Source organism: Polyangium jinanense, from assembly GCF_028435265.1.
Taxonomy (GTDB): domain Bacteria; phylum Myxococcota_A; class Polyangia; order Polyangiales; family Polyangiaceae; genus Polyangium; species Polyangium jinanense.
The window spans coordinates 1-101,920 of record NZ_JAGTJK010000038.1; the positions used below are offsets into that span (position 1 = coordinate 1).

At 68.7% G+C, this 101,920-nt stretch carries 75 protein-coding genes; 44 read left to right on the forward strand and 31 right to left on the reverse strand.

Annotated elements, in window-relative coordinates:
* Positions 1–277 precede the first annotated feature (277 nt).
* The 4 genes from recN to KEG38_RS39845 are packed head-to-tail and all read right to left on the reverse strand — an operon-like array spanning position 278 to position 4,732.
* Positions 278–2,029, reverse strand: a complete 1,752-nt coding sequence (gene recN, locus KEG38_RS39830; protein WP_272425693.1) for a DNA repair protein RecN — start codon at positions 2,027–2,029, stop codon at positions 278–280.
* 55 nt (positions 2,030–2,084) lie between these two features.
* Positions 2,085–3,527: a hypothetical protein gene (locus KEG38_RS39835; protein ID WP_272425694.1), complete on the reverse strand. Its 1,443-nt coding sequence runs from the start codon at positions 3,525–3,527 to the stop codon at positions 2,085–2,087.
* Positions 3,524–4,357 (reverse strand): hypothetical protein, encoded by an 834-nt coding sequence (locus KEG38_RS39840; protein ID WP_272425695.1) that lies wholly within the window; start codon positions 4,355–4,357, stop codon positions 3,524–3,526. The genes KEG38_RS39835 and KEG38_RS39840 overlap by 4 nt, the downstream gene beginning before the upstream one ends.
* Positions 4,358–4,369: 12 nt before the next feature.
* Positions 4,370–4,732 carry a YkvA family protein gene (locus tag KEG38_RS39845; RefSeq protein ID WP_272425696.1) on the reverse strand — a complete coding sequence of 121 codons (363 nt, stop codon included), beginning with the start codon at positions 4,730–4,732 and terminating at the stop codon, positions 4,370–4,372.
* Between the two features lie 157 nt (positions 4,733–4,889).
* Here KEG38_RS39845 and KEG38_RS39850 point away from each other — a divergent pair, with 157 nt between their 5' ends.
* The gene (locus KEG38_RS39850; protein WP_272425697.1) at positions 4,890–6,104 is read left to right on the forward strand and encodes a DUF3829 domain-containing protein; all 1,215 of its coding nucleotides are present in this window, start codon (positions 4,890–4,892) and stop codon (positions 6,102–6,104) included.
* Positions 6,105–6,139: 35 nt separating this feature from the next.
* Here KEG38_RS39850 and glgA read toward each other — a convergent pair whose 3' ends face one another.
* Both glgA and KEG38_RS39860 read right to left on the reverse strand, forming a co-directional pair.
* On the reverse strand, positions 6,140–7,588 hold the full coding sequence (glgA, locus tag KEG38_RS39855; protein ID WP_272425698.1) for a glycogen synthase GlgA: 1,449 nt from the start codon (positions 7,586–7,588) through the stop codon (positions 6,140–6,142).
* Between the two features lie 4 nt (positions 7,589–7,592).
* The gene (locus KEG38_RS39860) at positions 7,593–8,429 is read right to left on the reverse strand and encodes a shikimate kinase (RefSeq protein WP_272425699.1); all 837 of its coding nucleotides are present in this window, start codon (positions 8,427–8,429) and stop codon (positions 7,593–7,595) included.
* Between the two features lie 85 nt (positions 8,430–8,514).
* Between KEG38_RS39860 and boxC the strand changes: the two genes are divergently transcribed.
* Complete coding sequence (boxC, locus tag KEG38_RS39865; RefSeq protein WP_272425700.1) at positions 8,515–10,194, forward strand: 2,3-epoxybenzoyl-CoA dihydrolase; 1,680 nt, start codon at positions 8,515–8,517, stop codon at positions 10,192–10,194.
* A complete protein-coding gene (boxB, locus tag KEG38_RS39870; protein ID WP_272425701.1) occupies positions 10,191–11,630 on the forward strand; it encodes a benzoyl-CoA 2,3-epoxidase subunit BoxB in 1,440 nt (479 codons plus the stop codon). The genes boxC and boxB overlap by 4 nt, the downstream gene beginning before the upstream one ends.
* Before the next feature lie 353 nt (positions 11,631–11,983).
* On the opposite strand, the gene KEG38_RS39875 is transcribed toward boxB, so the two are convergent.
* Positions 11,984–13,240, reverse strand: coding sequence for a cyclic nucleotide-binding domain-containing protein (locus KEG38_RS39875; RefSeq protein WP_272425702.1), 1,257 nt, complete (start codon positions 13,238–13,240; stop codon positions 11,984–11,986).
* A gap of 48 nt (positions 13,241–13,288) precedes the next feature.
* The gene (locus KEG38_RS39880) at positions 13,289–13,771 is read right to left on the reverse strand and encodes a hypothetical protein (protein WP_272425703.1); all 483 of its coding nucleotides are present in this window, start codon (positions 13,769–13,771) and stop codon (positions 13,289–13,291) included.
* Between the two features lie 112 nt (positions 13,772–13,883).
* On the opposite strand from KEG38_RS39880, the gene KEG38_RS39885 reads away from it, so the two are divergent.
* The 5 genes from KEG38_RS39885 to KEG38_RS39905 all read left to right on the forward strand — a co-directional run bounded on the left by KEG38_RS39885 (position 13,884) and on the right by KEG38_RS39905 (position 24,354).
* Positions 13,884–15,650 (forward strand): TolB family protein, encoded by a 1,767-nt coding sequence (locus KEG38_RS39885; RefSeq protein ID WP_272425704.1) that lies wholly within the window; start codon positions 13,884–13,886, stop codon positions 15,648–15,650.
* Between the two features lie 75 nt (positions 15,651–15,725).
* Positions 15,726–22,073, forward strand: a complete 6,348-nt coding sequence (locus KEG38_RS39890) for an FG-GAP-like repeat-containing protein (protein WP_272425705.1) — start codon at positions 15,726–15,728, stop codon at positions 22,071–22,073.
* Positions 22,070–22,483: an SMI1/KNR4 family protein gene (locus KEG38_RS39895; protein WP_272425706.1), complete on the forward strand. Its 414-nt coding sequence runs from the start codon at positions 22,070–22,072 to the stop codon at positions 22,481–22,483. Before KEG38_RS39890 ends, KEG38_RS39895 begins: the two co-directional genes overlap by 4 nt.
* Before the next feature lie 41 nt (positions 22,484–22,524).
* On the forward strand, positions 22,525–22,977 hold the full coding sequence (locus KEG38_RS39900) for a hypothetical protein (protein ID WP_272425707.1): 453 nt from the start codon (positions 22,525–22,527) through the stop codon (positions 22,975–22,977).
* A gap of 681 nt (positions 22,978–23,658) precedes the next feature.
* Positions 23,659–24,354 (forward strand): hypothetical protein, encoded by a 696-nt coding sequence (locus tag KEG38_RS39905; RefSeq protein WP_272425708.1) that lies wholly within the window; start codon positions 23,659–23,661, stop codon positions 24,352–24,354.
* Between the two features lie 334 nt (positions 24,355–24,688).
* On the opposite strand, the gene KEG38_RS39910 is transcribed toward KEG38_RS39905, so the two are convergent.
* Positions 24,689–25,924: a hypothetical protein gene (locus tag KEG38_RS39910; protein ID WP_272425709.1), complete on the reverse strand. Its 1,236-nt coding sequence runs from the start codon at positions 25,922–25,924 to the stop codon at positions 24,689–24,691.
* Positions 25,925–25,933: 9 nt separating this feature from the next.
* On the reverse strand, positions 25,934–26,824 hold the full coding sequence (locus KEG38_RS39915) for a hypothetical protein (protein WP_272425710.1): 891 nt from the start codon (positions 26,822–26,824) through the stop codon (positions 25,934–25,936).
* A 222-nt stretch (positions 26,825–27,046) separates the two neighbouring features.
* Here KEG38_RS39915 and KEG38_RS39920 point away from each other — a divergent pair, with 222 nt between their 5' ends.
* From KEG38_RS39920 to KEG38_RS39935, 4 genes are read left to right on the forward strand one after another with little or no spacing between them, the layout of a single operon-like run.
* Positions 27,047–28,207, forward strand: a complete 1,161-nt coding sequence (locus KEG38_RS39920) for an endonuclease/exonuclease/phosphatase family protein (protein WP_272425711.1) — start codon at positions 27,047–27,049, stop codon at positions 28,205–28,207.
* Positions 28,204–29,031 carry a hypothetical protein gene (locus tag KEG38_RS39925; RefSeq protein WP_272425712.1) on the forward strand — a complete coding sequence of 276 codons (828 nt, stop codon included), beginning with the start codon at positions 28,204–28,206 and terminating at the stop codon, positions 29,029–29,031. The genes KEG38_RS39920 and KEG38_RS39925 overlap by 4 nt, the downstream gene beginning before the upstream one ends.
* A gap of 35 nt (positions 29,032–29,066) precedes the next feature.
* The gene (locus KEG38_RS39930) at positions 29,067–32,894 is read left to right on the forward strand and encodes a serine/threonine-protein kinase (RefSeq protein ID WP_272425713.1); all 3,828 of its coding nucleotides are present in this window, start codon (positions 29,067–29,069) and stop codon (positions 32,892–32,894) included.
* Positions 32,895–32,918: 24 nt separating this feature from the next.
* Positions 32,919–34,322, forward strand: coding sequence for an FAD-dependent oxidoreductase (locus KEG38_RS39935; protein ID WP_272425714.1), 1,404 nt, complete (start codon positions 32,919–32,921; stop codon positions 34,320–34,322).
* Here KEG38_RS39935 and KEG38_RS39940 read toward each other — a convergent pair.
* From KEG38_RS39940 to KEG38_RS39960, 5 genes are all read right to left on the reverse strand, one after another.
* Entirely contained in the window at positions 34,319–35,047 is a 729-nt protein-coding gene (locus tag KEG38_RS39940) for a glutathione S-transferase family protein (protein WP_272425715.1), read from the reverse strand. The two genes, KEG38_RS39935 and KEG38_RS39940, sit on opposite strands and share 4 nt — an antisense overlap.
* A 10-nt stretch (positions 35,048–35,057) precedes the next feature.
* On the reverse strand, positions 35,058–35,516 hold the full coding sequence (locus KEG38_RS39945) for a hypothetical protein (RefSeq protein WP_272425716.1): 459 nt from the start codon (positions 35,514–35,516) through the stop codon (positions 35,058–35,060).
* Positions 35,517–35,543: 27 nt separating this feature from the next.
* Complete coding sequence (locus KEG38_RS39950) at positions 35,544–36,656, reverse strand: lysylphosphatidylglycerol synthase transmembrane domain-containing protein (protein WP_272425717.1); 1,113 nt, start codon at positions 36,654–36,656, stop codon at positions 35,544–35,546.
* Positions 36,657–36,722: 66 nt separating this feature from the next.
* Positions 36,723–37,322 carry an NADPH-dependent F420 reductase gene (locus KEG38_RS39955; protein ID WP_272425718.1) on the reverse strand — a complete coding sequence of 200 codons (600 nt, stop codon included), beginning with the start codon at positions 37,320–37,322 and terminating at the stop codon, positions 36,723–36,725.
* 37 nt (positions 37,323–37,359) lie between these two features.
* Positions 37,360–38,016: a hydrolase gene (locus KEG38_RS39960; protein WP_272425719.1), complete on the reverse strand. Its 657-nt coding sequence runs from the start codon at positions 38,014–38,016 to the stop codon at positions 37,360–37,362.
* A 178-nt stretch (positions 38,017–38,194) separates the two neighbouring features.
* On the opposite strand from KEG38_RS39960, the gene KEG38_RS39965 reads away from it, so the two are divergent.
* On the forward strand, positions 38,195–39,118 hold the full coding sequence (locus tag KEG38_RS39965; protein ID WP_272425720.1) for a LysR family transcriptional regulator: 924 nt from the start codon (positions 38,195–38,197) through the stop codon (positions 39,116–39,118).
* A gap of 56 nt (positions 39,119–39,174) precedes the next feature.
* On the opposite strand, the gene KEG38_RS39970 is transcribed toward KEG38_RS39965, so the two are convergent.
* From KEG38_RS39970 to KEG38_RS39985, 4 genes are all read right to left on the reverse strand, one after another.
* Complete coding sequence (locus KEG38_RS39970) at positions 39,175–42,339, reverse strand: DUF4215 domain-containing protein (RefSeq protein ID WP_272425721.1); 3,165 nt, start codon at positions 42,337–42,339, stop codon at positions 39,175–39,177.
* A 220-nt stretch (positions 42,340–42,559) separates the two neighbouring features.
* Positions 42,560–42,928, reverse strand: a complete 369-nt coding sequence (locus tag KEG38_RS39975; RefSeq protein ID WP_272425722.1) for a VOC family protein — start codon at positions 42,926–42,928, stop codon at positions 42,560–42,562.
* A gap of 421 nt (positions 42,929–43,349) precedes the next feature.
* Positions 43,350–44,438, reverse strand: coding sequence for an alpha/beta fold hydrolase (locus tag KEG38_RS39980; protein WP_272425723.1), 1,089 nt, complete (start codon positions 44,436–44,438; stop codon positions 43,350–43,352).
* A 118-nt stretch (positions 44,439–44,556) separates the two neighbouring features.
* Positions 44,557–45,330, reverse strand: coding sequence for a hypothetical protein (locus KEG38_RS39985; protein ID WP_272425724.1), 774 nt, complete (start codon positions 45,328–45,330; stop codon positions 44,557–44,559).
* Positions 45,331–45,779: 449 nt separating this feature from the next.
* Between KEG38_RS39985 and KEG38_RS39990 the strand changes: the two genes are divergently transcribed.
* Both KEG38_RS39990 and KEG38_RS39995 read left to right on the forward strand, forming a co-directional pair.
* Entirely contained in the window at positions 45,780–47,090 is a 1,311-nt protein-coding gene (locus tag KEG38_RS39990; protein WP_272425725.1) for an AAA family ATPase, read from the forward strand.
* 9 nt (positions 47,091–47,099) lie between these two features.
* Positions 47,100–48,815: a tetratricopeptide repeat protein gene (locus KEG38_RS39995; protein WP_272425726.1), complete on the forward strand. Its 1,716-nt coding sequence runs from the start codon at positions 47,100–47,102 to the stop codon at positions 48,813–48,815.
* On the opposite strand, the gene KEG38_RS40000 is transcribed toward KEG38_RS39995, so the two are convergent.
* The gene (locus KEG38_RS40000) at positions 48,812–49,672 is read right to left on the reverse strand and encodes a HEPN domain-containing protein (RefSeq protein ID WP_272425727.1); all 861 of its coding nucleotides are present in this window, start codon (positions 49,670–49,672) and stop codon (positions 48,812–48,814) included. The two genes, KEG38_RS39995 and KEG38_RS40000, sit on opposite strands and share 4 nt — an antisense overlap.
* 131 nt (positions 49,673–49,803) lie before the next feature.
* Between KEG38_RS40000 and KEG38_RS40005 the strand changes: the two genes are divergently transcribed.
* Positions 49,804–50,529: a hypothetical protein gene (locus KEG38_RS40005; protein ID WP_272425728.1), complete on the forward strand. Its 726-nt coding sequence runs from the start codon at positions 49,804–49,806 to the stop codon at positions 50,527–50,529.
* Positions 50,530–50,660: 131 nt separating this feature from the next.
* Here KEG38_RS40005 and KEG38_RS40010 read toward each other — a convergent pair whose 3' ends face one another.
* From KEG38_RS40010 to KEG38_RS40020, 3 genes are all read right to left on the reverse strand, one after another.
* Positions 50,661–51,980 carry a nucleotide sugar dehydrogenase gene (locus tag KEG38_RS40010; RefSeq protein ID WP_272425729.1) on the reverse strand — a complete coding sequence of 440 codons (1,320 nt, stop codon included), beginning with the start codon at positions 51,978–51,980 and terminating at the stop codon, positions 50,661–50,663.
* Positions 51,977–52,705 carry a tyrosine-protein phosphatase gene (locus KEG38_RS40015; RefSeq protein ID WP_272425766.1) on the reverse strand — a complete coding sequence of 243 codons (729 nt, stop codon included), beginning with the start codon at positions 52,703–52,705 and terminating at the stop codon, positions 51,977–51,979. Before KEG38_RS40015 ends, KEG38_RS40010 begins: the two co-directional genes overlap by 4 nt.
* 88 nt (positions 52,706–52,793) lie before the next feature.
* Positions 52,794–53,183 carry a hypothetical protein gene (locus KEG38_RS40020; protein WP_272425730.1) on the reverse strand — a complete coding sequence of 130 codons (390 nt, stop codon included), beginning with the start codon at positions 53,181–53,183 and terminating at the stop codon, positions 52,794–52,796.
* 137 nt (positions 53,184–53,320) lie between these two features.
* Here KEG38_RS40020 and KEG38_RS40025 point away from each other — a divergent pair, with 137 nt between their 5' ends.
* The 4 genes from KEG38_RS40025 (at position 53,321) to KEG38_RS40040 (ending at position 58,417) form a co-directional block, all read left to right on the forward strand.
* Entirely contained in the window at positions 53,321–53,728 is a 408-nt protein-coding gene (locus tag KEG38_RS40025) for a hypothetical protein (RefSeq protein WP_272425767.1), read from the forward strand.
* Positions 53,729–54,559: 831 nt separating this feature from the next.
* Entirely contained in the window at positions 54,560–56,053 is a 1,494-nt protein-coding gene (locus KEG38_RS40030) for a hypothetical protein (protein WP_272425731.1), read from the forward strand.
* Between the two features lie 342 nt (positions 56,054–56,395).
* The gene (locus KEG38_RS40035) at positions 56,396–57,568 is read left to right on the forward strand and encodes an ArsA family ATPase (RefSeq protein ID WP_272425732.1); all 1,173 of its coding nucleotides are present in this window, start codon (positions 56,396–56,398) and stop codon (positions 57,566–57,568) included.
* A 93-nt stretch (positions 57,569–57,661) separates the two neighbouring features.
* Complete coding sequence (locus KEG38_RS40040) at positions 57,662–58,417, forward strand: hypothetical protein (RefSeq protein WP_272425733.1); 756 nt, start codon at positions 57,662–57,664, stop codon at positions 58,415–58,417.
* Between the two features lie 40 nt (positions 58,418–58,457).
* Here KEG38_RS40040 and KEG38_RS40045 read toward each other — a convergent pair whose 3' ends face one another.
* Together KEG38_RS40045 and KEG38_RS40050 are read right to left on the reverse strand one after the other, a co-directional pair.
* Entirely contained in the window at positions 58,458–59,030 is a 573-nt protein-coding gene (locus tag KEG38_RS40045; protein WP_272425734.1) for a hypothetical protein, read from the reverse strand.
* A gap of 60 nt (positions 59,031–59,090) precedes the next feature.
* Positions 59,091–60,092, reverse strand: a complete 1,002-nt coding sequence (locus KEG38_RS40050) for a COX15/CtaA family protein (protein ID WP_272425735.1) — start codon at positions 60,090–60,092, stop codon at positions 59,091–59,093.
* A 92-nt stretch (positions 60,093–60,184) separates the two neighbouring features.
* Between KEG38_RS40050 and KEG38_RS40055 the strand changes: the two genes are divergently transcribed.
* From KEG38_RS40055 to KEG38_RS40075, 5 genes are all read left to right on the forward strand, one after another.
* Complete coding sequence (locus tag KEG38_RS40055; protein WP_272425736.1) at positions 60,185–61,006, forward strand: MOSC domain-containing protein; 822 nt, start codon at positions 60,185–60,187, stop codon at positions 61,004–61,006.
* 22 nt (positions 61,007–61,028) lie between these two features.
* Positions 61,029–63,233, forward strand: a complete 2,205-nt coding sequence (locus KEG38_RS40060; protein WP_272425737.1) for an NAD(P)/FAD-dependent oxidoreductase — start codon at positions 61,029–61,031, stop codon at positions 63,231–63,233.
* A 65-nt stretch (positions 63,234–63,298) separates the two neighbouring features.
* Positions 63,299–63,679, forward strand: a complete 381-nt coding sequence (locus KEG38_RS40065; RefSeq protein ID WP_272425738.1) for a hypothetical protein — start codon at positions 63,299–63,301, stop codon at positions 63,677–63,679.
* Between the two features lie 29 nt (positions 63,680–63,708).
* A complete protein-coding gene (locus KEG38_RS40070) occupies positions 63,709–65,523 on the forward strand; it encodes a radical SAM protein (RefSeq protein WP_272425739.1) in 1,815 nt (604 codons plus the stop codon).
* On the forward strand, positions 65,520–67,226 hold the full coding sequence (locus KEG38_RS40075) for a radical SAM protein (protein WP_272425740.1): 1,707 nt from the start codon (positions 65,520–65,522) through the stop codon (positions 67,224–67,226). Before KEG38_RS40070 ends, KEG38_RS40075 begins: the two co-directional genes overlap by 4 nt.
* A 336-nt stretch (positions 67,227–67,562) precedes the next feature.
* Here the strand turns inward: KEG38_RS40075 and KEG38_RS40080 are convergent, their stop codons facing one another.
* Positions 67,563–68,276, reverse strand: coding sequence for a hypothetical protein (locus KEG38_RS40080; RefSeq protein ID WP_272425741.1), 714 nt, complete (start codon positions 68,274–68,276; stop codon positions 67,563–67,565).
* Between the two features lie 60 nt (positions 68,277–68,336).
* Between KEG38_RS40080 and KEG38_RS40085 the strand changes: the two genes are divergently transcribed.
* The 5 genes from KEG38_RS40085 (at position 68,337) to KEG38_RS40105 (ending at position 74,205) form a co-directional block, all read left to right on the forward strand.
* A complete protein-coding gene (locus KEG38_RS40085) occupies positions 68,337–69,332 on the forward strand; it encodes a beta-ketoacyl-ACP synthase III (RefSeq protein ID WP_272425742.1) in 996 nt (331 codons plus the stop codon).
* 72 nt (positions 69,333–69,404) lie between these two features.
* The gene (locus tag KEG38_RS40090; protein ID WP_272425743.1) at positions 69,405–70,475 is read left to right on the forward strand and encodes an amidohydrolase family protein; all 1,071 of its coding nucleotides are present in this window, start codon (positions 69,405–69,407) and stop codon (positions 70,473–70,475) included.
* Positions 70,472–71,131: a hypothetical protein gene (locus KEG38_RS40095; RefSeq protein ID WP_272425744.1), complete on the forward strand. Its 660-nt coding sequence runs from the start codon at positions 70,472–70,474 to the stop codon at positions 71,129–71,131. Before KEG38_RS40090 ends, KEG38_RS40095 begins: the two co-directional genes overlap by 4 nt.
* Entirely contained in the window at positions 71,128–71,577 is a 450-nt protein-coding gene (locus KEG38_RS40100) for a hypothetical protein (RefSeq protein WP_272425745.1), read from the forward strand. Before KEG38_RS40095 ends, KEG38_RS40100 begins: the two co-directional genes overlap by 4 nt.
* A gap of 3 nt (positions 71,578–71,580) precedes the next feature.
* Complete coding sequence (locus tag KEG38_RS40105) at positions 71,581–74,205, forward strand: HEAT repeat domain-containing protein (protein ID WP_272425746.1); 2,625 nt, start codon at positions 71,581–71,583, stop codon at positions 74,203–74,205.
* A 6-nt stretch (positions 74,206–74,211) separates the two neighbouring features.
* On the opposite strand, the gene mfd is transcribed toward KEG38_RS40105, so the two are convergent.
* The 4 genes from mfd to KEG38_RS40125 all read right to left on the reverse strand — a co-directional run bounded on the left by mfd (position 74,212) and on the right by KEG38_RS40125 (position 79,878).
* A complete protein-coding gene (gene mfd, locus KEG38_RS40110) occupies positions 74,212–77,961 on the reverse strand; it encodes a transcription-repair coupling factor (RefSeq protein WP_272425747.1) in 3,750 nt (1,249 codons plus the stop codon).
* Between the two features lie 36 nt (positions 77,962–77,997).
* A complete protein-coding gene (locus tag KEG38_RS40115) occupies positions 77,998–78,981 on the reverse strand; it encodes a tudor domain-containing protein (RefSeq protein WP_272425748.1) in 984 nt (327 codons plus the stop codon).
* Between the two features lie 111 nt (positions 78,982–79,092).
* Positions 79,093–79,476, reverse strand: coding sequence for a hypothetical protein (locus KEG38_RS40120; protein WP_272425749.1), 384 nt, complete (start codon positions 79,474–79,476; stop codon positions 79,093–79,095).
* Between the two features lie 33 nt (positions 79,477–79,509).
* Positions 79,510–79,878, reverse strand: a complete 369-nt coding sequence (locus tag KEG38_RS40125; RefSeq protein WP_272425750.1) for a DUF2325 domain-containing protein — start codon at positions 79,876–79,878, stop codon at positions 79,510–79,512.
* A 340-nt stretch (positions 79,879–80,218) separates the two neighbouring features.
* Here KEG38_RS40125 and KEG38_RS40130 point away from each other — a divergent pair, with 340 nt between their 5' ends.
* Positions 80,219–82,390 (forward strand): PilZ domain-containing protein, encoded by a 2,172-nt coding sequence (locus KEG38_RS40130; protein WP_272425751.1) that lies wholly within the window; start codon positions 80,219–80,221, stop codon positions 82,388–82,390.
* Between the two features lie 19 nt (positions 82,391–82,409).
* Here the strand turns inward: KEG38_RS40130 and KEG38_RS40135 are convergent, their stop codons facing one another.
* Positions 82,410–83,996 carry a DUF8728 domain-containing protein gene (locus KEG38_RS40135; protein WP_272425752.1) on the reverse strand — a complete coding sequence of 529 codons (1,587 nt, stop codon included), beginning with the start codon at positions 83,994–83,996 and terminating at the stop codon, positions 82,410–82,412.
* An 89-nt stretch (positions 83,997–84,085) separates the two neighbouring features.
* Between KEG38_RS40135 and KEG38_RS40140 the strand changes: the two genes are divergently transcribed.
* The 13 genes from KEG38_RS40140 to KEG38_RS40200 all read left to right on the forward strand — a co-directional run bounded on the left by KEG38_RS40140 (position 84,086) and on the right by KEG38_RS40200 (position 101,794).
* Entirely contained in the window at positions 84,086–85,897 is a 1,812-nt protein-coding gene (locus tag KEG38_RS40140; RefSeq protein WP_272425753.1) for a DUF8728 domain-containing protein, read from the forward strand.
* A 220-nt stretch (positions 85,898–86,117) separates the two neighbouring features.
* Positions 86,118–87,926, forward strand: a complete 1,809-nt coding sequence (locus KEG38_RS40145) for a sigma-54-dependent transcriptional regulator (protein WP_272425754.1) — start codon at positions 86,118–86,120, stop codon at positions 87,924–87,926.
* A 294-nt stretch (positions 87,927–88,220) separates the two neighbouring features.
* On the forward strand, positions 88,221–89,504 hold the full coding sequence (locus KEG38_RS40150) for a zinc-ribbon domain-containing protein (protein ID WP_272425755.1): 1,284 nt from the start codon (positions 88,221–88,223) through the stop codon (positions 89,502–89,504).
* Positions 89,505–89,662: 158 nt separating this feature from the next.
* On the forward strand, positions 89,663–90,106 hold the full coding sequence (locus tag KEG38_RS40155) for a thioredoxin family protein (RefSeq protein WP_272425756.1): 444 nt from the start codon (positions 89,663–89,665) through the stop codon (positions 90,104–90,106).
* Between the two features lie 58 nt (positions 90,107–90,164).
* Positions 90,165–90,698, forward strand: coding sequence for a hypothetical protein (locus KEG38_RS40160; protein WP_272425757.1), 534 nt, complete (start codon positions 90,165–90,167; stop codon positions 90,696–90,698).
* Positions 90,677–92,782 (forward strand): DUF3570 domain-containing protein, encoded by a 2,106-nt coding sequence (locus KEG38_RS55800; protein WP_272425758.1) that lies wholly within the window; start codon positions 90,677–90,679, stop codon positions 92,780–92,782. Before KEG38_RS40160 ends, KEG38_RS55800 begins: the two co-directional genes overlap by 22 nt.
* Positions 92,782–93,348: a hypothetical protein gene (locus KEG38_RS40170; RefSeq protein ID WP_272425759.1), complete on the forward strand. Its 567-nt coding sequence runs from the start codon at positions 92,782–92,784 to the stop codon at positions 93,346–93,348. Before KEG38_RS55800 ends, KEG38_RS40170 begins: the two co-directional genes overlap by 1 nt.
* On the forward strand, positions 93,345–93,911 hold the full coding sequence (locus tag KEG38_RS40175) for a hypothetical protein (RefSeq protein ID WP_272425760.1): 567 nt from the start codon (positions 93,345–93,347) through the stop codon (positions 93,909–93,911). Before KEG38_RS40170 ends, KEG38_RS40175 begins: the two co-directional genes overlap by 4 nt.
* A gap of 96 nt (positions 93,912–94,007) precedes the next feature.
* Positions 94,008–96,020 carry a serine/threonine protein kinase gene (locus KEG38_RS40180; protein WP_272425761.1) on the forward strand — a complete coding sequence of 671 codons (2,013 nt, stop codon included), beginning with the start codon at positions 94,008–94,010 and terminating at the stop codon, positions 96,018–96,020.
* Between the two features lie 287 nt (positions 96,021–96,307).
* Positions 96,308–97,333: a DUF4215 domain-containing protein gene (locus KEG38_RS40185; protein ID WP_272425762.1), complete on the forward strand. Its 1,026-nt coding sequence runs from the start codon at positions 96,308–96,310 to the stop codon at positions 97,331–97,333.
* Positions 97,334–97,350: 17 nt separating this feature from the next.
* On the forward strand, positions 97,351–98,826 hold the full coding sequence (locus KEG38_RS40190; RefSeq protein WP_272425763.1) for a di-heme oxidoredictase family protein: 1,476 nt from the start codon (positions 97,351–97,353) through the stop codon (positions 98,824–98,826).
* On the forward strand, positions 98,823–100,310 hold the full coding sequence (locus KEG38_RS40195; protein ID WP_272425764.1) for a di-heme oxidoredictase family protein: 1,488 nt from the start codon (positions 98,823–98,825) through the stop codon (positions 100,308–100,310). Before KEG38_RS40190 ends, KEG38_RS40195 begins: the two co-directional genes overlap by 4 nt.
* Complete coding sequence (locus tag KEG38_RS40200) at positions 100,307–101,794, forward strand: hypothetical protein (RefSeq protein WP_272425765.1); 1,488 nt, start codon at positions 100,307–100,309, stop codon at positions 101,792–101,794. The genes KEG38_RS40195 and KEG38_RS40200 overlap by 4 nt, the downstream gene beginning before the upstream one ends.
* Positions 101,795–101,920: the final 126 nt, after the last annotated feature.

Here is a 101,920-nt window from a genome sequence, read left to right on the forward strand (position 1 = left end):
CTGCGCGATGCGCAGTTCATCGAACAGGCCGAGTCAAGACCGGCGACGGGCTTGCCAGTCAAAACCGCAGCACGGACGTGTCGGCTCGAGGGTAGGGCAGCACTGCTGTCTCAGCTGGCAACGCCGCTCGTGGTCTTCCCCGGGCCCGTCCGAGAAAACGCGCATCGCGCGGTTTCTCGGCCCTCGGTCCAGGCCGTGCCTGGTCCGGGGTGAAGGGGGCGGACAGCCCCCTTCTGGGGTGCGGGGCAAAGCCCCGCGCATCCCTGTGGAACCACCCTCAGGAAGCGCGACCCTTCGCGCCGCGCTTCGGACTCGCGGCGGCGGCCGCCGAACGCGCCTTCGCCTCGTCCAGCATCTCGGAGGCCGCCTTCAGCGCGCTCGGGCCGACCTTCGCGCCCGCAAGCATGCGCGCGACCTCGGCGACGCGATCCTTGCCTTCGACGCGCTTGACCGTGCTCTTCGTGATCGGCCCGTCGACCTGCTTCGACACCACGAAATGCGCGTCCGCGAAGGCCGCGATCGTGGCGAGGTGCGTGATGCAGAGGACCTGGTGGTGCCGCGCCACGTCCGCGATTGCGCGGCCGATCTTGTCCGCCACCGCGCCGCCGACGCCGGCGTCGACCTCGTCGAACACGTAAAGCCCCGCTGGCCCCGACTCCGCGAGCGTGCGCTTGAGCGCGAGCAGCGCGCGCGAAAGCTCGCCGCCCGAGGCGATCTTGCGCAGCGGGCGCGGCTCGATGCCCTTGTTCGGCGCGATGAGGAACTCGACACGGTCGATGCCGTCGCGGCCGAGACGTGCCCCGTCGACGACGAGCTCGGATCGGTCGCCCGAGAGCGGCGCGACGTCGACGATCACACGCGCGCCGCCCATGCCGAGATCGGCGAGCTCCCCGCCGATCGAAGCGCCGAGCTTCTCGCCTGCCTCGCGCCGCTTCTGCGAGAGCTGCCGTGCGCGCTCCCCTGCCGCGCGAAGCAGCCGATCGCGCTCGTGCTCCAGCGCTTCGAGCTTCGTCTCCACGTTGCCGAGCCCTTCGAGCTCCGCTGCGATCCGCGATCGCGCCGCGATGACGTCGTCGATCGTGGGCCCGTGCTGCCGGAGCAGGCCTTCGAGCCGGTACATGCGGTCCTCGATCTCCGAGAGTCGCGACGGGTTCGCCTCGGCGCGGTCGGCGTATCGCTCGACCTCGCGGGCGATCTCGCGAAGCTCGGAGAACAAACCATCGAGCGAGTTCGCAGTCGCCTCGAGGGACGGATCGAGATCCGCGGCGGCGCGCAGATCCTTCGAGAGCTTCGCGAGCTCGTCGCAGATCGCGTGCTCGCCTTGATCCAGCCGCGCGGCGGCGTGCTCGGTCAGCTCGCGGAGCCTTCCGGCGTGGCGCAACCTCTGTCGATCGGCTGCGAGCTCTTCGAGCTCGCCGGACCGCGGGGATACCGCATCGATGCCCTGGAGCTGGAAGCCGAGGAACGCCTCGCGCTCGGCGCGCCCGCGCTCGGCTTCGCGCACCTCGCGGATCTCCGCGACGACCTTCTCGAGCTTCTCGACCTCCGCGGCGAGCGCCTCGCGTGCGGTCGAGAGGCGGCCGAATCGATCGAGGTAGCCGAGGTGCGTCGAGGGATCGGTCAGTGCGACGCTCTCGTGTTGTGAGGCCACGTCGCAGAGCTCCGACGCGAGCGCTTGCAGCTCGCCCGCGGTGCAGAGGCGTCCGTTCAGGTACGCGCGTGATCGACCGTTTTGCTGCACCACGCGGCGGATGACGAGCTCGCCGCCCGACGACACGCCGGCCGCGTCGAGGGCCGTCGCGAGCCGCTCGCTGCCCGTCACGTCGAAGAGCGCCTCGACCTCGGCCTCGTCGGCGCCGGGCCGCACTTGCTCGGCGTTGCCGCGGCCGCCGAGCACGAGCGAGAGCGCGCCGACGACGATCGACTTGCCCGCGCCGGTCTCGCCGGTGAGCACGTTGAAGCCTGGCTCGAGGCGGAGCTCGAGCGAATCCATGAGGACGAAGTTCTTGACGCGGAGGGCGACCAGCACGGGGCCGGGAGGATAAAGAACGCCGCGAGAAACGTCGACGCGTTCCGCGCGAAGATCAGCGGATCGTGACCGACTTGCTCACGGTCACGGGATCGCCGGAGAACGGCGGGACCGAGGCGCTGCGGAATGCTGCGGCGATGCAGCCGCCGGTCGGCGTGCCGGCGAACGGCGGGCCGTTCACCTGCGCCTTCGTGGCGCGGCCGGACGGGGCGAACGTGACGCTCACGCGGGCCGTGCCGCTCGGATCCGTGGGCGCCCTGCAGCCTGCGGCCCTGCCGGCGGCGGCGCCGAGCGCGGACGATGCGGCGCCCCTGTTGAACTCGTTCCCGCCGCCCGAGGGCGCCTCGGGTGCGGCGGACTTGTTGTTCGCCGCGGCCATCGCGGCCGCGAGATCCTGCGCCTTGTTCCCCGTCGCGGCCTCGGCCGGTTTCGTCTCCGGCGTCTTCTCCTGCGGTTTGTCGCCGCCCGCCGCGGGTTTGTCGCGACCATCACCCTTCGCCGCTGCCTCCGTCGAAGAAGCGGCGCGTTTGTCCGGGGACGCCTCGGTGCCAGCTTTCGCCGCCGGGGTGTTCGTGGTCGGCGTGGGCGCCTGGTTCGTGCTCGCCGTCTGCAGCGCGGGCACCGTGTCATTCCCCGGGCTCGGTGAGGTTGTCGACTCGATCCCCACCGCGGCCGTCGACTCCTCCGTCGTCGTCGACGCGCGTTGCACCGCGAAAAACACGAGCCCTGCGAGGGCCGCGACGACCACGACTCCGATCCCGAGCCGCTTGCGATCGAGCTTCCCGCCCGCGGCCGCGACATCGACGTCGAGGTCGATCGCGTCCATCGACGACTTCGTCGCAGGCGCCGGCGGCGCCGTGACGGGCGGCGCGGCCAGGAGGAGTGAGCCTCCGTTGCTCGCCGCGTCGGTTTTTCCTGCGGCGGGCTCGACCGGCTTCGGCGCGGTCGTGAGATCTTTGCCGAGCCCGGACACGCCGAGTGCCGACACGTCGGGCGCCACGAGCGGCGTCAGCGACTGGTTGTTGAAGAGGCTGTTGCTCAGGTTGAACAGGTCCTCGTCGACGAGCTTCCGGCTGCGGCTGATCTCGCGCGGATCGGGCCGCGATCCGCGCTGAGCCGCCTTGTCCGCGGGTTTTTCCGGGGCGGCTTCGGGTTGCGCGTGCTTGGCCTCGTGCTTCTCGACATCGAAGACCTCGAAGAACGAGGGCCTGTCGTCCTCCTCCTCCTTCAACGTCGGCGTGCGCTTCGTCGTGGTCGGGACCGGCTCCGGGGTTTTCGTGAGCACGGGTTGCGAGGTCGCCTTCTCGCGCGGCGCCGGCGGCGGAGGCGGGATCTTCGGGTTGTCGGTGCCTGCGAGCGCGGGCGGCGGCACCGTCACGACCTCGGCTGACACGTCGAGGTCGAAGACGCTCGTCCGCTCGGGGATCGACTTCATCGTCTCTGGCGGAGTCTCCATGTTGCCCCCTGCCGTCTTCGTGTCGTTTTTCTTGTCGCTCATCGTGGCAGAACCTCGTGCTCGTCGGGTCCGGCCGGGTCTCCCGAGACCCCGGAGATCCAGTGCTCTTCGAGCCAATCGAGCGCGACATCCGCGCTGCGGAGCGCCGCGTCGACGGCCATCACTTGTGGATCCGGCGCACCCAGATCCTTGGCGTAGGCGCGCGCGTAGAGGATCCACGTCGAGAGCTCGTAGTGGTGCAGGAGCGGCCCGAAGCGATGCGTGTCGAAACGCGCGATCCTCTCGGCGGCTTCCTCGACGGAAGGCGCGCGCACGAGCGCGGTGCTCGCGTCGAAGAGCAGCTCGCGCAGATCCTCGAACGCCTTGTCCGGGTCCTGCGACACCTCGTCGAGCATCGCCTCGAACGCCTCTTCCGGCATGCCGGCTTGCTGTGCGGCCTCGGCCATCGCGGGCACCTGCGTCTCGAGGAACGCGGCGTCCGGCGCGTGGCCAAGCAAGCGACCGACGAGGTAGAGATCGAACGCGCTCGCGATCGACTCGCCGAGCAGGAGCGCCTCGGGGCTCTGGCTCGCCGTCGTGCCGAGCGCCTCGAGCGCGCGTCGCGTGACGTGATGCCAGCCCGCGTGCATCACCACGTCGGCGGGGATCGCGTCGCTGTCGAGAACATCACCGGGCTGGTCGGGCGACCAGAACGTGAGGTTCAAGAAGAGCGCGCGATCCCACCGCGCTTCCGGCGTGCCGGGCTTCGGCACGAGGAACGCGACGTGGTCACGCACGAGCGCGCGCTTGAGCTCGGCGTAGAGACCGATGTGTCGATACGAGCGCTCGTCCTCGATGCGGAGATTGTCGAGCGTGAAAGGTTGAAGTCGCACGGGAACCCGCGTTCAGGCTACGCGGACATCGGTCCCGGATCGAGGCCCACGCACGTCCGACACGATTTCCTCCTGGGGCTCGTGGTATCGGGCGAGCTGCCGGTGGAGGATCAGCCGGAAGACGAGCACCACGCCCACATCGTCGATCCAGGTGATGAAAGGCACGGCGTCGGGCACGAGATCGAGGGGCCAGACGCAGTAAACGACCGAAAGGACGACCAGCGCCTTCGCCCAGAGCGCACCTTCCCGGTCGCGGAGCAGCCGCCATGCCGCTGGCGCATCCCGGAGAAGAGGCACGAGCGCGAGCCCGCGAGCCTTTCCGGAGACCTTCTTGCCTTCGAGCTTCTGCGGGCGTGCGTCGGTGGTCTTTTTCACGACGGCCAACATGGTTCCGCTGTGCGCGGCTGCAAGGGGCGGGGGCAGGATCGCCGCGGGGCCACGCTTGAAAGTCCGTGCTGGTCGGGCATGATGCCGGTCCGACCTAGCCCGGCCAATGCCTTGGCGTAGGGCGTCTTCGAGGAGGCATGTCTTCATGATCCGGCTGCGGTCTTTTCTTCCGTTCGTGCTCGCGCTCGCTCCCCTGGCCGTAGGCTGTAAGAAGGACGAGCCGCCCGCGCCTGCGCCGGAGGCGAAGCCGTCGACGGCGGCGCTGCCGAGCGGGAAGGGCAAGCTTCCGCTGCGCACCCCGATCGCGCCCGTCCCGAAGTTCGACCCGCAGGCGATGAAGGACTACCGCCTCGAGGTTTGTTACTTCGGTACGCTCACCCTGCGTCAAGCGCGTGACGCTTACTTCACGAGCCTCGGCAAGGACGAACCGAGCGAGAAGAAGATCCCGAGCTTCGGTATCCCCGGCGCTCCCATGCCGCCGGCCCCGCCCACGCTCGCGAAGCCGGGCGGCTCCGCGGCGCCTTCGGCCGGCCCCGCGCCCTCGGCCGGCCCCGGTCCCTCCCATACGCCGAGCGCGCACGCGGGCCGCAAGATGGCCGAGATGGGCATGCGCGCGCCGCACGAGCGCAACGCGCGTGCTTGCACCGTCGCCGCCGGTCTGAAGGAGCCGCCGATGCCCGACGTCGATGCGGCGCTCGCGACGTTCGCCCCGTTCTCCCTGGAGCTCAGCCGCAACATCGCCGCGGCCAGCGTGTACTACCAGCGCGAGGAGTACACGAAGGACAAGTTCGAGCGCGGCAAGGAGCTGCACAAGAAGCTCGTCGCCGACTTCGCCAAGCTCGACGAGACCGCCGACAAACTCGGGAGCGCGATCGCCGCGTGGCGCAAGGATCACGCGGTCGACATGGCGAAGCTCGACGAGGGCGAGCGGCTCGTGCTCACGGCCTACGAAAGGGCGCGCGGGCTCGTCCTGTCGGTGCTCGCGAAGAAGATCGACGCGGCCGCCTACAAGGAGGGCGTCGCGGCGCTCGCGAAGGACGTCGAGGCCATCAAGACGTTCGGCACGAACAACCCGAACGATCCGTGGGCGAAGATCACGGTCCCGCCGCTGAGCGCGTTCCAGAAGGCGGCCGAGGAAGCCCAGGCGAAGATCAGCGACAAGGGGATCGAGCCCGACGCGTTCCTCTCGCTCGTCAACGGGTTCACGTCGGTCATCGAGGCGAAGCACCGCGCGCTCTCGCGCTCGCTCACCGCGAAGGGCCAGGTCGTCGAGCCAAAGGCGGGGCCGCCCATGCGGCAGATCCCGACGCCGGGGCAGCAGGTCGAGCATCCCGACGATCACGCCGGCCACGCTCATTGAGACGAGCTCCGCGGGGGCGGGCTCTCGGGCCCGCCTCAGCGCTCGCCGCGATGCCTCGAGATCGCGAGCCGATACAGCGCCTCGTACTGGCGGCTCGCGTAATCCCAGCCAAACGGTTTTTTCATCGACCGCCGCTGCATCGAGCGGAAATGCTCGGGGTGCTCGCGGTAGATCCACACCGCTTCGAGCACCGTGTCCGCGAGCACCGAGGGCGAGAGGTCGAGGAACTTGAAGCCCGTCGCCATGTGCTCGACCGTATCGTCGAGCCCGCCCACCGCGCGCACGACGGGCAGCGTGCCGTATCGCTGGCTGTAGAGCTGGTTCAGCCCGCAGGGCTCGTACCGCGAGGGCATGACGAACAGATCCGCGCCCGCCTCGATGCGGTGCGCGAGCGCGTCGTTCATGCCGAGGTACGCGCGGAATCGATCCGTCGAGTGGCTGAGCCGCGTGAAGAGATCCTCCGCCCAGCCTTCGCCAGAGCCGAGCACCACGACCTGCACGTCGTGGTTCAGCAGCGTGCCCAGCGCGCCCGCGAAGATGTCGATGCCCTTCTGGTGCACGAGCCGGCTGATGAGGCCGATGATCGGTACGTCGGGACGAACCGGGAGCCCCATCTCGCGCTGGAGCTCCGCCTTGCAGAAGGCCTTGCCTTGCAGATCGTCGGCGTCGAAATGCGCGGCGAGGTGCCGATCCGTCGCGGGGTTCCAGACCTCGTCGTCGATCCCGTTCAGGATGCCGATCACGTCGTTGCCGCGCTCGCGCAAGCAGCCTTCGAGCCCGTGCCCTCCTTCGCTCGTCTGGACCTCCAGCGCGTACCGCGGCGACACCGTCGAGAGCATCGTCGAGAAGTTGATGCCGCCTTTCAGCAGGTTCAGCCGATCGTAGGACTCGAGCGCGCGGTGGTGGAACACGTCCCAGCCGAGGCCGGTCACGGGCAACTCGTGTTTGTCGAACCAGCCCTGATAGCCCATGTTGTGGATCGTCAGGACAGACGCGGCACCGCCGAGCGGAGAGCGGGCGTCGAGCGTCTTCATGTAGATCGGCACGAGGCACGTCGGCCAGTCGTGCACGTGCACGACGTCGGGGATGAACCCGAGCGCGAGCGTGAGCCGGAGCGCGCCGCGCGAGAGGAACGTGAAGCGCGCGAGGTTGTCGCGGTAATCCCCGTTCGAATCGTTGTAGATGCCGCTGCGATCGTAGAGCTCGTCGTGCTCGAGGAGGTAGACGCGCGACGTGCTCTCGCCGAGCCGCGCCTCCCACACCGCGCCCCACGCTTCGCCGCCGCCCACGGGCACGCCGAGCGAGAGCGGCAGCCGTTTGGCCGGGTGTTTCTTCGCCACGCGGTAGCGCGGCATCACCGTGCGGACGTCGTGTCCGCGCGCCGCGAGCGCGATGGGGAGCGCGCCGGCCACGTCCGCCAGGCCTCCCGTCTTGGCGAAAGGGACGCACTCGGAGACGACGTTGAGGATGCGGAGGCGGGGCATGCGTTCAACCGACCGACGGTGCCGGCAGCCTACCACGGCTCGCCGCGTTGACGATCTTCACGAGCCTGTCGATCGAGCGTTCGAGACCAAGCGCCGAGGTGTCGATGATGTGGGCCGCGCGCTCGTAGAGGGCCCTTCGCGCACGCAGGATCGCGCGGAGCTCCTCCATCGCCGCCGGCCGGCTCGCCATGGGCCTCGCGTCGCCTTGGTCGATCACGCGCTGAAAATGGTCTTCCGGGCGCGCGCGGAGCCACACGGTCACGGCCTCGCGGCAGAGGAGCTCGAACGTCTCGTGATCGGTCACGAGGCTGCCGCTCGTCGCGACGATCCCGCGATCGCCGCGCGCCACGAGCCGCTCGAGCTCCTCGCGTTCGAGCCTGCGGAAGTACGCGGTCCCGTGCATCTCGAAGATTTCAGTGAGGCTCATCCCGGCCCGCGCTACGACCAGGCTGTCGAGTTCCACGAAGGGCAAACCAAGCCGGGCCGCCGCGCGGCTCCCGAGCGTGGTTTTTCCCGCTCCACGCAGGCCGAGCAGCGCCACGAGCGGGCCCTTTTCCGCCGCGCGTGGTTCGTCCGTGGGAGCGCTCGCGAGCAGCGCCGAGGCGGATGTATCGAGCGCGCGCGCGATCGCGTCGAGACGAACCACGGACACGTTCGCCTTGCCGCCCTCGACGAGCACCAGAAAGCGCTCGCTCACGCCCGACGCGGCCCCGAGATCCCGCAGCGTCAAACCCGCCGCGCGTCGCCGCTCGCGCACCCGCTCGCCGAGCGATTGCAGGAGCGGCGAGCCTGTGCCTTCCGCTTCCTCTGCACCCGCGTCGGGCTTTTTTCGGGCCGCCACATCATGCACTATATTTCATGAACGCAGCTCCGACAAGCAGTATATTGCTTGACAGCCCATCGCCCCGGTGGTGGAGTTTTCGGCGATGGGCATCGAGAGTGAAAGCAGCGGGGCCAAGGCGCCCCCCATCCGTTTCGAGACACATCCGAGCCGGTACAAGCACTGGAAGCTCTCGTTCGAGGGCTCGATTGCTCGGCTCGTGATGGATGTGGTCGAGGAGGCGCCGATGCGCCCCGGCTACACGCTCAAGCTGAACAGCTACGACCTCGGCGTGGACATCGAGCTCGCGGACGCGGTGGAGCGGCTGCGCTTCGAGCACCCCGAGGTGAAGGTCGTCATCGTCACGAGCGGCCAGCCGCGCATCTTCTGCGCCGGCGCGAACATCTACATGCTCGGTTCGTCGACGCACGCCTTCAAAGTCAACTTCTGCAAGTACACGAACGAGACGCGCCTCTCGCTCGAAGGGGCGTGTAGCGAGAGCGACCAGCACTACGTGGCCGCGCTGAACGGCGTGGCCTCCGGCGGCGGCTACGAGCTCGCACTCGCGTGTGAGAAGATCCTGCTTTGCGACGATGGATCGAGCGCGGTCTCGTTCCCGGAGACGCCGCTGCTCGCCGTGCTCCCGGGCACGGGTGGGCTCACGCGCCTCGTCGACAAACGCAAGGTCCGCCGCGATCTCGCCGACGTGTTCAGCACGCTCGCCGAGGGCGTTCGCGGCAAGCGCGCCGAGGAGTGGCGCCTCGTCGATCGTTCGATCCCGAAGAGCCGCTTCGATCAGGTGGTGATCGAGGAGGCAAACGCGATCGCCGCGCGCACGAAGGACAAGCAGGGCCCGGGCATCACGCTCGCCCCGCTCGAGGTGAAGCGCTCCGCGGACGGCAGCAAGTCGAAGTCCGAGTACAAGTACGTCACGCTCGTCGTCGACAGCCAGACGCGCGTCGCCGAGCTCGAGGTGCGCGCGCCCGACAGTGCGCCGGAGACCACCGTGGAGGCCCTGCACAAGAGCGGCTCCGACGTGTGGGCGCTCCGCGTGTTCCGCGAGCTCGACGATGCGCTGCTCGATCTGCGCTTCAACCATCCGGAGGCAGGCCTCGTGCTGCTCCGGACGAAGGGTGATCCCGAGGCCGTGCGCGCCGCGGACAAGGCGCTCCACGCGCTGCGTGACGACTGGTTCGCCCGCGAGATCCTGCTCAAGATGCGTCGCACGCTGAAGCGGCTGGATCTCACGGCGCGCAGCGTGTTCTCGCTCGTCGAGCCCGGCTCGTGCTTCGCGGGCAGCCTCTTCGAGCTGGCCCTCGCCGGCGACCGGACGTACATGCTCGACGGCGGCGACGAGCCGCCGGTGATCGGCCTCTCGCCGCTGAACTTCGGCCCGTTCCCGATGCCGAACGGCCTCACGCGTCTCGAGACGCGGTTCCTCCACGATCCTTCGGTCGTGAAGCGTCTGGAAGGACAAACCGAGCTCGTCGACGCGGACGCTGCGAAAAAACTCGGGCTCGTGACGTTCACGCCCGACGAGATGGACTGGGACGACGAGGTGCGGATCGCGGTCGAGGAGCGCGCGAGCCTGTCGCCCGACGCGCTGACCGGGATGGAGGCCTCGCTGCGCTTCGCCGGGCCCGAGACGCTGGAGACGAAGATCTTCGGGCGTCTGTCGGCCTGGCAAAACTGGATCTTCCAGCGCCCGAATGCGGTCGGCGAGCGGGGCGCGCTCACGATGTACGGCCGGCCCGAGCGACCCGAATTCGACTGGAGGCGAACGTGAGCTCTGTCGTCAATTCCGAGCGTATCCCGAACAACGTCGATCTCGCGTCCGACAAGAAGCTTCAGCGGGCGCTCGAAGCCTGGCAGCCGAGGTTCATCGACTGGTGGAAGGAGATGGGTCCCGAGGGCTTCCAGGAGGACCAGATCTATCTCCGCACCGCCGTGAGCGTCGATCACGAGGGCTGGGCCCATTTCGACTACGTGAAGATGCCCGACTACCGCTGGGGCATCTTCCTCACGGACCCGGTGGCCGAGCGGAAGATCGGCTTCGGCGATCACATGGGCGAGCCCGTCTGGCAGAGCGTGCCCGGCGAGTTCCGCAACGTGCTGCGCAGGCTCGTCGTGACGCAAGGAGACACCGAGCCCGCGAGCGTCGAGCAGCAACGTCTGCTCGGTCAGTCGTGTCCGAGCCTCTACGATCTGCGCAACCTGTTCCAGGTGAACGTGGAGGAGGGGCGGCACCTCTGGGCGATGGTGTACCTGCTCCACAGCTACTTCGGCCGCGACGGTCGCGAGGAGGCCGAAGCACTTCTCGAGCGCCGCAGCGGCAACCCCGACAAACCGCGCATCCTCGGGGCGTTCAACGAGCCGTGTCAGAACTGGCTGTCGTTCTTCATGTTCACGTACTTCACGGATCGCGACGGGAAGTACCAGCTCCTCGCGCTCGCCGAGAGCGGCTTCGACCCGCTGGCACGCACGACGCGATTCATGCTGACCGAGGAGGCGCACCACATGTTCGTCGGCGAGACGGGCATCCTGCGCATCGTGCAGCGCACCGCAGAGCTGATGAAGAAGAACAAGAACGAGGACGCGCGCGCCGAGGGCGGGATCGATCTGCCGACGATGCAGAAGTACCTGAACTTCTGGTACTCGGTGTCACTCGACCTGTTCGGCGGCGAGATCTCGTCGAACGCGGCAAACTTCTTCGCGTCGAGCCTGAAAGGGCGCGCGAAGGAGGAGAGCTACGAGGATCATCGCGCCGTCGACGGCGTCTATCCAATGGACGTGCCCGTGACCGCAGGGCCGGGCGTGGTGACGGGCTTCCGGCGCGAAGAGGTGCCGCTGCGGAACGCGATGAACGAGGTGTTGCGCGACGAGTACATCGAGGACGCGCAGCGCGGAGTCGACAAGTGGAACCGCGCGCTCGCCGAGGCAGGGATCTCGTATCGGCTCACGCTGCCGAGCCGAAGGTTCCATCGGCGCACGGGGATCTACGGCGGGCTCTACTTCGACGTGCAGGGCAACGTGCTGGCGAAGGAAGACTGGGAGCGCCGTCGCGACGAGTGGCTGCCGAGCGAGGCAGATGAGGCGTACGTGAAGAGCCTCATGACGGCGCCGATCTACGATCCGAAGCAGATGGCGAACTGGATCGCGCCGCCAAAGCACGGGATCAAAGGCCGGCCCGTCGATTTCGAGTACGTGAAGCGCACGGCTTGAGTCTCAGCTGGGAGCGGCTGCGCTGGGGCTTTGCCCCAGGCCCCACCCGGGGCTGTCCGCCCCGGGACCCGGGGCCTGCGCAAGCGCTGGACTTGGGGTCGATGAACTGCGCGATGCGCAGTTCATCGAACAGCCGCTGACAAGACCACCAACGACCCTGCCCTCAAACACAGCAGCTCTTCCCGTCGGCGTGTGGACAAGACCTTCGTGGTCTTGTCACGGGCCCGTGGGAAGAACTGCGCATCGCGCAGTTCTTCCCCCCTCGGTCCAGGCCGTGCCTGGTCCGGGTGCAGGGGCGGACAGCCCCTGCCGGGGTCCGGGGCAGCGCCCCGGCGCCCACGCCCCAGCTCAGCCTACGACGTGTAGGGCGTGACGCCTTGCGCTTCGAAGAGCTCGGCGCGGGCTTCGGAGAGCTCGGTGTTCACCGTGCGCAGACGCTGCGAGAGGCCCTGCACGAAGCTCCAGAGCAGCTTCACCGCGAGCACGGGCTCGCGTCGCATGACGTTCATCATGTCCGTTCGCGTGATGACCATCGTGCGCACCGACTCGAGCGCACGCACCGTGGCCGAGCGCCGCGAGTCGTCGACGAGACCCATCTCGCCGAAATAACCGCCCGTCATGATCGTCGTGATCGCGACGTTGTCCTTCTCGACGGCCACGCGACCGCGCAGGATCACGTAGAGGTCCTCGCCCGGCTCGCCCTCGGTCACGATCGCCGCGCCGAGGGGGTAGCTCTTCACCTCCGAGATCGCGAGGATCTCGGCTTGCTCGCGGTACGTGAGGTGCATGAAGAGCGGGATGCCGCGCAGCGCCTCGTGCTTCGTGAGCGCCTCCGGCTCTTCCGCCGTCGCGCCGTGGAACGAGAGCACGATTGCTGTGATGTTGTCCCGGCCGCCACGCTCGTTCGCGAGGTCGATGAGCTGCTCTGCGAGGTTGTCCGGCACGCTCGCGCAGAGCAAGGGGACCTCCTCGTCCTCGATGTAGCCGTACAGCCCGTCGCTGCAGATCAGGAAGAGGTCGCCCGGCGTGATCTCCACGAGCAGCGTGTCGACCTGCACCGACTCCTGCGTACCCACGGCCCGCGTGAGCACGCTGCGCAGGGCGCTCGTCTTTGCCTGCTCCTTCGTCATCGTGCCGTTCTTGATCGAGGCCGCGACGATCGTGTGATCCTCGGTCAGCCGGTTCGCCACGTCCTGGCGCAGGAGGTAGGCGCGGCTGTCGCCCACGTGCCCGACCACGGCGCGATCCCCGGCGACGGCGAAGAGCACCATCGTCGTGCCCATGCCGCGGAGCTTCGGGTCGTTCTCGGCCATGGTCCAGAGATCGGCGCAGGCGGCCTGGATGGCCGCTGCGACGAGCTCTTGCGCGGCGATGCGGTTCTCCTGGGAGGGGTTTTCCGAAAAGCGCGTCAGCACCTCGACTCGATCGGCCACGTAGGCCCGCGCGACGTCGACTGCGCGGCGCGAGGCGACGTCACCGGCCGCCTGACCACCCATGCCGTCGGCCACGATGTACAGGCCGAGGTCGGGGTCCACGAGGTGACTGTCCTCGTTGCGCTTGCGCTTGCGACCGACGTGCGTCGCGGCCTGCGACGTGACCGTGAGAGGCATGCCCCGCATCCTAGTCGAGGCGAAGGCCGCTTCGGAAGGCGCTACGCGTCAAACCGTGGGCGCGCGTCGTTGGAACGGGAGAAACCCGATTGCGAGCGCGAGCCCGAAGATCACGTGTTCGAGGATCGCCGGACCCACGGGCACGCGCGCTGCGATCGCGCCGAGGCCTACCGCGGGCAACACCGCCTTGTACATGACGAACCAGACGATCACGCCGTACGCCGCGCCGAACACGAGCGTTCGGAACGCGTTCGCGCCGAAGACGAGCAGACCGAACAGCGCGCCCCAGGTGATCGACACGGCGAAATGCACGAGGATGCCGAGCACCACGGCGCCTGCGTCGAAGCCGGGCGCGAATGCGCGATCGTCGAGGAACGGAGCCGAGGCCCACTTGAACACGATCCACGGGTCGACGCCGCGCGCGACCGTCGAGAGGAGCCCGTACAGGCTCGCCACGATTCCCGCGAAAACGCCCGCGATCACGCCGCCCGAGAGCGCGATGATCGCTCGCTGTCTCCCCCTCGCCGCCATGGAGGACCCGTGGCGCCGGGCGGTTGCATGTCAACCGCGGGAATCCTGTCGCAATCGGGCGGGCTCGGCGCCGGAGCCTTGACGCCGGCCGGTGGCTCCCGATCATCCCTCCATGAAAACCAAACTTCGGCGCGATATCGCGCTCTTCTTGGCCTTGGCCTCGGCCGCCGCGCTCGGCGCAGCCGGGGTCTCGTGCTCCTCCACCGGCGGCGGTGGCTCGTCTGCCACCCAGGGAACGGGCGGAGCCGGCGCCTCGGGCTCGGGCGGCTCGGCCGGCTCGGCCGGCGCGGGCGGGGAAGGCGGCGACTTCATCGGCAGCGGCCCCAATCCGAACGGACCGTTCCTTGATTTCCCCGCCGGCCCTCAAATCGACATGGGCGTGCCCGCGCAGGCCCCCGAGCTCTTCCAGGGCACGCCCGCGCAGCCGCAGGGCGGCCCTTGTGTCGCGGAGCCGCCGATGGAGGCGCTCGTCCCGACGAACTGGACGCCGCTGCGATTCGAATGGATCGCGCCGGCGGGGCACAACGTCTTCGAGCTTCGGCTCAAGGTCGACAACCAGGTGAACGAGCTCGTGGTCTACACGACGGCCACCTCGTACACGATTCCCGCGGACATCTGGTCCGGACTCGCGGGGCACAGCGCGGGCCGGGACATCAAGGTGGCCGTGCGAAGTGCGCAGATCGACGGAGGCCAGCTCATCGCCGGGCCGTTTGTCGGCACCGAGGGCGTGGTGCATGTGGCGCCCGTCGCGGCGCCGGGATCGATCGTCTACTGGACGACGGGCGCGCCGGGCTCGGGCAAGACCGCATTGAAGGGTTTTTCCATCGGCGACACCAAGGTGACGACGGTGCTCTCGCCCGAGATCGTGGGTGGAGATACGACGTGCGTGGCTTGCCACGCCTCGTCCCCGGACGGCGCGCTCACGTTTTTCACCCGCGACGCGTCGGTCGGGACGCGGACCGTCTCGGCGCGAAAAGTGGACGGGACGGCGGGTTTGCCCACGGAGATGCAGGTCTCGGCCGTGGCGCTCGGGCTGCTCGGGCGGCAGAAGCAAACGGCCCCGACGCTCTCGGAGAAGCATTACACGGCGCAGGATGCCGTCGCCATCACGGTGATGATCGATCCCACGCTCACGGGGAACAGCTACGAGCTCGTCTGGACCGATCTTCATACGCAGGATCCCGCGACGGGATGGGGCATCCTCCCGCGCGTCGGGGATACCCACGCGCCTGCGTCGCCGACCTTCTGGCACGACGGGACGACCATTGCATACACGACGGCCACGAGCTCCGGCGAGGGCGTCGTCACGGCGATCTCGGACGCCGACATGACGATGGACATCTACACGGTGCCCTTCAACGACCGGCAAGGCGGCAATGCAACGCCGCTGCCTGGCGCGAGTGATCCGGCGTTCGTGGAGTTTTACCCGGTCATCTCGTCGGGCGACACGTTGCTCGCGTTCAATCGGTTCGCGCCGTACAAGCTGCCGAATGGGGCGTGGGCGGATTCGTACGACGAGCCGATGGCGGAGGTCTTCGTGGTCCCGGCGAAGGGAGGGGAGGCGGTGCGCGTGGCGGGCAACGATCCGCCGGCCTGCGTGGATCGGAAGAGCCCGGGCCTCACGAACTCGTGGCCGCGCTGGGCCCCGAGCGCCGAGGTATTCAACGGGAAAAAGTATTACTGGCTGACGTTCAGCTCGAAGCGGCGCGACCTGAACAACCCGCAGCTCTTCGTGAGCGGCGTCGTGACGACCGTGCAAGCCGACGGCTCCGAGGTGATCGACAAGACGTACCCCGCGCTTTACGTGACGTCGCAGGTCCCGGAGGAGAACAACCACACGCCGGCGTGGGACGTGTTCCAGATCGAACCGCCGCAGTAGCAGTCATCGAGGCAAGACACCCCTCGACATTTCTGGTGCTTGACGTGGGGCCCAGTCCTCTGCGCACTGGCTTGCATGCGCTGGGCCAACGTCTTCCTTTCGTGCCTGCTCGTCCTCTTCGCCTTCGTGCAGGGCTGCACCTGCGAGAATGGCAGCGTGCCCCCTCCGGCGCCGGCCGTGATTGCATGCAAGCCCCAGCATCCATCGCTCCCGGCGGTGCGAGCAGACGGGCCGGCGAGGGCGGTCGCGGCCACGCTTTCGGCCTCCTTCTCGCTCACGGACACGGGCGAGGGCGCGATTTCGATTCCGCTCACGGCGCCCCGGGGGCGTGGTGGAATCGAGCCTGCGCTGTCCGTCGCTTATAGCAGCGCCGCGGGCGACGGCGTGATGGGCGTCGGGTTTTCACTCGTGGGCGCGTCGGCGATCACGCGTTGCGCGAAGACGATGGCCCTCGACGGCGAGATCCGCGCGGTCCGATATGACGCGAGCGACACGGCGTTTTGTCTCGACGGCAGGCGCCTGGTGAAGGTCGCGGAGCATGGAGAGACGGTCGAGTACCGGACCCTGCCCGACGCCCACATCAAGGTGCTGGGCCATTTCAAGGGTGAGGAGCCGGCCTCGTTCGAGGCGCTCTTGCCTTCGGGCCACGTCGTCGCGTACGGCGAAGACGAAGGGAGCCGACCACGCGCGCGTGGAGGCGCCTCGCGCGCGTGGCTCTCCTCCTCGATGAGGGACATGCGCGGCAATACGATGACCTACGGCTATTGCTTCGCCGAGGCGGACGGGTACACGGCCGAGTACGCGCTGGACGAGATTCGCTATACGAGCTTCGAAGGCGCGTCGACGCTCCCCGAAACGCGGGCGATATCGCTCGGATATGGCACGCGGGACGCGAGCGACGTGCGGTTCCATCACGCAGGCGGCATGAGGCTGCAACGCTCGCTGCGGCTCGACGAAGTGCAAATGCGCGGGCCGGGGGACACGTTGGTTCGACGATATGCATTCACCTACGACCACAGCGAGACGACGGGGCGGACGCGACTCCTGGAAATGAAAGAATGCGGCGCGGACAACGCCTGCACCGAGCCGATGAGGTTCTTGTATCCGGCGCGGGAGCGGGGCTTTGCCGAGGTCGACACGGGCGTCCCCGCCCCGACCTCGACGCACGCGAGCCCCTTGCTCCTCGACGCCGACGGTGACGGGCTGGATGACCTGCTCGTGCCGGACACGAGCGCGCTGAGCACGCCCCAGAATCCGATCACGGCGTGGAGGATTGCGAGGAACGACGCGGGGACGCTCGGCGCGCCGAAGCTCGCGTATTCGCAAGAATGGCCGCTCGTACCCGAGCCGCCTCCGCCGGCGGACCCCTCCCTCATCCAGCCCGAGCTGGGCACACCCATCGATTATGATCAAGACGGCCGCGCGGACGTGCTGCTCCACGACGTGCGCGGGTGGAAGAACGACCATATCGTCCTTCGATCGAAGGGGGACGGCACCTTCGAGGAGATCGATACCGGGATTCCGAGGCCGTTCCCGCTCGGCGCGACGCCGCACGGCCTGCGATCGAGCGGTGGATCCGTGCATCTGGCGGACGTGGATGGAGACGGCGTGCCGGACTTGATCCAATGCGAGGATCATGGTGACGCCCCGGATCCGACCCTGTCTTCGTGGAGACTGCATTTGTGGCGACCGGGCGGCTTCGAGCCGACCTTCTCGCCGATCGCGCTCCTCGATGGGTATGGGTGCGGCGTCGAGGTCCATACTGTCGACATCGACGCGGACGACAAAGTCGAGCTCGTGATGCCAGGTTTGCGCATCTTTGGCGGCGACGAAGCCGTACAGCTCGCGACCTATACCGCGTTCGCACGAGCGAGCGACGGGACGTGGACGAGCGTCGATACGAAGTTGCCGCTCGTGCCGGTGGGCGGTCGCGTGATGTTCCTGGACGTCAACGGGGATCGACTGCCGGACGCCGTGACGGGCGGTTTCTCGGATACGCGGCTCTACACGAGGCTGAATACGGGGCACGGCTTCGACGCGTCGCCGATGCATAGCCTCGCATGGGATGGGGTCTTCCCGCAGGACACCTATTTTCGTCTGGCGACACCGCTCGATTTCGACGGTGACGGCCGGATGGATCTCCTCATGCCGCTCCGCGCGGGAGGCGGCCTGCTGCCGAGGTGGACCGTGCTCTGTGCGGCGAGCGGAGAGCTCACCTTCGAGCCCGTCGATGCGGGGATTCCCTTCGAGGCCGAGCTCGGCGACGCCATCACGCTCGCGGATCCTCGCGGGCCTCGCGTCTCCGACGTGAACGGCGATGGTGCCAGCGATATCTTGATGTTCATCGGGAACGCGCTCCGCGTGTTTCGCAACGAGGCAGTGGACCCCGACAGGGTCGTGGGATTCTCGGACGGCGTGAACGTGGATCCCCCCAACGTCGAGCTTTCGTATGGACACATGATCGAGGATCCGGACCATTATGATCCGCGGGCCGACCCGGCGAATGGCTGCGCGTATCCTCGTGTCTGCGCCGTCGGCTCGCGCCGCGTGGTGACGAGCTACGCCACGATCGACGGAAACGGCGGCCAGCGACATTTCGACGTGCGCTACGAGGACGGCCGGTACGATCGCCGCGGGCATGGCTTTTGGGGCTTCTCCGCGCGTGTGGTCACGGAGCGGGAGACGGGCGCGGAGACGACGGACCTCTACGACAACCGCACCTATCTCGAATCCGGCGAGGTCGAGGCGTACCCCTTCGCGGGCCAGGCAGAGGGGCGGCATCTACGCTTCCCGTCGCTCGATCCTGAAAAGGACGAGGTCTCTCTCGTGGACGTGACGCCCACCTATATCCCCACGGAGAATGGCAAGAGCTATTTTACATTGCCCCTCACGCGGCGAACACAGCGGAGACAAGGCGCGACGCTCCTGCGCGACACGACGACGGAGGTCCTCGATTTCGATGCCTTCGGCAACGTGCTCGAGGTGCATCAATCGACCCTCGGCGTGGACCTGACCCTGCACACGACGCGCGTCGTCGAGAACGACACCGAAAGGTGGGTGCTCGGGCAGGTCCAGAGCCAAAAGGAGTGCAGCGCGGCCGCGGGAATCTCGCAATGCCGTACACGGACGCAAACGACGAACACGTTCGGCGAAGTCGAGACGGCGTCCCTCTCGACCGATGACGGCGGCCTCGAAGCGAGTTTGTTCGTGAAGTACGAACGAGACGAATTCGGCAATGTCACGACCGTGACGGCGGACGACGCCTTCGGGCACCATCGGGTCTGGCGCACGGCCTTCGATGCGGAGGGCATCTTTCCGGAGCAACGCACGAACCCGGCCGGGCACGTCACGCGCTCGAAATACGACAGCCGCTTCGGTATGCCGATCCGAGAGACCGATCCGAATGGACTCTCGACCGAGTGGTCTCACGACAGCCTGGGCCGGTTGCAGCACGAAAAGAGGCCCGACGGGTCCGAGACGTGGATGGATCTGTCGCGCGGGCCGGACGGGCACATCGTGAAGAGATCGAGGACGACCGGGGGCGCCGAGGACGAGGTGATCCTGGACGGTCTGGGTCGGCCGATTCGCCATTTCTGGTACGGTCCGGATACGATCGAGGGAGAGGGAGAGCCGCCTCGGTTGATGCAGGTCATCGAATACGACGATCGCACGGGGAAGGTCCGGAGGCGCTCGGTGCCGACGAGCGAGGGCACGCCCGACGCCGAACTTCTCTTCGACGAATACGAATTCGACATGCTGGGGCGCGAGATCGTGCACACGACGCCCTGGGGGGCCGTCACGAAGACGACCTATGATGGCCACTTCGTCGAGGTGCTCGATGCGCACTCGCACCTGACCGTCACCGAGCACGACGCGCTCGGTCGTCCCGTGATCGTCACGGACGCGGCGCATGGGAAGACGGCGTCCACGTATGCGCCCTTTGGCGTGCTATCGAGCGTCGAGGATCCTGGCGGCGCCGTGACGCGGATCAAGCGTGATGCCCTGGGGCGCCCGCGGGAGATTGACGATCCGGATCGAGGCAAGACGACGCTCGTGCATGATGGGTTCGGCGGTTTGCTATCGACGACGGACGCGCTCGGGCGCGTGACGACATTCGAAGTGGACGCGCTGGGCCGCGTGACGTCGCGCGTCGACAAACAAGGCGGAGCGACGTGGACGACGCTCTTTACGTGGGACACGGCGGCGCACGGCATCGGGCGACTGCGGGAGGTGACGAGCCCGGATGGCGTCAAGAGGTATACGTATGACGATCGGGGGCGAACGGAGAGCATGACGCTCTCGGTGGTCGGGGCGCAATTCGAGGTGCGTTCGTCGTACGATGCCTTCGGCCGCGTGTCGTCGATCTCGTATCCTGGCGTCGAGCCTTTCTCGGTGACGTACACGCATGACGATCATGGCCATCGGGTGGCCGTGCGTGACACCTTCACGGGCGCTGCCTACTGGCGCCTCTCCGAGGTGGACGAGGCGGGGCGAACCCGGAAGGAAGTGTTCGGGAACGAGGTCGTGACCACGCGGAGCTATTTTCAGGACAAGCAGGCGCTCCACCGCGTGTGGACGATGTTCGGCGCGACGAAGATCCAGGATCTATCGTATGAATTCGACGCGCGGCTGAACCTCACGAGCCGCACGGACGCGCTGCAATCGCAGAACAAGACGGAGCGATTTCGCTATGACGCGCTCGATCGCTTGACGTGCGCCTACTTCAGCGCGCCGCTGAATCCGGCCGCTCCCTGCAACAGCTCGTACGCGTATGCGCCGAATGGGAACCTCCTCTCCCGGTCCGACGTGGGCGCGTACGTGTATGGCAATTCCCTGCATCCGCACGCGGTGACGAGCGCGGGCGGGGACGGGTATTCCTACGACGCGGTCGGCAACCAGGTGGCCCGTCCCGGCGCGACGGTGACGTATACGCCCTTCGATCTCCCTCGCGCGATCACGATGGGCGCGGCGACGACGACGTTCGGCTATGACGGCGACGAGACGCGGATTCGAAAGACGACGCCGACGAAGGAGACGATCTACGTCGGGGACCTCTACGAGCGGATCGAGGACAAGGCGACGGGGGCGGTGGAGCATCGGTATTCGGTGCACTCGCCGGAGCGGGTGGTCGCGATTGTGACGCGGGGAGGCGCGGAGGCGGGGACGCATTACCTGCACGTGGATCACCTGGGCTCCATCGAGACCGTGACGGACGAGCAAGGGAGCCAGGTCGAGAAGCGCAGTTATGATCCGTTCGGGCAGCGGCGAAACGTGATCTGGGGATTGCCGCCGCCGGCCTCGTCTTCGAGCAAGGCGACGACCCGGGGTTTTACCGGGCACGAGGGCGACGACGAGCTCGGCCTCGTGAACATGAAGGGCCGGATGTTCGATCCGCGGCTCGGGAGGTTCTTGACGACCGATCCCGTGATCGCGGACGTATTCGACGGGCAGAGCCATAACCGATACAGCTACGTCGTCAACAACCCGCTTTCGCTCGTCGATCCGACGGGGTTCGCGCCGGCGGGCGGGGTCGTGCAGCAGCCGGGGTATCCGGACGTCCCGCTGCCGGAGGATCAGATTCGGCCGAGCCCGCGGTTTCTGGCGGGGCAGGAGGTGCGTCGGCTGCTCGCGCACGAAATCGATCCGCCGGGCGTCGGGGCAGGGGCGCCCGCGACGGACGTGGATACGACGGGGAGCAAGAGCGCGGCGAGCGTCGATCTGCCGACGGTGGAGATCCCGCACCCGTCCGGGCCGGGGACGGATGATCCGTTTGGCGTGTATCCGCCGGACGTGATGCTGGATTCGAGCCCGATTCCGTTGTTCGAGCAGCTCTTCGCGGGCGGGCCGGGCGGCGGGCGGACCGCGTTCGTCGTGCAGGAGGAGGGCGGGATCGGGCGGGATTTGTCGATCCTGTTCGGGCCGGAGCGGGAGGTGATTCTGCTGCGGCCGCAGATCGGGGATCCGGTCCTGCGCGACCCGAGGGAGCAGGCCGCGGGGCGGCTCTTCTTCGAGGGGACGCTGGTGCTGGGCGCGGTATTGACCCCCGGACCGGAGGATGATATCGCGCTGCTTGGTGGTAGGGCCCTGCGGCGGGGTCCGAACGCCGCAGGGGGTGGAGCAAGGGTTGGCGAATTCTCCGTCATCGACTGGAGGGGCTATCCAACTGGAGTGGCGAAGCCGACGGGCCCCTTCCGCCTTCTCGAGGGCGCCGAATACCAAGCGGCGCGGGAAGCTGCGAACAAGGCGAACGTCGCTCTTCGAGCCGCCGATCCGGCCAGGCACGCCGGGAAGCAGATCCACGAGATCCATCCTGTAAAGTTTGGCGGAAGCCCGACGGCCCCCGCGAACAAGGTGGCGCTGACGCCGTCCGAACACGCGAAGTACACGACGTTCTGGAACCGGCTGATGAGGGATATCCAATGAGTACGCTTGACGCCTTCTTGGCGACAGCCCAGACGCGGGCTGGAGCCAAAGACTCGGAGATCGCCTTGGTAGAACGCGAGATTGGTCAGCGATTGCCGGACGACTACAAGGCGGTCCTCCGTCGAAGCAATGGTCTTGAGGGGTTTGTTGCTCCGCATGCGTATCTCATGCTCTGGTCGATTGGTGGGATCCGCTCTCTAAATGACGCCTACTCCGTCGCGGAGTTTCTCCCAGGGGTCATCCTCATCGGCACAGATGGTGGCGACACGGGCTACGGCTTCGCGTGGGGGGAAGCAACGGCACGCTACATCAGCGTGCCGCTGATTGGCATGGAACCGAAGGCGGTGTCGATTCTCGGCAGCGCTTTGACCGATCTCATTAACCAACTGAGGAAGGAGAGCACGACCTGATGCATTATGCGCCTGGTCGAACGCGCTTTACGAGGCCGCTGATGAATGACCATACCTTCAAGACTGGCGTTGAGCGCGCACTTCTCTCGGCAGGGTTCGAACGGCACGGGAAGTTGCTGAGGCGGCATGACTCAAGCGTCTGGACGCTCGTCGGTACAGAGAAGGGGTTTGGACAGCAGTGGCACATCAACGTGGGATTCTGGCTAGAAGCACTGGGAGCTGCATGCCCTGCGCAGGTTGAGAAAACGCACCTCTACTTTCGCCTTGAGCGTCTATTCCCAGAGCACCACGAAACGATAGCGTCAGCAGGTGCGCTTGATGACCAGAAGCAATCAGAGGCATTCGGTAAGCTCAACGCGCTCCTTGTCGGCGAGATCGAGCGTGGACTCCGCGCGCTCGGCACCGAGGCCGGGCTCCGCAGTGCAATGGCAGCGGGCCGACTCACGCAGGGGCTGATCACAAAGGAGGCCCGCGAACACCTTCGAAGAGCGTAGCGCGTAAAGAGTTGCCCGGCGTGTGCCGCTGCGATCGAGGGGGCCGGAGCAAGAGCCGTAACACCGCTATGAGCCAGGTGAACTGGTGCGCCTAGTCGAACGCGCTCTCGGGTAGCCTTCGCGCCTCCTTGCCGGAGGATCACATTCGGCCGAGCGCGTGGTTTCTGGCGCGCAGGAGGTGCGCCGGCTGCTCCCGCCCCCGTCTGGGCCCGAGCGCCGGGTGGACGGGCGCTCGTCGTGCAGGAGCAGGACGGCACCACGCCGCCCCCGCATCGGCCGCTTCTGCCGCATGGCGCGCGGCGCGCATCGTTGCGCGAGCGACGCCCACCTCGTGGCGGTAGCCCCGGAAACGTCGCGCGACGCACGTCCACGCCGTGGCCGAGGGTGCGGAAACGTTGCGCAAGCGGCGTCCAGGTCCTGGAGGTGCGTTCGGAAACGTTGCGCGAGCAGCGATCACCTCGTGGCGGTGGGCTCGGAAACGTTACGCAACCGGCGTCCACGCCGTGGCCGCGCCTCGCGCAACGATGCCGCGCCCTCGTCCATCACGTGCGGCGCGCTCGCGCAACGTTGCGCGCTCTTCTCCACGAGAAAACCATCACCGGCGCCGCGACGCGAACCTCTTGACGATCCCACGACCATGATGTGTGCTCCCTCGCGCTTTCCTGAGAAAGGATCTGCCTGATGTCCGTACTCCCGAACGCAAAGACTCCCATCGACAAGTGCGAGCACAAGAGCCTGCACACACGGACGATGCTCACGAAGTTTCAGGACGTCCCCGCCCTGGATGGTCTCGCCGCCAAGCTGGAGGCCGCGACGAGCCTGCTCCTCGCGACGCAGGACGCCTACAACGCGAGGGTCAAGGCCCTCATCGTCGTCCGCGTGGAGGTGAAATTCACGGACCTGCTCGCGGACCGGGCCGTCCGTCTCTCGCTCAAGCGCGCGGAGATCGAGGACGGCAAGCCCGGCGGGAAGATCGTGTCGATGCTGTTCCCCAGCGGATCGACGCCCATCATCAAGCCCGTAGGCAGCACGCAGGTGCAGGAAATGCGCGCGCTCGAAGGTCGATACGCAGAGGTCGGGGGGATGTATCCAGCAGCCGTCGACGAGGCGCAGAAAATCACGACACTCCGCATCCGCTACGAGCAGGCCCTCGACGCACGGCGAATGGGAATGGAATCAGCCGCGCAGGCACGCGCCGCGCGCAATCTGGCGAAAGAGGAGTTTCTCGACGTCTTCGCCGAGGTCGCGAATCGAATCAAGGCCGCCTTCCCGCGCGACAAGGCGACGCAGGATCTCTTCTTCCTGAAGGACAAAGTCGCCGCAGACGACGGCGATACGGACGACGCAGACAGCGGGGACGACACGGGCGAGGCATAGGATCACAAGCCGTCTCGCTGGGGCTTCGCCCCAGACCCGACCAGGGGCTATCCGCCCCTGGACCCGGACCAGCGCAAGCGCTGGACCCGGGGTCGATGAACTGCGCGATGCGCAGTTCATCGAACAGGCCAGGTCAAGACCGGCAGCGGCGTTATCCACGAAGACAGCCGCGCGGCTGGTTCGGCTGGCAATCCGGCTTCTTCGTCGGCCTGTTTGAAAAACTGCGCGGAGCGCAGTTTTTCAACCCTGCGTCCAGGGCTTGCCCTGGTCCGGGGTCGAGGGGGCGGACAGCCCCCCGCGGGGTCCGGGGCGGCGCCCCGGTCCGCTTCAGGTATCAAGGAAGGGCTTCGAGCTCGCCTTCCGCCTCTTTCACGTCCTTTGTGAACTCCTTGATGTGGCGGTCTCGCTCCTCGCTCTGCCATTCCGCGTCGGAGAATACGCTCTCCGGGTAGGCCTTCGTCGTGTGGAATGGCCCGTCGCGCCCCGGGACGAGCTCGCGGTCGGGGTAGGTGTCTTCCTTGAGAAGGTATGCCTCCACGTCGCGCAGCACGAATGGCGATTTTGCTCGCTCGTCGAGGACGAGTTTGCCGAAGATGCACATTTTTGCTTCCTGCGCGCCCGCGCCGAGTGGGTCGTTGTGCTCGAGGTACGCGAATCCGTCCCCCTCGGCGTCGTCCACGCGGCCCACGACCACGTAGCGGCCTGGTTTGTCCACCGCGAGACGCAGGTACAAGCAGAGCGAGCCATTCTCGATGACCTCGCGCACGTCGCCCGTGAGGCGGGCCGGCGGCGCGGGCGTGTACACGACGTTGAATTGCGCGGCGCCTTCCTCGCCCTCGATGCGCAGATCGAGGTTGATCGCGATGGGACCGTGATATCCGCCGAACCCCTCCTTCGCCGGGGCGAAGAGCGCGGCGATTGTGGACCCGCCCGCGCCTTCGTCGGCGAATGCGACGCGGGCCGGGGGCATCGTGCTCGCTTGCGGCATCGTCTCCGGGACGCGGGCTTCGGCGCGGAGAACCTCGCAACGCGCGGGGCCGTCGCTCGTCGTACACGAGGCGACGAGGCGCGCGGCCTCGTCGCCCACGAGATACAAGCGATCTTGCTCCAGCGTCACCCGCGCGTCCGTGAGCTTGTGATCCGGGCGCGCGAGCGGCAGCGTGTTTTTTGCGACGGAATGCGGCTTCTGGAGGTCGGGTTTTTCCGAGAGCGGGCGCGCGCCGGGCGGGTAACGTGTCGCCTGCACATACCCTTCGAGCGTGTGCCGCGCTCGCTCCAGACGTTTTTCGGCGATTTGGCGCGCGCTTGCCTCCGCGTCCTCGCCCGTGCCGGCGTTTTTCGAGCCCACCCACCGTGGCTTCGGGCCTGCCTGGTCGCGGCCAGGCGCGGAGCCCGCGGATTGCGCGGGGGATGCGGCGAGCAGATCGTCTTCGGAGGGCGCGCGCCGCGGCGAGAGGCGGTCGCGTTGCCAGAAGAGCAGGAGGACCGCGGCGAGGACGGCCGCCCCGATGACGAGGCGCCGCCGTCCCGGCCGCGGGGAGGCCGTTGTTCCTGCCGAGCGTTTCGTCACGCGGCGGGCTTACTTGGCGAAGTTGACCATGTCGGTGCGCACCGGGGCGATGATGCCCGCCCAGGCGCCGTTCGCGTAATGGTTGTACTGCTCCGACGTGTCGACAAGCGCGACGTTGTGGTACGACCATTTCTGCTTGCCGTTGCTCGTCGCGGCCGTGCCCGCCGTGAGCGTACCGTCGCAGAAGAGGTCGCCCGCGTTGCAGAAGCCGCCCGTCACGGAGACGCCGCCGGTCGAGTGGTACCCGACCGCCTCGTCGTCCTGGCCGGCCAGCGTGGCCGAGTAGAGCGTGCCCTTCGCGCCCGCGAACATGTCAAACCAGATTCCGCGGGTCTGGTTGTGGTCGTAGAGCGCGCGCATCGTGGCCGTCTTCAGGTCGTCCGTGAGCGCGTCGCTCACCGCCCAGGCGCCGATGTTCGCGAGCTCGCTGCCGCCGCCGGCGCCGCTCGCGACGTCGACCCACTTGATGTTCCAGCCGGTCTGCGTGCCGCCCGCATTGCCGCACGTGCCGTCGGCCGCGGGGCTCGCGTTTTTGATGCTGCGCGTCGAGCCGCCGAATTTGTCGAGCGCATACCCGATCTGGGCGTCGCCGGCGCTGTGGGCGGCGATGTAGCACCAGTTCGCGCCCGTACAGTAGCAATCGAGGGCGTTGCGGATGCGGAAGTTCTGCTCGGAGATGTGGCTCTTGCCGTCCCAGTTGACGGCCTTCTTGTTGATGCCGGCCGCGGTCGCCGACGAACCCCAGTAGGAGAAATCGGTGTACGTGCCCGCCTTGGTCGCCGTGCCGGTGTTCCGGCCGTGAATCCAGAGCGAGTAGTTCGTTGCCGACGCGTCCGGAGCGACGAGGAGCGCGGCGGCAGCCAGAGGTGCGAATGCGAGGAGGAGAGAGGCGCGGGACATCCTTCGAGGAGAATCGAGGGGGCCTTGGGTGTCAAGCGGGAACCCGGCCCGCGCCATTCGAACGAATTGCAGAATGGTGGAGCTTTTCCGCGCGGGGTGGAAGGAGCCGTGAGCAGGGGTGGTCGGAATGGTGATCAGGTGGCGCGCATGCAGAGGTCGGTGACCGGGGCCATGCGTAAGGATCTTTCAACGGTCGGGGTGTGGCGGGTAGCATGGACGGTCATGGGACTCCTCACCCGCCGCCGCGCGTCATGCGCGCTCTCGATGTCGGCGCTCCTCGCCTTGCTCCCGGCCTGCGAGCCGCTCGCGGACGACATGGATTTCGTCCGTCAGGAGGTGCAGGTCACGACGCGCAGCACGCTCGTGCCGCCTGCCGATCCCGCGCCCGCCACGCTCAAGGTGATGGCCTGGAACGTGAAATACGGCGCCGCGCGGATCGACTTCTGGTTCGATTACTGGGGCGATCGCGTGCAGATGACGAAGCAAGAGGTCGTGGAGAACATGGCCGACCTCTACCGCCTCGTGAACGAGTACGACCCCGATATCCTCATGACCGAGGAGATCGAGGTGAACTCCCGGCGCAGCGCCTATTACGACATGGTGCAGGGCATGCTGGAGGGCACGAGCCTCAACTACGCGGCCTACATCCAGACCTGGAACAGCCGCTACGTCCCCTCCGAGGGCGTCGGCCGGATGGATCTCGGCAACGCGATCTTCTCGAAATACCCCATCACGTTCGCCGAGCGGATCCGGCAAGAGGATCGCACCGATCAGGACGCGCTCACCGCCAAGTTCTACATTCACCGCATGATCGGGCGCGCCGTGATCGACGTGGGCGCGGGGAGGGACGTGGCCGCGTACGTGGTGCACACCGAGGCCTACGACGTCGACGGCACGAAAGGCCGTCAGATCCAGCAGATCTACGACGAGATCAAAAAAGAGACGCTCCCGTTCGTGGTGGGCGGCGATTTCAACGAGCTGCCGCCGACCGCGATCAAGCTCGTCGGTTTTCCCGATGAACACCCGAGCTCGATCGGCACCGAGTTCGAGCAGCCCCCGTACACGCCGGAGATCATGCAGAAGTTCTACGACGATTTCGTTCCCTGGGTGAGCCTCGAAGCCTACGGCACCACCGAGGCCGATCAGAAGCGTTATTTCACGCATACCGTGGCCGGGCCGCTGCGACCCGACGAGCAGGGCAATCCACAGTTCTGGAACCGCACCCTCGATTATCTCTTCGTCACGAAGGCCGACGCCTGGGCCCCGGGATCGACCGACGTGCTCCAGGAGCCGGGGAGGCAAGGGATCACGAGTGATCCGCTGCTCCTCAGTGATCACGCGCCGGTCGTGGGGACCTGGGTGCTCGGGGGAGGGACGCCGTGAAGCGAGCGTGGTTTGCCGTGATCGGGCTCTTCGCCCTGCTCTCGCCGGCCCTCGCCGAGGCCGAGCCCATGGATGCGCGCGAGACGGCGCGGGTGCTCGACAAGGGAAAACTCTCCGGCGGGCTGATGTCGCCGTTCGAGCTCGGGCTCGGCGGCGGCTGGGAGGTCACGACGATGATCGTGCCGTGGCTTTTGCTCTCGCCGAACCTCACGTTCCGCGGCGAGCTCGGCCATCTCGGCAAGGGCGTCGTGGTGACGGGCGAATACGGACTTTCCGTGCCGACGGGCGCGATGCGCCTGACGCAGGGATATCTGTTCCCGAACTGGGAGAATGCGGGGCAGCGGCCCGGCTGGGTGGTCGCGCCGACGGCGGGGCTCTGGATCTCGGGCGGCGAGCGCGGGGTCCTGACGGGACGGCTGGAAACGACGGTCGGCCTTTCGCTCGGAGACAACCCCGCCACGCCCCTCGAGACGTACGCGCCGCTCGAGCTGCTCTTCGCGCCGGCGCTGAACGGGTTTCGGGTCCGGACCGGCCTGGCCTACGATTACGCGATCCTCGATTGGCTGCGAGCGCGTGCCGCCGTGAACGGATATGCGATCGGGCGGAGCCCGCACCCGCCGCGCTCGCCGTTCTACGCGAGCGCCGAGGTCGGGCTCGAGATCGGGCTCGGCAAGACGCTGCGCGTGGCGCTCGGGGGGATCTGGTACAATTACGATCAGCGCGAAAAGGTCCTCCAAAAAGGGGAGGACGGGCGGTGGCGCAGGGTCCCCGTGCGATCGAACGATTTTTTCCCGACGTTCGACTTGATTCTGCGGCCCCGGTGAAGCGAGGCTAGGGGTCTCTGGGGGAGGAGCGACCCGTGGAACATCTCGTGCAATTGCCGTCGGTCTCCGAGGAGCTCAGCCGGCGCTTTCTGATCCGCCGCTGCCTCGGGCAGGGCGGCTTCGGCGTGGTGTACGAGGCGTTCGATCGATCCCTCGGCTCGGACGTCGCCCTGAAGGCGCTGCTCTCCATGGATCCGGCGGCGCTTTATGCCTTCAAGCAGGAGTTTCGCGCGCTCGCCGACGTCGCGCACGAGAACCTCGTCGGGCTGCACGAGCTCTTCTTCGACGACGGTCGCTTCTACCTGACGATGGAGCTCGTGCGTGGCGTGAGCTTTCTCCGCCACGTGCGCCCGAGCCGTGAAGAACGGAGCGACGCGTCGGCGATCACGCTCCCGCCCTTGCCCACGGCCCAGTGCGCGATGGCCGTCACCATGGACGTCCCCGCCGTCGCGGGGCCGCACGGGACGCTCGCCATGGCGACCTTGCCCCTCGACGGAAATCAGGCGTCACGCCCGCCGATCCAGCAGCCCGACGCGCACGGCGAGCTCGACGTGGATCGGCTGCGCCAGAGCCTCGTGGGGCTCGCGAAGGGCGTGGCCGCCATTCACCGCACGGGCCGCGTGCATCGAGATCTCAAGCCCTCGAACGTGCTCGTGACGCGGGAGGGCCACGTAAAAATCCTCGATTTTGGGCTCGTGGGGTCGTTCGAGTCGCTCGCGCGGGATCGCGTGCTCGTGGTGGGCACGCCCGCGTACATGTCGCCCGAGCAAGCGACGGGTGCGTCGGGGGATGGAAGCTCGGACTGGTACTCGGTCGGCGTGATGCTGTACGAGGCGCTCACGGGCATCGTGCCGCACCTTTTCGAAGGGACGAGCATCGAGAATCTGCTTTACGCGAAGCACCTCGTCGATCCGCCCGATCCGCGGGAGATCGCGCCCGGCGCGCCGGCCGATCTTTCGGAGCTCGCCCTGCGCCTGCTCGCTCGGGATCCGAGCGCGCGCGCGGGCGCCGAGGACATTTTTCGGGTGGTCCGCGCCGCGCGGGAGAGCGCGCCGCCCGCGGCGCCGGGGAAGCGCGGCGCGAAGTCGAGCTTCATGGGACGCGCGCGCGAAATCGCGGCGATGCGCGAGGCGTGGAGCGCGTGCGTCCAGGAAAACCAGCCCGTGGTGCTGCACGTGCACGGCACGTCCGGGATGGGCAAATCGGATCTCGTGCGGCATTTCCTGGATGTGCTCGCCGAGGAGCGTGCGCCGATCATGCTCGAAGGCCGCTGCCACGAGCGCGAGTGGGTGCCCTACAAGGCATTCGACGGCGCGATCGACGCGCTCGCGCGGTTTCTCGGGGAGATCGATTCCGAGGATCGCGGAGCGCTCTTGCCCCCCGGTTTTTCCTCGCTCGCGCGTCTGTTCCCCGTGCTCGGAAGGCTCGCGGAGGAGGGGAGCGAGCCGGAGGCGCCCGATCCGCACGAGCTCCGGCGGCGCGCGTTCGAGGCCCTGCGCAGGCTCTTCGCAAACCTCGCGGAAGAGCGGCCGGTGGTGCTCTATCTCGACGATCTGCAATGGGCCGACGCGGACAGCGCGGCGCTGCTCGAAGCCTTGCTCGCGGCGCCCGCGCCGGAGCTTTTCCTCGTCGCGAGTTATCGCACCGAGGAGGCGCGCGGATGCGAGCTCGTCGGGCGGTTGCCCTCGGCCGAGGCGCCTGCGCCGGGCCTTCTGGCGCGCGAGGTCGTCGTGGGGCCGCTCGCGACCGAGGATGCCGAGGCGCTCGCGCTGTCGATCCTCGCCGAGGACGGCGAGGAGGCGCGAAGGATGGCGGCGCGGATCGCGCGGGAAGCCGCGGGGAGCCCGTTTTTCGTGCAGGAGCTTTCGAGGTATCTCCTCGCCGGTCATACGAGCGAGGGGCTCGACATGCGCGGGGTCGTGGCGGCGCGCGTGGCGCTTTTGCCGGCACCGGCGCGGCTCGTGCTGGAGATCGTGAGCACGGCGGGCAGGCCGATCGAGCCCGTGCTGATCAAGGAGGCCGCGGCGCTCGGGGACGAGGAAAACAGCCGCGCGCTCGCGGTGCTGCGGGCCGAGGGCCTGCTCCGCGCGAAGGGCGGGCGCGACGAGGCGCGCGTGGAGACGTACCACGACAAGATCCGCGAGTCCGTGGTGCAGGGGCTCGCCGAGGGAGATCTGCGCGCGCGGCACCGCGCGCTCGGTCACGCGATGGAGCTGATGAGCAACGCGGATCCGGAGGCGCTCGCGATGCACTTCCGGACAGCCGGCGAGCCTTCGCGCGCGCGGGCCTACATGGAGCGCGCGGCGCAGCGGGCCGAGCACGTGCTTGCGTTCGATCGGGCCGCGACGCTCTATCGGTTGGCGCTGGAGCACGCGGAGGCCGCGGATGTGGGGGCGCTCGAGCTCGGGCTGGCGAGCGCGCTGGCGAAGGCGGGGCGCGGGGCGGAGGCGGCGAACGTGTTCCTCTCCGCGGCGACGAAGCTCGACGCGCGGCCGGCCCTCGTGGCGCGGCAGCGGGCCGTCGAGCATTTGTTACGCGCGGGGCATGTGGACGAAGGCCTCGCCGCGGCCCGGGAGCTCTTGCCGGCCGTGGGCCTTCCGTATCCCGCGACGCCGCGGCGCGCGTTCGTCAACGTCGCAGTGGCCCGCGTGAAGCAGAGGCTCCGCGGCTACCATTTCCAGGAAAAACCCGAGCACGCGATCGACCCCGCGGCGCTCCATCGCATCGATCTTTGCTGGTCGCTCGGCAACGGGCTCGGCGGTGTCGACGCGGTCCGCGGCGCCGATTTCCAGGCGCGGCACCTTGCGCTTTCGCTCGAGGCCGGCGAGCTCTACCGCATCGCGCGGGCCTTCTCCTGGGAGGCCGTGCTGCGCAGCCTCGGCGGCGGCGAGAAGAACATCGCCGATGCGCGGGATCTCGCGGCGCGGGCCGAGGCGATCGCGCTCCGCATCGGCCATCCGCACGCGCTCGCGTGGTCGTGCGCGGGCAAGGCGCTCGCGGCGCACAATGCCTACGAGTTTCGCGAGGCCGTGGTGCTCTGCGAGCGAACGATCGCCCTCTTCCGCGAGGCTTGCAGCAACATCGCCTGGGAGATCGCCTCCATGTACGCCTGGTGGCTGCTCACGGCGCTCTTCTACGTCGGCGACGTCCGCTCCCTGCTCGACCTCTTGCCACGGTGCCGGAGCGAGGCCGAGGCGCTCGGCGATCGGTACATGGAGACCGCGCTCGGCGCGTTCATGACGCCAATGAGCCTGCTCCTCGAGGACCGGCCCGAAGAGGCCGTCGCGTCGAGCAAACACGCCCTCGCGCGCTGGACCACGCGCGGCTTCCACACGATGCACTGGGGCGCGTTTTATTCGAGCACCCAGGCCCTGCTTTACCTGGGCGAAGGCAGCCGCGCGTACGCGGCCGTGCATGGGCAAATCGGAGCCCTTCACGCGGCGATGATACCGCGCACGGTCAAAGCGATCCGGCTGCGGCTCTTCGATCTCCAGGCACGAACGGCGCTCGCACGGGCGCGCGAGGTCGCGAATCCCGAGCCCCTCGTCCGCGAAGCCCTCTTCCTCGCCGAGCGCCTCGACGCGGAGCGCTCCCACTGGTCCGACGCGTGCGCGCTCGGCATTCGCGCGGCTGTATTCGCGCGGCGCGGCGACGTGGATCGTGCCCTCGTTTACCTCGCGCGCGCGCGCTCCTCGTTCCGCCGCTCGGACATGGAGCTTTTCGCGCGCCTCACCGAGCGCCGCATGGGCGAGCTCGAAGGCGGCGAGGCGGGGCGGGCGCGGATCGCCGAGGTCGACACGTGGCTCGGCGCGCAAGGCGTGCCGCGGCCGGATCTGCTCGCCCGGGCCTTGCTCGCCTTCTGACCGCGCTTTACGAGACGCGGGAACATGCAGAAACACGCGGTCGTCATCGGTGCGGGCATGGCGGGCCTCTCGGCGGCGCGGGTGCTCGAGCGATTCTTCGAGAAAATCACGATTCTCGATCGTGACGAGCTCCCGGAGGGGCCCACCGCGCGCGCCGGCGTGCCGCAGGCGAGGCACGTGCATGCGCTCCTCACGCGAGGAGCCAAGGAGCTCGAGGCCATGTTCCCGGGCTTCCTCGCGGAGTACGAGGCGAAGGGCGCGCGCAGGCTCGACGTCGCCCACGAGGGCGCGATCCTGCGATATTCGGGCTGGCAGCAGCCGATGCGGAGCGGCTGCACGGCCTATCTCGCGACGCGGGATCTGACGGAATCGATCGTACGCCGGCGGCTCCGGGAGTGCGGCCGCGTGGAGATCCTCCCGCGGACCGAGGCGACGGGCCTGCACGTTCGTCCGGACGCGCCCGGCCGTGTCGCGGGCGTGCTCGCGGTGCAGCGGGGCGGCGGGACGAACCTCACGCTCCCGGCCGATCTCGTGGTCGACGCGAGTGGCCGCTCGTCGAAGGCGCCTTCGTGGCTCGCGTCGCTCGGCGCCGAGGTGCCGCGCGAGGAGGTGGTCGATTGTTACTCGGGGTATAGCTCCCGCTGGTACGAGGCCCCCGAGCAATTGCCGCCCGAGCTCTGGTGGAAGATGGTATGGCTCGACCCTTCGCCCGAGGAGAACCATTTCATGGGCGGTGTGCTCTTCCCGGTCGAGGGGCGCCGCTGGATCATCTCGCTCGTCGGGTACGCCAAGCATTACCCGCCGAGCGACGAGGATGGGTTCTTGCGCGCGCTCGGCGAACTGCGATCGCCGGTCCTCGCGCGTATGGCGGAGCTCGGAAGGCCCATCTCGCCGGTTTATTCGAGCCGCGCGGGCCAGAACCGTCTGCGCCGGTTCGACAAGCTCGCCCAGCCATTGCCGGGGTTCGTCGCCGTCAGCGACAGCGTGTGTACGTTCAACCCGGTGTATGGCCAGGGGATGACGGTGGCCACCCTCTCGGCGCGCGCCCTCGAATCCACGCTGGAGCGGGTTTCCCTCGGGGATCCGGGCTTCGAGCGGGTCTTCTTCGGCCATCAGCTCCGCACGATCGAGGACGCATGGAACCTCGCCACGAGCGCCGACATGCGGTTCCCGGGCGCGAAGAGTGATCTGCCGAGGCCGTCGAGGTTCGCGTCGTTCTTCGACGATTCCATCCAGCACACGATGACCCGCGACGCCGAGGTGCTGCGGCGGGTGATGCGCGTGTATTACATGATGAAACCGGTGCGCTCGCTCTTCGAGCCGGAGCTCGCCGCGCGGATCCTGCTCGGAGGCGCGGCGAGCATGGCCGCGTCGCGCCTCCACCCGAGGCCGCTCGCGAAAAAACCTCCGCCGCGCCCGGAAAGCTAGGCCGCAGGCTCGTTCGCCCAGTACGTCTCCCGGATCCGCTCGCAGAACGCGACGAGGTTCGCCTTCTCCAGCACGCGGGCCTTCACCGGGTTCTCGGGGGGCGTGAAGACGAGCGGCGCGAGGAGCCCGTACGCTGTCGTGTCGAGCGTCGAAGGCGCGTCGTCCAGGAAAAACGGTTTGTCCCCGAGCAGCTCGGAAGCCGCGTCCACGAGCGAGCGGCCCATGGCATACACCTCTTCCCGCGTGTGCCGCCCGATCCCCTGCGCTTTGAGCATGCTGCGCGTTTGCCGCTGCGCGAACGCGAGCAGCGGGGACACGGCGAAGCGCGGGACCCCGCCGGCCGTCATGCCCTGTGCGATCACGGAACGGAAGCAGGCGAAATCCTCGTCGCGCCACCAGCGCAGGTACACGAAGACGAAATAAAAATCGGCCTCGAACATCGATTTCATGGCGAGCCCGAGCGCACGCTCCTTCGGGCCGAAGCGGCCGTCGTTCAATCGATCGCCGTGCTTTTCGATGAGGTAATCGATGATCTGGCTCGAATCGGGGATCAGACGGTCGCCGTCCGCCGCGTAGGGGATTTTTCCCTTCGGCGCCTTGCGGAAATCGCCGAGCTCGCTGCGATACGGCAGCCCCGCCATGCGGAGCCACGTCTCGAGCTTGATGACGAACGGACCGAGGTCGGGCAAGCCAAACGCGGGGCCGAATTTGTAGACCGTCAGCATGATCGTTCCTTCAGTAAGGGGAATCGTCCTTGCCGTCCTTGCCGTCTTTGCCGCCGTCCTTCTCGGGCGGCGGGGGCGGAGGCGGGGGATCGGGCTTCCGCGGCGGATCGCCGTACTCGACGTGTAGCTTCTTCGCGAGCGCGTCGACGATCATCCGCTCGTGGTAGCTCGGCATCGTCGCGAGCTGCACCGTCACGCGCACGACGTCCTTGCCGCTCTTCACGATCTCGATCGAGCCCGCGTGCACGCGTTTTCCGCTCTCGGGGCTCGTGTACTTGAAGAGCAGGTAGCCGTGCTCGGGATCCTTTTCGGTGATCTCGAGCCCGAGATCCACGCGGACGAGGCGCACCGCCGTGCCCCAGGTCTGCTCGAACGTGTAGGGCGATTCGTAGGCCGTGGCCGCGAGCGCTTCGGGTTCGAAGGCGGGAACGAGGACCACGCCCCCGAGGAGGAACGCACAAAGGGCCATGCTCCAGAGCCTTCGCATACCCAGCATTTACCCCAAGGCTTCGGCCTTGGAAAAGCTTTCCGGCGCCCGCCGGAGCATCCACAGCCCGAGCCCGAGTCCGAACAGGTGAAAGCCCACCTGGGACGCGTACAGCACGAACACGAACGCGGCGCCGGGGCCCCGGAGCGTGTGCTCGGGGAAGTACATCGCGAGCGCCATGTACGTGGAGAGCTGGAACGCGCCGAAATAACCGGGCCCGGAGGGGACGAGGATCCCGATGCCGAGGCAGCCCATGGCCACACACGCCTCGGCCGGCGTGATCCCCGAGAGCCCCGACCCCCACGCGAGCAGCCACACCCCCGCGGCATTCACGCTCCAGTATGCGGCCGTTTCCAGGAGAAACGGCAAGAGGTGGCGGGGCGAGGGCAAGAAGCGGATGCCCTGCGCGACACGGTCGACGATGTCCGCGACGCGTTCGCCGAGGCGCGCGGAGACGAGGCCGACGACTTTTTGGGTGGCGCGGCGGGCGAAATCGCGGGCGAAGAAGAAGACGGCCATCGCGACGAAGGCCGAGAAGAAGAGGAAAAGCGCGACATTGGCGGCGCCGGGCACGGCGGCGACGGGGACGGGGAGATCGCCGATGTGATCGGGGAGGGGATCGAGCGGCGTGGCGCGGCGGAGGGCGACGAAGAGGATGGTGCTCAGCGCGAGGCCGTCGATGACGCGCTCGGCCCCGACGGTGCCGGTCGCCTCCCACATGCGGACGGAGCTGCGGCGGGTGACGAGGTACGGCCGGACGATCTCGCCGCTGCGCAAAGGTGAGAGGAGGATGGCGCCGAAGCCGACCCAGGAGACGGAGATGACGTCGCGAAGGGAAACCCGGCCGAGCGGGCGGAGGAGGTGGCGCCAGCGCGCCGCGCGGAACCAGTGGACGGCGGCGAGAGAGGCCACGTAGGCGACGACGGTCCAGGGGCGGAGGAGGTCGAAGGAGCCGTCCGGCGGGTAGAGAGGCAGGCCGCCACGAAGGAGGATCCAGGCGAGGCCGAGGCCGCAGAGGAGGGAGATGGCGAGGCGGCTGCGCCAGGGGGTCTGGGGGCGTTCGGGGGCGACGCTCGGGACGGGCGTGGCTTCGGGCGGGAGAGGCTCGTCCGCGGCGGACACGGCGCGCAGGGTGGCAGGACGAACGGACGGGGGCAAGGCGGGAGGTGCAGGACCTCGATTGAGAGATCAATCCAGCTCGATCAGATTATGCACCGGGAGCGGGCCGCCTGGAAATTGTTGTAACTTCCCGCCCATCGAAAGGCCGCCGAGGTCGAGCGTCGCGAAGCCGGCCTTCTCGAAGAGGCCACGCACCTCTGCCTTCGCCGCCTCGTCATCCCCGGACATGAAGAGCACCCGGCGACCTCCGGCCTGCCTGGGATCCGCCGCGAGCACGGCGGCGCGCAGCGTATTGGCGGCCTTGACCACGCGCGCGCCCGGGGCGAGCGACGCCACGACCTCGCTCGACGTGCGCCCGCCAAGATCGGCCAGGCGGAAACCGGGCTGAAGGACGGGGTTCGTCGCGTCGACCAGAATGCGATCCTTCCAGGCCGGCAGCCCGGACAGCGCCTCGGGCACTTGCTCCCACGGCACCGAGAGCATCACGAGATCCGTGGCCGCGGCTTCCTGTCGCGTGCCCGCCCGCGCACGGGGGCCGAGCTCGGCGACCAGCCCCGAGAGCGACTCCGGGCCGCGGCTATTGCTCACGAGCACCTCGTGTCCGGTGCTGGCCATGTGGCCTGCCAGGGCCTTCCCGATGCTGCCCGCGCCAATGATGCCAATCTTCACGACGACCTCCAGGTCCGTTTCTCCGGGATGTTCCGACTCACTTCTCCGGGGGTGTGGCGAGGAGCTGCTGCTCCCACGTGAAGCTCGTGCCGACGTTGCCCATGTGCTCGACCAGGAGCTTTGCAATGCCGGGAACCGTGGCCGTGCGAGCCCAATCACGCTGCAGTTCGGACGCGAACACCGTCCAGGTGAGGGGCACGGCGCCGGCCTGGATCATGCGCTGAATGGCCACCTCGTGCGCCTCGACGGACACGCCGCCCGAGGCGTCGGTCACGATGTAGACCTCGTAGCCCTCGCCGAGCGCGTGAATGACCGGAAACGCGAGGCAGATCTCGGTCCACAGCGCGGCCATGACGATCTTCTTCTTGCCGGTCTTCTTCACCCATTCGACGACGCGCGCGTCCTCCCAGGTATTGATGAAGGTTCGGTTGATGGGCTTTTGCTCGGGGAAGACGGCCTGGAGCTGCGGGAGGAGGTATCCGCCGCGCTCCTCGATGACCGTGGTCAAGAGCGTCGGTACGCCGAACAGCTTCGCGGCCTTGGCCAGCCCCACGACGTTGTTGATGATCGTCTGGGTATCGTGGCTACGCAGGCCGGCGAATTGGAAGGGCTGGTGATCGATGAGGATCAGCGCGCAGTTGTCGGACGTGAGCAGGGCTCCGAGGCCAGCCTTCGGGTTCTGGGGGGCGTTCATGTCGATCTCCACGGCAGTAGGGGTTCGAGAGCTCGTGGACCCGGCGCCGGGGGGCGGCGGGTCGCTGTTCGAGGCGGATGATGCAGGCGGGAGTCCTCTCCCAGTAGAGGGGACTTTGCGGAATCTGTTTCAACAAGATATTTAAAGTGTGCCTGACTCGCAGTAGCATCGGGGGTCGATGGAGACGCTGATCACGCTGGAGTCGTTCGTCCGCAGCGCGCAGGCCTCGAGCTTCTCGGCGGCCGCGCGCCGATTGGGGCTATCGCCCGCCGCCGTCAGTCAAAACGTCGCGCGGCTCGAGACGAAGCTCGGCGTGCGTCTGTTCCAGCGCAGCACCCGAGGGCTGACGCTGACCGAGGCGGGCGAGCGCTTCCTGCGCGAGGTCACGGACGGCCTCGACACGCTCCAGGCAGCCCTCGCCAACGTGTCCCTGGCCGCCGGCCAGCCGTCCGGCGTCCTCAAGGTCAGCATGTCCCCCGGACTCGGGCGCGGCTATCTCGTGCCCATGCTGAAGGATTTTCTCGCGCGGTATCCGGGTATCGTTCCGGACTGGCATCTCGACAACCGTCCGGTGGACCTCATCAACGAGGGTTTCGACGCGGCGATTGGCGGCGGATTCGAGCTTCCCTCGGGTTTGGCTGCGCGCGAGCTCGCCAGGGCGCACATCATTGCGGTGGCTTCCCCCTCTTATCTGGCCGGTCGCACACCACCCCGGGAGCCCGCGGACCTCCGCCACCATGACGGCATCCTCTTGCGTCCACCTGGAACCGGGCGCATCCGCGCATGGCTCTTGCGCAATCCCGCCGGCGAGCAGGTCTTCGCCGAGATTCCGCCGCGCATCATTCTCAGCGACCCGGACGCGCTCGTCCAGTGCGCCTTGATGGGCTTCGGCATCACCTTCGTCACGGTGATGGATGTGCTGCCGTATTTGCGGAACGGAACCCTCGTGCGGGTCCTTTCGGCGTGGCACGCCGACATTGGTCCGCTTTCGCTCTATTACGCCGGGCAAAGGCAGCTCCCGGCGAAGACGCGCGTGTTCGTGGATTACGTGGTCGACGCGTTCCGGCGGCAGGAGCTGGCCAAACAGTTTTCGGCCGTCTGAAGGGCGCGCGTGGGATACGCGGGGCGGCCCTTGCGCGAGGGCCGCCCCGGTCCTGTTCAGGCCGCGCGCCGTGGACGACGGCGCAGGGCGATCAGCGCCGCGCCGAGGACGAGCACGAGGCCCGAGCGCGTATCTCCGGTCGAGCCGACGGTACGGCAGCCGCAAGCGCCGCTGTCCTCGCCCGCCGTGCCAGCGCCGGTCCCGCCGCCGCCCGCGCCGCCTTCACCACCGGCGCCACCGGCGCCACCGGCGCCACCGGCGCCACCCGCGCCACCAGCGCCACCAGCACCGCCAGCACCGCCAGCGCCGCCCGCGCCACCCGCACCGCCAGCACCGCCCGCGCCGCCAGCGCCGCCAGCGCCGCCAGCGCCGCCGACTCCCATCGACTCGATCTGGCAGTCGGACGCGCAGCCGTCGTCAGAGCCGGTGTTCCCGTCGTCGCATTCCTCGACGCCGTCCTGCACGAACCCGTCGCCGCACTTGGCCCACACGCAGGTATTGAGGCAGGCGTCGGCATTCGACACGTTGCCATCGTCGCACGTCTCGACGCCCGTGTGCATCTGGCCGTCGCCGCACTTGGCCATCTTGCAGGTGTTCGTGCATGCGTCGGTGTTCGACGCATTCGCGTCGTCGCACTCCTCGCCCGCTTGCACGACGCCGTCGCCGCAGCCCGGCAGGCTGCAATTGTTCCGGCAGGCATCGTTGTCGATCTGGTTGCCGTCGTCGCACGCCTCGACGCCGTCCTGCAGGAAGCCGTCGCCGCACGCCGCATTCTTGCAGGTCACGAGGCACGCGTCCGTGTTCGATGCATTGCCGTCATCGCAGGCCTCGACGCCCATCTGCACGAAGCCGTCGCCGCACGCCGCATTCTTGCAGGTCGTGGTGCAGGCGTCCGCGTTCGACGCATTGGCATCGTCGCACTCCTCGACGCCCGCTTGCACGAAGCCGTCGCCGCAGCCCGACGTCTTGCACGTCGTGAGGCACCCGTCCGTGTTCGACGCGTTCCCGTCGTCGCACTCCTCGGCGCCGTTCACCATGCCGTCGCCGCAATAGAAGGGAGGCACGAATTCGTACGCGCCCATGTCGACCGCGGGGCCATTGGCGCCGTCCCCGTCCATCGGCCGCACATTGCCGTCGAGGTCCGTGAGGGGGGCGCCCACCGACGTGCCCTTGTCGATGCACGGGCTGCCCATGGCCAGGTGCAGGTCCGCCGGCGCGTTCACGAAGCCCGGATTCTGCGAAATGCAGCCCGTTCCTGGTACCACGTTATCGTAGTTCTCTTCGGTGCCCAGGACGTTCGTGTACGTGACGGTGGCCGTCGTCGTGCCCGTCGCGTTGTCCCGGTAGATGCCCGACGTGGTCCCGATGATGATGCTGTTCTTGACGTTCACGATCGCCGTCGCATTCGCAGCCGCCCTCAGGGTCACGCCGAACGCGCCTGGACCGTGGACCGTCGTGTTCGTCACGTTGAGCGTGCCGGTCGCGGTGTTCGTGGCGTTGAGGCTGATGTTATCCCAGTTGTTGCGGAAGAGCCCGTTCTCGATCGTCATCGTGGCGGTGCCGCTCTCCGGGCGGAAATCAACGCCATCCCACTCGTTGTCGCTCACGGTCAGGCCCGAGAAGGTGGGGGATGCATTGCCTTTCACGGTGATCCCGTACTCGTTGCTCTTGGTCGTGAAATTCTTGATGAGCGGCGCCCCCGCGTCGAGAAGCAGGCCGTAAAACGACGAATCGGTCGTGACGTTCAAAAGCCCGAGCACGTCGCCCGCGGCGCTCGAATGGATCGCATGGTACCCGTGCCGCACGTTCACGTACGTCAGCGTCGCCGCCGTCGCGCCCGAGAGCACCCGCACGCCATACCAGTTCTGCGCTGCCGCCACGAGGGCGCGCAGCGTGATGGGCGCGGCCGCCGTCCCGATGGCTTCCAGCGTCCCCCGCACCCGGATCTCGCCGCGCTCCGTGTCCGTGCCCGCCTTCATGATGTCGCCGTTCGAGAAGTTCACCACCACGCCCGGCTCGATCGAGAGCTTCCGGCCCGGCGGCACCGTGATGTCCCCCGCGACGGTATACGGCGAGCCTGCCAAGGTCAGCGTCGTATCGGTCCAGAGCGTCCCGTGATACCCCGGCGTCGCGTCATTCACGTACGGCAGCGCCCCGATATCCTGGCCCGCGTCCCCCGCGAACCTCGACGGCGAATTCGACGTGATCCGCAGGTCCGACAGCGGATTCACGTACAGCGGGTTCTCCGAAAAGCACCCCGGGCCGGGGGTCACATTCGAATAGTTCGTCGTGTTGTCCCAGACGTTCGAATACGTGACGTTCACCGTCGCCGCGCCGCCCGCCCCGTAGATGCCGGTGGTGTTGTCCGTCACGTTCGAGTTCTTGAGGTTCACCGTCGTCGATGCGCCCGAAGACGTGGAGACGGACACGCCGCGGTTCTGCTCGTGGATCGTGGCGCCCGTGATGTTCACCGTCGAGATGGCGTTCGACTCCGCCGACAGGTCGAGCCCGTAAAAGCTATTCCGGACCACGCAGTTGTTGATGGTGTTCACCGCGGCCACGCCCGTCGTCAAGATCCTGATGCCGCGGTTGGTATTGTTATTGATCGTGCAGCCGTTGATCGTCGCTGCGGCGGACTCCGCGATGTCGATGCCGACCGAGCCGCCGGAGACGCTCACGTTCGTGAGCGTCGGCGTGCCGGCGAGGAGGTAGAAGCCATACGTGGTGGCGGTGATCGTGGTATCGGAGACGGCGAGACCCATGCCCGCCGCGCTCGAGGTGATGCCTTGCCTCGCATGAGCGATCGACGCGCCGGAGATGGTGACGGCGCTCGCCGCACCGGCGCGGATGCCAAACCACGTGCCCACGGCCGACCCGCTCTGGGCCATGAACTGCACGGGGGTCGCCGCCGTGCCATTGACGTTGAGTTGCCCCTGCACGATCAGCTCGATGCGGGCCGTGTCGGTGCCGCCGGATTGCCCGTCGCTGCTCGCGAACCGCACGACGGTGCCGGCTTCGATGGTCAACGAGGCGCCGCTCGGCACCGTGACGTCCCCCTGGACGTTGTAGGGGCTGCCCGCAGCGGTCCAGGTCTGGGTGGCGATGGTGCCGCCGGCGATGGTCGTCGCGGCAACCGCTTCGCGTGGGAAAACCAGCGCGACAGTAAGCGCAAGGGCGAGCGCCATGCAATGCAGGGCGCTCGCAAAGGAACGAGGCGACATGATTCGAGGCCCTCCGAGAGGTCTTTGGTTCATGCTCAGCTACCCCGGGCGTCAGCGTGCTCACGGCGCCTCACGGCATCGTCAGCACAGGCCCAGCGTCCGGGAGATGCTCGGCGCGTCCCTGGGTCGCAGTTTTTTTTCGGGGGCCTCGATCTCGCCCGCGGAGGGGGACGGAGCGGAGGAGTAGGGCGGGAATTTTTCGATGGTCCGGGCGCAGCCGTCAGCAGGTCACCTCGAACAGGTGCCCGTTCGCGTCCACGAAGTAGACCCGGCCCGCGCCGCCGAGGGGATCCTCGGTCTTTCCGTTGCGTGGATCGTCCGGCTCGTTGCCGAACGGCAAGCCGCGCGCTTCGAGCCGCTTCACGACCTCGGCGAACCGATGCGCGTCGACCCGAAAGGCAATGTGCTCCGGGTTCACGATCGTCGCCGCATTGAACAGCAGGAACGCCCCGTGCTCCAGGTCGATGCGGTACATGTCATCGTCGGCGCCGTCGACGGTCGGCTCGGGCGCGCCCAGGATCGCGGCCAGGTCTCTGGCCGACGTCTGCGCATCGTGGGCGGCGAGGCCGATGTGATCGATTTTGAGCATTTCAAACCTCCTCGGTCAGCGCACGTCGTTCGGAGTCATGGTCGGGCGAACGTTTTACCACCGAGTCCGGCGTGTGGGGGTGCCTTGGGGCCGCCTCGCCGGGGCGCCGCCCCGGACCCCCGCGGGGGCTATTCGCCCCTCGACCCGAACCAGGGCAAGCCCTGGACCTTTTGTGGGAGAACTGCGCGGTGCGCAGTTCTCCCAGCAGGCCGGTGCAAGACCAGGGACGGCGTTGCCAGTCACGGCGGTCTTGGTTGGCAGGGCCTTCCCTGGTCTTGACCTGGCCTGTTCGATGAACTGCGCATCGCGCAGTTCATCGACCCCGGGTCCAGCGCTTGCGCTGGTCCGGGTGCAGGGGCGGATAGCCCCTGCTGGGGCCTGGGGCAACGCCCCAGCGCAGCGGCATCAGGATGCCTCTGCCTCACGGCGACGGCGGCACGCTCTTCAAGAACGCGACGAGTGCGCTCCGGTAGATGTCGAACGTCTCCACTTGGGGGAGGTGCCCGGCTTCTTCGATCTCGACGAGCTTCGAGCCTGGGATTGCGCGCTGTGCGGCGCGCCCGAGTTCGGGATAGTTTCCGAGGGAGGACGCGAGTTCCTTTGGCGCCCAGGCTTTGCCGAGTGCGGTGCGATCTCGCTGGCCGATGATGAGCAGCGTGGGCACGCGGATGCGCGGGAATTCGTATACCACGGGCTGCGTGAAGATCATTTCGAACGTTGCTGCCGAGCACCATGCGACTGTTCGGTAGTCAGGGGCGCGCGTGAAGCCTGCGATCGGCTCGAGGAGCTTGTCGTAGCTCGGCTCCCATGCGCCCGCGAAGTAGCTCGTCCGCATGTATTCGCGGATCTTCTCGGGCGTCTGCTCGAATTCGTCCGCGAAGGCCTGCCCGACGGGCTTGTATGGCACCACGGTCTTCCAGTCCTCGAGACCGATCGGGTTCACGAGTGCGAGGCCTGCCGTCGCTGCCGGGAACATGAGCGCGTATCGCGTGGCGAGCATGCCGCCCATCGAATGGCCGACGACGAATGCGCGAGGCACGCCGATGGATTCGAGCAGCGCGTGCGTGTTCCTTGCGAGCTCCTGGAAGATGAATGGATAATCGGCTGGCTTCGAGGACTTGCCGAATCCGATTTGATCGGGGGCCACGACACGGTATCCCTCGTCGAGCAGCGCTCGCATCGTGGGCTCCCAGTACGCGGAGACGAAGTTTTTGCCGTGCAGGAGCACCACCGTGGAGCCGTTGGGACGAGCGGGGCTCACGTCCATGTAGCGCATCGCGAGCCAGCGCCCGCGGTACGCCACGGGGAAGGTCTTCACCTCGAACGGGTAGGCGTAGCCCGAGAGCTCTGCGTCGAACGTCTGGCCGGGAGCGGCCGGCTTCGCCGGCGACGAACCACGCGAGCTCGCGGCCGATGCAAGTTGCGAAAGGGAGAGCGCCGCGGCCGGCTGACAAGCGGCCATCACGAGCGCGACGCCCGCGAGGGCCGCACGACGAAACGGGTCGATCATCGGGGCGAGTCTATCACAGGAGCGCTTCTATCTCGGGTACACCGGGTCGATGATGGACGCGCGAAAGGCGTGCGAGCGCGTCCAGGCTTCGACCCGCCCGCGGTGAGGCCAGGTCGAATCAGGTGTCGGAAGCCGGCGCGGGCGGCTGCGCCGGGGTGGCCGTATCCTCGGCCTCGGGGAGCCCGGCGCGGCGGCGGGCGGTGGGTCGCACGCGATCGGCGAGCGCGGGCCGCCGGGCCAGCGTGAAGAGGCCTGCCAGCGTATCCGCGACGCCGGGATACACGCTTCCCCAGCGAGCCATGTGCTCGTCTTTTGCGTTTTGCGTGAGCTGCGCCTCGCGCTTCTCGCGCTCGACGTCCTGGAGGGCTGTGCGGAGTGCGGCCGCGGCGATTGCGAGGTCGTCGGCGGCGGCGAGCGGGGTGAGCGTCAGGCTCTTGATCTTGGGCTGCTCGGTCAGCGGGCGCTCGCGCAGGAGTTTTTCGGCTTGGCCGGCGAGGCCGAGGAGGTGCTGCGGATCCTCGGGGAGGGCGCTGCTGAGGCCATACGCGTCGGCGACGGCGGGGCCATAGCTGCGGGTCACGATCTCGCGCAGGGAGGAATAAACATTTTTCAGCTCGGCGCCGCGCTCGTCGCGTGCGGTGCGATAGCCATCGTCGTCGGCGAGCTCGGCGGCGTGGGCGCGATCGGCCGCTTCGAGCGATTCGACGTAACGGCCGAGCGTATCACCGATGGCCGCGATGAAATCGGCGACGGTGACCTTTTCGGGTGCGCCCTTGGGAAAGAGGAGCGCTTCGAGCTCCGCGGCGGCGTCCGGGCCGTGCACGGTGGCCGCGCTCTGCACGGCGCGGGCGATGGCTGCACGATCGGCAACCATCTTGGAGACTTTGCTCATGGTACCTCCTTGTCGAAGGTGGCCGGTGTAACACGGGAGGGGTAGGCAGGGGAACAGGTTTCAGAATGAAAGAGGAGGGGGGGCGTACGTTTGGGGAGCGGGGGGGCGCCGGGGGAAGGCGCGCCGGGCGAGCCGGGACGTGGGTTTCAGGCGGGGAAGGGCGCGGCAGGGGGCAAGGGAGGGGAGGTGTCGTCGGTGAGGCGCGGAGGGGGCGGGAGGGGATGGGGGTTCGGGTTTGGTGGAGGCGTGCTGGCGGCGACGGCGGAGGGGTCGCGGGTTGGGAGGGGCGGGGCGGAGCGCTCGCGGAGGGGATGTCACGGTGGTATAGCCGGGACGGCTGTTCGGGGAGCCGTCTGTGCCGGCCCCCGGCGCGGTCCGGCGTCCTGCGACGTTGGCTTGGCCGAAGCCGAGGCATGCCGACAGAATGATCCTGTGGAAGGAAGGTCCTCATGCCGCCCAGCCGAGTGAACGCCGCGTGGCTTCAGCCGATCAGCACGGATCCTGGGCTGCTCGTGAACCGCGAGGAGGAGCTCGACGACCTCGTGCGGCGGCTCGACGAGCTCCGCGAGGCGCAGCTCCGCGACGCGCACTTCCTGATCACGGGAGCGCGGGGCGTTGGGAAATCGATCTTCACGCGGGCGGCGCTGGCTCGCTTCGAGCAGAAGTTCCCCGACCATGCCGTCTGCCTCACGGTGGACAGTCGCGGCCTTCGTTACAGGCCCTTCCTGAACCGGTTCGCGAACGCGCTCGTCGAGGGGATCAAGCCGCGCGCGGAGAGGTTCAAGCGCCTGGGTATCGCCCGCGTCCTCGAGCAGCTCGCGCTCTTCGCGAACCATAGCCAGATCAACCGCACGCAGACGGATACGATCAGTCGGCGGTACGGCGCCGACGCGACGCTCGGCGCGGATCTGCTGCTCAAGCTCCAGAGCAAGCTCACCTGGGAAGAGACACGGAGCGTCGGGCAGACGGTCCAGCTCTCGTTGACGGTGACCGACGAGCTGCTCCACGCGGCGATCACGGCGACCCTGGAGCGCCTCGCCGAGGACGATTCGCGCTGGATGGTCGTCGTCTTCTTCGACGACCTCGACCAGGCGCTCCCCACGGACCACGAGGAGGACGTGGCGATGCTCTTCCGCCACGTCCTCGATCTTCGGCCCTGCATCTCCCTCGTGCACTTCCGGACGGAGGCCCTCGTGGAGAACGTCGCTCGGGAGGCGACCGAGAAGATCGACCTGAAGCCGCTCACGTCCGAGGTGCTCTTCGAGCTCGTTCGCCGGCGGCTCGAAGCGGCGACCGAGACGGTGAGAAAGCAGTTTCCGCTGGACACCGACTGGTCCGCCGTCCACCGCCTCGCCGCTTGCACCGGTAACCCCCTGGTTTTCCTCAAGTGGGTGCACGGCCTCATGCGCTCGCAGCTTTGGCCGCCGCTCGAGAGCTGGAAGGATCCCGGGAACCTCGCCCGCCTCGTCTTCACCGCGGATCCCTTCAATGGCGCGGACCCGGAGCTCGTGCGCCGTCTGGCCGAGACCGTGGATCGCTGCGATGGAGGGCGGCCTCAGGCGACGCTCCTGCGAGAGGACCTCCTCCGCGGGTGTGCCAAGACGGACCCAGGAAAGGCGCCCGGCCTGACGGAGCAGGAGACCGACGACCTCGTGAAGCTCCAGGTGCTGCTCCCGAAGCACCGCTTCCAGCCGACCTTGGGGTACCGCATGCAGCCGGTGCTCGATCTGCTGCGCCCGAGCGTGCGCGACAAGCTCTGAGTCCGAGACATGCGCGCTCTGCACCTTATCGGCCTGCGGACGGCCACTGGCAAGAAGGTCCGTCTCTACCCCGCTGACACCTTTCCGCTCTTTTTGCCGTCGTGGCTCGTCGAGAGTGATCGCGAGATTCTGCTCGCGTTCTACCAGCAGATTCTCGCCGAGGACACACTGCGCCGCGTCGAGGTCGAGTGGTATCGCAGCATCGTCGACGCGGACCGCGAGTATCTGCGCAACCTCCGCGAGCGCCACGGATCCGACGAATACCTCGTCGTCGTGAAGGTGCGGCGCCCTGACGTCGATCTGAACGACGTCCTCGCGCAGCCGGAGCTCCAGGGTTTTCAGCATGTGGCCATTGCGAGCGACTTTCCCGTGGCCAATGAGAGCCTGGGGAAGCTCGGCGAGATCACGCGTCTCGTGCAGACGACGGCGGAGGAGATCTACGAGGAGATGGTCCGCGAGCTTGGGCTGCGCTCGGATGGGATCGAGCTCGTGGAGCCTCTCGTCCAGACGCTGCTCAATCCGATCCTCGTCATCGAGACGTACAACGCGTTGCTCGATGTCCATGCGGAGAACGTGGCGAGCGAAAACCAGCGGGATGCCATCTACCGGCGTATTCTCGGCCGGCTTCTCGACACCATGCCGGGAGGCGAAGTTGTGGGCCTGGTTGTCTTGGCGCTGCGCGGAGAGAACGGGTTCGCCGCGGCTATTGAAGAGCCCGAGCGCACGAACGTACTCGCGTCGCTCCGCGGCCGGATGCTTGTGCGCGACCGGCAGATCATCCGCTGGGCAAGGTTCCTGTCGGAGGAGTTCGTGCGTGAGCTGCTGCGCGAGCGCGTTCAGCGGCTCGCGTACCCGAAGGCAAGGCCGGCCCGTGGCGCACGACGCGTCATGAAGTGGCTAGATCTGGCGGCCCAGCCCGTCGCGGAGGATCGCTTGCGTGCCGATGTCTCCGCGATCTTCGGATGGCTCAACGAAGGGCAGCTCGGCCGAGCACGCACGGAGCTCCAAGCGCTGGAAAGCCGCCTCGACGAACCGGGCTTGACGATGCTGACCCGGACCTACTACTGGCTCGCCGTGGCGCGCATGCTTGAGCTGGAAGGACGGTGGGCTGACGCCGAGCCGGTCTTCCGCGAGGCGCTCCGGCTTCAAGAAGAGGCAGGTGTCGATGCGGCCCTTCGCGGCGTCACCCTTGGCGCGCTCGCGCGGAGCCTGCGCGACAGTGGTCGATGGTCCGGGGCCGAGCCCCTCTTCCGCGAGGCGCTCCGGCTCCAAGGAGAGGGAGGAGCCACCGCCATCACGCGCGGCATCATCCTCCACGAGTTCGCGTGCGGCCTGCGCGACAATGGTCGCTGGACCGAGGCCGAGCCGCTCTTCCGCGAGACGCTCCGGCTTAAAGAAAAGGGAGGTGATACCGCCACCAGCCGTGGCAGCACCCTGCACCACCTCGCGCGCGGTCTGCGCGACAACGGACGCTGGGTCGAAGCAGAGCCGATGTTCCAGGAAGCGTTGCGACTGAAGCGAGAAGGCGCGGCCTCGCCAAAGAGCCAGGCGATGACGCTCCGCGCGTACGCCCGGGGGCTCCGAGCACACGGTCGGCACGAAGAAGCCGCCCAGTTCGAAGCGGAGGCCGACCTCCTCGACGAAGCTGGAACGCGTGTCGTCGAGACCTCAGCCCAAGCGACAGCGCGCGACGCGGCGGGGTCCGACGAGTCCGGCGGCGATTAGCTGCCGCCCGCCGACGCTCGTAGACCGGCCAATTTCTCCTGACACACCCGCTCCACCACGGCCGCGAGCGCCCGCACCCGCTCGCCCAGGGTGGCGAGTTCCTCCGCCGTGACGCGATAACTCTTGTCGTACCGCGCGTCGATGTATGCGCGTCGGAGGAGCTCGAAGAGATGCTTGTCCTCGGGCGTCGTCCGCGGAAGCGCCCCGCGCAAATCCGGGTGCAGCGGCGCGACCTCGTCGTCGAGCTCCTCCAGGTTGTGGGACTTCCGCTTGTACCCCGTGTACACGAGGCTCACGGCCACGTAGAGCCGCTCTGCGGCCTGGTGGAGCAGAAAGGCCGCGTGCGCATTGAGCCCGTTGCCGCAGAAAAACTCGAAGCCTTTCAAGAATCCCGTGGCGCTCTCGAACCAATACGAAAAATTCCGCTCCGCCCTCTCGGCTCGCTCCTTGGGCGTCGCCTCTTTGGGCTTCGTGAGCGCGTGGCGCCGCGAATCGTACAGGAGTACGCCCTCGTTCCGGATGTCACCGAAGAAGTAGTTCCCAGCGCGGATCTCGCGATTCACGTACTTGATGTCGTGGGCGATCAACGTGATCGGCGCCTCGCCCGACACCTCCCGCGCCTTCGTCCCGAGCTCGGACCAGAGTGCCGTGTCCTCGGCGAGCTTCGGGCTCTCCACGATCGCGAGCAGGTCGTAATCGCTGAAGTAGCCGTGCTCCGGATCCTCCACCCAGTCGCCGCGGGCGTGGCTGCCGAAGAGGATCAGCATGTCGAGCGGCGCCCCGGCCCGAAGGATCTCGGTGATCGCGCGGAGCTCCTCCTGCTTGCGAGCGGGCAGGTGGTCGAGCGAGGTCTTCATGGAGCTCCGAGGGGCGCGAGGTGCGGCAAGCTTTGCCGGGTTCGTCCCGGAAACGCAAGCTCCACGGCGCTCCCCGCCGACGTCTTTGCGTGCTTGACCTCTCTCGCCAGTTTCTCCAAGCTCGCCGGCCCATGACCTGGCGCCGTGCCCTCGTTCCCCTCCACGTGCTCGTCACGCTCTCCGCGGGCGCCTTCGGTTGCGCTTCGGGCGCGCCCGCGCCTCAGCCATCGGGCGCGCCCGCGCCTCAGCCATCGGGCGGGCCTGTCGCCTCTGCATCCGCCGAAGAGCCTGTCGTCTCTGCATCCGTCGAAGAGGAAGATTGGGCGCGCGCGGATACGCCGGTGCCGCCCGAAAAGGGCTGCCCCGCCGCGCCGCCCACGGAGAAGGGCGCCTGCGGTTCCGCCGCTCGGCTCTGTACGTATGCCTCGTCCCTGGGGTGCGGGGACGTATACGATTGCCACCTCGGGAAGTGGGTGGCTTCACGCTTGCCGTGCACGGACGCGCATCGGGACGGCGCTTGCGCCCCGGAGCCGAAGCGGGACCACCCTCCGAAGACGCCGATCGAGAAAAGCCCTATTTGCCTCTATTCCGGGCCCACGGCGTGCAGCTACCACGTCGACGCGCCGCCGCAGCCGTGCAGCGGCGTGCCCCGGGAGGCGCCGCCGCTCAAGTTCGTGTGGCGCTGCGAAAAATTGACCTCCGGCGGATGTGGAGCTGGTTTCGCCGAAGGCGAGCGCTGCGCGCCCGAAGGCGCGTCCTGCGGGACGACCTGCTGCGGGACGAGCGCGGTTTGCTCGGGTGGGAAGTGGCACGTCACAGAGCACGGCTGCCCGCCGCAAGCGCCCGGAGGGCGCTAGATGGTCTAGCAGCCTGTGGACTTATCTGCTGCGCGCCCCGAATCGTTGGTCGACATCGCTCGAAATCCTTCAGGATTCCTCGCTCCGTCGCCCTAGCTTCGGGGCGCTCGCGACGATAATTCCACAGGCTGCTAGAGCCGCACGACCTTCGACTTGTCCCCCTCGACCTTCCGGAGCGCATCCCGCGTATCGACCACGAGCTTCGCCTCTTTGAGAAGCCGCCCATAATCGACCGACGCGTGATCCGTCACGATCACCACCGCATCGTATTCGCCATACGCCACGGTGCTCGGCTCCGACCGCATCACGATGCCACCTTCATCGCATTCGGGCACGTACGGATCGTGATACCGCACCTCGGCCCCGAGCTCCTGCAGCTGATGAATGATGTCGAACGCCGGCGACTCGCGGTAATCGGCCACGTCGCGCTTGTACGCGACCCCGCTCACCAGGATCTTCGATCCATTCGCCGCCTTCCGCTCCCCATTGAGCGCCTGCTGCACGAGGTGCACCACGTATTCGGGCATCGCGCTGTTGATCGTGTCGGCGAGCTCGATGAACCGCGCCTGATACTTCAACGTCCGCATCCGCCACGACAGATACAGCGGGTCGATCGGGATGCAATGCCCGCCGAGGCCCGGGCCCGGGAAGAAGGGCATGAAGCCGAACGGTTTTGTGGCTGCCGCCCGGATGACCTCCCAGACGTCGATGCCGAGCTTCCGGCTCATCAGCGCGACCTCGTTCACGAGGCCGATGTTCACCGCGCGGAACGTGTTCTCGAGCAGCTTTACCATCTCGGCCGCGTCCGTGCTCGAAACCGGCACCACCGTCTCGATGATCTTGCTGTAGAGCGCCATCGCGACTTCGAGGCAGCCAGGCGTCGCGCCGCCGAGCACCTTCGGCGTGTTGCGCGTGCCGTACGTCTTGTTGCCCGGATCCACGCGCTCGGGGCTGAACGCGATGAAGACGTCCTTGCCGAGCTCGTACTTGCCCGCCGTGAGCTTCGGGACCAGGACCTCGCGCGTCGTGCCGGGGTACGTCGTCGACTCCAGCACGATCAGCATGTTCGGGTGCTGGTGCTCCGCGATCTCCTCGCTCGCCGACAGGATGAAGCGCATGTCGGGGTCTTTGGTCTTGTTGAGCGGCGTCGGGACGCAGACCACGATCGCGTCGGCCGAGCCGAGGATGTCGGGGTCGGTCGTGGCGCGCAGCCGGCCCGCCGCGACGTGCGGCGCGAGCGCCGAGGACGGGATGTCCCCGATGTACGACTCGCCGAGGCCGAGCAACCGAACCTTCTCGCGATCCTTGTCGTAGCCGGTGACGGAGAAGCCGGCCTGGGCGAACTCCACGACGAGCGGCAGCCCGACGTAGCCGATGCCCACGACGACGATGTGCGCGCTACGATCCTCGATCTTCTTGAGAAGCTCCTGCACGATGCGTGTCCCTTTCACGAGTCGACCCGGCCTTCCAGGATGGAAAGCGGTCCTTCAATCAGCATGTCGCGTGCCTCCGCCGCGCCGAGCGCCCGGTGGAGGTGGTCGATGCCCGCGGCGACGTCCTCGACGTCCCGCGGGCCATGGGCGTCGCTGCACGCCGCGTAGTAGTACCCGTCTTCCAAGAGCGCCTCCGCGCACTTGCGCGTCGCCCGGCCGTACTTGCCAACGAGCGAGGCGACGTCGAGCAGAAGGACGACGCCGCCGTCGAGCAGCGGATCGAGCACGGTGCGGTCGTCCCAGACGGGCTCGTACCGCTCGGGGTGCGCGAGGACGGGGCGGAGCTTTTTCTTGCGGCGGAGGTCGGCGAAGCGGGACGCGAGGCGCGCGGGGAAGGCGCGCGGGGAGAGCTCGACCAGGACGGCGCGTTCGCCGGGGTAGGGGAGCGCTTCGCCGCGCATGAGGCGCTCGTAGACGACGTCGTCGAAGAAGTGCTCCGAGGAGAGCGCGAGCTCGGGCAAGCCGGGCGCGTCCGCGAGGGCCTTGCGCGTGGCCTCGTAGGCGCGCGCGAGGTCGCTCTTCGTGTTGTCGAACATCCCGGGGCGCATGTGCGGCGTGGCGACGACCTTGCCGAACCCCGCGCCCGCGAGGCCTGTGAGCAGGGCGCGGCTGTCCGCGACGGTCCGGACGCCGTCGTCGATGCCGACCACCCAGTGGCAGTGCAGGTCGATGTAACCCGTCATCACGCGCCGCGCGAACCTAGCAGTTTTTCAGCGGGGTGCGCGGCCTTCGGCGCGCCGCCGCGGACGGCGTGGCGAGGAGGTCGGGTTTTTACAGGGCGCGTGTGATGATCTTGGCGATGTCGAGATCCCTGAGGCAGCCGTCGGAGCCCTTGCCGAACACACACGCGAGGGTGACGACGCCGTCCTTCAGGCCGACGGAAGCGGCGCCCTCTTTCAGGTTCGTGACGACGATGCGCTGCACGCCCTCGCGGACGGCCTCCTTGCCGAGGTCGTCGACGCAGATGACCCGGAAGGCGTTGGCGAGCAGGCGGACGCCGAGGTGCTGGACGTTCTTCAGCGCGGCCTCGTCGGTCTCGAAGGTCGGCCAGTCGACATCCACGACGACGGGCGCGCCAGCGGCCTCCTGGATGTCTTTTTGCTCGCCCGGAAGCCAGGACTCCTTCGCTTCCTTGATGAGCCGTTTCTCGATGAGTCCCATGGAAAACTGCCTCCGTTCCAACGCGTGACGATCACGCCGGGGGTGGAGCATACAGGAACGGGATCTCGCCGGAAAGTGGACCCCGCGGGCGCGTCCGGGCGAGCATTTGCGGCGAAGGAGGTTCTCTCTTGTCGAGGATGGATCCCAACGAGGCCCCGCCGCCGTCGCTCGGAGCCGAGCGCCGCAGGCGGAGGAGCGACGACCCAATCACGGCGCTGCACTACCAGCTTTCGGTCGCGCGCAGCGAGGGGAAGCTCGAGGCCCTCGTGCTCGTCGACGATCGGGGCTGCCTCGTCGCAGGCGCCGGCTCGTGGCCCGTGTGCGAGGAGCTCGCCGCCTACGCGCCCCTGCTCGCCGAGCCAGGCCTGCCCACGACCGCAGCCGTCGGCACGCGGATCGCCGATCTCTCGCGCGAGGTCCTCGTGAGCACACTGCCGCTCGGCGCGGCCGAGGCGCTGCTCGCGGTTCGTGGGGGCGGAGACGATCGGTCGGCGTTCGTCGCCCGCGCGGCCGCAGGGTGCCGGCGGATCTTGCGGGCGGCCTGAGCTGGGGGGCGCCCGCTCCCGCTCCCGCTCGCGCGAGCCTTCAGGTCATCGGCGCAATTCTTCTTCGCTCGGCTTGGTGAGACGAACGTGGTGGGCATTGTTGGCCACCACGGGGCGAAGGATTGGTCCCCCCGATGTCGATGGTCGACCAACAACCGGTCATGTGAACCACAACCCCAGCGTGTAGATCGGAAAGGTGTGTCCTACCCTATCCGAAGAGACTTGCGCGCTTGCCTTGGGTGTTGCAATAGGGACCGTCAAGAAACCGCCTGCTCCTGCTCGGGGCATTCGCCACGCTTGCTCGCATAGCGCCACGCTTGCTCGAGCATAGCGCCATGCTTGCTCGAGTAGCGCCGCGCTCGCTCGAGTAGCGCAATGCTTGCTCAAGCGTAGCCGGAGGGGAAGACGCTTCGTCGGCCGCGCTCGGTGGGGCCCTGTCCGAGGCCCCGCAAAGGCGAGCCGAGCTCGGGGGGACCGAGCGCCAAAGGAGAAGTGTCCTCCCCCTCTGGGGGCCAATTCAAAATCAGGCGCAATGGTGCCGGCCATGACCTCCCACCTCCCATATCGATTGTCGTGGGGACGCGCGCGGCGATTGGCGCCGCTGTCAACGGCCCGTCGCTTCCATTCCCTCGAGGCTCGCGATCGCAGGCAATAAGGCCCTGAATCTGCTCCGGACGTCATTCCAACGAGGCGGCATAAAGCGTGCTAATGTGCTGATGAGGCTTGGCACGAAAAGCCGGGCCGGGGAGGACCACGAAGGTAACGCGGGGCCAGGAGCGCAAGAGCGAATGAATCATAACCTGAAGCCCGCTCGAGCTCATTGCAGACGCGATGAGGAGCGGCTCGAGGTTTTACCGCAACGATACAGGAGCACTTATGAGGACGATAGCTTCGAAGTTGAGTGTACTGGTCATGGTGTGCGGCATGGCGCTGGGGTGCTCTTCCGAGCCGACACCGGGCAACAACATTGATGACACCAATACCAACGCGACGAACCAAGCCATCGTCGAGGGGCAGGTAAAGGACGTCGGCGCAGACTACACCGAGCTCGGTTTCGGCGGTAAGGGCACGCTCGCGAAGACAGCAGAGGTGGTCATCTCCAAGATTACCGCCGACGGGAAACTCGAGGCGATCGCCGAGGCGACGGTCGACGCGGCCGGCAAGTACTCCGCGGAGGTCCCGGTGGGCGCCGAGCTGCTCATCGTGCAGGCCGTCACCGCGTCGGGCGAGGTGCTCGCCTCCTCGTTCCTCGAGGCGGCGGCGGATACCAAGGGCGAGATCGTGACCGCGGCGCCTCTCACGATCGAGAGTTCGGTCGAGGCCGCGGTGGCCATCGCCCTCGCCGCCAAAGGCAACCTCGAGGCTCTGGTCGCGGCGCAGCTCCACGCGTTCGTCAACGGGGACCTGGCCGCGGAGCTCGTCGCTCAGATCCAGGCGGGCCTCAGCGCCGAGGCGGCGATCAGCGCGATGGCCGAGGCCACGCTGGCGGCGGAGAAGGCGCAGCTCCAGGCGTTCGCGAACGCGGGCATCGACATCACGGCGGAGGCGATGGCGGAAATCACGTACCACGCCGCCGCAGCCCTGAACGCGGCGCTGGACGCCGGGGCGTCGGCCGCCGAGGCGGCGGCGGAGTTCCAGGCGGAGCTCCAGGCCGCCCTGGAGGCCAAGCTCGGGATCTCGGCGGAGCTCTACGCGCAGGCGCAGGCGGCGGCGAGCATGGTGTTTCAGGCCACGCTCAGTGTGGCGCTCGAGGCGAGCGCGAACGTCGATGCGCTCCTCTTCGCGACCGTCCACGCGGCCGCGGAGGTGGAGGCGCAGGCGACCGCGCAGGCGGTGCTCACGCTGGTGGAGCTGAGCGGCGCAGCGCAGGCCACGATCGACATGTTCGTCGGGATCTGCACGAAGTTCACGGCCGACGTGGCCGCGGCGGCCGACGTGGAGGCGATCGTCAAGGCGAAGGCCGATTTCTTGGCGAAGCTCAACGGCACCGCGCAGGTCGAGGGCGCGCTCGCGGCCCTGATCTCCACGAAGGCCGAGGCGCAGGCGGCGCTGCTCGCGACCGTCGAAGCCGTGCTCGTCGCGAGCGCGACGCTCGACCTGGATCTGAAGGCGGCGCTCGAGGCGTACGTGGTGGCCGCCGCCAAGGGCGCGGGGTCCGCGGAGGCCACCGCCGCGATGGAGGCCGTGATCAAGGCGTTCGCGAAGTTCGACGCCGCGGTCGATGCGCTCGCGCCGGCCCTCGACGCGGCCGTGGCCACCGCCTCCGAGGCGGAGGTCGTGACCCAGGTTCTCGCTACGGCGGAGGCCTCGCTCCAGAAGCCGTGAGCTGAAACCGGCTGTCGCTGACCTGGACGGGGACCCGATGACCGGGTCCCCATCCTTGGTCGTCCCTCACCGCGCTGAAGAACGCCGACGCCGCGCCCGCCGCGGCTGGGTGCCCATCCGGACGTCGGTAAGCGCTGCACGAGCCCGCTCTACCCCTCTTCGTCGATGATCGTTCCCCCTGCGTCCGTGACGTGGACCCCATCATGATCAACCAAATTCAACAGGATCCGCGGGGTTGACGACCCCGGGTCAGGACGACCGGAACCCTATCCGCACCCGCACACCCGCTCTCGCTCCCGCACCCGCTCCCGCTTCCGCCCCCATCGTGCTAAAGGGCCGGCCGTGGCAGCCTCGGAAACAAGTTCGTCCACGCCCGGCGGGCTCGGCAAGCTCCTCGATTCCCGGCGGGTTCTCCTCGTCGTCGGTTGCGGCGGGGTCGGCAAGACGACCACGACGGCTGCCCTCGGCCTCGCCGCGGCGCGCCGAGGCAAGCGCGTCCTCTGCCTGACGATCGACCCGGCGCGGCGGCTCTCGCAGAGCCTCGGCATCGAGGAGATGAAGACCGAGGCGCAGACGATCGATCCAGCCCTCTTCGCGCAAGCCGGCGTGCCCGTCACGGGGTCGATGACCGTGATGATGCTGGACACGAAGAGCACGTTCGACTCGCTCGTCATGGAGCTCGCGCCCTCCGCCGAGCAGCGCGATCGCATCCTGAACAACGTGCTCTACAAGTACATCTCCACGTCGCTCGCCGGTACCCAGGAGTACATGGCGATGGAGAAGCTCTACGCGACGAAGGGCGATCCGAGCTACGACCTCATCCTGCTCGACACGCCGCCGACGCCGAACGCGCTCGACTTCCTCGACGCGCCGGAGCGGCTCGTCGGCGCGATCGACAGCGCCGCGACGCGGTGGCTCGTGCAGGCCGTGCAGAGCTCGGGGAAGTTCTCGCTCAACGTGCTCGCGAAGAGCGCGGCCGCGATCGTGCGCGGCATCGGCAAGGTGTCGGGCAGCGGGTTTCTGGAGCAGATGGCGGCGTTCATCGCGGAGATCAACTCGGTTTTCGGCGGGTGGAGGAAGCGCGCGGACGCGGTGAGCGCAGCGCTGCGTGGGCCCGATGTGGCGTACGTGCTCGTGACGACGCCGGACCCGCTCGCGGTGCGCGAGGTGATGTTCTTCGCGGATCGGCTGCGCGAGCAGGACATGCGGCGCGACGCGTTCGTGGTGAACCGCGTGCATCCGACGTACGGGCGCGTGCCGGACGCGGCGGAGGTGGAGGGGGCGCTCGCGCGGAGTGCGATCTCGCTCGGGCCGGATGCTCCGACGCGGCTCCGGCGCGCGGCGGAGGACGAGAGCCGCATGGGCAAGCTCGACGCGCTGCATCTCGTGGGGCTCGAGGCGGCGCTGGAGGACGAGGCGTCAGGCGGAAGCTTGCTCGCGCACGTGCCGGCGTTCCCGTACGACATCCACGATCTGGAGCGGCTCTCGCGGATCGCCGAGGTCCTCGCACCGTAGGGCACGACCCTCATCCCCGTTCCGCCCAGCGCGTCCTCGTGGCATGGTCGGGGTATGGAGCGAGACGGCAAGGCAGCCGGGGGGTTGTTCCGTTTGCGTACGCGATGGGCGTTTCTTTCGTTGTTCGGCGCGCCGCTCGTGCTCGCGTGGATCTCGGGCGCGGCCGGGTGCACCGAGGAGACGGCTCTCGAGCCGCGCCCTGGCTTCCCCGGCGATAGCTGCACGAAGACCGACGATTGCGCGGTGCCGCTGCGCTGCATCGGCCTCGTCTGCGTCGAGCCGGGCGGATCGGGGGACGGCGGCGTCGTCGAGCCGGACGGCGGCTTCGGCCCCGGCCCCGGGCCGAGCGCCGCCGACGGGCCCTGGAGCCAGTGCGACGAGTGCCTGGAGGGGGCGTGCGGGCAGGCCGAGAAGGCGTGCGGGCCCGAGTGCCGCAGCATCGAGGCGTGCATCGAGACCTTGTGCGCGAACTTGAGCGCCACAGGATCGCCGGACGAAGGCGCGTGCTTGGTGTACTGCCAGGACCGCTTTCCCGGCGGGAAAGCGCAGCACCTCGCGGTCGTGAACTGCGCGCAGGACGTGATGTGCTCGCCGCCCTGTGCGTTTTACCCGCAGGACTACGATCTCTGCCGGACGTTCATGAACAACGGCGATTGCACGGGCTACATGAAGGCGTGCGACGCCGATGCGCGGTGCACGACGTACCGCGATTGCGTGAAGTTCTGCGGGACGATCGCGGACTGCACCGCCTGCGACGACGCGGCGGACGCGACCGAGGGGCGGAAGCTGCTCGAAGCCTACGAGCAGTGCGTCGCGGGAGAATGCCTCACGGAGTCGTGGATCAAGTGAGCGGGGAGGGGGCCGAGGGGCCCCCTCTCGCCGTGTTGGTTCAGGGGCAGTTCGGGTTCGCGGCCTCGACGACGGCGCAGTACTCGGGCGCGCCGTCGCTCATGCAGATCGTCTTGCACGTCTGGCAGAAGACGCAGGAGTCGAGGGCCTCGAACTTGTTGAGGGCCGCCTGGGGCGTGGCGAGGTCCTGCGCACACTTGATCGTGCAGCAGCCGCCGTCGCCGCTGAGCGGGCAGTTGTCGTAGGAGCAGTCGGCGAGGGCCTTGCAGTCCGCATCGGCGGTACAGGCGTCCGCGAGCGCCTTGCACTCGTTCACGTACGCGCCCGTGGTGTTGCTCGTGCAGTCGCTGCAGACCGAGTAGCTGCCGCTGCCGCCGCTGCCGGATGAGCTCGAGGAACCGCCACCAGCGCCGCCCGAGCCGCCGCTGCCCGAGGAGCTCGACGACCCGCCGCCGGCGCCGCCCGCGCCGCCGGTGCCCGAGGAGCTCGAGGACGAACCATTGCCCGAGCCGCCCGAGCCGCCTGAGCCGCCCGTGTCGTCACTGCACCCCACCACGGTCACGAACAAAGAGCCGAGCGCCGCGAGCCCGAGCGCATACAAACCAAGCCTCATCGTCTGTCTCCCTTTCCAAGCGTGAGCCACGCGCCGTTCGCGCGCTGGAATGGGGACATCCTACCGCGGAGGCGTCTCTTTCGGGCGTGCGAACTCGTCCGGGGCGCCGTACCACGGCAGCGGCGTGGTCGATCCCGAAGCCTCGGACGACGCGGACGCGGGTGCTTCGCCGAGTGACCACGCCGTGAGCACGACGAGCGCCATCCACACGAGATCGGCGAGCAAGAGGTGCACGAGCTGCATCGCCACGGGCGCGAGGAGGAAGAGGTTCAGAAAGCCCGCGCCGATCTGCACGATCACGAGCGCAGACAGGAGCCGCGCATGCTTGAGCAGGCTCGGGCGTTGCGACGCGACGAACCCCGTCGCGAAGAGCAAATACGCCGCGACCACGCCGGCCACGATCGGGTGGTAGACGCGCAGCTGCACGAAGACGTGCGCGGCCTGCGACACGTCCGCGGCGAGGCCTTCGCTCAGGGTCTTCGCGGGGAAGAGCGTGTCGCCGAGGGCCGCGATCGCGCCCGTCACGCCGACGAGCAGCACGCCGAGGAGGCCGCCGCCGAGCACGTACGTCGGCGTGCCCGAGGATCCACGCCGCGGCAAGGGGCCGCCCGACGCCCAGAGCACGGTGAGCGTCATCGACGCGACGAGGAGGAAGGTGTTGATGAGGTGCGCGCTCATCCAGTAGCCACGCGCGATCGACGCGTCGCCCGCGACCCGCTCGAAGAGGACGATGCCCGCGCCGACGGCCGCCTCCGTCACCATGAAGAACATCGACCAGGCCGCGCCGAACCGCACCGCATGCCGGCGCGGGAAGGCGCGGAAGGCCCACACGAGCTGGAGCAAGGTGAGCAGGAAGGCGATCCCCGAGGTCACCCGGTGCGTGAACTCGATCAGGGTTTTTACGGTGGGCGCGCGGGGAATGACCTCGCCGTTGCAGGTGGGCCAGTGGCTCCCGCAGCCTGCGCCGGAGCTGGTGGCGCGGACGTAGGCGCCCCAGAGAATGACGCCGAGGGTGACGGCGAGCGTCGCCCACGCAACACGGCGAAACCGACCTTGCGACATGCCCCCCGTTCTAGGGCCGGCGAGGCGTTCAGGCGAGCGCCTTTCATCCTCTCGACGCGCGGGCGGGGCCGCTTTATGCCTCCCAGGCCCCCATGAGCACCATCACCCTGAGCGGACTCTTCGTGTACCCCGTCAAGGGCGCGCGCGGCATCGCCCTCGACCGGGCTCGGGCACAGAGCCTCGGCATCGAGCACGACCGACGGTTCATGATCGTCGACCCGGACGGCGAGTTCCTCACACAGCGGGAGCTGCCGCAAATGGCGCTCATCGAGACGGCGATCGAGGGCGACACGCTCGTCCTCCACGCGAAGGACCACGGGTCGCTTCGCCTGCCGCTCCGTCCCGAAGGGCCCACGGATCGGCGCGTCCGGGTCTGGAGCGACAAATGCCGCGCCGTCTTCGTCGGCGACGAGGTCGCCGCGTACCTGAGCGACTACCTCGGCCGGCGCGCGGAGCTCGTGTACATGCCCGAGGACGCCGCGCGTCGCGTGGACGGTCGCTACGTGAGCCGCAAGGAGCGTGTCGCCTTTGCCGATGGCTTTCCGTATCTGCTCGCCTCGGAGGGCTCGCTCGCGGACCTGAACGCGCGCCTGCGCGACGCCGTGCCGATGGATCGGTTCCGGCCGAACCTCGTGGTCCGCGGCGCGCCGCCCTGGGCCGAGGACGCGTGGACGAGCCTGTCCATCGGCTCGGTGGTCTTCCACCTGCGCAAGCCGTGCAGCCGCTGCAACGTGATCACCGTGGACCAGGCGACGGGTGTGCGCGGCAAGGATCCGCTGGCGACGCTGGCGACGTTCCGGGCGCGGGCGAACCGCGTGTATTTCGGCTGGAACATGGTCGCCGAAGGGGAGGGCGAGATCCGCGTGGGCGACGCCGTGACCCTGGGTGCGCGCTCGTACGACGAGGCCGGCTGAGGCGCCGAGGAAACGAAGCAGCATGCAGAGCACGTCATCGTGGGATGCGATCGTGATCGGCGGCGGGCCTGCGGGTTCGTCCGTCGCGACCTACCTCGGCCGGGAAGGGCGGCGGGTTCTTCTGCTCGAACGGGAGCGTTTTCCGCGCGAGCACATCGGCGAGTCGCTCTTGCCGGGCGTCTTGCCGTACCTCGACGCGCTCGGCGCGCGTGAGGCCGTGGAGAGCGCGGGCTTCGAGCGCAAGGAGGGACAAACCTTCGTCTGGGGCCGCGATCGCACGCCGTGGGAGATCGACTTCCGCGAGCTCGACGTGCACCCGTATGCGTACTTCGTGGATCGTGGGCGCTTCGACGAGATCCTCCTGCGCAACGCTTCGATGTCGGGGGCCACGGTGCGCGAGGGTCATGCGGTGACGCGCGTGATCTTCGAGAAGGGTCGCGCCGTCGGCGTGCGCGTGCGGGGGCCGGGCGGAGAGGAGCGCGACGAGCGGGCGCGGTTCGTCGTGGACGCGTCGGGGCAGAGTGCGCTCGTGGCGCGGAACGCGGATCTGCGGCGGGTCGTGCGAGGCCTCAAGAACGTGGCGGTCTGGGCCTACTGGGAGGGGGCCGAGCGCCTGCCGGGGCACAAGCACACGCACATCCTGACGACGAGCGTGCCCGAGGGCTGGATCTGGGTGATCCCGCTGGGCAAGCGGACGAGCGTGGGGGTCGTGACCTCGGCGGCGACACGCGCGGAGCGGGAGAAGCTCGGGGCCAAGGCCTGGTACGAAGAGGTGCTGCGCGCGTCGGAGGCGGCGTGGCCGCTGCTCGCGAACGCGCGGCGCGTGACGGACGTGACGGGGGCGAAGGACTGGTCGTACCGCGCGCGTCGCCTCTCCGGGCCGGGGATCCTGCTCGCGGGGGACGCGGCCTGCTTCATCGATCCGATCCTCTCGACGGGCGTGCACCTCGCGATGACGAGCGGCTTCTGGGCCGCGGCGTGTGTGCACAGCGCGCTCGACGAGCCACGTCACGAGCCGTTCTTGCGCCGCTTCTACGAGGAGACGTACGGCGCGACCTACCGGGAGCTGCTCACGCAGGTGAAGGCTTTTTACAAGGCCGCGGGGCGCCGGGACTCGATCTTTTGGACGTCAAAACAAATCCTGCGCGTCGGCGAGGCCGTCGCGCCGGAGCTCGCGTTCCTGTTCATCACGGCGGGCCTCTTGCGGAACGCCGCGGTGGACGCGCCGCACGATCCGGCCGCGCAGGTCCGCGCAGAGCTCGGCGAGCGTGCGCGGATCCCGGCCGAAGAACCGAAAAAACCGTTCTCGCCGGAGCTTCCGTCGGCGCGTTCGCGTTCGCGGATCGTGTCGCCGCCGCTCGTGTGGCGGGTCGGAGAGGGCGGGGCGGCGCAGCTCGTGAGCGTGCGGGCCGAGGGGCTGCGGCTCCGGCTCGTGCGGCACGAGCCACGCAGCATCACGGATCGGCCGCGGAAGAGTTATTTCGTGCTCGATCTGGTCGACGCCGGCCGGCAGCCGCTCGGGCTCGTGCTCATCGAGGAAGGTCGCGCGGCGGGCGAGGCGTTCGCGGGGGTCGCGCCGCGTCGGGCAGGTCGGCTGCTCGTCACGCTCGTGCCGTACCCGGTGCGTCCCCACGATCCCGCGGTCCTCGCCAAGCTCGAACAGACGCTCGTGGGCCTCGTCGCGGCCGCGGACGATCCCGCGGAACCTTTGCTCCTGCGCCGCGTGCGTGCGCGGCTCCGGAAGGCGCTCCGCGCGCCCGGTGCGCTGCCGGCCGAGATTACGGCGACGCCTTCCCGCGCCTTCCGCGGCGGCGGCGTGGCCGAGCCGCCGATGACCCTCGTCTTCCGCGCGAAACAACCGGAAAACCCCGTTCCGCGCGTCTACCTCCTCCTCGAAGCGCGCTTGCCGCCGGAGCTCGTGGACATCCCGATCCTGCGCACGCGCTTCTGCGACGTCTGGCTCCGGCCCGAGCGCGCGCGGGATGGCCGCCTCCTCGCCGAGGTGCCCGAGGTCCGAAGCCTCGTCGAAAGCGCCTGCGCCGCGATCTGGGACGCGACGCGGCCGGCGCCGACGCTCCCCGCGGCCTTCACGGCTGCCGAGGCGGCGCTCCGCGCGCTCACGCCGGCGGGCTACACGTTCGAGATCTCGGGACGGCTCGGGGTCTCGGAGGATGGAGAGGCTCTCCCTTCGGCGACCGGCACCACGGACGACGCTCCGACCGGCTGATTTTCCTGCACGGATGCGGCTGTCCCGAGCGTGCAAACTGGCGCGGGCTGGTTCAGCTTCGGCGTATGGCGATCACGTGCAGGGACGAAGCGATGCGCTGGGTGCATCGGTATGCGATCGGCGGCGCGGCCTTCGCGGCCCTCCCGCTGCCGATCTCCACGACAGCGGGCCTCGCCGCCCTCGAGGTCCACATGATCAACTTCATCGGCGGCGTCTACGACGAGCCCGTGAGCAACCTGAAGAGCATCGCCGCGGGCGGCAGCTTCGAGGTCATGGGCGCGGGCCTCAAGTTCGTGGCCACGCGCGTCGCCGCTTTCGTCCCCGGCCCGGCTGGATTCGTGGTCCGGGCGGGTATCGCCGCCGTCGTGATCGAGTCCCTCGGACATGCGATCACCGCTTATTTCGAGCGCAAGCACCCCGGCAAGCTCTTTTCGGCCGCGGTCTAGGGCCTCCTTCGTACTAAGATCGCGCCGTCGTGAAGGCGCTGATCAAAGTCGGCTACGCGTGCAACGAGAACTGCACGTTCTGCCACACGGCCGACATCCGCCACCTCGACGACACCACCGAGCGCGTCGACTGGAAGATCGACCGCGCCAAGCGCATCGGCGCCTCCATGGTCGTCCTCTCCGGCGGCGAACCCACGATGCGGCCCGAGCTCTCGCGCTGGGCGCGCCGCATCGCCGCGCACGGCCTCGATTTTGGCCTCGTCACGAACGGGCTCATGCTCTCGTACCGGAACGTCGTCGACGAGCTCGTGGGCGAGTGCCGCCTCCGCTACGTCTACATGTCCCTGCACGGCGGCGAGCCCAAGGTGCACGGCTCCGTCGTCCGCGCCGACACCTTTCACAAGGCCCTGCAGGCCATCGAAAACCTGCACGGTCGCATCCCCGATCTCACGATCAACTGCGTCGTCACCACGGCGAACCTGAAGCACCTGAAGGGCCTCGTCGATCGGCTGCTCCCGTTCCCGGACCTCTGCATCAAGTTCTCGATGACGCAGCCGAAGGGCGCGGCGAACCGGGCCTTCGACGTCATCGTGCCCGACGTCTCGGCTTGCGCGGCGCGCGTGAAGGAGGCGATCGAGTACGGGCTTTCGCGGCGGCCCGAGCGCGGCCCGCGGTTCGCGCACGACGGCCTTCCGTTTTGCCTGCTTCCCGGCCTCGAACACCTCTACGACGACCTCAAGACGCACCGCTATTCGACGATGATCGAGGCCGACGAGGACGACTACGTGCCCGTCGACGACGTGGCGAAGATCCAGCCCGAGGAGGTCTGCGGCGACTGCGCGCTCCGCGGCGCGTGCCCGGGCCTCTATCGCGGCTACCACGAGATCCACGGCGCGAGCGCGCTCCGACCCGTCACGGATCGTCCCCGGGCGAACTCGTACAACTTCGTCCCCGAACGCGATCTCGCGCGCCCGCCCGGCGCGCCCTGCCCGGTCCGCGGAGATGGCACGAGTCCGTACGATCGCGGCCGCACCTTGTTTTTACGCCTCAAGGACCGCATGCGCCTCTTCCGCACCGAGACGCGTGACTTCTCCGACGAGGAGCTGCTCGCGACGAAGGAGAGCGCGGGCCAGATCTACCTCGATGTCTCGACCAAGCTCGCGCCGGACGACTTCGCGAAGGACTTACGGAAGTTGCGCCCCGCAGCCGAGTGCGAAGCGTGCCCCGAGCGTCCTCGCTGCACCGGCGCATGGGAACCCGTGCCCGCGGACGTCTTCACGCGCGACGACCGCGCCGTGCTGGATCTCCTCGCGCATCTCTCGGGTCGTGTCCTCGATCTCGGCTGCGGCGAAGGCCCGTACCTCGAAGCGCTCGCGCGTCGTGCAGCGGAAGGGCACATCACGTACGTCGGGGTCGATCCCGATCCGCAACGGCTCGCCGTCCTCGCGTCGCGTCACCCGTTCGCGCGGTTCGTGGAGGGCCGCGCGGAAGATCTCGGCGCGGAGCTCGGCACGTTCGACCACGTGCTCGCGCTCCGCAGCGTGAACCACCTCGAAGATCCGGCGCGCGCGTTCGGCGCGGCGATCGCGCGGCTCCGCCCCGGCGGCACGCTCACGCTCGTGGACAACGTCGCCTTCGGCCTCGTCCGCAGCCGCGCGCACGCCGCGCGCGCAGAGAGCGCGCCCGGAAACCGCTTCGAGCATTACCGCAACGACGACGCGGCCCGGACCGCGCGGCGCCTCGAAGGCAAACCCTTGCGCCTCCTCGAGCGCCGCGACGTCGGCCGCGAGACCAGCAATCAGTGGATGTTGCGCTACGAGCGCACGGGAGAAATGCCGTCGTGACTGCTTCCGCTTCGTCCCCCCGCAGGCTCCCCGTCCTCTCGGCTGACGCCGTCGAGACGTCCTTCGCCGACTTCCAGAACGAGGCCTTGCTCGGCGACGCGGAGGATGCTGGCAAGACGCTCGCGCACGAGGCGGCCGCGCACGAGAAGCGCAACTGGGTGCGCCTCTCCTACGATTGCAACAACCACTGCACGTTTTGCCTCGATTCGAATGCGCACGACGGCACGATGCGAGCGACGCAGGACATCAAGGTGCAGATCGTCGAGGGCCGGCGGCGCGGCGCCGATCGGCTGATCCTCTCGGGCGGCGAGCCCACGATGCACCCGAACTTCCTCGACTTCGTCAAGCTCGGGCGCCTCGCCGGCTACCGGAAGATCCAGACCGTGACGAACGGCCGCATGTTCCGTTACCCCGAGTTCCTCGAGAAGGCCGCGGACAACGGCCTGCACGAGATCACCTTTTCGCTACACGGCCACACGGCGAAGCTGCACGACGCGCTCGTCGGCACGCCCGGCGCGTTCGTCGAGGAGGTCGCGGGGCTCAAGGCCGCGCTCGCGTCAGCGCGCTTCATCGTCAACGTCGACATCGTCATCAACAAGCAGAACGTCCGGCACCTGCCGGAGATGCTGGAGACGTTCATCGGCTGGGGCGTGAAGGAGTTCGACCTGCTCCACGTGATCCCCTTCGGAAACGCCTGGAGCGACGCGCGGCATCACCTCTTCTACGACCTCGACGGGAACCTCGAGTATCTCCAGAAGGCGTTCGCCTACGCGCGCAGGCCCGACATCCACATCTGGCTGAACCGCTTCCCGCCGCCCTACGCCGAAGGTTTTGAGGATCTGATCCAGGATCCGTACAAGCTCAATGACGAGGTCCGCGGCCGGCGCGAGGAGTTCGATCGATACCTCTCGCTCGGCAAGAAGCTCATGTGCCGCGAGCCCGAGAGGTGCAAATACTGCTACCTGCAGAGCCTCTGCGACACGCTCGACGAGGTGATCGACGTGCGCAAGGCCGACGAGGTCGACGTGCTGCGTTACGCCGGCGAGCCGCCACGCGCGGGCAAGCTGCCGGAAGCGTACGCAGCGCGGATCGTGGCGGCGAACCTGGAAGAGGCTTCAGCGCTCGCGGCGAAGGTGGCGCCGGGGACGATCGAGCTCGAACTCGCGTCATACGACGGTTTGTCCAGTGCGCTCTCGCCGGAGGGGCTCGTCTTCGGCAAGAAGCTAGCGGCTTGTTACACGGGCGATCCCGCCGCGATCGAGCCGCTGCTCGGGATCGCCGGCGCCTTCGAGGTCCGTGTCTTCCTCACGAAGGCAACAGAGCCCGTGATCCGCAGGCTCGATCCCCCGCCGAAGGCGCTCGTGCTCGTCCAGCAAAACTACGACCTCGTCTCGGACGCCCACACGAACGACGTCGACACGAAATCGTTTTTCGCGACGTACCCCCACCCGATTGCCGTGGAAAACGTGCCCGCGTGCGTCGTGGGCCGGCCCGTGCGGCCAGCGGCGCGGACGTTGGATCTCGCGATGCTCGGCACGGACGCGCGCATCGACATGACGGCGTTCACGAAGCGGTACGTGGCCGACGGGTTCTACACGAAGGCACTCCGCTGCAAGGACTGTCGCGAGAACGCCTCGTGTCGGGGCGTGCACGTGAACTGGGTTCGCGCCCACGGGTTCGAGGCGCTCACGCCGATTGGATAGACATCTGGGAGGCGCTTCGCCGGGGCGCTGCCCCGGACCCCGCGGGGGCTGTTCGCCCCTCGACCCGAACCAGGGCAAGCCCTGGACTCGGGTTGGAAGAACTGCGCTCCGCGCAGTTCTTCCACGGGCCGGTGGCAAGACCAGGGACAGCGTTGCCCATAGAAATGTCAGCGCGGCTGTCTTGGTCGGCAGGGTCGTGGTTGGTCTTGACTCGGCCTGTTCGATGAACTGCGCATCGCGCAGTTCATCGACCCTGAGTCCAGCGCTTGCGCTGGTCCGGGTCCCGGGGCGGATAGCCCCGGGTGGGGCCTGGGGCAACGCCCCAGCGCAGCGGCTTCAGGGAACGAGCGTGCAGCCGGTGAGCACACCCGCGAGCATCTCGCCGCGGGGCTGGCCTTCCCAGCCGCTTTCCCAGTGGAACGTCGGGCTCTTGAGCTTGCCTTCCACCGTGTACTTGCACTTCACGCTGAAGCGCGTGGTCGGCAGGTTGCCCGAGAGCGCGGGCTCGCTCCAGAGACCGGCCGCGACGAACTGTACGTTGTCCGTCGAGGTGTAGGGCCGGAGCGTCTTCTTGTCGTCGCCCGGATCGCCCTTGCCCCAGACCTTCGTCGGCGTCTCGAAGCTGCAGTGCCTGCCTGCGACCTCGTCCGTCGCCGCGCAGTTGAGCTCGCGTTTGTCGCCTGCCACCAGCGTGATCTCGACGTCCACGGTCTGGCCGGGCTTCCACGTGGGCCCGCGCGGACCGCCGCCGCCGCGCTCTTGACCGAGCAGCGCGAAGCCTGCTGCCAGCGTGCCCACGACGACCACGAAGAGCACCATGCTCTTGCCGAGCGACGCCGAGCTCGGCGGCTGCGCGCGCCTCGGCGTGGCCTTGCCGGCCTTCGGCTTCTTCGTGGGCGCCTTCGCGGGCGCGGCCTTCGCGGGTGCAGACGCCTTTGCTTCGGCCTTTGCTTCGGCCTTCGGCGCATCTGCCTTCGCTTCGGCCTCGGGCTCGCTTTCGCCCTCGCCCTCGACCTCGTCTTTGTCCTCGTCCGGTTCTTTCTCGGCCATGGCGCGCGGACTCTACCTTCCTCCGCCCCGCTTCTCAAACCTTCTGTTACCCTCCGCGCCATGAGAGCGAGCTCCCCGCGCGCCCGGATTCTCGGCACTGGTCGCTACTTGCCTGCCCGTGTCGTCACGAACGACGAGATCGCCGCGCGCGCAGCGACCTCGGATGCATGGCTCAAGGAGCAGGTTGGCGTCGAGCGCCGTCACATCGCGGCCGAGGGCGAGACGACGAGCGACATGGCCACCGCTGCCGCGCGCGCGGCGCTCGATGCGGCGGGGCTCTCGCCCGCGGATCTCGACCTCATCATCGTGGCGACCGGGAGCGGCGACAGCCCCATGCCGGCCACCGCGGCCACGGTGCAGCAGAAGCTGGGCACCGAGCTCGTCCCTTCCTTCGATCTCGCGGCCTCGCACGCGGGCTTCCTCTACGCGCTTGCCGTCGCCGAGCAGTCGATCGCCTCGGGCGCGACGCGGACGGCGCTCGTCGTTGGCGCGGACATGCTCTCGCGCCGCGTGGATCCCGAGGATCGCACGACGGCGGCGCTCTTCGGCGACGGCGCGGGCGCGGTGATCGTCGGCGCGGCGGGCGAAGACGGCCGCGGCATCCTCTCGATGCGGCTCGGCGCGGACGGCACGATGGCCTCGCTGCTCACGATCCCGGGCGGCGGCACGGGCGAGCCGATGACCCCGGAGCGGCTCGCGGCGAAGCGGAACAAGGTGCAGATGGACGGGCACGACCTCTTCCAGGTCAGCGTGAAGAAGCTCCAGGTCACGAGCATGGAGGCGCTGAAGGCGGCGGGCCTGCTCTCGGACAAACTCGACTGGGTGATCCCGCAGCAGGCGAACCGCCGGATCGTGGATCGCATCGCCGAGCGGCTCGGGTATTCGCGGGGCAAGTTCATCGAGAACCTTGCCGAGGTGGGCAACACGGGCGCGGGCTCGATTCCGATCGCGCTTGACGAGGCCGTGCGGGATGGCCGCGTGAAACCCGGGCAAAACGTGCTCCTCTGTGCGCTCGGGGCTGGTGTCACGTGGGCGGCCTCCATCGTGCGCATGTGAACGTGGGTTCGGAAAAACCGCAGGATCGCGGGCATCCTTGACGCGGCGAGGTTTCTGGAATCCATTGCGCCCGTGAAATCGCGCCGCATCCGGGCTCGGTGGACCCCGCTCGCGATCGCCTCGGCCGTCTCGCTGGCCGCGCTCGCCTCGCTCGACATTGGCTGCGGCGCGCCGCCGCGTGGTGTCGACTGGAATGGCAAGCGTTTGCCGGTCGTCGACATGCACCTGCACCCGGGCGACTGGGATCACGTTCCCGAGGACACGCGAAAATTCCTGGCCTCGCGCTTCCCATTCCCGATCGGGCTCGACGCTGAGGCGGCGGCGAAGGGCTCCCTTCTGCCGGAGAGCATCCTCGGCGAGATCGACGACGCGGGCATCTGGGGCGCGGGCCTCTTCGCCATCTATGCCCCGCGTACCGTGGGAATCGCCTCGAACGAGCTCGTCGCCGAGGATCTCACGTTCGCCCCGGATCGTTTCTTCGGCCTCGCGTCTTTGCGGGTCGACCGGTGGACGACGGATCGCGACGCGGAGCTCGAACAATTGAAAAGCACGCTCTCGCGGCCGGGGTTCGTCGGGATCAAGATCGCCCACGCGCACCAGCATTTCCGCATGGACGATCCCGCGTTTTTTTCGATTTACGAGGTCTCGGCCTCGATGGGCAAACCGCTCTACCTGCACACGGGGACGAGCCCGTTCCCCGGCACGGCGCAGGAGCCGGCCTACACGGATCCGACGTATCTGGAGACGGCGATCCAGCAATTCTCCGGCGCGAAATTCATCCTTGGGCACCTCGGCTACGATTTCATCGAGAAGCGCCACGCAGGCCTGGATACGTGCATTCGGCTCGCCAAGACGTACCCCAACGTGTTTCTCGAACCGTCGGCGCTGGGCTCCGCCTCGTCGGATCCGACGGGCGAAAACCTGAAGGAAGCGATGCGCCGCATGCGGGAGGCCGGGATCACGGACCGAATCATCCATGGCAGCGACGGGCCGCAAAGCCCGGGGTTCGTGAAAGGGTACCTCGAACGAACGGTCGCCGCGATGAAGGAGACGGGATACACGGAGCAAGAAGCGGCCGACGTCCTTTCGGGGAACTTTGCGCGCGTGTTTGGCGTGACGATTCCCGCGGAGGCGGCCGAATGAAAATGCCGATTGCCATCGCGCTGGGTGCTGCGATCCTCGGCGCCTCCGAGGCCGCCGCCGCGGAGCCGAGGACCCCGTTCCCCGAGCACGCCGCGCTCGACGCCGTGGGCGGTAGCCCCGCGAAAGGGGCGTACGTCCTGTCGGCGCAGGGCGGCTGGCCGTTTTCGTTCCTGCGCGCGCAGGTGGGTTTGTCGAACCGGATCACGCTGCAAAGCGAGCTCGAATCGGTCGTTGGTCGCCGGTATCGGCCGATGCTGGGAATCGGCGTGCGCCTCGCGGACGGAACACACCTGCGCCTGACGGGCGAATTCCTCGCCGGCTGGCTTTTCCAGCGCAGCGAGGAGTACCGGCGCGGCCCGAACGGCGAGCTCAGGTTCCGCCTGGCCATTCCGGTGCGCCGGTTCGTCCCGTACCTCGTGCTCGGCACGCGCCACGCCTTCCTGCCGGATCTTCTGACGATCGAGCGCGCCTCGGGCACGGAAACGAGTTGGTCCGTGCGGCACGAGTGGACGCCGTGGGCGACGCTCGGGCTCGGGTTTGCGATTTCGCGCGGGATCGGGCTCGATCTGGGAATCAATTACGGCTGGGTGGGCGCGCCGGACACGATCGCGCTGCCGGGCGTGCACCTGGGCTTGCATTTCGGAGGGGATCGATGAGCCGCGCGCACCTCGCGTTTGCCGGAGCCTTCGTGTTCGCGTTTGCCGGATGCATCAACGAGGAGACGCGCCTGTACGAGATCGAGCTCGACGGGCAGGTCGCCGTGCCAAACGGCGCGCCGAGCGCGGGCAAAGTGCACCTCGAATTCCACGTGGCGAGGTCGTTCGGCGAAGGGGAGCTCGAACACCCGCTCGGCGCCTTCGAGACGCGCACGGCCCTCGGCGTGGGGGCGGTGCGCGAGACGGTGCTTTATCCGCTCGACGAGGGCGACGGGCTCGTCGTGTACGGATGGCTCGATAGCGACGGCGATGGCGTCCTTTGCGCGCCCGGACAAACCGAGGAGCCCGCGGGGCTCGTGAAGGTCGCGGGGTTCCCAGCGCATACGCTTTCGTTTTCGCTCACGCTCCGCGCGCCGTGTGTGGGGCCGGAATCGTTGTATCCTTGAGGAATGTCCGACGTCCCCAAGCCGAAGCGTGACGTGCTCGATCCCGCGCTGGCCGCGCGCTTCGCCTGGCGCATTGCGCCGCCCCCCGAGCCGTCGCCTCCGCAGGCCGACGCCCCTCCGGCGCCGGACCTCGACCCGACGGCATCGGAAGCCCTCGCCGAGCACGCAGCGCGCGCTTGCGAGGAGCTTGCGAAGGACGTGCGCAAGGCGTGGGCGCTCGCGTCACCGCCCGCGCAGGCGGCCGCCACGAAGCGGCTTTTGCGCTTCGCGCGGCGAATCGGCTTCGAGATCCTCGGTATGTCCCAGCATCCCCTGGAGGCCGTTCGCTTGCTTCGGCTCGTCGCACGTCACATCGAGGCCGCGCCGATCCGCACGAGCGACATGTTCCAGCTCGCGTGGCTGCCCCTGCCGGATCGCCACCCCGAGATGATCGAGCTGATCGTCGAGGCCGCGCGCACCGGCGACAAGAACCTCGCGTTCGTCCTCGATCGCACCGTGGCCGAAACGGAGCTCGAAGGACGTTACCCCGGGCTTGGTGCGCGGCTCGCGGAGATCGCCGACACGGCGCAGTCCTGGGACGTCCGCGCGCTCGCGATCCGATGGCTCTCGCTCGACGAGTTCCCAGCGGCGATCCCCACGCTGCGTCGCGCGCTGCGGACGCGCCACGCGCGCCTTCGGTATTACGCGCTCTTCATCCTCGCGCAGATGAAGGGATGGGCGGAGCGCGAAGAGGACGTCCTCTGGTTGCTCGAGGACGCCGTGCGCCATCCGCTCGACGGCGGCCACGGGACGAGCGGATTCGAGCGCATCGACGATTACGAGGAGGCGCTCATCGATGTGCTTCGGGGAGCGCGCTCGCCGGAAGGGTGGAAGCCACTCGAGATCATCCTGGAGGGCGGCGGTGCGCACATCTTCCGGAGGCGCCCCGGGCTCGACGCCGACTGGGCGCTCAAGGCGCTCGCCGCAGGGTATCCGGAGCGGGCGGTCCATCGGATCGATCGTGAGCTTGCCGATTCGAGCGGCCTTCGTCGGTACGCCGCCATCAGCACGCTCGCGCTCTTGCCGGAGGAGCTCGCGCGCCCGCGCCTCATCGAGGCGGCGGGGTGCTCCGAGCACGACCTCGTCGAGCGCGCGAAGACGATCTGGTTCGAACGGTTCGGGGGCGCGCTGCCGGTCTCGCCTCTCGCCGGCGTGCCCGTGTTCCTGCTCGAAGGGCCGCCGAGCGAGCGGCTCTTCGCGTGCCTGACCGTGCTGCGCGGCGCCTCGCAGGAGGCGCGCTTCGTGATGGTGGACGCGCTGCTCGCCGAGGCGCCCGAGGGAAGCGCTACGCCCGAGCAGCTCTCACCGTCCCAGCGTGAAGCGCTCGCCCTGCTTCTCTTCACGTTGCGCATGTCCGGCACGCTCTACAAGCACCCGACGCTGGGCAACCTGGGGGAGGCCGACTGGGCCAAGCTCTTGCTCCGGCGCTTCGGCGCGCTTGCGTTCGAGGGGCTCGCGAGCCTCGCGGAGCCACCTGCCCTCGCGGGGGTCGCGCGCGGCTGGCTCGATGCGCTCACCAGCGCGGCGCGGAAAGGGCTGCTCGACCCGGCGCAACGCGAGCGGCTGCAGGGCATCGCGCGCGCGGCGCTCGCGTCGCCCGTGTGGGACAATTCGCCCGCGCCGCTCCTCGCGCTCTCGGTCGTGGGGGCGCCGGAGGAGTGCGTGGAGCAGCTCTGGTCGATCCTGACCGCGCCGGAGGACGCCACGGATCCACGGAACGAGGGGTCGCGGTCGAACGCGGATGCGTCGCGGTGGGCGTCGATCGTGCTGCGCGGGGTGGCCGAGACCCCGGGGTTCGGCGCGCGGATCGCAGCGGCGGCGGCGGAGGCGTTCCAAGAGAGGCGCTTCGATCTCTACGATCGGCTGATGTACCTCGGATCGGAACGAAAGGCGCCGGAGGTGCTGGACGTTGCGAGGGCCACCCTGTCCACCTATGACGGCGATCCCGAGGCCCACGGTTCGGTGTGTCGCGCCGCGCATGTGCTCGTGCAGGCCAAACACCTCGAGGATGCGTGGATCCTGTCCGCGCTCGCGCAGCCGGAGGCGCCTCTGTTCAAGGTCGCCGCGAGTCTCATCCGCCAATCGTCGCCCGCGCCGATGCTCGAAGCGCTCACGCGCGCGCTCGTCTCGACCGCGCGAAGTGGCGCCGCGGCGGCCGAGGCGGCCAAGGTGCTGGTTTTGCAGGAGGTCCTCGCGGGGGACGATGCGCGGCTCGCGGGGATCCTGGAGCGCGCCCCGGACCGCGAGCGCGCCGCGCTCTGCGGCGCGCTCATCGACGCCAAGGTGCCGCTCGCGAGCTACCGGCATCACGTCGCAGCGTGCCTGCTCTCGTCCGATCTCCGGGTCACCCGGGAGCTCCACGATCCCTTGTGGCTCCGGAAGCCGGAGGGCATGGAGGCGTTATTCGAAGAGCTCCTGCCGCGGGTGCAGGTAGAGGACACGCGCGACTTCATCTGCCATCTCCTCCGCGCCCCGAACGAGGCCGCGAAGTACTGGGTCGACGGGGACGAGGACGAAGAGGACGAAGAAGACGAAGACGACTGGGACGAGGACGACGAGGACGACGGCGACGAAGACGCCTCGTCCTGACGCTGGTTACGCCCCCGCCTTCATGCACGAAGCGAGCTCGGCGAGCAGTTTGTCCGTCGCTTCGAGCCCGCTCGCGAACTGCTCCGTATCTCGCGTTCTCCGCGACAAACGCATGTCCGGCGACAGCTTGTACGGCGATCCCTTCGGCTGCACGAGCTTCATCACCTTCGCTGGATCGAGCGGCGTGTCGTCGCGCAGGTGCAAGGTCACGCCCTTCGCCGTCGCCTCGCACGCGAGCGCGCGGAGCTTTCGGAGCTCGGTCTTGAGGCTCATCAGGTGCACGAGCCTTCGCGCTTCGATCGGCGGTGAGCCGAAACGATCCTCCATCTCGTTCGCGAGATCCTGCACCTCGTCCGGGCTCGATGCGCTCGCGAGCCGCTTGTAGAAGGACAGCCGCACGCCGACGTCGGACACGTATTCCTCGGGCAAGAGCGCGTCCGCGTCGAAGGCGAGCTCGGGGTCGACTTCGTGCACCACGGGGTCGCCGCGCAGCTCGTGCACGGCCTCGTCGAGCATCTGGCAGAAGAGCTCGAAGCCGACCTGCGCCACGTTGCCGCTCTGCTCGGCGCCGAGGATGTCGCCCGAGCCACGCAGCTCCAGGTCGAGCGACGCGATCTGGAAGCCCGAGCCGAGCTCGGTGTGACGCTCGAGCGCCTCGATGCGCGAGCGTGACTCGTCGGTCATCGCGTTCGCCGGCGGCACGACGAGGTAGCAGTACGCGCGCTCCTTCGAGCGGCCCACGCGGCCGCGGAGCTGGTAGAGCTGCGAGAGGCCGAACATGTCGGCCCGATCGACGATCATCGTGTTCGCGCGCGGGATGTCGAGGCCGCTCTCGATGATCGCGGTCGAGCAGAGGATGTCGTAACGACCCTCCACGAAGTCGAGCATCGCCTGCTCCAGCGCGGTCTCGCTCATCTGCCCGTGCGCGATGGTGATACGCGCCGAGGGCACGAGCTCCTGGAGCCGCGCGGCCCGCTCGTAGAGGCCCTCGACGCGGTTGTACACGTAAAACACCTGCCCGCCGCGGCCGAGCTCGCGCTCGACGGCTTCGCGTAGGACGTTTTCGTCATGGCGCGTGACGATGGTCCGGATCGCGCGGCGCTCTGCGGGCGGCGTGGTGATGATGGACATGTCGCGCAGGCCCGTGACGGCCATCTGGAGCGTGCGCGGGATCGGCGTCGCCGTGAGCGTGAGGACGTCGACGTTCGCCTTCAGCGCCTTGATGCGCTCCTTGTGCGTCACGCCAAACCGCTGCTCCTCGTCCACCACGAGCAGGCCGAGCTTCTTGAAGTGGACATCCTTGGAGAGCAAACGATGTGTGCCGATGACGACGTCGACCTTGCCATCGCGCAGGCCGCGCGCGACCTCGTCCTGCTCCTTGTTCGACTGGAAGCGCGACATGGCCCGGACCTCGAGCGCGTACGGGCTCATGCGGGCCTTGAAGTTCAGGTAGTGCTGCTGCGCGAGCACGGTCGTCGGGCAGAGGACGGCGACCTGGCGTCCCGAGGCGGCGACGCGGAACGCCGCGCGGATCGCGACCTCGGTCTTGCCGAAGCCGACATCGCCGCAGACGAGCCGATCCATCGGGCGCGTGGCTTCGAGATCGCCCGAGACCTCGGCGATCGCGCGGGCTTGATCGGGCGTCTCGTCGAAGGGGAACGTCGCCTCGAACGCGGCGTAGTCGTCGTCGGGCGAAGCCGTGGGCTCGCCGATGGCGCTCCTGCGCTCGGCGTAGAGGCGGAGCAGCTCGTCCGCCATCTTGCGTAGGCTCTTCTCGACTTTTGCCTTCGTCTTGGCAAACGTTTGTCCGCCGAGCCGATCGAGCTTGGGCGTGCCCTCGCCGCCCTGGAACTTCTGAATCTGGTTGAGGCGATAGACGGGCAGGTAGAGTTTGTCGCCGCCCGCGTACTCGACCGTGATGAGGTCGACGACCATGCCGCCGACCTGCTTGTGCACGAGCCCCTGGTAGCGGCCGATGCCGTGATCGGCGTGCACCACGTAATCGCCGACGGAGAGGTTGCGCAGATCCTCGAGGAAGGGGCGCGCCGTGGCCTTCGAGTCCTTGCCGCCCTGCGCGGCGCGGCGATGCGCGCGGGCGCCGAAGATCTCTTCCTCAGTGACGAGCGCGACGAGCTCGGCCGGCGCGACGACGCCCCGCGCGAGCCCGCCTCGCACGACGAGCGCGGTGCGCGTGGCCTCAGGCTCTTGTTCGTCGAGGATCGAGGGATCGAACGCGCCGAGGCGGGCACGGACGCGGACGCCCTGGTGGCGGAGGAGCGTGACGAGGCGCTCGACCTGCGTCTCCGCGCGCGCCGCGACGAGGACCCGCATGCCGTGCTCCTGCCAGGCGAGGATGCGGCGCACGAGCGGATCGAGCGCGCCCGTCTTGCCGCGGGACGCACGCGCGGCCTTGATGGCGCGTTCGAGGTCGCCTTGATCGAAGGTCGCAAGCGTTGGCGCATCCTCGGGCGCGACCTCGAATCGTTCGAGGGAAGCCGGATCCGGCGCGTCGCCCGCGATGCCGGTCCGATGGAGCGCGACGTGCGTGCGGCCCTGGATCCACGAGGCGATGCCACCTTCGGCCTCGTAGAACGCGTCGAGCGGGAAGTGAGCGTCGCGCGACTTGTGGGCGAGATCGGCCATGGCGCGGCCGAGCTCGTCGCGCAGGGAGCGCGTGATCGCCGCGGGATCTTCGAGCACGACGATCGCGTCGTCGGGGAGGTACGAGGCGAGCGGCGCGAGATCGAGGTACGCCGGGAGAAACCCTTCGGCCCCGAAGAACGTGCGGCCGCTCGTGACGTCGTCGACGAGGGCGCGGGCCTTCACCGACGGCAGATCGACCGCATCGCAAGCGGCCCGCACACGCTCGCGGGCGCGGGCCTCGTTCTCGGGCGTGAGCACGGCCTCGCGCGCCTGCGGGAGCCAGACTTCTCTGATGTCGGCGATCGTCTTCTGTCCTTCGGGATCAAACGATTTGATCCCCATGACGAGGTCGCCGTAAAACTCGATGCGCGCGGGAAAACTCGCGTTCGGCGGCCAGACGTCGAGGAGAGCGCCACGCACGGCGAAGGTGCCGGGGTCCTCGACGAGGGGGCTTCGGACGTAGCCGGCCTGCGCGAGCCTGCGGATCAAGGCGTCGCGCTCGATCTCCTGCTCGGTGACGACGAGCTCGGCGTGCTCGAGGACCTCGGCCTCTGGGACGACCTTGCGGGCAAGGGCCGAGACGGGACAGACGAGCGCGCGCCACGGCAGATCCACGGCGAGGTGGAAGAGCGCCGCGAGGCGGGCCTCGGCGCCGCGGCGATCGGGGTTCACGTCGGCGTAGGGGCTCGACTCGTTCGGCGGGAAGAGCAGGACCTCGCCGAGCGTGGTTTTCCCGGCGTCGGGCTCCTCGGCGTCGGCGCCGGCGAGCAAAAACGATGCGTCGGCGTGGAGGGCGCGGGCGGCTTCGAGATCTGCGGTGACGGCGATGATCTTGCGGCGCGTGGCTTTCGCGAGCGCGCGAAGGACGAGCGCGGTGGCGCCGCCCGCGACGGAGACGACGTGGATCGTGGGGCCCTTGGGGCCGAGGACGCGCGCGGCGAGATCACGCGAGGTGGTGATCGGCCGATCGAGCGGGAGCTCGTACGAGGGGAGGGGTTCGACCGGCACTACCTCGGGGCGATCGAGCTCGACGTCGAGCGCTGAAACGCCGGCGATCTCGCCGAGCGAAGCGCGGAGCTCGGCGCCTCTGGTTGCCTTTTCGGTCGCGGGCATCGTTCGCCGCGGGGTGTAGCACGAAGCGTGCAGGGACTACGGCGCCGAGATGTACTGCTCGGCCACCCAATACTGCTCGCCGTTGCTCATCGTGACGAAGTACTGACCTTGCGCGATTTGCGCGACCGTCCCCGGGTACTTGTTTCCGTCCGACCACGCGACGAGCACGGTCGATCCGACGCCCGGCTTCGACAGGCTCTTGCCGAACGAATCGAGCGCATGGCCGAGCTTGTCGAACCCGTTCTTCAGCGCGCCTTCGACGGCCCTGGCCGCATCCGCAGCCTCTTGCTCCAGGCTCTTCGGCTGTTGCGTGGGAGCAGGCGTGGGAGCGGCAGCGGGAGCGGGCTCGGGAGCGGCAGCGGGCTCGGGAGCGGGAGCGGGCTCGGGAGCGGCAGCGGGCTCGGGAGCGGGAGCGGGAGCGGGCTCGGGAGCGGCAGCGGGCGCGGCAGCGGACGCGGGTTCGTTTGTCGGGGCGGCCGGGGGCTCGGCCGGCTGTGCGAAGGCCGTGGCTTGCGTGCCGATCAGCGTGGCGAGCGTGGGAATGGGCCGACGCTCACCGCCGCGGTGCAGGCGCAAGAGCTCATGCTCGACCGCACACACGTACGCGACGAACGTCTGCATGTCGCGGGACATGGCGGCGTTCCAGTGGAACGCGATCTGCGTGTATCGGAAGAGATCCAGGTCTTGTCGCGCGAGCGTGGACGAGAGGCCCGCGTGCATGATCTGCGCGGAGAGCTCGACGTACTCCTCGAACGAGAGCGCGGGGGCGGGGCCCTTGGCGCGGCCGAGCCCGGCCTGGTAGGCCGGGACGAACCGCACGGCGACGGCGCCGCCGAGCGCGGGATCCTCGAGCCGCGCGAGCCAGCCCGCATGCGCGGCGAGCCAGTCCTCGCGCGAGACGTTCTTCGATTGCACGACGCGCGCGCACGCGTCGGCGTCGTCGGGGTGATCCGCGCAGAGGGCGCGAAGCTCGGCGTATTGCTCCAGCGAGAGGCCGGCGATGGGCGCGAGGGGATCCATGCGCGCCGAGGGAAGCCGGGGTGCGGCGAGGGGTCAAGCGGAAGCAAAGCCTCGTCGAGGTGACAGACCGGCGCTCGCAATGGTCACGCGGTCACCGCAATCGCACGAGGCTCAATTCAACGTCTCGCCGCCACCGTCCCCGCGTCCCGCCCCGAAAATCGCCTCCCAGTTCGCCCTGTACGCATCCGTCGCCACCTGCGCCGGGCCGGAGCGCGGCGGTTCCGGGGGCCTCGGGCTCTTCACGAGCACTTCCACGTCGTAGAGCCGCTCGTGCTCCTTGCGCGGCGACAGCTTCACGACGTCGCCGTGCACCGGCGCGCCCTCGCGCATGTTGCGAATCGCGCCGAGCTCCACGTTGCCCTCGCGTAGGCGGAGCACGTTGTAGCCCTGCCCGTCGGACATCGGGCTGTGGATCATCACCACGTCCTCGGCCTTCGGCTCCGGCGCGTCGCTCGTGGCCAAGGGCCGCTCGGGCGGATCGGGCTCGTCACTCACCAGGCAAGCTTGTCACGTTTCAGGCGGATCGGCTCACGCCCCGAGCAGCGCCGCTTCGTAGCCCGAGCTCATCGAGCCGTCCGCGTGGAACAGGCCCTGCGCCGTCGCCTGGTCGATGGCCTCGAGCAAGCGCGCGAAGCGGGCGATGCCGCTCTTGCGCAGGAGAAGCGTCCCGCGGCCGCGCTGGCGGGCGAGCTTGCGCGCGAGCTGGACGGCGCCGTGGCTGTTCGTCTCCGTCACGATCACGATGAGCTGGCAGCGCTCCACGAGCCCCTCGAGCGACTGCGCCCCGCGGCCTCGCACGTCGCCGCGGTGGTATTCGAGCTCGTGCCCGGCCGCCTTTGCGAGCCGCTCCAGCTGCACCTCGTAACGCTCGACTCCCCCGATCCAACCAATGCGCATGGGGCCTCCTCGACGGCCAGACCCGCGAGCACATCCATGCCGCCGGTGGCCGACTGTCCGCTATAACGGATATTTAAGGTGCCGTAGCGGAACTGTCCAGGCCTTTCCGTCGTCATCACGGAAAATAGTCCGTGATGGCGGAGCCTGGACCCGACCCCTGCGTCCCCTCGGGGGCGCCGGTTTCGTCCGCTCCTCCGGACAACCCCCGCCGGGGCCGTTTCTTCCCCGACCCGCAAACTTGGCCCTCGTCCTCGCGGTGACTTAGTCGGGGCGAAAGCGAGGGAGCCGCGCGGCGCGCGGCGGGGACGGGTCTGTCCGTCTCCACCTTTTGGAGGACGTCATGAGCATGCGAGAGGACTCCGGCGAAAGCCCGAACGGCCGGGCAAACACGACGGCCACGAGCGCAACGCCCGGGACGCCGGATCGGCGCGCGGGCCACCACCGGGTTCATTTCGAGGCGCTGGTGGCCGTGGGCGAGGCCAAGGGGAGCGGCGGCTTCGAAGCCGAGTCGATCGACGTCTCGCCCGAAGGCATGCGCCTGCGCACGGCCTACCTCCCGCAGATCGGCGACCGGCTCGTATGCCGGTTCGAAGGCGACGCCGGCGAGGTGGTCGCCGACGGAGAGGTGACCTGGCGCCGCGAAGCGCCGCGCGGAGGCGAGTTCGGCCTGCGCTTCGTGGGCTTCGACAGCCCCGACGCCGAGGCGACGCTGCGCAGCCTGTGCCAGGAGCTCGGCGGTTCGGTCGAGGGGAACAGCGGGCTCGGCCCGATGGGGATCCCCGGGACGCGTGTGCGGCTGCACATCGACGGGCTCGGCTCGCCGATGAAGGCGCGGGTACGAGAAGCGGCGGGCGGTGAGGTGCTCGTCGGATCGAACCTGGAGTTCCTCAAGGTGGGTCGGTCGCTCGAGCTCGAGGACATGGACCACGGCGACAAACGCAGCGCGATGGTCGACGCCGTGAAGGTGGAAGTCGATCCGTCGACGAAGGTGCCGCAGCTCGTGGTGTCGCTCCGGTTCGGCGAGGCGAAGGAGTCGAAGAAGGCGGCCGCGCCGGCAAAGGAGCCGGAGAAGGCCGCGGCGACGAAGGCGCCGGAAAAGGAGACGAGCAAGGAAGCGTCGTCCCTCGGGCTCGGCGCGCTCATCAAGCGCACGACGCCCGGCGTGGGTCCAGCCCCGGCCGGGAAGACCGAGGTGAGCGCAGGAGGCGAGTCGAAGGAGAAGGAGGCGCGCTCCGAGCTCCTGTCGTCGCCGGCCGTGCCCTCGCGCGCGCGCACGCAGGAGATGCGATCGATGCCGCCTGCCACGCGGCCGAGCGCGTCGGCCGATGCAGCGTCGCTGCGCACGGGCGACGAGGAGGAGAGCGACGAGGCGGCCGAGGCGAACGATCCGTCGCTGGATTCGCCCGCGGTCGGCGGCGCGAAGAAGGATTTTGGTGCCGCGCTGCGCGGCGCGACCGAGAAGGCGAAGGGCGCGACGAAGGCGGCGTTCAGCGCGATCGGTCCGGCGGTGGGCGGGATCGGAGAGCGCGCAAAGGGCGCAATGTCGGGGCTGTTCGCGGCGATCCGGAAGCGGCGCGGCGAGGAGGCAGCCGAGGCGACGGAAGGTCAAGCGACGCGGCGGACGACCGCAGCGCCGCCGACGGGCGCGCTGCGCGCAGCCGGCAAGAAGCTCGTGCGCGACAAGGAAGAGACGGAGACGACCGAGGCGGCGCCGAAGGCTCGATCGAGCCGGAAGGCGGCGCTGATGGGAAGCGCGCTCGGGCTCGCAGCAGTGCTCGTCGTGGTCGGCGGGATCCGGCTGCTCGGGGCGTCGCGCGCGGCGCCGGTCGATCCGCAAGGGCTGGAGGCGAACGCGGCAGGATCGGCCGCAGCGCTGCCCGCGCCGACGGCGGTGAACACGGCGGCGGGCGATCCGAATACGGTGCCGAGCGTGAACGTGCCGCTCTTCGGAGCGACGCCGCTCTCGACGACGGAGCCGGTGCCGGCGATGCCGACGCAGCCCGATGGAACGATCGCGCAGACGCCGCCGGCCGCGCCGGAGGGCGACGCCGCGCAGGCCGGCGCCGCGGACGACGGGGAAGGCGAGGGCGATTCGGAAGCAGCGGAGACGCAAGGCGACGGCAAGCAGTTCGGCAAGGGCAACGTGCGGAGCCCGATCGTGCTGAAGCTGAAGATGGACGGGGAGATCGAGACGGTGAACGGCGCGGCGGGCGCGATGGGCTTCACGGTCTCGCTGCCCGGCCGGCGCGCGCTCTCGTCGGCGACGGAGCTCGCCCGCAAGGACAAGCGCATCGCCTCGGTCAACGTGGTGAACAACCCCGCCGGCGCGGAGATCAGCCTGCAGTTCAAGGACGGCGTGCCGGCCTACGTCGCGAAGGCGAAGGGCGATCGGCTCGTCATCTCGCTCGGCACCGACGCGAAGAAGACGGTGGCGAAGGCGGGCGACAAGAAGAAGAAGGGCGCGCTGAAGAAGAAGGTCGCCGAGAAGAAGAAGACGACCAAGAAGCCCTGAGCGAACAAGGTTCTAGAGGTCAGCGCGGCGCCGGACGGGTTTCGGCGCCGCTTTTTCTTTCGTAGATGCACCAGGCTCCGCCGCCGCGGAGCTTGATCGACTCGGCCACGACGAACTGCGTGCGGAGCTCGCTGCTCGCGTGGAGCGCGCGGGACGAGGGAACCGTTGGGCTCTTGCAGTCGACCGTCGAGGAGATGATCACCACGTAGCGGGGGTTCCGCGCGAAGATCGCGTCGACGTAGCCCGCGCCCGTCTTGTTCGTGTAGCCGCCCGGGAGGCGCGCGATCTCGGGCGCGAGCAGGCCAAGCATGTCCACGATGGGGAAGCCCGTCGCGTAGCCGACGTACCCGATGTCGGCGATGGCCACGGGCCCGGGTTTTTCGTGCGACGAGAGCCACGCCGCGGTGCGGCCGGCGGCGTCGTCCCAGAACGCTTTGTCCTTGTCGAGGATGTCGCGCTGCGCCGCCCGGAGCGAGCCCATGCGCGCGGCGCCGGCGACGATCCCGAACAGCACGACCGCGAGCGCTGCCGCGCGCTCCTTGCGTTCGGCGATGGTGCGCGCAGCGGCGTCGACGAGCAGGAAGGCGAAGGGCTCGGCGGGCGCGAGGAAGCGGTAGTAGGGCATCCAGTCGCCACCGACGAAGAGCACGTAGAGGGCGAAGGTGACGGCGATGGATGCGATGGCGATCCCGTCCCGCCGTTTGCGGACGAAGAAGATCGCGATCGCGGCGACCCCGAGCCAGATCGCGGGACCCGTGTGCAACACGTAGCGCCGGAGGTACTCGACGCCGCCGTGGAGCTGCTGGTTCATGTCGCCCGTCTTCGCGGTGAGCGTGTTGGGGAAGAATCCGCCGTAGTAGAGGCGGCGGAACGCGAGGTGCGCGATCACGGGGACGGCGAACGTGGCGAGGCGCGTGAGGCTCCGGCGAGAGAAGGGTCGATCCGGATGCCAGACGTAGAGCAGGAGCAAGAAGAGCGGCGCCTCGGGGCGCGTGAGGGCCGCGAGCGCGAAGAGCGGGCCCGACCAGGGGAAGACGTTGGCGTCGTCGTGCTCCTCGACGAGGAAACGATCGGTGCCGAGCAGGATGAGCAGGAGGAAGAGCGGCGACTCGAGGCCAAAGACGGCGTAGCCCGACTGGAGGAAGCTCGACGCGCAGAGCCAGGTGGCGAGGCAAGGCGACCATCCGAGCGGCGCAAGCCTCTGCGCGATGCGGTAGACGGGGACGAGTGCGGCGCACGCGCAGACGACGCCGAGGACCTTCGCCGTGATCTCGGGGCGCGCGCCGAGCGTCGCGAAGACGCCGAGCAGCACGGTCCAGAGGAAGTTCGTGTACCCCTCGACGCGCTCGCCGAGGTTGTAGACGAGCCCGTGGCCCTCCGCGAAGTTCCGCGCGTAGCGGAAGGAGATGAAGGCGTCGTCGATCGTGAAGCTCGCGACGCGGTAGGCGTTCGCGATGACGAGCACCATCGGCAAGACGAGTCCGAGCACGAGGTGCGCACGGGGAGAGAGCGGCGCGCCGCCGAGCCAGGCGCGGAGGGAGGCGAGCACGCTCGGCGGGGGGGCCTCGGGCAAGGCGGCGACAGGGCCGTTTTCGCGGGTCGACATCGCGGAGCGGCCCATACCTGGCCTTCGTCGCGGCGGAAAGCACGGCGACGCTTGCCAACACCGGCCCCTACGGTGTTATGGCCGTTGCCGTGAAGAGGACGTCCGAGGGGCAGGAACGAGGAAGCGACGCGGACGCGGAAGTCGACGCGGACGCGGGTGCGGAAGCAGAAGCGGAAGCCGAGGCGGAGGCGGAAACCGACGCGGACGCGGAAGTCGACGCGGACGCGGAAGAACCGGAAACCGACGACGATCCCGACGAGCCCGATCCCGACGCGGCCGATCCCCCCTGGAAACGCCCGCCCGCGGCGACGTTCCGCGATTGGGTCGCCGGCGCGCCGCTTCCGCGGTCCGTGCACCTCGTCCTCGGCCTCGTCCTTCCGGCGATCGTGATGCTCGCGAACGCGTGGCGCGTCCTCTCGTTCACCATCGACGACGCGTACATCTCCTATCGCTACGCGCGGAACCTCGCGCATGGCCTCGGCCTCGTCTACAACGCGGGCGAGCGCATCGAGGGGTACACGAACTTCCTCTGGACCGTGATCCTCGCCGGCGCGATCAAGATCGGCCTCGATCCCGACGTCACGGCGAAGGTCCTCGGCGCGGGCTCCGCCGTCGGCGCGCTCGTGATGATGTACCGCCTCTCCGATCGGCTGCGGCCCTTCGCGGCGGCGCCTTGCCTCGCGACGTGGCTCGCCGCGACCACCGTCGTCTTCTCGGGGTACGCGGTTTTCGGCCTCGAGACCGCGTTCTTCGTCTTCCTCCTGCTCGCGGGCACGTGGCTCTTCCTTCGCGAGATCGATCCCGAGGAGAAGAGTTCGTCCAAGGCGACGTTCCGCTTCCCCTGGTCGGGCCTCGTCTTTGGCCTCGCCGGCATCACGCGGCCCGAGGCGCCTGCGTTCGTCGGGCTGCTCATGCTCGTGCTCCTGTTCGGGCGTGATGCGTTCGGCACGAACAACGCCGTGGCCCGCGTCGTCACCGCGCCGGGCGGCTTCTTCGGCAAGCAGAACCTCCTGCGCGGCGCGGCGTTCGTCCTGCCCGTCGGCACGCACCTCGCCTTCCGCCGCGCGTACTACGGCTCGTTCGTGCCGAACACGTTCTCGGCGAAGACGGGCAACTGGTCGGCGCAGATCGACGGCGGCGCCGACTACGTCCGGAACTACGTCAACCACGCCGGCCCCGTGCTCTACCTCGGGATCTTCGCGGTCGCGATGGGCCTCGTGTGGCGCCGCCGCGATCTGCTCGCGGCCTCCGCGATCGCGATCTTCGTGCTCGTTTACGTCGTCCTCGTCGGCGGCGACTGGATGCCGTTCTTCCGCTTCATGGCGCCCTTCGAGCCGTTCGCGTTCCTGCTCATCTGCGTCTCGACGCGCGCGATCGTCGACCGCAAGAGCCGCGTCGCGAACCTCGCGCTTGCCGCGTTCCTGACCATCGCTTTCTCCTTGCGGGTCGGGAACATGCAGAGCGCGCAGCGGCAGATCATCGAGAAGGAGGAGCGCTTCTGGACGATGGCCGCGGGCGGCACGGCGAAGTGGTTCCTCGAGAACGGCCAGCCCGGCGAGATCGCGATCGGCGACATCGGGTACGTCGGGTACGCGACGGACTACCCCATCCTCGATCTGCTGGGCCTCGTCGATCCGGTCATCAGCAAGCTCGAGGGCGGCTACACGCGCAAGCTCGGCCCCGGCTTCCTCGATCGCTTCTTCGACAAGCGCCCGCCTTACTTCCTGCTCATCTCCTCGAACATCGATTGCAAGCACCCGTCGGTCCCGGGGTCGCAGGTGATCTACCGCGATCGACGCTTCCTGCCGGCCTACGAAATCGCGGGCAAAGTGCCGCTCGACGCGGGCTTTGCTTGGTGCATCTATCGTCGCAAAGAGACGCCCGGCGCGCGGACGCCCTGAGGCATTCCGTACGAGCGTCCAGGCCGTACCTGACACGCACCTCGGGGTATCGCGATACCCAAACGAGGGGGATCCTGAATTGATCCCGGTGGGTGGCGTGAGCGAACCTCTTCGCTAGAGTTCCTTCACCGAAAGCGTGGAGGCGCCGCGTAGATCGCGCGGAGAACCTCCGGGGAGGAAAAGCTTGGGAGCGAGCGCTTCAGTGCATGCGAGGGGATCGATGCTCCGCGCGCACCGGGCGGCCGGGCACCATACGGGGCGTGTCTTGCTCGTCGAGGACGAGCCCGATCAGGCTGCGATCCTGGAGGCCGTGCTCCGGCACGAAGGGCTGGACGTCCTCGTCGCTTCGAGCGGCGAGCAGGCCCTCGAGATCCAGCATCGGACGCCCGCCGATGTGCTCGTGACCGATCTCAACCTCCCCGGGATGACCGGCATGGATCTCATGCGTCGACTCACGCCTCCGACGGAGGACGAGACGACCAAGGCAGCCACGCCCGCGCCCGCGGTCGTGGTCGTGACGGGGTCGGGATCGGTGTCGAGCGCGGTCGACGCGCTGAAGCTCGGCGCGGCCGACTACCTGCAAAAACCGCTCGATCCAGCGCGGCTCGTGTCGCTCGTGCGCGAACTCTTGTCCTCGGACAACGTTCGCGAGGCCGAGGGCGAGGACGACGACGCTGCTGCCGGGCCGCTCGTGTTCGAGGGCATGGTGGGCGGCTCGCGCGGCATGCGCGAGGTCTTCGCCCGGATCGACCGGGTCGCTTCGACGATGGCGCCGGTGCTCATCGTGGGCGAGAGCGGCACGGGCAAGGAGCTCGTGGCGCGCGCGATCCACAACCGCAGCCCGCGCAAGAACGGCCCGTTCATCCCCGTGCACACGGGCGCGATCCCGCGCGAGCTCATCGGCAGCGAGCTCTTCGGTCACGAGAAGGGCTCCTTCACCGGCGCCTTCTCCTCGGCCGAGGGCAAGTTCGAGGCGGCGACGGGCGGCACCGTGTTCCTCGACGAGGTCGGCACGATGGACAGCGCCGTGCAGGTGAGCCTCTTGCGCGTGCTCGAGACCTACCGCTTCACGCGCGTCGGTGGCCGCAAGGAGATCGAGGCCGACGTCCGGATCGTCGCGGCGACGAACAAGGACCTGCTCGATCTCGTGGACGAGAACGTCTTCCGCGAGGACCTCTACTACCGCCTCAACGTCTTCACGATCACGCTGCCCCCGCTGCGCGAGCGTGTGGAGGACATCCTGCCGATCGCCGAGCGCTTCCTCGTGAAGTTCGCGAAGCGCTACGGCACGCCCGCGCGTCGTTTCTCCGAGGGCGCGATCAACAGGCTCTACCTGCACGACTGGCCGGGCAACGTGCGCGAGCTCCGGAACGTCGTCGAGCAGACGGCCCTCTTCGCCGCGGGCGAGCTCGTCGGGCCCGAAGAGGTCCAGATCGGCCAGGGCCGCATCGAGCGGCGCACGGGCCGTCGCTCGCATCACGATCTCCAGGTCCAGACGAGCCCACCGCACCCGGAGCCGGAGCACCACGCGCCGCCTGCGCCGATCACGACCACGCCGCCGCCGGCGATCACCGAGGCCGAGGGGCGCGAGTCTCCGCCTTCGCTCGCCGAGCCGCCGCCGGCGTCGGCGTCGGCTTCGTTTGCCCAGACGCCGCTTCGCCCGTCGACGCCGCCCGCGCACGATCTCGAGCCGCGCGAGGGCGGCGATCGTGGCGAGCACCCGCTCGTCCTGCGTTTGCCCGTGGGCACGCGCCTCGCCGACGCCGAGCGCAAGTTGATCCTGCTGACGCTCGAGGCCGTGCGTGGCAACAAGCAGCGCGCGGCGCGCGTGCTCGGCATCAGCCGGCGTGGCCTCTACTCGAAGCTCCAGGCGTACGGCGAGCACGTGGGCAGCCACGAGGCCCCCGAGACGCAGGAAGCCGAGAGCCCGCAGGACAACGCTGAGGAAGCGCCTGCGCCCGCCTCGGAAGAAGCGCCGAGTGTTCCCAGCGCCGCGACCGATCTCGACGCGAGCCGCTGTCTCTCCTGATCCCTTCCTCGATGATCTCGCGTGAACCGACCCGGCGGCGAGGCGCTTCGCCGGCCGGGTTCGTCCGCTTTCTTGCGATCCCGCTTCCCGACGGGGGCCGCTTTCGACACGCTGGCAAGCGCTTTTTTGGGTCGGGCCCCAAGAAATTGCACGTGGAGACGAATTTTTGGCAAATTCGAGTCTTCCTCGTGGCTGATACGTCAGGAAAGGTCCGAAACGACAGGGCGCCCTGGTAAAGTCTTCGACCGAAGACCGACTCCAGGTAAACAGTCGACCCTCCGAACCAGACGCGACATGAAGATCACCTGCCAATCTTGCCAGTCGAAGTACACGGTTTCGGACGAGAAGGTCCAAGGCAAGACCGTCAAGATCAAGTGCCGTAAGTGCGGCGCGACGATCCTCGTCAACAGCAGCGGCGCGACCACGACAAACGCCGATGCCGCCTCGGCCGCGGGCGCCGAAGAGGCGGCGACGGACGGCGGGTCGTACCAAATCAACGTGGCCGAAGGCGATCAGCGAACGATGTCGCTGCAAGAGATCGTCCAGGCCTACAACAGCTCCGTCATCACCGCAGACACGTACGTCTGGGCCGATGGCATGGGCGACTGGCAGCCCCTCGGCCAGGTGCAGGCGATCGTGGACGCGCTCAACGCGGCCGCGCAAGGCGCGAGCGCGCCGCAGCCTGCGCCCGAGCCCGCGCGAGCCGCCGTCAAGAAGGACGGGGCGCGCGGCGGAGCACGCGATCTCTTCGGCTCCGACGGCGCCTCCGACGTGTCGACGAGCGCCTCCGGCATCGGCGGCTCCTCGCCCCGCGCGGCGGCCGCGCCCGTGCGCATCGGTGCCGGCAAGGAAGAGCAGTCCGCGCTCTTCTCGCTCAGCGCGCTGACGAACCGCGCAGGCCAGTCGGCCTCCGCCGCGAGCAGCCTCAGCAGCCTCGGCGCGCTCGCGTCGACGCCGTCGAAGTCGACGAACTCCGACGACTCCGGCCTCATCGACCTGAAGGCGCTCGCCGCAGGCGCGGCCTCGCCTCCGGCCGCGAGCGCAGCGGCGAGCTTGCTCGGCGACTCCGGCGGCCTGTTCGAGCTCGCGGCGCCGCCCGTCACGGCGCCCGCTGCCGCTCCGATCCCGATCCCCGAAGATACCAAGCCGCAGAAGAACCGCACGCCGCTCTTCATCGGCCTCGGCGCCCTCGTCGCGGTCGGCGCGATCGTCGGCGCGTTCATGGTCATGAAGGGTGGGGAGCCACCGGCGGAGCAGACGACGGCGCAGTCGGCCGCGCCTGCGAACACGCCGCCTCCGCTCGAGACCGCGCCGCCCGTGCCGACGCCTTCGGTCGCCGAGACCGAAGCGCCCGCGGCCAGCGCGTCCGCGGTCGCCAAGGGCGGCGGGACGACGAAGACGGGCGGCGGGACGACGAAGACGGGTGGCGGCGCGACGACGAAGGCCGGCACCGCGCCCACGACCGGCGGCGGCACGGCGCCCGCGTCCACCGCGAAGACCGCGCCGAAGCCGAGCTCCTGCGGCTGCGCGCCCGGCGATCTCATGTGCGCCATGCGCTGCTCTGCCAAGGGCAAGTGAACCTCCCGGGAGGGGGCTCCCGACGCTGGATCTCGCGGAGCCCCACCCAACGACCCCTCGTTCGTCCTTCCAAACTCTCGCGCCCTCCACGCGCGTTTGTCCTCGTTGCATGGGCATGCCTCGCCGCGTGCGCCGCGCGCGCGCCTGAGCCTGAGCCCATGCCCGTCGTGGCGATCTCCGGCGACGCGCCTGCGGTCGTCGCGGTCGGCGATGCGGGGCCGAGCGAAACGACGCCGTCGTCGCGTCCCAGGCCGCTCGTGTGGGAGACGGACGAAACACGGGCCCGCGCCCGCGCCGCGCGGGAGGGCTTGCCTCTGCTCGTGTTCCTCTCGGCCGACTGGTCCGCGGCTTCGATCGCGATGGCCCGCGAGGTTTGGTCCGATCCGCGCGTCCTGCTCCAGCGCACGCCAATCGTGGCGCTGCGCCTCGATCTTTCGGCCGACACGCCGGACACCGAGCTTCGGCTCGCGCACTACGGTCCGCGCACCCTGCCGACGACGATCGTGTTCGACGCGGAGGGGCACGAGGTCGCGCGCCTCTCGGGCCTGTGCACCGTGGAGGAGGTCCTCGCGGCGATCGGGAGAGCCGCGGCCGATCCCTGACAGGAGAGCTTGTCCCTCTTTCGCGGGCCCGGGTATGATGGCGAGCCTGCCCGGTAACATGCTCGATCGCTCATCCATCCTCCTTCTCGCCGCGCTTGCGGCGCTCCCCATGGCGATCGCCGGATGCGCCACCGAGGAGATCCCGCCTTATGGCGATCCGGCAGAGGTCGTGGGAGGCGCGGGGGCTTCCTCGTCCTCCGGCGGAGTGACCTGCACGGGCGATTCCATGTGCGCCGTGAGCTTCGTGGACGACGTGGCCCCGATCCTCGAGGCCAAGGGCAAGTGCGCGGACGCCCAGTGTCACGGCATGGGCGCGGGCACGATCTCGCTGACCGCGGGCAACGCGAAGACGCTCCGCACCGAGCTCCTCGGGCTCACCGTGGCGAACGGGCCCTACATCGCGTGTGAGGCGGCGGAAAACTCGAAGATGCTCTGCAACCTTCGTGTCGAGATGGGGGTCACGAAGCCGCCGAACTGCGGCTCGCTCATGCCGAAGGTCGATCCCGACGACACCGTCGACGACGTGCGGCTCAACCAGACCGAGTACACGACCATCGAGGAGTGGATCAAGTGCGGCGCGCCCGACAACTGATCCGCGCGTTCCTGCTGCCGGCGGCCGTTTTCGCGCTCGTCGGGCTCACGGACGCCGGGCCCTCGTACGCGGGGGACAAGGACGCTGATGGACTCGTCGCGGTCGCCGAGGCGATGAACGAGTTTGTCGAGGGCAAGTACGACAAGGCCCTCAGCAGGCTCGATGCGGCGTTCAAGGCGTGCAAAGGCAAGGCCTGCGAGCCGAGCGTGCGCGCCGAGATCCAGATGGCGATCGGCGTCATCCAGGGCGCGGGCAAGAAGAAGCTCGACGCGGCGAAGAAGGCGTTCGAGTCCGCCCTCAAGGAAGACGCGAACGTCAAGCTCGACAAGCAGTGGGCGACGAAGGAGCTGGAAAAAACCTTCGCCGAGGCACGGGGGGTGCTCGGTCCTTCGCGCCCGCCGCCCACGAAGCAGCAGACGGCGTCGGTCACTACGGCGCAGGCGGCGCTCGCCCAGAAGGACTGGAGCGGGTGCATGCAGACGCTCATCGCCGAGATGGCGACGTCGAGCGAGTTCGCCGCGGGCAAGCTGTTGCTCGCGAAGTGCCAGGACGCCGGCGGCCTCTTGCTCGAAGCCGCGGCGGACGCGCAGATCGCGGCGAAGTACGCCGAGGAAGAGAACAACGCGGCCGTCGGGGAAGAAGCGAAGGCGCTCCTCGAAAAACTCCAGATCGACACGCCCACGATCACGCTGCAGATCCCGAGCTCGTGGAGCGAGGTCGAGGTCAAGATCGACGGCGTCGTCGTCCCGGCCGACAAGGTCAAGCAGCCGATCCCGCACAACCCTGGCAAGGCCACGATCGAGGCCAAGGGCAAGCGCGGAAAATTCCCCGCGCAGTACAAGACGACCGAGGCCTTCGATCGCGGCGAGCAGATCACCGTGAACGTCGATCAGGGCGGCGCGGGCGGCAACAACAGCGCCGTCTTCCAGTGCATGCAGGCCGCGCGCACGCCGGCCGACATGCAGCGCTGTATCGACACCGGCGGCAAGGGCCGCGGCTTCACGCTGAAGGCCGGCGTCGAGACGATGTTCTACACCGACACGCTGAACACCACGGTCGTGTCGCCCGCCGCGTACATCTCCGGCGAGAACCCGACTGCGGGCTGGCAGGTCGGCGGCAGCTTCATCGTCGACGTCGTCAGCACCGCGTCGCCCGACATCGTGGCCACGGCGTCGCGGCGGTGGAACGAGCGGCGTTACGCGGGATCCCTCTCGGGTGACTTCAAGGTCGGCCCCGCGAAGGTCGGCTTGAACGGCGCGGTCTCGGTCGAGCCGGACTACCTCGCGCGCAGCGTGGGCGTCGCGGTGAGCACCGACCTCAAGAGCAAGATGGTCACGCCGACGCTCGCCTACAACGTCGGCTTCGACGCCTTGAGCCGCGCGGGCACGCCGTTCGAGGTCTTCCGCGAGGACATCCTGCGGCACACGATCGACGCGGGCGTCTCGCTCGTCATCGATCCGAGCACGGTCGTCGTCTTGGGTGGCACGGCGGAGCTCGTCTTCGGCGACACCTCGAAGCCGTACCGCCACATCCCGATGTTCTCGCAGGCGATCGCTTCGCGCATCCCGCTCGGCGCGACGCGCCAGGTCGTCAGCCAGAACCGTTTGCCCTTCGCGCCGCTCGAGCAGCTCCCCACCGAGCGCAGCCGTTTCGCGCTCGTCGGGCGTGCGGCCAAGCGCTTCGAGAAGGTCACGATTCGCGGCGACGAACGTCTCTACGTCGACACGTGGGGACAGATGGCGAGCACCACGGACGCGCGTTTCTTCCTCGACGTCAACGACGACCTGCGCCTCGGCAGCCACCTGCGCTTCAACGTCCAGTCGTCGGTCGACTTCTGGCAACGCGCCTACGTCGCCACGCAGAGCGCGACAGGGTGGAGCGTCCCCGAGTACCGCACGAGTGATCGCGAGCTCGGCGCGCTCATGGGCTTCACGCTCGGCGCCAACGCGAGGTACGCGCTCGCCCGCGTGCTCTCGGCGCAGCTCCAGGTCGAGGGCCTCTACAACCAGTACTTCGACCACATCTACGTCTTCAACCGGTTCGGCCTGTTCACCGCCGTGACCCTGGAGCTGGAGGTCGATTGATGGTCCCCGTATCGAGCGGGCGGTTCGTCGCCGCGCTCTCGTTCGCCGTCGCCCTGTCCTCCCTCGGCGCCGTTGGTTGCAACGGCAACGACCCCATCCCGCAGGAGGTCATCGACGGTTTGCCCGCGGAAACGGGGTCGCCGAGCGCGCTGCACCGGCCCGGTCAGCCATGTTTGTCCTGCCACTCGACGTACGGGGACGCCGCGCCTGCGTTCGCGATCGCCGGCACCGTGTACAAGGAGACCGCGATGGGCGCCCTCGCGGCGGCGCCCAACGTGAAGGTCGAGATCTTCGACTCGGCGGGGCCTTCGCGCTTCGCGTGCACGAACACGGCCGGCAACTTCTACATCGAGAAGGACAAATGGGCCGACCTCACCTTCCCGCTCAAGGTGAGGGCCGGCCAGCGCAGCATGAACTCGATCATCGGCCGCGAGGGCTCGTGCGCCGCGTGCCACAAGCTGCCCTCGGACGACAGGCCCGGGAATGGCGCCGGCAAAGACTCGGCCGGCGTGGTGCTCGTCGATGACGGAGACACGGATCCCATCTGTGGTGGAGGTACGCCGTGAAGCGGAACGTGCGTGAACGGCTCCGGGCGGCGCTCGGCCGGCGCTCCCTCGCGGCGCTCGGCGTCCTCGCGACGGGGCTCTTCGGCCTCGGCTTCGGGGCTTCGAGCTGCGTGGGCGAGGCGGGGCTCGAGGCGTACGGGTGTCCGAACCCGGCCGTCTTCACGGCGAGCGTCTCGCCGTATCTCGAGCGCCGCTGCGGCACCCTCGACTGCCACGGCCAGCCGACGCGCCCGATGCGCATCTATGGCCAGCTCGGCCTGCGCCATCCGGCGGAGAACAACGTCTCCGGCGGCGCGGCGACGACGCAGCTCGAGCTCGAATCGAACTACGCGTCCGTGTGCAACCTCGATCCCGCGGCCATGCAGCAGGTCGTCGACGATCTCGGCTCCACGGCCGACAAGCTCCTGCTCGTCAACAAGGCGCGAGGGCTCGAGCGGCACAAGGGCGGCAAGATCGTGAACGAGCAGGATCCTGGGGATCTTTGCATCCTCGGCTGGCTCGGCTTCAAGGACGCCGCCACCGTGGCGGCCTCCTGCACGGCGGCGATCGAACCCTTGAAGTAGGGGATCCCGCGAAGCGATCGCGCGAAGTACCACCCGAGGCCCGAGACGTGCCAGAATGGCCCCGCGGCTTTCCTCGACGCCGCCACGATCCGAAACATGCGACCTGACGAAATTCGCCCGGGCGGCCTCGTGGCCGGGAAGTACCGCATCCGGACCATTCTCGGCCGGGGGCACGGGGTCCTCGTCGAGGCCTTCAACACCGAGTTCGACCAGCGGGTCGCGATCCGCCTCCTCCTTGCCGGCCAGACCGACGACAAGGAGCTCGAGCGTTTCCGGCGCGAGGCCCGCACGCTCGCCAAGCTCGAATCCGAGCACGTCGCGCGCATCATCGACGTCGGCACGCAGCAGGACGGCACGTTTTACCTCGTCCGGCAGTTCCTCGAAGGCACCGACCTCGCCACGCACGTCAAGACGCGCGGCCCCTTGCCTTTGCAGGAGGCCTGCTTGCTCATCCTGCAGGCGGCGGAAGCCGTCGCCGAGACGCACGGGCACGGCATCATCTTCCGCGAGCTCCAGCCGCAGCACCTCTTCGTGACCACGCGCGTCGGCGGCGCGCCTTTCCTCAAGGTCATCGACTTCGGCACCGCAAAGCTCATGCGCGACGTCGCCGCGCCGATGGCGGGCGAGATGACGGCCACGACGATGCTCGGCCTCTCGCCTTATTCCTCGCCGGAGATCGTACGGAAAGCGAAGAGCATCGACGTGCGGGCCGACGTCTGGTCGCTCGGCGCGATCCTCTACTTCCTGCTCACGGCGCGCCCGCCCTTCGAGGGCGAGATGGCGATGCTGATGCTCCAGATCACGAAGGAAGAGCCGCGCCCCGTGACGCAGCTCCGCCGCGATCTGCCGCCCGAAATCGATCAGATCCTCGGCTGGGCGCTGGCCAAGGACGTCGACGGCCGCTTCGCCAACGTGCACGGCTTCGCGCATGCGCTCCGGCCGTACGTGACGGCCGAGGGGCAGGTGATCATCGATCGCATCGGCGCGATCACCCACGCGGCCAAGCAACGCAAGAAGACCGGCTCCGTCCCGCCGCCGCCCTTGCCCACGCCCGCGCCGCCTCCGCGCGGTTCCGCGGCGGGCCAGGCGGCCGACATCGAGGACGAGGAATCCGTCACGCGCATCCAGAGCTCGGCGGCCGCGCTTGGCGAGATGGAACGGACCATGTTCCTCGCCGGTGATTTCGTCCCGCAGCCGCCCGGCCCGCCCAAGGACGCGAAGTCGGGAACGCCGGGCACGGTTCCTTTCCCGAATCCCCCCGGCGGAGGCCCCGTCTTCGGGGGCGCGGCGAGCGGGATGGGGCCCTCGGTGCTCGGGCCTTCGGGCGCTCCCGATGCGGGGTCGCGCCCGGGCCAGAATGCGTGGGCCGCGGGGCGCGCCGATCCGGCGACGCCGTCCGGGGCCGTGATCGCGCCGCCGGGTACGGGGCCCGTGGGGGTCGTCGAGCCAAACCCGTTCGCGCCGAAGAAGGATCGACGCATCCTTTTTGGCGGCCTCGCGGCCGCGGCCGTGCTCGTACCCGTGATCCTCGTGCTCCTGCTCGTCGGGGGCGACAAGAAGGACGGGGAGGGGACCACGGCGGACAGCGCGGGGCCGGTGGCCGTCGCGCCGCCGCAGACGACGACGGCCGCGCAGGCGGCCACGGCGCCGCCGCCGGCCACGACCGAGACCACGCCTCCGCCGGCGGAGGATCCCGTCGCGGTGAACACGCCTCCGGCTGGTGATCCGAATCCCGGCAAGCCGGCCTCGGGCGGCAATGCAGGCGGTGGCACTGCGCCTTTTGGCACGACGCCGAACAGCGGCGCGACCCCGAAACCCACGGCGACGGCCACGAGCACGGCGAAGGCGCCTCCCACGGCGACGGCCACGGCGACGCCGACGGCTGCGCCTGCGGGCGGCGGCAACGGCACGCTCGTCGCGGTCGCGGTTGGCGGCACGTGTGCGTTTTCGGTGAACGGTGCCTCCAAGGGCACCACGTCGACGCTCAAGCTCTCGCTCTCGCCGGGCACCTATTCGGTGAGCTGCAAGCCTGCGAGCGGCGCTACGAAATCGAGGAGCGTGGCCATCAAGAGCGGCGAGACCGCGATGGCGATGTTCAAGCTCCAGTGAAGTCGGGCGGCGCAGCCGCGATTGGCGCGCTGCCCGCCCATTGCACGAACACGCGCGTCCCCGGCCCTCGTCGGCTGCCTCACGACGCATTGCGGTAAATCCATATTTATGCCGCGTGCTCGGGCTCCTTTGGACTGCGAATGAATGTACGCCATCCCGTTCGGCGAGCGCTTCCGGAACGGGGTTTTCGCGACATTTATGTGTTGACCCACCGAACCGCCCTTGTTTAAATAGCCGGCTGGTCCATCGCGTGACGGCGTCGTGGGGAGAAGCATCGGGAGTGGAGCATGCGTAATAGCTTTATCAAATCGATCCTCGTACCTTTGACTGCGCTTGGCCTGGCGGCGTTTTTCGCCCAGGCATGCAGCGGCGGAGACAACTCGAACTCGGGCGGCGGCCCCGCTGGCTGTATTCCTGGATCCACCGCCGCGTGCATCTGCGCCGGCGGGCTCGAGGGCGTGCAAGTCTGCAACGCGGCCGGCAATGGCTACGAGGCCTGTGATTGCGGGGCGAGCGGCCCCGGCGGCGGCGGCGGCAACGGCGGCGGCGGCTCCGTGACGTGCGTGGAAGGCGGCTCCACGGCGGTCGTCTGCGGCAATGGCACCATCGATCCGGGCGAGGAGTGTGACGACGGCAACTGCGTGCCCGACGACGAGTGCTCGGACAAGTGCAAGAACCCGTTCTGCGGTGACAAGATCGTCCAGTCGGGCGAGGACTGTGACGACGGCCAGAACGAGGTCGGCGACACGTGCCCCAACGACTGCAAGCTCCCGGACGGCGGCCCCGACGCCCCGGTCGATCCCTGCGCCGGCAAGCTCATCTTCAACGACTTCACCGCGGCGCCGATCGCCTCGCAGTGGAGCTACATGGGCAGCCTCGGTTACGAGGCCGGCACGAAGATGTGCCAGGCCATCGGCGCGGCGGGCGTCTGCGACTACGAGCAGCTCGCCGAGATCTTCAACAACCCGGCCGCGCACCCGGTCGACGTTACGAAGATCACCACGAAGGTTCCGGTCGGCGGCATGATCACGGCGTGGGTCAATCGCACCACGATGACGACCGTTGGCGGCACGACCTATCCGGTGGGCGCGGGCGGCCGCTGCAACAACTGGACGTACATGACGAACCACATCGACGACGGCGAGTTCGTGACCGTCACGAACACGGCCGGCACGATCGCGGGCGCGTTCACGCTCGATGCGAACCCGGGCTTCAGCGGCGATCCCGCGGACGGCTTCGCCGGCCCCGGCCTCGATTGCGGCGGCGTGCAGCGCTACATCCCGTGCTGCTTCCCCGTCTGCCAGAAACCCTGACGAATGGAAAACGGGTCATGAGCGCCTTCCGCTGTTTCGGATTCGCGCTCGTCCTCCCCCTGGCGGCCGGCCTTTTGGCCGCCGGGGGCGAGGAGCCCATTCCCTGGCCCCACGGAGACGCCCCTTCCTCCGCCGATCTCGACGAGGGTGTCGGCGCCGCCCTCTCGCTCGCCACGCTCGAGCGCGTCGAGGAGTTCCTCGAGGCCGCCGAGAAGGGCGAGGATCGCGAGCACATCTTCGCGCTGCAGACGAACATCGATCTCGGCGCCTACGATCTCGAGCGGCTCTTCGCGTTCGGCGATGCGCTCTTCGCGCACGAGTTCCGCGGCGAGGACGGCTTTGGGGATCGACCTTTGCCCGGGCTCTCCCGCGTGCATTCGGGCGTGCGCGGCGGGCTCGACACGTATTCGTGCGCCGGTTGCCACTCCGTCGGCGGGCCGGACGGCGCGGGCGCTCCCACGCAGAACGCATTCCTCCTCGGCGACGGCGACCGGGCTTCCTCGGCGAACCAGCGAAACGCGCCGCACGTGCTCGGCCTCGGGTTCGTCCAGGCCCTCGGCGCCGAGATGACCTTCGAGCTCGGACAAACCCGAACCAACGCGCTGGCCAAGGCCGCGGATACCGGCGCCGACGTGACCGTGTCGCTCGAATCGAAGGGCGTCTCGTTCGGCAGCCTCACGGCGTATCCGGACGGCTCGCTCGATACGTCGGCGGTCGCCGGCGTGGATCGGGATCTCGTGGTCAAACCCTTCGGCTGGAAGGGCGAGATCGCGCGGCTCCGGCGCTTCACCGAGGACGCCGCGCGGATTCATTTCGGCGTCCAGTCGCACGTGCTCGCGCTCGGGTGGCAAGTCGAGCCGGACGTGCCGCACCTCGGCGCGGGGCCGAACTGGTGGGATCCAGATAACGACGGCGTGCAACGCGAGATCGAGGAGGGGATCCTAACGGCGACCGCGGTGTACATGGCGATGCTGGAGACGCCGGTGATCCTGCCGCCGCACGATCCGGGCCTGCGCGCGCGCTGGTCGAACGGCATGGCCGTGTTCGAGGAAGTTGGCTGCGCGAGTTGCCATCATCCGGAGCTGCCGCTCGCGAATGTGCGATGGGACGAGTGGCCCGATACGACGGGGGGTCCTCCGGTCGAGCTGAATTTGATGCGCGACGGCGAAAAGCCGCGCGGTACGAGTCTGGTGAAGCTCTACAGCGATCTCAGGCGGCACGACATGGGCGAAGAGCTCGCCGATCCGCACGACGGCGCCTTCGACATTCCGCGCAGCGTTTTCCTCACGCGTCCGCTCTGGGGCCTCGCCGAGACCGCGCCGTACCTGCACGACGGCCGCGCCGCGACGATCCCCGAGGCCATCCTTGCCCACGGCGGCGAGGCCGCGGCCGCGCGAGACGCCTTCGGCGCGCTCGATCCCGAGGATCAGAAGGACCTCCACGTCTTTTTGCTCTCGCTCACGCGGGAGCCGAAGGTCCACGTGCTGCAATGAGGCGTGCGCTCGTCCTCTCGCTCCTGGCCACCACGCTCGTGGCATGCGCGCTCGATCCGGCGCCCGTGCCGACGGCGCAAAAAGGCTCGGCGCGCGCGCTCGGGGTGTACACGACAAACCTCGATCCGGACCTCGAGCGCCAAGCGTATGATGCGCTCGCGCGTGATGCGCGCAGGCGCGAGCATCGGTTCCTCGACGCTGCAGACCCCGGCCACCTCGCGCGCTCGATCCGCGTCGAGCAATCCGACCTCGAAGCGGGCGTTCATTCGCCCGAGGAAATCTTCCAGCTCGGCGCGCAGATCTTCCACGCCACGTTCACGCCCGCGATGGGCTACGGCGGCAAGGATCGGCCGCACCTCACGCGTTTTCACGAAGGTCGCCGCGGCGGGCCCGACGCCATGCGGTGCGATTCGTGCCACTGGCGCGGCGGCCCCGGCGGCGCGGGCGACGGCGCGGACAACACGTACCTCGCCGGCGACGGCGATCGGCAATCGAGCGCGCTCGCGCGCAACCCGCCCTCGCTCGTCGGCGCGGGCCTCGTCGAGCTCGTCGCCCGCGAGATGAGCGCCGAGCTCGCCCGCGCGCGTGACGCGCTCGTCGCGAAGGCGAAGGCCGAGGGCAAACCCGCGCGCGGGCCCCTCGTGGCCAAAGGCGTCGCGTTCGGCGAGCTCGAAGCGCGGCCCGACGGGGGCATCGATGGGACGAGCCTGCTCGGCGTCGACACCGATCTCGTGGTCAAACCCTTCGGCTGGAAGGGGCATTTCGCCTCGCTGCGCGACGTCGTCGAGGACGAGCTCAACGTCCACCACGGCATGCAATCGACGTGGCTCGTCGCGCACGCCGATCCCGCACGCATCGGCGCGTTTGGCGGGACGGACCCCGACGGCGACGGCGTCACGGACGAGATCCGCGAGGGCCAGGTGACCGCGCTCGCGCTCTTCCTCGCCATGCAGGAGGTGCCGATCGCGGATCCGCCGGAGGATCAGGATCACATCGTGCGCCTCGGCGCGGGAGAGGCGCGTTTCCAGGCGCTCGGCTGCGCGAGCTGTCACGTCCCTGCGCTCACGCTGGCGAGCGCCGTGTATTCGCTCCCGAGCCGCGAGGGCGGCGCCCCGGTCCGCGTCGATCTCGAAAAGGACGCGGCTGCTCCGCGGATCGCGCCGCCGATCGATGGAGGCCCGCTGCGGGTCTACCTCTACAGCGATCTCAAGCGGCACGACATGGGCCCCGGACTCGCGGAAAAGCAGGCGGATCGGGGGGTTCGTCCGGGCACGTTCCTCACGCGCCCGCTCTGGGGGATCGCGCGGAGCCGCCCGTACCTGCACGACGCCCGCGCGCCGACCCTCGAGGACGCAATCCTGCTCCACGGCGGCGAGGCGCAGGCCGCGCGCGACGCGTTCGCCGCGCTCTCGGAGTCCGAGCGCGCCGATCTCCGCGTCTTCCTCACGTCGCTCACCCGGGCTCGCCGGCTCTCCGTTCCATGACACGTCTCCGCGCTGTTCTGCTCCTCCTCGGCCTCGGTGCACTCGGATGCGGCCAGGTCGAAGTCGCCTGTGACGACCCCGTCGCATGCACCTGCGGCCCCACGCGCGCGTTGCCCGAGGGCGGCTGCTGCCCCGCGTGGAGCGTGGCCGACGGGGGCGTTTGTCGCGTACGCACCTGGACCTACCCCGCGGTTTCGCAGGTCATCGGCGGCCCCGGGGCGCGCCGCGTGTACGCGTCGATCGACGGTCGCGGCCGCGGGCTCTTCGTGTGGGACGAGGCGACCATGCCCGGCGCGGACGTGGTCGTCGTCGCCGAGGAGACGGACGCGGGTTTGTCCCTGCGCAAGCCAAGCGCCGTGCTGCCCGGTTTCGCCGGCATGGGCGTCGTCATCGGCGGCGAGGCAGGCGACGCGGTCGTGTCGTGGCGCCAGTCGATCACGGGCGCCGAGGGCGACGTCTACCGGAGCGAACGCGCGCCAGACGGGACATGGACCGATCCGATGTCCGTCGCAGATCGCGTGTCCTCCGGGGAAAAGGCGTACGAGCCGCGGCTCGCGACGCGGTCGTCGGGCGAAATCCTGCACGTGTGGAACCAGTGGTACGACGGTTCCCATTACGGCGTCGCAGTCGCGCGCCGGAAGGGGCCAGGCGACGCATGGGAAGGTCCGTCGGCGGAGGACGACGTGCTGTCGCCGCCCTCATTTTTCTCGAACGCGCCGCAGGTGACGGTGAACGATCGCGGCGACGCGCTCGTGTCCTGGTACCAGTCGGCCGGGAGCCAGCTCATGGCGTTCATGAGCGAGCGGAACAGCGCGGAGGGCACGTTTTCCCGGCCCGGCGTGGATGATTATCTCTCGGCCCCAGGCGCGCCCGTCGACAACGATCCCATCTGCAATCCGAAGCCCGCCCTCGCCGAGGACGGTCGCGGCGTCGTGGTGTGGACGCAGGAGACGGGGCAAGGCGGGGTCGCCGTGTACCTCGCGTCGCGCGACGCGCTCGGCGCGTGGACGCGGCCCGCAGACCTCGCAGATACGTTCTCGCGGCCCGAGGGCAAGTGTCGCGATGCGCGCGCGGCATTCGATTCACTCGGCTACCTGTACGTCACCTGGTCCGAGGACACAGGCGCAGGACCCGTCGTACATCTCGCCAAGCGCGCGCCCGACGGGACGTGGATTCATCCGGGCGATCAACCCCTCGTGCTCTCGACCGAAGGCGCGACCCAGGCCATCACACCGGTGCTCGCCGTCGGTCGGGACGGCGGGGTGATCGTGGCGTGGAGCGAAGAGGTGGGCGGTCACTTCCGCGTGGCGGCGCGCCGTGGCAGCGCCGCAGGCTTCGGCCTCATCGAGGTCCTCTCCCCCGCGGGAGATCACGCACTCTCGCCGCAAGTGGCCATCGGCGGACCGGAGGATCGCGCCGCGGTCGTGTGGATCCACGGCGAGCCGACCATCGGCCGCGTCCTGTTCGCGACGCTCGCCCCCTGAGGGGGTGCTTGGGAGCGTTGCGCCGGGGTTTCACCCCGGACCCCGACCAGGGGTTGTCCACCCCTGGACCCGGACCAGCGCAAGCGCTGGACTCGGGGTCGATGAACTGCGCGATGCGCAGTTCAT

What these genes read in the sequence shown, in the direction of transcription:
- KEG38_RS39835 (WP_272425694.1), bottom strand. Translation starts at nt 3,527, where the DNA reads ATGAGCGACAAGAAAAACGACACGAAGACGGCAGGGGGCAACATGGAG.
- KEG38_RS40170 (WP_272425759.1), top strand. Translation starts at nt 92,782, where the DNA reads ATGGTCCCCGTATCGAGCGGGCGGTTCGTCGCCGCGCTCTCGTTCGCC.
- KEG38_RS40000 (WP_272425727.1), bottom strand. Translation starts at nt 49,672, where the DNA reads ATGAAGACCTCGCTCGACCACCTGCCCGCTCGCAAGCAGGAGGAGCTC.
- KEG38_RS40145 (WP_272425754.1), top strand. Translation starts at nt 86,118, where the DNA reads ATGCTCCGCGCGCACCGGGCGGCCGGGCACCATACGGGGCGTGTCTTG.
- KEG38_RS40065 (WP_272425738.1), top strand. Translation starts at nt 63,299, where the DNA reads ATGGCGATCACGTGCAGGGACGAAGCGATGCGCTGGGTGCATCGGTAT.
- KEG38_RS40180 (WP_272425761.1), top strand. Translation starts at nt 94,008, where the DNA reads ATGCGACCTGACGAAATTCGCCCGGGCGGCCTCGTGGCCGGGAAGTAC.
- KEG38_RS40060 (WP_272425737.1), top strand. Translation starts at nt 61,029, where the DNA reads ATGCAGAGCACGTCATCGTGGGATGCGATCGTGATCGGCGGCGGGCCT.
- KEG38_RS39985 (WP_272425724.1), bottom strand. Translation starts at nt 45,330, where the DNA reads ATGAGCAAAGTCTCCAAGATGGTTGCCGATCGTGCAGCCATCGCCCGC.
- KEG38_RS39980 (WP_272425723.1), bottom strand. Translation starts at nt 44,438, where the DNA reads ATGATCGACCCGTTTCGTCGTGCGGCCCTCGCGGGCGTCGCGCTCGTG.
- KEG38_RS39975 (WP_272425722.1), bottom strand. Translation starts at nt 42,928, where the DNA reads ATGCTCAAAATCGATCACATCGGCCTCGCCGCCCACGATGCGCAGACG.
- KEG38_RS40125 (WP_272425750.1), bottom strand. Translation starts at nt 79,878, where the DNA reads ATGCGCATTGGTTGGATCGGGGGAGTCGAGCGTTACGAGGTGCAGCTG.
- glgA (WP_272425698.1), bottom strand. Translation starts at nt 7,588, where the DNA reads ATGCCCCGCCTCCGCATCCTCAACGTCGTCTCCGAGTGCGTCCCTTTC.
- KEG38_RS39940 (WP_272425715.1), bottom strand. Translation starts at nt 35,047, where the DNA reads ATGCTGACGGTCTACAAATTCGGCCCCGCGTTTGGCTTGCCCGACCTC.
- KEG38_RS40115 (WP_272425748.1), bottom strand. Translation starts at nt 78,981, where the DNA reads ATGGATCCCCTCGCGCCCATCGCCGGCCTCTCGCTGGAGCAATACGCC.
- KEG38_RS40105 (WP_272425746.1), top strand. Translation starts at nt 71,581, where the DNA reads ATGTCCGACGTCCCCAAGCCGAAGCGTGACGTGCTCGATCCCGCGCTG.
- KEG38_RS39995 (WP_272425726.1), top strand. Translation starts at nt 47,100, where the DNA reads ATGCGCGCTCTGCACCTTATCGGCCTGCGGACGGCCACTGGCAAGAAG.
- KEG38_RS39920 (WP_272425711.1), top strand. Translation starts at nt 27,047, where the DNA reads ATGGGACTCCTCACCCGCCGCCGCGCGTCATGCGCGCTCTCGATGTCG.
- KEG38_RS40190 (WP_272425763.1), top strand. Translation starts at nt 97,351, where the DNA reads ATGAGCGCCTTCCGCTGTTTCGGATTCGCGCTCGTCCTCCCCCTGGCG.
- KEG38_RS39960 (WP_272425719.1), bottom strand. Translation starts at nt 38,016, where the DNA reads ATGAACGCCCCCCAGAACCCGAAGGCTGGCCTCGGAGCCCTGCTCACG.
- KEG38_RS40055 (WP_272425736.1), top strand. Translation starts at nt 60,185, where the DNA reads ATGAGCACCATCACCCTGAGCGGACTCTTCGTGTACCCCGTCAAGGGC.
- KEG38_RS40130 (WP_272425751.1), top strand. Translation starts at nt 80,219, where the DNA reads ATGAGCATGCGAGAGGACTCCGGCGAAAGCCCGAACGGCCGGGCAAAC.
- KEG38_RS40195 (WP_272425764.1), top strand. Translation starts at nt 98,823, where the DNA reads ATGAGGCGTGCGCTCGTCCTCTCGCTCCTGGCCACCACGCTCGTGGCA.
- KEG38_RS40025 (WP_272425767.1), top strand. Translation starts at nt 53,321, where the DNA reads ATGGATCCCAACGAGGCCCCGCCGCCGTCGCTCGGAGCCGAGCGCCGC.
- KEG38_RS40045 (WP_272425734.1), bottom strand. Translation starts at nt 59,030, where the DNA reads ATGAGGCTTGGTTTGTATGCGCTCGGGCTCGCGGCGCTCGGCTCTTTG.
- KEG38_RS40155 (WP_272425756.1), top strand. Translation starts at nt 89,663, where the DNA reads ATGCCCGTCGTGGCGATCTCCGGCGACGCGCCTGCGGTCGTCGCGGTC.
- KEG38_RS40160 (WP_272425757.1), top strand. Translation starts at nt 90,165, where the DNA reads ATGCTCGATCGCTCATCCATCCTCCTTCTCGCCGCGCTTGCGGCGCTC.
- KEG38_RS39905 (WP_272425708.1), top strand. Translation starts at nt 23,659, where the DNA reads ATGTCCGTACTCCCGAACGCAAAGACTCCCATCGACAAGTGCGAGCAC.
- KEG38_RS40005 (WP_272425728.1), top strand. Translation starts at nt 49,804, where the DNA reads ATGACCTGGCGCCGTGCCCTCGTTCCCCTCCACGTGCTCGTCACGCTC.
- KEG38_RS39895 (WP_272425706.1), top strand. Translation starts at nt 22,070, where the DNA reads ATGAGTACGCTTGACGCCTTCTTGGCGACAGCCCAGACGCGGGCTGGA.
- KEG38_RS40015 (WP_272425766.1), bottom strand. Translation starts at nt 52,705, where the DNA reads ATGACGGGTTACATCGACCTGCACTGCCACTGGGTGGTCGGCATCGAC.
- KEG38_RS40150 (WP_272425755.1), top strand. Translation starts at nt 88,221, where the DNA reads ATGAAGATCACCTGCCAATCTTGCCAGTCGAAGTACACGGTTTCGGAC.
- KEG38_RS39915 (WP_272425710.1), bottom strand. Translation starts at nt 26,824, where the DNA reads ATGTCCCGCGCCTCTCTCCTCCTCGCATTCGCACCTCTGGCTGCCGCC.
- KEG38_RS40085 (WP_272425742.1), top strand. Translation starts at nt 68,337, where the DNA reads ATGAGAGCGAGCTCCCCGCGCGCCCGGATTCTCGGCACTGGTCGCTAC.
- KEG38_RS39945 (WP_272425716.1), bottom strand. Translation starts at nt 35,516, where the DNA reads ATGGCCCTTTGTGCGTTCCTCCTCGGGGGCGTGGTCCTCGTTCCCGCC.
- mfd (WP_272425747.1), bottom strand. Translation starts at nt 77,961, where the DNA reads ATGCCCGCGACCGAAAAGGCAACCAGAGGCGCCGAGCTCCGCGCTTCG.
- KEG38_RS39850 (WP_272425697.1), top strand. Translation starts at nt 4,890, where the DNA reads ATGATCCGGCTGCGGTCTTTTCTTCCGTTCGTGCTCGCGCTCGCTCCC.
- KEG38_RS40200 (WP_272425765.1), top strand. Translation starts at nt 100,307, where the DNA reads ATGACACGTCTCCGCGCTGTTCTGCTCCTCCTCGGCCTCGGTGCACTC.
- KEG38_RS39885 (WP_272425704.1), top strand. Translation starts at nt 13,884, where the DNA reads ATGAAAACCAAACTTCGGCGCGATATCGCGCTCTTCTTGGCCTTGGCC.
- KEG38_RS40100 (WP_272425745.1), top strand. Translation starts at nt 71,128, where the DNA reads ATGAGCCGCGCGCACCTCGCGTTTGCCGGAGCCTTCGTGTTCGCGTTT.
- KEG38_RS39965 (WP_272425720.1), top strand. Translation starts at nt 38,195, where the DNA reads ATGGAGACGCTGATCACGCTGGAGTCGTTCGTCCGCAGCGCGCAGGCC.
- KEG38_RS39970 (WP_272425721.1), bottom strand. Translation starts at nt 42,339, where the DNA reads ATGTCGCCTCGTTCCTTTGCGAGCGCCCTGCATTGCATGGCGCTCGCC.
- KEG38_RS39900 (WP_272425707.1), top strand. Translation starts at nt 22,525, where the DNA reads ATGAATGACCATACCTTCAAGACTGGCGTTGAGCGCGCACTTCTCTCG.
- KEG38_RS39990 (WP_272425725.1), top strand. Translation starts at nt 45,780, where the DNA reads ATGCCGCCCAGCCGAGTGAACGCCGCGTGGCTTCAGCCGATCAGCACG.
- KEG38_RS39875 (WP_272425702.1), bottom strand. Translation starts at nt 13,240, where the DNA reads ATGCCTCTCACGGTCACGTCGCAGGCCGCGACGCACGTCGGTCGCAAG.
- KEG38_RS40185 (WP_272425762.1), top strand. Translation starts at nt 96,308, where the DNA reads ATGCGTAATAGCTTTATCAAATCGATCCTCGTACCTTTGACTGCGCTT.
- KEG38_RS40050 (WP_272425735.1), bottom strand. Translation starts at nt 60,092, where the DNA reads ATGTCGCAAGGTCGGTTTCGCCGTGTTGCGTGGGCGACGCTCGCCGTC.
- boxC (WP_272425700.1), top strand. Translation starts at nt 8,515, where the DNA reads ATGGGCATCGAGAGTGAAAGCAGCGGGGCCAAGGCGCCCCCCATCCGT.
- KEG38_RS40020 (WP_272425730.1), bottom strand. Translation starts at nt 53,183, where the DNA reads ATGGGACTCATCGAGAAACGGCTCATCAAGGAAGCGAAGGAGTCCTGG.
- KEG38_RS39935 (WP_272425714.1), top strand. Translation starts at nt 32,919, where the DNA reads ATGCAGAAACACGCGGTCGTCATCGGTGCGGGCATGGCGGGCCTCTCG.
- KEG38_RS39880 (WP_272425703.1), bottom strand. Translation starts at nt 13,771, where the DNA reads ATGGCGGCGAGGGGGAGACAGCGAGCGATCATCGCGCTCTCGGGCGGC.
- KEG38_RS40095 (WP_272425744.1), top strand. Translation starts at nt 70,472, where the DNA reads ATGAAAATGCCGATTGCCATCGCGCTGGGTGCTGCGATCCTCGGCGCC.
- KEG38_RS40030 (WP_272425731.1), top strand. Translation starts at nt 54,560, where the DNA reads ATGAGGAGCGGCTCGAGGTTTTACCGCAACGATACAGGAGCACTTATG.
- KEG38_RS39890 (WP_272425705.1), top strand. Translation starts at nt 15,726, where the DNA reads ATGCGCTGGGCCAACGTCTTCCTTTCGTGCCTGCTCGTCCTCTTCGCC.
- KEG38_RS40135 (WP_272425752.1), bottom strand. Translation starts at nt 83,996, where the DNA reads ATGTCGACCCGCGAAAACGGCCCTGTCGCCGCCTTGCCCGAGGCCCCC.
- KEG38_RS40080 (WP_272425741.1), bottom strand. Translation starts at nt 68,276, where the DNA reads ATGGCCGAGAAAGAACCGGACGAGGACAAAGACGAGGTCGAGGGCGAG.